This is a genomic window from Candidimonas humi (genome assembly GCF_019166065.1).
GTDB lineage: Bacteria > Pseudomonadota > Gammaproteobacteria > Burkholderiales > Burkholderiaceae_B > Candidimonas > Candidimonas humi.
The window spans coordinates 394,773-479,144 of sequence record NZ_JAHTBN010000004.1 but is presented as its reverse complement, the minus strand read 5'-3'; the positions used below and the strand labels follow the sequence as shown (position 1 = coordinate 479,144).

The following is an 84,372-nucleotide window of genomic DNA, read 5'->3' as shown; positions in this document are numbered from 1 at the left end:
GGCACCGGTGGCGCCGGCCGCCGCGGGCGCGGCCGCCCTGGGCACGGCCGTGCTGGCCGCCGGAGGCGTGACCGCCTGGCGTTTCTGGGTGATATTGGCCGATTGGCGGCCGAAGCTGCTGCCGCCGCCCATGCGGCGGGCCTGGGCGTCGAACGAGACGGTCAGCATGCCCACCGCCGATACGATCAGCATCGCGGTGGCAAACAGCCTGGAAATCCGGAGGGACATGGAAATGCTCCTGTGGCGCCGGGTTGGCCGGCGAGTTTTAATGCTAGCGGCAAAGCATAGCACAAAACTTACAGGAAACTGAACAAACCTTTCAGCCCAGGTTGACGCCTTCGTGCAACGCCACCAGTCCGGCGCAAAGATTGAAGTAGCGCACCTGCGACAGGCCGGCGGTCTCGAGCATGGCGGCCAGGGTGGCCTGGTCCGGATGCATGCGTATGGATTCGGCCAGGTAGCGGTAGCTGGCCTCGTCGCCGGCCACCTTCTGGCCCAGCCAGGGCAGGATATTGAAGGAATACCAGTCGTAGGCCGGCGCCAGGGGCTTGGCGATGCGCGAGAACTCCAGCACCAGCAGCTTGCCGCCGGGCTTGAGCACCCGGCGCATTTCGGCCAGGGCAACATCTTTATGCGTCATGTTGCGCAGGCCGAAGGCGACGCTGACGCGGTCGAAGTATCCGGTAGGAAACGGCAGCCGCTCGGCGTCGCAGACCGCCACGGGCACCAACAGCCCGCGGTCGATGAGGCGGTCGCGCCCCACCCGCAGCATGGAATCGTTGATGTCGGTCAGCCACACCTCGCCGCTCGGGCCTGCGCGCTTGGCGAAGGCCCGGGCGAGATCGCCCGTGCCGCCGGCGATGTCCAGCACTTTCATGCCCGGGCGCACATCGGCGCGGCCGATGGTGAAGGCCTTCCAGAGCCTGTGCATGCCGCCCGACATGAGGTCGTTCATGAGGTCGTAGCGGCTGGCCACGGAATGGAAGACCTGGGCGACCTTGGCCGCCTTATCGGCCTCTTTTACGGTTTCGTAGCCGAAATGCGTGGTCGCCCCGGGCGACGCTTGCGCCGGGTCCGGGCTGGTGTTCGGGGATGTGTTCGACATAGTGGTTATGGTAACCCATCCGCCCTGCGGCGACGTTCACAAACCTGCAACATTCGCGTCATATCATGGCATCCGCCACAACGAGGCAAGCGCCGCTTGCTATATCATTTCAGGTGCCATGAATTCCACGATACTTGTCGTAGAAGACGAACCCGCCATCCAGGAACTGATCTCCGTGAACCTGGGTTTCGCCGGCCACAAGGTGCTGCGCGCGCTCGATGCCGAACAGGCGCAGACACTGATCCAGGCCGAACTGCCCGACTTGATCCTGCTCGACTGGATGCTGCCGGGCGCCTCGGGCATCACCCTGGCCCGCAAGCTGCGCGCCGACGAGCGCACCCGCGCAGTGCCCATCATCATGCTGACCGCCAAGGGCGCCGAACAGGACAAGCTCGAAGGCCTGGAATCCGGCGCCGACGACTACATCACCAAGCCCTTCTCGCCCAAGGAACTGCTGGCGCGCATCAAGGCGGTGCTGCGGCGGCGCGCCCCGCAACTGACCGACGACGTGGTGCGCATCGGCACGCTGTCGCTGGACCCCGCCACGCATCGCGTGATGGGCGACGACCGCGTGCTGGCTGTCGGCCCCACCGAATTCCGCCTGCTGCATTTCTTCATGACCCACACCGAGCGCGTGTTCTCGCGCGGCCAGTTGCTGGACCAGGTCTGGGGCGACCATGTCTTCGTCGAGGAACGCACGGTCGACGTGCACATCCGGCGCCTGCGCAAGGCCCTGGAACCCAGCGGCCACGACCGCTATATCGAGACCGTGCGCGGCACGGGCTATCGCTGCACGGTATATGGCGCCAGTTCCGAATAAACCCGGTCCCGCGCGCCCGCGCCTGACGCCCGCCGACCTGGCCAGGCGCTGGGGGCCCGTGGCCGTGTGGGCGGCGCTCTGCTTCGCCCTGGGAACCTGGACCCGGCCGCTGCTGAGCTGGCAGGTATTCGCCTGCGGCCTCCTGCTGGCGGTGCTGGCCGGCGGCCTGCGCCTGGCCCGGGTGGCGCGCTGGGCGCAGGACACCGAAACGCCACTGCCCTTGTCCATCGGACCCTGGGACGACGCGCTCGCCCCGGTTTATCGCAAGCTGCGCAAGAACGCGATCGAGATGAACCACATGCAGCAGCAGATCGACCAGATCATGCTGGCCGCCCAGGCCCTGCCCGACGGCGCGATCGCGCTCAACGAAACCATGCAGCTCATCTGGAGCAACCGCACCGCTTGCGAGCACCTGGGCCTGGACCCGGAGCGGGACAAGAACTCCAGCATCTTCCACATACTGCGCTCGCCCGAGTTCGCCAGCTACGCGCGCCAGGAAAGCTGGCCCGCATCCCTGCTGCTGCATCACCAGAGCGGCGGACACGACAAGGCGCTGCAGGTGCAGATGGCTCCCTACGGGGTGGGGCAATTCCTGGTCGTCACCCGCGACGTGACCCAGGTCGAAAAACTGGAGACCACGCGCAAGGACTTCGTGGCCAACGTATCGCACGAATTGCGTACGCCGCTGACCGTGCTGTCCGGATTCCTGGAAACCATGCGCGAGATGCCCGAGGGCGCGCTGAGCGCCGAACAGAAGGCCCATTACCTGAAGCTCATGTACGAGCAGGCGCGGCGCATGGAAGCCATCGTCAACGACCTGCTGACGCTTTCTACGCTTGAATCCTCGCCGGCCGCGGAAGGCACGCCGGTGCGGGTGGCGCTGCTGGTGCACAACGCCATGCAGCAAGCCAGGGCGCTGTCCAACGGGGACCATATCTTCGTCGAGAACGTCGACGACAAGCTGGGATTGCGCGGCACCGAAACCGAGCTTGCCTCGGCCATCTCCAACCTGCTGACCAACGCCGTGCGCTACACGCCCAAGGGCGGCACCATCACCGCCAGTTGGCACACGACCGACGACGGGCGCGCCTGCTACAGCGTACAGGACACTGGCATAGGCATCGCCCAGGAAGACATACCCCGGCTGACGGAACGCTTCTATCGCGTGGACCGGGGCCGCTCGCGCGGCACGGGCGGCACCGGCCTCGGACTGGCGATCACCAAGCACATCGCCATGCGCCACCAGGCTGAGTTCTCGATCCGCAGCCGCCACGGCGAGGGCAGCGTGTTCTCGCTGCACTTCCCCGCCACGCGTGTGCTGCGTCACCTGCCCGTATCGGCCGCGTAAGCCTGCGCAAACATGCTAAAACTGCGGTAAGCGCCCAGTGACCGGCGCGGCGCGCCCTACCGGCCCGAGCCGCGGGCGCCCAGACTCGTGACTATTCCACACTGCGCCACGCCGCGCCGGGAGCGAATCGAAATGGCCACGGCCAGACTATCCGACCAGCCGCAACAAGACTGGAAGATCGTTCCGCAGGGAGACCGCTGCCTGATACTGGTGTTCGGCTCGGGCATCGACCCGGCCACCAGCCGGCGCTGCATCGCCGCCGCCGCGGCGCTGCGCGAGGCCGGCCTGGACGAAATACGCGACATCGTGCCTACCTACAATAGCGTAGCGGTGCACCACCATCCTTGCGCCGACACACGGCATAGCCCGGCCCTGGCGCAGAAAATCGACGAGCGGCTGCGGCAAGCCTTTACCGGCGGGCTCGAGCCGGGCGCGGCCAGGCAAGTGGACATCGAAGTCTGCTACGGCGGCGAATACGGTCCCGACCTGCCGCAAGTGGCCGAACACTGCGGCCTGAGCGAAGCCGATGTCGTGCGCCTGCACAGCGCCACCCTGGTGCAGGTGCTGATGCTGGGCTTCGCCGCCGGCGCCCCTTATCTCGGCCTGATAGACCAGCGCCTGGACATCCCGCGGCGCAGTTCTCCCCGCGTCTCGCTGCCTGCGGGCTCGGTGGCCATCGCCAACCGGCAGACCATGATCTACCCCGAATCCTCGCCGGGGGGCTGGCACATCATAGGCGCGACCAAGGCCACACTATTCGATCCGTCCGCCGAGCCGCCCACGCTGCTCGCCCCCGGAGACAGCGTGCGCTTCGTGCCGGTGTCGCAAGAGGAATTCCGCGCGGCCCGGGGGCTGCGGCCATGAACGCATCCGCCCATGCCCAGCCTTTCTTCCAGGGCCGATCGTTTTTCCACTCGAGGCCATTTTCCGACGAGCTATCGGTTTCCCTCTTGCGGCCACTCCTGCGCTGCCTATCGTTTTCCAACATGCGGCCATTCCTCCACTACCTGTCGGTTTCCCGCATGCGCTCACTGTTCCGCAACCGGCCACTGTCCCACGGACTATCGTTCTTGCACGGTGGTCCCGGAAATACATGTCGCCGCCACCGGAGGGCTATTTCATGTCCCTGACCGTACTCGCCCCCGGACTGCTCTCCAGCTTCCAGGACCTGGGCCGGCACGGGCTGCAGCACCTGGGCGTGCCGGTCGGCGGCGCCATGGACGAACGCGCCCACAGGCTCGCCAATCTGCTGGCCGGCAATGCCGAAAGCGATGCCACGCTTGAAATCACCCTGCTCGGCCCGCGGCTGCGCGTCGATGCGCCCTGCTGCCTGGCGGTATGCGGCGCGAATCTGCAAGCCACCCTGGATGGACGGCCGGTACCCAATAACCGCCCCATCATCGCGCGCGCGGGCGAAACATTGAAATTCGGCGCCCGCCAGCAAGGGGCGCGCGCCTACCTGGCGGTACATGGCGGCTTCGCGCTGGCACCTGTGCTGGGCAGCCGCAGCACCAACCTGCGCGGACACTATGGCGGCTACCAGGGCCGGGCCTTGGCGGCGGGCGATGTCGTCCCCTTGTGCCGCGAACTGCCGGACACGGGGCTGGAAGAGCTGGCCAGGGAACTCTGGAACCTGCGCATCTACTTGCCATCGAACCTGGGCATGCCCGCGCGGCCCCGGCTGCGTGCGCTGCGCGGCGGACATGCCGCGCTGTTCAAGGCCGAAACCCTGCGCGATTTCTATTCGGCGCCCTTCCGCATCAGCCCCCAGTCCGAACGCATGGGCTACCGCCTGCAGGGCCCAAGGCTCGAACTGCAGCGGCCGCAGCAACTGCTCTCCGAAGCCACCTGCTTCGGCACCGTGCAGGTGCCCGCCGATGGGCAGCCCATCGTGCTCATGGCCGACCGGCAGACCACCGGCGGCTACCCCAAGATCGCCCAAGTGGCCACCGTGGACCTGCCGCTGCTCGCCCAGAGCCTGCCGGGCGACAGCGTAGGTTTCGAAGAAATCGATATCGACGCCGCACAGCGCCTCGATGCCCAGCGCGAGACGGCCTTCGCACGCCTGAGCCAGGCGCTGGCGCCGCTGCGCGAATTGCTGGGCGCCCATGCCGGCGCCGATACAAGCGCGGATGCCGATATCAATGCCCCTGCGAAGGCCGTTACAGGCTCCGCTACCCGGGCCGGCGATAATGGCACTGGCACTGGCACTGGCACTGGCACTGGCACTGGCAATGGCACTGGCAATGGCACTGGCAATGGCAATGGCAATGGCAATGGCAATGGCAATGGCAATGGCAATGGCAATGGCAGCGAGCCTGCCAGGCTGGACCCCGATCGTATATAGCTAGCGAAAGCGAGACCCTCTCATGAACAAACTCGACTTGAATTGCGACATGGGCGAGAGCTACGGCGCCTGGAAAATGGGCGACGATCTCGCCGTGCTGCCCTACGTCAGCTCGGCCAACATCGCCTGTGGTTTCCACGGCGGCGACCCCGGCACCATGCGCAAGACCGTGGCCGCCGCGCTCGAGCATGGCGTGGCCGTGGGCGCCCATCCCAGCCTGCCCGACCTGCTGGGCTTCGGGCGCCGCGAAATCCGCCTGAGTCCGCAAGAAGCCTACGATTGCGTAGTGGTTCAGATCGGCGCGCTCGCGGCGGTGGCGGCCAGCCAGGGCGGCAAGCTGCATCACGTCAAGGCGCACGGCGCGCTATACAACATGGCGGCGCGCGACACCGCGCTGGCCGATGCCATATGCCGCGCGATGCGCGATGTGGATCCCGGCTTGATCGTCTACGGCCTGGCCGGCAGCGAGCTGGTCCGCGCCGGCCAGGCCCTGGGCCTGCGCGTCGCGCAGGAAGTGTTCGGCGACCGCAGCTATGAAGCCGACGGCAGCCTCACCCCGCGCTCGCTGCCCGGCGCCATGATAGAGGACGCCGACGCGTCGCTGCGCCAAGTGCTGTCCATGGTGCAGCGCGGGCGCGTGACCACGCGCCAGGGCACCGAGGCCGAGGTACAGGCCGACACGCTATGCCTGCACGGCGACCAGCCCGGCGCCGCACAGTTCGCAAAGAAAATCAGGGCAGACCTGGAAGCCAAGGGCGTGACTATCGCCACGGTGTGACCGACGCGGCCGCACATCGCGCTTGCGCGCCGGCCACATAGCGATCGATGGGCGGCAGGCCCAAGCCTGCCGCCTTTACCAGCCCTACACCAACACCCGCTCTATGCCTCCGGCGTTGGCATCGCGCACATAGGATTCCATCCAGGTCTCGCCCAGGATGTGGCGCGCCATCTCGATCACGATGTAGTCCGCGTCCATGCCGGTGTCGCCCTGGTAGCGGATCAGCCCCTGCAGGCAGGACGGGCAGGAGGTGAGGATCTTGACCTCGCCTTCGAAGCCGTCGGCGCGCACCGCCGCCTGGTTCTTGGCCAGCTCTTCCTGCTTGCGGAAGCGCACCTGGGTGGAAATGTCGGGGCGGCTGACGGCCAGCGTGCCGGATTCGCCGCAGCAGCGGTCGGCCTTGATGGTCGTGTCGCCCACCAGCGACTTGACGGTCTTCATCGGGTCCTGCAGCTTCATGGGCGTATGGCAGGGGTCGTGGTACATGTAGCGCACGCCCTGTATACCCTCGAGCCGCTGGTCTTTTTCGAGCAGGTATTCGTGGATGTCGATCAGGCGGCAGCCCGGGAAGATCTTGTCGAACTCGTAGCTGGACAACTGGTCGTAGCAAGTGCCGCAACTGACTACCACCGTCTTGATGTCGAGGTAGTTCAGCGTGTTCGCCATGCGGTGGAACAGCACGCGGTTGTCGGTGATGATCTTCTCGGCCTTGTCGTACATGCCGTTGCCGCGCTGCGGGTAACCGCAGCACAGGTAGCCCGGCGGCAGCACGGTCTGCACGCCCACGTGCCAGAGCATGGCCTGGGTGGCCAGGCCCACCTGCGAGAACAGGCGCTCGGAGCCGCAGCCCGGAAAATAGAACACGGCCTCGGATTCCGGCGTGGTGGAGGCCGGATTGCGGATGATGGGCACGTAGTCGGGATCTTCGATGTCCAGCAGCTTGCGCACCGTCTGCTTGGGCAGGCCGCCCGGCATCTTCTTGTTGACGAAGTGGATCACCTGCTCGCGTATCGGCGCCTTGCCCACCGTGGCCGGGGGATGCTGCGTCTGCTTGCGCGAGGCCGCCGACAGGAAGTCGTGGGCGATGCGCTGCGCCTTGTAGCCCACGTCTATCATGGCCTTGCGCGTGGCCTTGATGACACGCGGATCCTTGGCATTGAGGAAGAACATCGAGGCCGCGGTGCCAGGGTTGAACGACTTCTTGCCCATGCGGCGCAGCAGCGCGCGCATGTCCATGGACACGTCGCCGAAATCAATGTCGACCGGACAGGGGTTGTAGCACTTGTGGCAGACCGTGCAATGGTCGGCGACGTCTTCGAATTCTTCCCAGTGCTTGAGGCTGACGCCGCGGCGCGTCTGTTCTTCGTACAGGAAGGCCTCGATCAGCAGCGAGGTGGCCAGGATCTTGTTGCGCGGCGAGTACAGCAGATTGGCGCGCGGCACGTGGGTAGCGCAGACCGGCTTGCACTTGCCGCAGCGCAGGCAATCCTTGATGGCATGGGAAATCGCGCCGATCTCGCTTTGCTGCATGATCAGCGATTCGTAGCCCATCAGGTTGAAGCTGGGCGTCCAGGCGCGGCTCAGGTCGGCGCCGGGCATGAGCTTGCCGCCGTTGAAGCGGCCGGCTGGATCGATGCGCCGCTTGTAGTCCTGGAAGGGCTGCAGCTCGGCCTGCGTAAGAAATTCGTACTTGGTCAGGCCGATGCCGTGCTCGCCGGAAATGACGCCGTCCAGGTCGCGGGCGATCTGCATGATGTGCGCCACCGCCTCGTTGGCCTCGCGCAGCATCTCGTAGTTGTCGGAATTCACCGGGATGTTGGTGTGCACATTGCCGTCGCCGGCGTGCATGTGCAGCGCCACGAACACGCGCCCCTTGAGCACGCGGTCGTGGATGGCCTGGATTTCGGCCAGCACCGCGGCACAATCGGCGCCCGAAAAGAAGTTCTCCATCGGCGACCGGACTTCGGTCTTCCAGGACACGCGTATCGTGCGGTCCTGCAGCACGTCGAATACCCGCGCCTGCGGCTGCCGGGCCACGCGCTCGCGCAAAGTTTCTTCCAGCGCTTCCAGCCCCAGGTCGCGCAGCGTGGGCAGCGCCTGCGCCAGCGGCATGTCGAGATTGTCCAGCAGCCAGTTCCAGCGCACGCGGGCGGCGCGCAGCGTGGCCACGGCCTCGCGGGTGCGCTCGGCCAGCACTTCAGCGCGCGTGTGCTCGGCGTCTTCGATGTCTTCGGCCTTGCCCACGGGCAGCTCGCCGCCCAGGAATTCCTCGAGCTGGTCGAGCAGGCGCAGCTTGTTGTGCGTGGACAGTTCGATATTGATGCGTTCGATCGCGTCCGTGTATTCGCCCATGCGGTCGAGCGGGATCACCACGTCTTCATTGATCTTGAAGGCATTGGTGTGGCGCGCGATGGCGGCGGTGCGGGACCGGTCGAGCCAGAATTTCTTGCGCGCCTCGGCGCTGACGGCCACGAAACCCTCGCCGTGGCGGGTATTGGCCAGGCGCACCACTTCGCTGGCGGCCACGGCCACGGCATCGGGGTCATCGCCCACGATGTCGCCGAACAGCACCATCTTGGGAAAGCCGCCGCGCTTGCTCTTGGTGGCGTAGCCGACCGCGCGCAGGTAGCGCTCGTCCAGGTGCTCGAGGCCGGCCAGGATGGCACCGCGCGCCCGGCCCGGGCCGTCCAGGTAGTTCTTGATCTCGACGATCGAGGGAATGGCGTCGCGCGCCTGGCCGAAGAATTCCAGGCATACCGTGCGCGTGTGCGCCGGCATGCGGTGCAGCACCCAGCGCGCGGACGTGATCAGGCCGTCGCAGCCTTCTTTCTGCACGCCCGGCAGGCCGGCCAGGAACTTGTCGGTCACGTCCTTGCCCAGGCCCGCCTTGCGGAAACGCGCGCCGTCGATGACCAACATCTCGCTGCGCAACGGCCGCTCGCCGGGCGCATGGTTGCCGTCGAACCACTTGAGTTCGAAGCGCGCCTGCGCCACGTCGTGGATCTTGCCCATATTGTGCTCGAGCCGCGTGACCTCCAGCCAGTTGCCTTCCGGGTCGACCATGCGCCACCAGGCCAGGTTGTCCAGCGCCGTACCCCACAGCACCGCCTTCTTGCCGCCGGCATTCATGGCGACATTGCCGCCCACACAGGACGCATCGGCCGAGGTCGGATCGACCGCGAACACGAAGCCCGCGGCTTCCGCCGCTTCGGCCACGCGTTTCGTGACCACGCCGGCGCCGGTGAGCACCGTGGCCACGGGCTCGTCCACGCCCGGCAGGCTGCCGGTCTCGACCGCCCCGAGCGCATCGAGCTTTTCGGTGTTGATGACCACCGAGCGCCAGGACAGCGGAATGGCGCCGCCCGTGTAGCCGGTGCCGCCGCCGCGCGGGATGATGGTCATGTCCAGTTCGATACAGGCGCGCACCAGCGGCGCCATTTCGGCCTCGGAATCGGGCGTCAGCACCACGAAGGGGTATTCGACGCGCCAATCGGTGGCGTCGGTGACGTGCGAGACGCGCGACAGCGCGTCGAACTTGATGTTGTCGCGCGCGGTAGCGCGGCCCAGCCGGCGCAAGACCCGCTTGCGCAACTCGCGCGTCTGCTCGAATTCGCCGGCGAAGGCGCCTACCGCGCCGCGCGCAGCCTGCAGCAGATGCGCCACCTTGTCGTCGCGCCCGGGCTCGGACAGGTCGCGGCGCCGGTCGATCTCGGACAGGCGATGGTTCATGGCATCGACCAGCAAATGCAGGCGCTTGGGGTTGTCCAGCAGGTCGTCCTGCAAGTACGGATTGCGGCGCACCACCCAGATGTCGCCCAGCACCTCGAACAGCATGCGGGCCGAGCGGCCGGTGCGGCGCTCGCCGCGCAACTCGGAAAGCCACTGCCAGGATTCCTCGCCCAGCAGCCGCGAGACGATTTCGCGGTCGGAGAAAGAGGTGTAGTTGTAGGGGATTTCACGCAATCGCGTGGCGGCGGCAGGGGCCTGGACGGCAAGCAGTTGACTGGCTATGGGCGCATTCATGGCGTGGCGAAAAAGGGTAAAGCCATTAAAGAAACAGTGTAATACGAGTTTGCAATCGAGGCGGCGAGCGCCGGCCGCAACCCTTGTTCAGTTCAGGCCGGAGGGAAAAACCACAGCAGCCCGGCGGTCACCAGCGCATAGCGCAGGAATTTGCCCACCGCCATGTACAACACGCAGGGCCAGAACGACAGGCGCAGCCAGCCGGCGACCGCGCACAGCGGGTCTCCCACGGCCGGCAGCCAGGAAAACAACAGGATGGACGGACCCAGGCGGTGCGACCAGCGGCTGATCTGCGCGTGCCAGCGCCCGCCCGCCAGCGTGGCCGATTCGGAGACGTGCCCCGGCTCGTGGCCGTGCTTCTGGCGCCAGTGCTCGTAGGCCCGTTCCGCCCCCTCGCCCATGAAGTAGGTAATCACGCCGCCCAGGGTGTTGCCGAGCGTGGCCACGCCTATGGCGAGCCAATACATGTCCGGCGCCAGCTTCACGTAGCCGAACACCGCCGGCTCGGACCCCAGCGGCAGCAATGTCGCCGATATCAGGCTGACGACGAAAATCGCCGTCAGCCCCACCTTGGGCAGGGCCAACATGGCCAGCAGCCACTGTATGGGGGAATCGAGCAAATATTCCATGCGGCCTTAGTGTAGCCGCAAGGAACTCGTCCCAGCGCCGGCCGACGGCGCCGCAGCTACGGCGGGCCCCCAATGCCCGCGCACATCGCTGTGGTAATCTGTTTGACCGGCTCTGGGGACCGAACCCGGCTGCCGGCAACGCCGGCTGTATTGCCGCCGGCCGCCCTGCCCTCGGGCCTTTTCATCACTCGCTACCGACTCGCACCGTTCTTTCCGCCCCGCATCATGCCCACCGACTACCTCAAGCGCATCCTCACATCCAAAGTCTACGACGTCGCCATCGAATCCCCGCTGGAACTCGCCCCTCAGCTTTCGGCACGAATCGGCAACAAGGTATACCTGAAGCGTGAAGATACCCAGGCGGTCTTCAGCTTCAAGCTGCGCGGCGCCTACAACAAGATGGCGCAATTGAGCCCGGCCGAACTCAAGCGCGGCGTCATTGCCGCCTCGGCCGGCAACCACGCCCAGGGGGTTGCCCTGTCGGCGCGGCGCCTGGGCTGCCGTGCGGTCATCGTCATGCCCACCACCACCCCGCAGGTCAAGATCGACGCCGTGCGCGGCTTCGGCGGCGAGGTAGTGCTGGCCGGCGACAGCTTTTCCGACGCCTATCTGCACGCCAAGAAACTGGAACAGAAGGAAAAGCTCACCTTCGTGCATCCCTTCGACGACCCTGACGTGATCGCCGGCCAGGGTACGGTGGGCATGGAAATCCTGCGCCAGCACTCCGGCCCGATCGACGCCATTTTCGTGGCCATCGGCGGCGGCGGCCTGATCTCGGGCGTGGCCGCCTACGTGAAGCAGCTACGCCCCGAGATCAAGATCATCGGCGTGCAGACTACCGATTCCGACGCCATGATGCGCAGCGTCAAGGCCGGACGCCGCGTGGAACTGTCCGACGTGGGCCTGTTCTCGGACGGCACCGCCGTCAAGCTGGTCGGGGCCGAGACGTTCCGCCTGACCCGCAAGTACGTGGACGACTTCATAGCGGTGGATACCGACGCCATCTGCGCCGGCATCAAGGACGTGTTCCAGGACACCCGCAGCGTGCTGGAACCGGCCGGCGCGCTGGCCCTGGCCGGCGCCAAGCGCTACGCCGCCCAGAACAAGTGGAAGAACAAGACCCTGGTGGCCATTACCTGCGGCGCCAACATGAATTTCGACCGGCTGCGCTTCGTGGCCGAACGCGCCGAAGTGGGCGAGGCGCGCGAAGCCATCTTTGCCGTCACCTTGCCCGAGAAGCGCGGCAGTTTCCGCGACCTTTGCGAAGCGGTGGGCGAGCGGCGCAGCGTCACCGAATTCAACTACCGCATTTCCGATTCCGAGCGGGCCCACGTCTTCGTCGGCCTGCAGATCTCGTCGCTGCAGGAAGCCGACAAGATCGCGGCGGGCTTTCGCCGCAAGGGCTTTCCCACGCTGGACCTGACCCACGACGAAATGGCCAAGGCGCACCTGCGCTACATGGTGGGCGGCCGTTCGGCGCTGGCCGGCAACGAAGTGCTGTACCGCTTCGAGTTTCCCGAACGCCCGGGCGCATTGATGCGCTTCCTGAACGCCATGAACCCGGACTGGAACATCAGCCTGTTCCACTACCGCAACCAGGGCGACGACTACGGCCGCATCCTGGTCGGCATCCAGGTGCCTCCGGCCGACAAGGCGCACTTCAAGGATTTCCTGGAAACCGTGGGCTACCCGTACTGGAACGAAACCGACAACCCGGCCTACCGGCTGTTCCTGTAGGCCCGTCGGGAAGGCCTGCCGCGGACGCGACGCGCAGGCGCCGGCACGGGCCGGCAATCGAAGAAAAAAACAGTGCGGCTGCGATCCCGAAGCAGCCGCCGTTCGGGCTGCACGCCGGCCTGAAGCCTCAGGCCAGCGGAGGTTCCGGCACGCGCTGCCCCGCGGGCGCAGCCTCGCTGAAGCTGCACACCGTATACAGCGGCAGGCCGGTGGCCTTGACGGCCTGCGAACCGCCCAGTTCGGGCAGTTCGATGATGGCTGCGGCCTCGACCACATTGGCGCCGAGCCGCTGCAGCAGCTTGGCGGCGGCCAGCATGGTGCCGCCGGTGGCGATCAGGTCGTCGATCAGCAGCACGCGCTGGCCGGGCCGCACCGCGTCGGTGTGCATCTCGACCGCCGCATTGCCGTATTCCAGCGTATATTCCTCGGCCACAGTGCGAAACGGCAGCTTGCCCTTCTTGCGCACCGGCACGAAACCCAGGTTCAGTTCATAGGCCAGCACCGAGCCCAGGATGAAGCCGCGCGCATCGACGCCGGCCACCAGGTCCAGCCGATGGCCAATATAGCGATAGACGAACAGGTCTATCAGCACGCGGAAGGAACGGGGATTCTGCAATACGGGGGTAATGTCGCGGAACGTGACGCCCGGCTTGGGCCAGTCCGGCACGCTGCGGATCGCTTCGCAAATGTAACTGGCGGGATCGGTGTTCATGGCTAGTGTCGGAAAGCTGAGAAGTGCCGCGGCGCGCGCGGGCTGGCGGAAGAACTGCAACCCCGACTATAACCTCCGCGGCGTGCCTATGGCGAATCCGCATGCAGCCGCCCGCCTTCGAGACGCAGGATCCGGTCGACCGCGCCGGCGGGCAGGCGCGCGTGCGTGGCCAGCACCACCGTCCTGCCGGCGGCCGCCCGTCCCAGGTCGGAGAAGAAAGCCTGCTGGGTGGGCTCGTCCAGGCCTGCGGTAGGTTCGTCCAGCAGCCATACCACAGCCGGCGCAAGTATGGCGCGCGCCAGGCAAAGGCGCCGCGCCTGGCCCACGGACAGCAGCCGGCCCGCCTCGCCGACCCAGGTATCCAGGCCCTGTTCCAGCGTGCGCACGAAATCCGCGAGCCGGGCCTGCTCCAGGGCCTGCCAGAGCTTCGCGTCATCGGCCGCGGGATCGCCCAGCAACAGATTGCTGCGCACAGTGCCCAGGAACACCGGGCTGTGCTGCGACAACAGCGTACAGCGGGCATGCAGCTCGCTTTGCGCCGCCAGGCGGATGGGCACGCCGCCGTATGTGATTTCACCTTCGGACGGGTCGTGGATGCGCATGAGCAGTGCCAGCAGCGTGGATTTGCCGCAGCCGCTCGCGCCTACGATGCCGATGAGCTCGCTCGCCTCGACCCGCAAGTCCAAGCCGGCCAGCACCGGGTGCGCCGCGCCGGGATAGGCATATCCCAAGCCTTCGGCCCGCAAGGCGCCGCGCGGCGGCAGCGCACGGACATCGGGCACGTCCCGCAGCGCGGGCGGCTCGCGCAACAAGGCACGCACCCGCGCGCCCGCGGCGGCTGCCGTTCCCAGCCGCGCGGCGCCGCGCATCAGCGGCCCCAGCACCTCGAACAAGGCCAGCAGCCCCAATACCAGCCCGGCCCATACCGCGCCGTCCAGCTCGTGCGAGCGGAACGCGCCCAGGCCCAGCCACAGCAGGCCGACCAGGCACAGGCCCATGATCAGTTGCTGCACGAACTGGCCCGCCGACCCTGCCGCGGCCACGGCGTCGCGCGTGCCGGCCAGGCTGCGCACTGCATCCCCGAAGCGTGCTTGCGCCCGCGGCTCGGCGGCGAAGGCCGCCAGGTCCGCATGCCCTTCCACGGCTTCGTGCACAAAGGCGCGCGCGGCGGATGCGGCTTCCTGGGCGTGTCGGCCCGATGTGCCGGCGGCGCGCGCCAGGCAATATGGAACAATGCACGCCGCCACCAGCATGGCCGCCAGGATCAGCCAGCCCGCGGGTGGCAGCCAGGCCCCGGCGATCAGGCTGTACGCCGCCCCCAGGGCCAATGCCGTCAAGGCCGGTACGATCACCAGCAGAAACAAGGTATCCAGCGCGTCGATGTCGCCGGCCAGGCGGGCCACGAGGTCGCCGTCCCGGTAGCCGGCAAGCTGGGCCGGACTGAGCCGCATGATGGCGCCGAACACCGCGGTGCGCATGTCGGCCAGCAGGTCGAGCGTGGCGCCGTGTCCCGTGACGCGCTCGGCATAGCGCAGCGCGATGCGCGCGAGCGCCAGGCCGCGCACCAGCGCCGAGGGCGCGAACAAATCGAAGGCCAGCTTGGCGCCGGCGAGAAACGCGGCCGTGAGGAACCAGCCGGCCACCGACAGCAGGCCCACGCCCGCGGCCACCGTGCAGCAGGCCAGCAGCAAGGCGGCCAGCAGGCTGCGGCGGCGCCGCACGAGCCATGGCAGCATCAAGGCCAACAAACCCGGAAAGCCTCCGGCAAGCCGCTCCGGCGGCTGCAGCCCGCCCGGCACATCGGACCCGGGCCCTTGGTCGGGCAATCTCCCGGTCATGGCCGGCCCCCGCCTTGCGGCAAATGCAGGCTGCGCTCCAGCCGGACCGCGACCTCCGTGTCGTGGGTGGCGACCACCAAGGTGCGCCCGGCGGCGAAGCGCAGTACCGCGTCCATGACCCGATCGCGGCTACCGGGATCGAGGCTGGCGGTGGGCTCGTCCAGCAAGACCAGCCCGGGCCGCGTCAGGAATAAACGCGCCAGCGAGAGCCGCTGCAATTGCCCGCCCGACAAGCCGTACCCCCGCGCGCCCAATTGCGTGTCCAGGCCTTGCGGCAGCGCCCGCACGAACTCGCCGGCGCAGGCCTCGTCCAGGGCCCGCAGCAAGTCTTCAGCCGAGGCTTCGGGGTCGGCGATGCGCAGATTCTCGGCCACGCTGCCAGGCAGCAGGAAAGGCCGCTGGCCGATCAGCGTGACCGCGCGGCGCAGTTCGGCAGTCGGCCAAGCGCCCGGCCCGCGGCCATCCAGAAGTATCTCGCCCGCGTCCAGCCCGCGCAGGCCCGCCAGGGCTTCCAGCAACGTGGTCTTGCCCGCGCCGCTGCGGCCCATCAGCGCCAGGCTGGCCCCGGGCGCCAGGGACCAGGACAGGTCTTGCAGCACAGGTTGCGCGCGGCCCGGCACCGTCAGGCACGCGCCGCGCACCTCCACCGAGAGCGGCCGCGGCGGGCCTCGCATCGCCCCGTCCTGCGGACTCGGCATCGTCCCGTGGCCGGCTTCTTCCCGCCGCGCGGAGGCTCGCCAAGCCTCGGGGGGCGCCGTCGTCCCATGGGCAGTCCGCGCAAGATCCGGCTGCGCCTCGCTCGCACGGGAACCTGGTCCGGACGCGCGCGCTTGCCTTGGATCCGGCAGCGTGCCGAACACGGCGGCCAGGCAGTCCACGGCGGCCCGCGCCGCGGCGCGGTCGTGGTAATTGGCCGCGAACTGGCGCAAGGGGTTGTAGATCTCGGGCGCCATCAACAGGCAGAACAGTCCCAGCGGCAGGCCCAGCGCCTCACCGCGCAAGTGCAAGTAGCCGAGATAGCTCAGGCCGATGTACAGCGCGACCCCGGCCACGCCCAGCGCGGCGAAGAACTCCAGCACGGCGGAAGACAGGAAGGCGATGCGCAGCACCGCCATGGTCTTGCGGCTGAGATCGGCGCTGGCCGCGCCCACCGCGGCGGTCTCGGATTCGGCGCGGCCCAGCAGCTTGAGGGTCTGGGCGCCGCGCACGCGATCGGCGAAGAAGCCCGACAGCCGCGCCATGGCGACCTGGTGGCGGCGGCTGGCGGCCTCGGCGCCCCAGCCCACCAGCGCCATGAACACGGGGATCAGCGGCGCGCTCAGCAGCACGATGAGCGCCACGATCCAGTCCACGGGCAGCAGCACCAGGCCGAAGGCCAGGGGCAGGAAGACGGCGGCGATCGCTCCGGGCAGATAGCGCGAGAAATAGCCGTCGAGCGCCTCGACCTGCTCGACCACCAGGCTGGACAGCTCGCCCGAGACCCTGTGCCGCGTCCATTGCGGACCGCGCTCCAGCATCCCGGTAAAAAGCTCCTGGCGCAGCCAGGACTTGATGGCCTCGGCGGCGCGGCTGGCGGCGCGTTCGCCCGACCAGGCAATGGCCGCGCGCAGCGCGACCAGGCCGCCTATGGCCGCGATCCAGGGACCGGCGGCGATCGGACCCGAGCCGGCCACGGCGCCGCCCAGCACCCGCGCCAACCACCAGGCTTGCGGCAGCAGCAACAAGCCCGCAAGCAAAGGCGCGGCCAGGGCCCAGGCCATGGCCAGGCGCGGCAGGCGAGCCAGAGCGGCCAGCCAGCGCGCCGCGAGGCGCGCCCCGGCCGCGGCTTCGGCGCCGTCCGGTTCTACCGCCAAGGCCGGCCTCCAGTCAGCCGGCGTTATCGGTGTATGCGCTGGGATTGCGCGGGTTATGGGATTCGCCCTCGCGCAACTCGAACCACATTGCGTTCAGGATGGAAAAAAAGCAGGCCAGCCCGAGGCCGAGTATCCATGAGAAATACCACATGGCTATGTCCTTTCGTTTTCCTGTAGAGGTTCGGGTTCATGCGCCGGCCGATCCGGTTCCAGCCCGGCCGGCGTCGTTCGTTCCATTCGTTCCATTCGTTCAATAGGCATGCGGCGAATCGCCCAGCGCAGCCTGCGTCACCTTGCCGCGCATCACCCGGTAGACCCAGGCGGTGTAGATCGACACGATGGGCAGCAACACCGCCGTCACCAGCAGCATGATCCACAACGTCATGCGGCTGGACGAGGCGTCCCAGACGGTCAGGCTGGCGTTGGGCGTCAGCAGCGAGGGCATCAGGAACGGGAACATCGAAAAGCCGAAGGTCAGGACGATGCCGGCCACGCTCAGCACCGAGGCAATGAAGGCCAGCGCGGCGCGGCGCAAGGCCAGCAGCGCCGCGGCCAGCAGCGCGCCGCCCAGGCCCAGCGCCGGCGCGATCCACATCGCCGGCCAGCGCGCGTAGTTGTGCATCCAGGCCCCGGCGCTGACGGCCACGGTCTTGGCCAGCGGGTTCGACAATTGGTCCGGGTCGATCGCGCTGGTGACGACATAGCCCGGCAAGCCGTGCGCCACCCACCAGCCGCCCAGCGCGAACAGGACCAGGCAGGCCAGGGCGAAGCAAATGCCCACTGTGCGGGCGCGGGCCGCCACGGCGGCGTCCGTCTTCCACATCAGCAGCGTGCAGCCGTGCATGGCAAGCATGCATACGCTCAATAACCCGCTAAGCAGGGGGAAAGGCGTGAACAGGCCGAAGAAATTGCCCTCGTACAGCGGGCGCATGGTCTGCGAGTCGAAGCCGAAAGGCACGCCGACGACCAGATTGCCCACCGCCACGCCGAACACCAGCGCGGCCACCAGGCCCGAGCCGCACAACACCGCATCCCAGGCCGAGCGCCAGCGCGGCGCCTCGAGCTTGCTGCGGTACTTGAAGCCTACCGGCCGCAGGATCAGGGCGATCAGCAACAGCATCATGGCCAGGTAGAACCCGGAAAAGGCCGAGGCGTAGACCAGCGGCCAGGCGGCGAAGGCCGCGCCGCCGCCGGTGATCAGCCACACCTGGTTGCCTTCCCAGACCGGCCCCACGACATTGATGACCACGCGGCGTTCGATGTCGCTGCGCGCCACCAGCGGCAGCACCGTGGCCACGCCCAGGTCGAAGCCGTCCATGACGGCGAACCCCACCAGCAGCGCGCCCAGCAGCGCCCACCAGACGACACGCAGGGTGGAATAATCGAGCGGAATGAGTTGTTCCATGATGGTTCTCCTTTCCCTGTGATGGCGCTATTCGGCGGCCTGGGTGCCGTGCACCCCGAAAGAGGCGCCGATCAAGGGCGGCTCGGGGCGCCGGCCGTGCGCCTCGTCTTCGGGGCCGCCGCGGATGGCATGCAGCATCACCTTGGCCCCCACCACCGCCAGTATCGTGTAGAGCACCAGGAATATGCTCAGGCTGGTGGCCAGGTCGGCCACGGACAGGCCCGAGGCCGCATAGTAAGTAGGCAGCACTCCCTCTATCACCCAGGGCTGGCGCCCGAACTCGGCCACGAACCAGCCGCACTCGATCGCGATCCAGGGCAGCGGCAGGCTCCATAGCGCGATCTTCAGGAAGCGCGGGTATTTCCGCAGGCGCCCGGTGGAAGCCAGCAGGAACGCCACGGCAAAGAACAATATGAAATAAAAGCCCAGGCCCACCATGATGCGGAAGGTCCAGAACATCGGCGCCACCTGCGGCACCGTGTCGGCTGCCGCGCGCGCGATCTGCTGGTCGGTGGCCTTGGTGATGTCGGGCGCATAGCGCTTGAGCAGCAGCGCATAGCCCAGGTCGTGCCAATTGGCGTCGAACACCTTGCGCGCCGCCTGGTCGGAGGGATGCGCGCGCACTTTCTGCAGCGCCTCGTAGGCGACGATGCCGTTGCGGATGCGGGCGTCCGCACGCTTGACCAGTTCGTCTATGCCCAGCAGCGGCGTGGTCAGCGAGCGCGTGCCTATGATGCCCATGACATAGGGGATACGGACTTCGAAGTGATTGCGCTGCCTGGCCTGGTCGGGAATGGCAAACAGATTGAAGCTGGCGGGCGCCGGCTCGGTGTGCCACATGGCCTCCATGGCCGCGATCTTCATCTTCTGGTGTTCGGTGGTGAGATAGCCGCTCTCGTCACCCAGCACCACCACCGACAGCGCGGAAGCCAGGCCGAAGCTGGCCGCCACCACCATCGAGCGCTTGGCCAGGTCCACGTGCCGGCCGCGCAATATGTACCAGGCGCTGACCCCCATGACGAAGATCGCCCCCATGACATAGCCGGCGCTGACGGTGTGCACGAACTTGGCCTGCGCCACCGGATTGAAGATGACCGCGCCGAAGTCGGTCATTTCCATGCGCATGGTAAGCGGATTGAATATCGCGCCCACCGGGTTCTGCATCCAGCCGTTGGCGATCAGGATCCACAGCGCCGACAGATTGGTTCCCAGGGCCACCAGCCAGGTCACCGCCAGGTGGCTGACCTTGGACAGGCGGTCCCAGCCGAAGAAGAACAAGCCTACGAAGGTGGCCTCGAGGAAGAAGGCCATCAGGCCCTCGATGGCCAGCGGCGCGCCGAAGATGTCGCCGACGTAGTGGCTGTAGTAGGCCCAGTTCATGCCGAACTGGAACTCCATCACCACGCCGGTGGCCACCCCCAGGGCGAAGTTGATGCCGAACAGCGTGCCCCAGAACTGGGTCATGCGGCGCCATATGTCGCGCCCGCTCATGACGTAGACGCTTTCCATGATGGCCAGCAGGAACGACAGCCCCAGGGTCAGCGGCACGAACAGGAAGTGATACATGACCGTGGCCGCGAACTGGAAGCGCGACAAGTCGACGACGTCTAGATTTGGCATGGTTATGCTCCGGCGCAGTTCATTTGCGCAATTTCCCGGCGAATCCCAGGACCTTCTGGACTTTGCTGCCCAGGCGCATCAGGCTTTCGAGCGTCTCGGGCGGCAGGCGCTGCACCTCGTCGAACCAGGCCGTGCTCAGTTCGATGAGTTCCAGCATTTCAGTAATGCGCTGCTGGGCATAGGTCTCGTCGGCATTGGATGGTGTTTCCAGCAGCAGGCCGCGCAGCAGCGACAGGGTGGGGTCGATTTCGCGCTTGCGCTTTTCCTCGACCAGCACGCGGAAGATTTCCCAGACATCTTTGAGGGATTCGAAGTAATCGCGCCGGTCGCCGATCTGGTGCACCATGCGCACCAGGCGCCAGGACTGCAGTTCGTGGATGCTCACGCTGACGTTGGAACGCGAGAAGCCCAATGTCTCGGCGATTTCGTCGGCATTGAGCGGGCGTGGCGAGAGAAACACCAGCGCATAGATCTGGCCGACCGTGCGGTTCACGCCCCAGCGGCTGCCCATTTCCCCGAAATGCAGCACGAAGCGTTCGGCTTGAGGCCCGAGTGTCATTTTTCTATTTTCGGTAATTTCTGAAATCACAATAAATCCAGAATATACTCCCGGAAATCCGCGACGGCAACATGCCCGGACCGGGCGCCGCCGGTGCAAGGGCCGGTGCAAGGGCCGGTGCAAGGGCCGGTGCAAGGGCCGGTGCAAGGGCCGGTGCAAGGGCCGGTGCGAAGGGCCGGTGCGAAGGGCCGGTGCGAAGGGCCGGTGCGAAGGGTGACGCAAGAAGCGGTGCAAAAAGCGGCACAAACGGCAGACGCTGCACGCTCGCGGCCCCGGCCGCCAAGGGCGGGCATGCTGTCGTGCCGTCGGCCCCGGCCTGGCCGACGAACGGCCTGGATCCGGCCCGGCATCTTTTTCCCGGATCACAGGCCCCAGACCTGCCGCTGCGTTTAAAATCCCTCTATGAACGATATGCAGGCTCCGGCCGACATCCTCGCCTCGGCGCACCGTACGCTGGGCATCGAAATCGCAGCGCTGCAGGCGCTGGACCAACGCCTGGACGGCGACTTCGGCCGCGCCGTGGCGATGATCATGGCATGCGCCGGCCGTGTGGTGGTCACGGGCCTGGGCAAATCGGGCCATATCGCCCGCAAGATCGCCGCCACGCTCGCGTCCACCGGCACTCCCGCGCTGTTCATGCACGGGGCGGAAGCCGTGCACGGCGACCTGGGCATGCTCACCGCCCAGGACCTGGTGCTGGCGCTGTCGCACTCGGGCTCGGGCCAGGAACTGCTGACCATCGTGTCGGTGGCCAAGCGCATGGGCGTGCCCATCATCGCCATGACCGGCAATCCGCAATCGGAACTGGCTCGCGCCGCCGACCTGCACCTGAACACCTATGTCACGCAGGAAGCCTGCCCGCTGAACCTGGCGCCCACGGCCAGCACCACGGCCATGCTGGCCCTGGGCGACGCCATCGCGGTAGCCTGCCTGGAGGCGCGCGGCTTCAGCGCCGAAGACTTTGCGCTTTCGCACCCCGGTGGTACTCTGGGCAGGCGCCTGCTCACCCGGGTGCGCGACATCATGCGCCAGGGCGCGGCGCTGCCGGTCGTGCCGGTCGGTACATCGGTCACCGACGCCCTCACGGAAATGTCGGCCAAAGGCATGGGCATGACCATAATCGTCGACGCCCAGCGCCGCCCGGTGGGCATATTCACCGACGGCGACCTGCGCCGCCTGATAGAGCGCCACGGCGACATCCGGCCCCTGACGGTGGCCGACGGCATGAGCACGCACCCGCGCAGCGTCGAGCCGTCCACCCTGGCCATCGAGGCGGCCACGCTGATGGACGCGGGGCGCCTGAACCAGATGCTCGTGATCGACCGCGACGGGCTATTATTGGGTGCCCTGCACATGCACGACCTGCTCGCGGCCAAGGTTATTTAGGCCCGGATCTTCCCGTAATGAACATGCCCAACGTCCCCCATCCCGCCGAAGCCCTGGTGCTGGCCAAGGTCGCGCCGGCCGTAATCGAGCGCGCGCGCCGCATCCGCCTGATGGCTTTCGATGTCGATGGCGTGCTGACCGACGGCCGCCTCTGGTACGGCGAACAGGGCGAGGCCCTCAAGTGCTTCCACGTGCTCGACGGCCACGGCCTGTCGCTGCTGCGCGAAAGCGGCGTGTTCATCGCCTTCATCACCGGCCGCCGGGGCTCCATCCTGCCGCGCCGCGCGGCCGAACTGGGCATCGCCACCGTGCTGCAGGGCGAACGCGACAAGGCCTCGGCGCTGGCGCGCCTGGCCCAGGAACAGGGCTGCCCCATGGAACAAGTGGGTTTCATGGGCGACGACATCATCGACCTTGCCGCCATGCAGCGCGCCGGCCTGGCCGTCAGCGTCCCGCAGGCCCCCAGCTACGTGGCCCAGGCCGCGCACTGGGTGACCACCCGCGACGCCGGGGCCGGGGCGGTGCGCGAGTGCTGCGACCTGATCCTGGCCGCGCAGGGCCGCCTGCGGGCATTTCTCGGCGCGCGGCCGGCCATGGCCGGCGCCGCGGTGCAGTAAGCCCCCATGAAAGACCGCATTCCCGCCGTCATCGCCGTGGCCCTGCTGGTGGCCCTCGTGCTGGGCACCTGGTGGGCGGCCGACTACGCGCAGCGTTCCATCCCCATAGATCCGCCGCGGCGCATCAGCCATGACCCGGATTCCTGGGCCGAGCATTTCATCATGGTGCGCACCGACGAATCCGGCATCGCCATCAACCGGCTCGAAGGCGTGCACATGAACCACTACCCGGACGACGATTCCTACCTGGTGACCACCGCGAAGGCGATCGGCCAGCAGCCCGGGTCGCCCATCACCATAGGCACGTCCAAGATCGCCATCATGGACAAGAACGGTTCGCGCATCGTCATGAAGGGCGACGCCCACCTGCACCGGCTGCCCGACAAGGACCACGCGCCGCTGGACGTGACCAGCCAGGAACTCACCCTGCTGCCCGACGACAATGTGGCCTTTACCGACCTGCCCGCGCTGGTGGTCAACGGCAATTCCACCATGAACGGCAAGGGCATGCGTTACGATAACAAGACCCGTGTCCTGCAAGTGTTTTCGTCCAGCGACGTCAAGATCTCGGCTCAAGACGTGCAGAACCAACAAAACGCCAACGCCAAAAAGAAAAAACCATGACCCTCGACTCCCGCACCACGCTCGCCCTGCGTACGGCGTCCGCGATGCTGCTGGCCACGGCCCTGGCCTGCGCCCCGGCGCTGGCCGCGTCCGCCGCCGGGACGCCGCCGTCCTCCGCCAGCGCCGGCAGCAAGAATGCAGCGGCGCAACCCGCCGCCGATCACTCGAAATCCGGTTCTCAAGCCGGCAAGAAGCCGGCCGAACAGCCCGACACCGTGGTGCTGTCCGACACGCTGAACTACAACGACGTCAAGAAAGAAAGCATATTCACGGGCAATGTCGTGATGACGCGCGGCCTCATGACGCTGCGCGCCGACAAGCTCGTCGCGCACCAGGACGCCGAAGGGTTCCAGTACGGCACCGCCACCGTCGCCCCCGGCAAGCTGGTTTTCGTGCGCCAGGAAAACCCCGAGAAATTCGAAGTCATAGAGGCCCGCGGCCTGCGCGCCGAATATAACGGCAAGACCGAAGAATTCGAGATGATAGGCAAGGCCGTGGTCACGCGCTTCGTCTGCGGCAAGCCCTTCGACTCGATCAGCGGCGAAAGGGTCAAGTACAACCAGAAGACCGACATCTACCAGGCCTACGGCGGCCCGAATTCCGCCGCCGCCGGCGGCCGGGTGCGCTCGGTCGCGCAGCCGGGCGCCAAGATCGACGCCGCCGTGGCGGAGTGCAGCAAGAAGTCCGCGCCGGCCGCGGGCAAGCCTACCGGGAATCGATAAGCTTCATGTCATCCACTCCCAACGCCGCATCCCCTCCCAACGCGCCGCCCCTGCGCAGCCTGCGCGCCACCGGCTTGCGCAAGACCTACGGCAAGCGCACCGTGGTGCACGACGTCTCGCTGTCGGTCGACAGCGGCGAAGTCGTCGGCCTGCTCGGCCCCAACGGCGCCGGCAAGACCACCAGCTTCTACATGATCGTCGGCATCATCCCCGCCGACGCCGGACGCATCGAGATCGACGGCACGCCGATCACCGGCCTGCCCATGCACCGGCGCGCCCGCATGGGGCTGTCGTACCTGCCGCAGGACGCCTCGGTATTCCGGCGCCTGACCGTCGAGGAAAACATCCGCGCCGTGCTCGAGCTGCAGCTCGACGATGACGGGCGGCCCATCTCCTCGGCGCGCATCGGCGAGAACCTCGAGTCGCTCATAGACGAACTGCAGATCTCGCACATCCGCCGCAACACGGCGATCTCGCTGTCGGGCGGGGAAAGGCGCCGCGTGGAAATCGCGCGGGCGCTGGCCACGCACCCGCGCTTCATCCTGCTGGACGAACCCTTCGCGGGCGTCGACCCCATCGCCGTCATCGAGATCCAGCGCATCGTGCACTTCCTGAAAAGCCGCAATATCGGCGTGCTGATCACCGACCACAACGTGCGCGAAACCCTGGGCATCTGCGACCGCGCCTACATCATCAGCGAAGGCAAGGTCCTCACCAAGGGCCACCCCAGCGAGATCATCGACAACGAAGCCGTGCGCAAGGTTTACCTCGGCAAAAACTTCAGGATGTAACGCCGCGGCGCCCGCCGGGCGGCAACACACCGGGGGCGTCCGGCGGACGCTCCCCGAGCCCCTCATCGTTTACCCCAAGCCTCACTGGAAGTGCCGCGCTGCGCCCGGCGCCGGGGGCTTGATTTAGTTTGCACAAGCTATACACTGGACTCGTCAAGACTACCGGCAAGGAGGCCGCCTACCCGATACATCCGCGCCATGGGCGCACCTGTGTGATTTTTTCTAGGAGAGCACAATATGAACCTGAGCATCAGCGGTCGTCATCTCGAAGTCACTCCCGCCATACGCGAGTACGTCTTGAACAAGATGGCGAGGGTTTCACGACACTTTGATCATGTCATCGACACCCAGGTCATGCTCTCGGTAGAGCGCTTGAAGCATACCGCCGAAGTTACAATGCGGCTGCGCGGCAAGGACATCCATTGCGCGGCCGACGACGACAATCTCTATGCCGCTATCGATCTCCTGGCCGACAAGATCGACCGCCAGGTCATCAAGTACAAGGACAAGGTCCAGGACCACGCCCACGACCCTGCCAAGCGGCTGGAAGCTTCCGCCGGCTAAGTTTCCACAACGAGCGCCAAACTCCGTGATTGCGGGCTTTCCAGCCCGCAAAGCCCACGTTCCATACCCCAGACGGAAACCCTAGGCAGAAGCCCATATAATGGGCCATATGAACCTATTGTCCCGCATCCTGCCACCGCAAAACGTGGTGCTCGACCTGCCCGCCACCAGCAAGAAAAGGGCTTTCGAGCAGGCCGGCCTGCTCTTCGAGAACAACCAGGGCATTGCCCGCACCTCGGTATTCCACAGCCTGATCGCCCGCGAAAGACTGGGCTCGACCGCGCTGGGCCACCATATTGCAGTGCCACATGGCCGTATCAAGGGCCTGAAAGAACCTTGCGCCGCCTTCATCAGGCTGGCCGACCCGGTGCGTTTCGACGCCAGCGACGGGCGCATGGCGAGCCTGCTGTTTTTCGTGCTGGTGCCCGAAACCGCCACGCAGTTGCACCTGGACCTGCTGGCCGAAATCGCCCGGCTCGTGTCCAATCCGGCGCTGCGCCAGACGCTGGCCACCGAGACCGACGTTGCAGCCATCCACGCCCTGCTTTCCGCCGACCCGCCCGCCCAGGGCGGGGCGACGGCCTAAAGCCCGAACAGGCCCCAGCCCCCAAATGCTCACCATCCAAGAACTCGTCAGCGACAACGCCGACAAAATCCCCTTCCACTGGATAGCCGGGCTGGGCGCGGCGCACCGCCTGATTCCCGACGTCGGCATGTCGGGCGCCGACCTGGTGGGCCACCTGAACCTGATACACCCCTCGCGCATACAGGTGTTCGGCCGCGAAGAGCTTTCCTACTACACGCGCTTCGAGCCCAAGCGGCGCGTGCATCACCTGGAAGACCTGGTGGCCGGGGGCGTGCCCGCCATGCTCATAGCCGGCGACCAGCCGGTGCCGGACGACCTGCGCGAATTCTGCAACCTGCAGCAGATCCCGCTGCTGGGCACGCCCATAGAGGCGGCGCAGCTCATAGACCTGCTGCGCATCTACCTGGGCAAGCGGCTCGCCCCCAAGACCACGGTGCACGGCGTATTCATGGACGTGCTGGGCCTGGGGGTGCTGATCACCGGCGAATCCGGGCTGGGCAAGAGCGAACTGGCGCTAGAACTGATCTCGCGCGGCCACGGCCTGGTGGCCGACGACGCGGTGGAACTGTCCCGCACCGCGCCCAACATGATCGAAGGCACTTGCCCGTCGCTGCTGCAAAACCTGCTCGAAGTGCGCGGCCTGGGCCTGCTGGACATACGCACCATATTCGGCGAAACCTCGGTGCGGCGCAAAATGAAGCTCAAGCTGGTGGTGCAACTGGTGCGCTCCAGCGCCGACGCCTTCGAGCGCCTGCCCGTGCAGGACCAGACCCAGGACATCCTGGGCCTGCCCATACGCCGCGTGATGCTGCAAGTGGCTGCCGGCCGCAACCTGGCCGTGCTGGTCGAGGCCGCGGTGCGCAATACCATCCTGACGCTGCGCGGCATCGACACCATGGGCGAATTCATCGAGCGCCAGGCCTTGGCGATCATGGAGAGCAGCAACAAGGAATGAAGCCGCGGCGGGCGGCCCGGCAGCAAGCTTACGAATGGCCGCGCGGCACGCCGCGCGCGCCCAAATCTGGACCTTATCTGACATGTTTCGCGTTGTTCTCATCACAGGTATTTCGGGCTCGGGCAAATCGGTAGCCCTGCGGCTGCTCGAAGATGCCGGCTATACCTGCGTCGATAACCTGCCGGTGCGCTTCCTGCACGAATTCATCGCCAGCACGCGCGAAGACGATCTCGAACGCGTGGCGGTGGCCATAGACGTGCGCTCGCCGGGCGAGCTGGCCGAGCTGCCGGGCGTCATCAACGACTTGCGCGCCGGCGGCACGGCCTTCCGCGTGATCTTCCTGGATGCCAGCGACCACACCCTGCAGCAGCGCTATTCCGAATCGCGGCGCCGCCATCCTCTCACCGACAAGCTGCAGCGCGGCGGCAAGACACCTTCGCTGCAGGAATGCATAGACACCGAACGCGAACTGCTGGCGCCGCTGCGCGAGCAGGAACACGTCATCGACACCTCCGACCTGACGCCGGGGCAGCTACGCGCCTGGGTGCGCGACCTAGTGCAGGCCGATCGCGCGCCGGTGGTGCTGACATTCGAGTCTTTCGCCTACAAGCGAGGGGTGCCGGGCGACGCCGATTTGGTGTTCGACGTGCGCTGCCTGCCCAACCCCCATTACGACCGCGCCCTGCGCCCCCTTACCGGACGCGACGAAGCTGTGGCAAAATGGCTAGGCCAGTTCGGCAGCGTCGAGACCATGATCGAGGACATCGCCGGCTTCATACGGCGCTGGCTGCCTTTGTACATGCAGGATACCCGCAACTACCTGACGGTAGCCATAGGGTGCACGGGCGGGCAGCATCGGTCTGTCTATGTGGTAGAACAACTCGCGAGGCGGTTCGCCGACCACTCGCCGCTGCTGGTCCGGCATCGCAACCAGCCGCCCACTTAGAGCTTAAAGTCCGTTCACATTGAAGAGGTGTCGCACCGGGGTGCCATGACCGCATTACGTTCGCTTGCCGCCATCCTGACACTGACATGCCTGGCCGTCCTGGCAGGCTGCTCCACCACGCACACGCGCGGCGGCGGCTACTACAAGAACGACGGCCCCGGCGCGAACGCCCCCGACCTCAGCTCCGTTCCCGACGCCGTGCCGCGCGTCGAAACCCCGTCCCGGGCGGCCAGCAAGCCGTATTCGGTGTTCGGCAAGCACTACTACCCCATGAGCTCGGACCGGCCGTTCCGGCAGGTCGGCATCGCCTCCTGGTACGGCAAGATGTTCCACGGCGCCAAGACCTCCACCGGCGAAACCTACAATATGTACGCCATGACGGCGGCGCACCCGACCCTGCCCATCCCCAGCTATGCCCGCGTCACCCGCGTCGGCACCGGCAAGTCGGTCATCGTGCGCATCAACGACCGCGGCCCCTTCCACACCGGCCGCATCATGGATCTGTCCTACGTGGCGGCGGCCAAGCTGGGCATCGTCGGGCCGGGCAGCGGCGAGGTCATCGTCGATGCCATTACCAATACCGACATTGCACGCGGCGAGACCCACATTTCGGATATCGCCGCGGCAACCGGCGGCAGGGTGCAGCCAGCGCCGCCCGCGGTCGAGGTGGCCACGACCAGCGCCGTGGCGGAACCCACGCCCAACGCCATGCTGGCGCTGGACCAGCCGTCTTCGAACCAGGGCAGCCCGGCTCCCGCGCCTTCGGCTACGGTCGCGTACGACGCTCAGCCGCAGCCTGCCGTCGCCAGGGCCTCCTACCAGGAGCCGGCCGCCTCGGCGCCCGCTAGCGCAAGCGCTGGCGCCGGCACGGACCGCATCTATCTGCAGTTCGGGGCCTTCAGCGGCCAGGAAAACGCCGACCGCCTGGCGCAAAAGATCAACACCCAGCTTGCCGGCGCCGAAGGCCGCGATGTCCGCATCCAGCCGGACGGCAATCTGTACAGGGTCCGGCTCGGGCCCTATCCGGACCGCACGGCGGCGGTCAATGCTGCGGTGCGCATCCAGCAGCGCACCGGCGTGGCCTCGACCGTGGTCGCTCCCGACGTCGCGCTGCGCTGAAGCGCCGGCCTGCTGCGGCAAGGTGCTCCGCACAGCCTTGCCTCGGGCCCATCCTGCTTCGCCCCGTCCCGTCCCGTCTCGGCCCTGTCCTGCCTCGCCCTGCCCCGGCCCATCCTGCCTCGGCCCCGCCGCGCGGCGCATGCGTAAGCATGCCTCTTGCTGCGTCCGCGCCGGCTATGTCTTTCCCGGCCGTCGCGCCAGCGCCATCGTATATAGCTCATCGCGCGGCAGGCCGGTCAATTTCGCCGCGACCCGGGCCGCATCGCGCACGCTCAGCGTTTCCAGCAAGGCGTCGAGCACCTCGGCCGCACGAGGATCGCTGGCCCCGGCTTGGGCCGGATCTTCTTCACCCTGGTGCACGATCAGCACGAACTCCCCCTGGCTGCGATGCGCATCGGCAGCCAGCCAGGCCTCCATCTCCGCCAGCGGCAGCGTGACGATCTCCTCGAAGCGCTTGGTGAGTTCGCGCGCCAGCGTCAGCCGCCGCCCCGTGCCGCACACCTCCGCCAGGTCGGCCACGGCCTGCGCCAGGCGATGGGGCGACTCGAACATCACGACCGGCGCGGGCACAGCGCACCATTGCGCCAGCCACTTGCGGCGCGCCGCCTGCCGCGCAGGCATGAAGCCGGCGAACGCAAAGGCCGGGTTTTCGTCCGAGGTGGCGCCGCTCGCCATCAAGGCAGTGATCACCGCGCTGGCCCCGGGCAGCGCCGTGACACGGTAACCGGCCTCGCGCACCGTGCGCACGATGCGCGCACCGGGATCGCTGACCCCCGGCGCGCCCGCGTCCGACACCAGCGCGACGCGCTGGCCTTGGGCCAGCCGCTGCACGATAGCCTGCGCGGCTTCAGCTTCGTTGTGGCGATGCGCCGCCATCAGCGGGGTATCGACCCCCCAGGCCTGCAGCAGCGTGCGGCTGGCGCGCGTGTCTTCGGCGGCGATCACGTCGCAGCGCCGCAGCGCCTGCCAGGCGCGCAGGCTCAGGTCGCCGAGATTGCCTATGGGCGTGGCCACGACATACAGCGTGGCCTGCGGCCAGGTCTGCGCCCCCACGCGCTCGATGAGATCATTCCATGTCGATGGGGAGTCTGCAAAACGGGACGGATCGTTCATACTGGAACCTGGATTCTGTTGCTCGTTGTTCGCGACGCGCCGGGCCCGGCGTCGAACCCGCCGGGATGCCCGGCATTGCGCAGCCGCTTTCCGCGCCCGCCGGCCGGCGCCGCGACGGCCGTCGCACGGCCTGCCGGACACCCGAGGAGCCGCCGCATGCAGGGCGATGACCTTGCCATCCTACTCGAACTGGCGCGCAGCGCCCAACGCGACGCGATACGCCGCCGCAAGCGCAGGCAGGCCGCAGCCGCGCGTCCACGCAAACCGGCGGCCGCGGCGCCGTCGCGCCCGCCCACGCCAGCCCAGCGGGACGGGCTGCGGGCCGAGACGCAGGCGCGGCGCTGGCTGGAACAATCTGGCCTGCGCATCGTGGCTAGGAACCTGCGCTGCACCGTCGGCGAAATCGATCTCGTCGGTCTGGACGGCACTGTGCTGGTGTTCATCGAAGTCCGGCACAGAAGCTCCGCGGACTATGGCGGCGCGGCCGCCAGTGTAAACCGCCAGAAACAGCAGCGCCTGATCCGCGCCGCGCAATACTTCCTGCCCGAACTGAGCCGCGGACATTGCGGCTGCAATGCCGCGGCTTGCCGCTTCGACGTCGTGACCGTAGAGCCCGCCGGCCTGCGCTGGCACAAGCACGCCTTCAGCGCGGACTGAAGCGCCCGGCCGTATGCCCTGGGGCCGCGTTTCGTAGATCACCGGATTTTAATCACGATTGTTATTATCGATATAACCAACGTGGTTGAATAACATTATTCAATCACGATTGTGAATACTTTTGCCGAGCGCATGCGCCACGCCCGCACCCTGCGCCACCTCACCCAAGCCGAGGTGGCGGCTGCTTGCGGCCTGTCTCAAGGGGCGATCGCCAATTACGAGAGCGGCAGCCGCGCCGCGCCCAAGGACATATTGGGCCTGGCCGACGCCTTGCGGGTCAGCGCGCTCTGGCTGCTGCATGGCAAGGGCGACATGGAGCCCGTCTCCATCAGCCCGGGCCGCCTGGACGAGCCAGGCCCCAAGAGAGGCGGCCGCACATGGCCCTTCGAGCGCATCGCGCCGCAAGCCTATTGGGCCTTGTCGGCACAAGACCGCCAACTGGTCGAAAACACCGTCCTGTCGCTGATCGACTCGCTATCCGACGGGAAGTGAAGGCCCAGCGCGCACGAGCCCGGCTCAGGGCCGCACGATCCTGCTGCTTTCCCGGACCAGCAATTCGCACGGCACCAACGTCCGGCTGGCGCTAGGCTCAGTTGCCGGATCCGCGGCCAGCAATTGCAGCACGGTGCGCGCCGCCTGCTGGCCGATCTGATAGCGGCCCGGTCGCAGCGTGGTCAAGGCGGGCTTGAGCCGGGCGGAAACCCCGGCCCCGCCAAAGCCCGCGATCGCACAGTCGGCCGGCAGGTCCATCCCGCAATCGGAGGCATGCAGTATGGCCCCGGCAGCCATGTAGTCATTGGTAAAGACAATGGCCTGGGGACGTGTATCACGGGGTGCTGCGCGCACGGCGTCGATCTCGCGGGCGCCGACCTCGTAGTCGTCGCTCACGTCGGCCCTGCGCACATCGGAAACGAGGCCGGCCGCGGCCATGGCCCGCGCGTATCCCTGGGCTCGCTGCGTAGCGCGGAAATCCTCTTCGGCATAAGGCAGCACGAAGCGCACCCGCCTGGCGCCCTGATCGAGGAAGTGCCTAGTCAGTTCGGTGCCCGCTTCGGCGTGGGGAAAGCCGACCTGGTGGTAGGGCCGGTCCTCCACGTAGCCCCACGCCTCCACCACGGGAATGTTCAACGCGGCCAGCATCGCTTCCGCAGCGGGAGTGTGGTCGTCGCGCGTCAGTATCAGGGCGCTGGGATGCCAGCCCAGGAACGCCCGGATCGCATCCTCTTCCAGGGATTGGGAATAGCAGGCATTGGCCAGCAGCAATTGCAGGCCGGATGCCTGCAACTCATCGGTCATGCCTTTGACCAGATCGGCGAAGGTCGCACTGGCGATGTTCTGCATGATCGCGCACACAACCCGGCCGCGCCCCGAGGCCAGGCCGCCCGCCACCTGGCTCGGCACGTAGCCGATGCGATCGATGATCTCGCGCAGCCGCTCGCGCACGGCCTCGGACACCTTCTCGGGAGTATTGAAGTAACGTGACACCGTGATGGACGACACCCCCGCAAGCGCGGCCACGTCGCGGATAGTGCGCGTGCCGGCCTTGCGGCGCGAGGCCCGCGGACTGCTGGGTCGATTCATGGTTTTCACCTATGGTTCCGTCACGGATAGGAACTTTACACTCCTTCCTATGTTACCGGTAACATATATCACATAAAACACTAGAGGCAAACAGGAAAACCCGAGGGACATCGCCGCCTGCCTGTCGAGCGGCATGGATTTACCGCGTAGACAGGCCCAATCCCGAAACAAGGAGACAAGACCAGTGAACCGCCGCCTATCCCTATATCGTTGCCTCGCCGGCCTCGCGGCCTGCGCCATGCTGGAAGTGCCCCAGATCGCCTGGGCGCAATCATCCGGCGCTTACCCCACGCGCCCTATCACCCTGGTCGTGCCATATCCTCCGGGCGGCGCGGCCGACCAATTCGCCCGCACACTGGGGCATGCATTGGGCGAACGCCTGGGCCAGACGGTAATCGTCGAGAATCGCCCCGGGGCCAACGGAAATATCGGTTCCGCTTTCGTGGCGCGGCGCCAGGCGGCCGACGGCTACACGCTGCTGCTGGGGTCGACCAGCACGCTTACGATCAATCCCAACCTGTATGCGGACACAGGCTACGACCCGGCCAAGGACTTGCAGCCCATCACTCTCACCCACCAGATGGCCAACGTGCTCGTGGTCAGCACCAAGACGCCGTACAAGCGGGTAGCCGACGTGATACGTGCGGCCAAGGCAAATCCGGGCCATATCGATTTCGGGTCCGCCGGCTATGGCAACACCATGCACTTGGCGGGCGTCCTTTTCCAGAAGCAAGCCGGCATCAAGCTGGTGCATGTCCCGTACAAGGGTGGCGCGCCGGCGCTGATGGACGTGCTGGCCGGCAATATCCCCATGATGTTCAACAACCTGCCCGCGCTGGTGCCCTTGAAAAACAGCGACAAGGTGCGCCTGCTGGCGGTGGCCGACACCAAGCGTTCGCCTGCGTTGCCCAATGTTCCGACCTTCGCCGAAGCCGGCGTGCCGGGCGTGATATCCGTGGTGTGGAACGGCATTCTGGTGCGGCGCGGCACGCCGCACGCCATCGTCGATCGGCTCAACCGGGAAATGGGCGCCATCCTCAAATCTCCTTCCTTCCGTCAGCCGCTGGAAAAGCAAGGATACGAAGTCCTGTCGTCCACACCGGCCCAGTTCGAGGCCCTGATAAAGAAAGACCTGGCGGGCATGCACAAACTTACCAAGGAAGCGGGGATGAAGATGAATTGAACACGGCGAACACGAAGCGCGCACCGGCCGGGCCGCGGCGATGCAATGTTCCGCGCAGCGCATAGCGGCGCGCCACATCTTGCGGCGAGCCGTGAAACGAACCGCGGATCCGGCGCGCGCACGCCCATACGCCACTTGCCGCCCCCGCGTCTTCCGTGCCGTCAGACCGGCGGCACGATTTTCCTGATCGACAATCCAGCACATATCAGCAAGCACCAATATATGCCCTCGCCTACCGACATACTTGAAAACCCCTTCCGCCGCCTGCTTTCAGGGGCGCGTATTCCCCTGGGCACCTGGCTCATGTCGGGCTCGCCCGCCATCGCGGAGGCCATGGGGCGCGCCGCGTTCGACTGGCTGCTCATCGACCTGGAGCACGTGCCGCTGGACGACCGCGATGTGCTGGGCATGTTGCAGGCCATCGCCGGCACCGACGCATGCCCTATCGCGCGCCTGGCCGCCAACGAGCCCGTATTGTTCAAGCGCGCGCTCGACATGGGCGCCCAGACCGTCATGGTGCCCTTCGTCAACGACGCACAAGCCGCGCGCCGGGCCGTGTCGTATGCCAAGTACCCACCCGAGGGCATACGCGGCTACGCCGCCATGCACCGGGCAAGCGGCTACGGCAGCGCCCGCGATTACGCCAGGCGCGCCAACGGCTCGACTTGCGTGATCATCCAGCTGGAAACCCCGCAGGCCGTCGCCGCCCTCGAAGAAATTGCGGCCGTGCCCGGAGTCGACGCACTGTTTCTCGGCCCGGGCGATTTGTCGGCCAGCATGGGGCATATCGGAAATATCGCCCATCCGGAAGTCCAGGCAGTGATCCAGGACGTCGCCCGGCGCTGCCGGGCCGCCGGCATACCTTGCGGCATCGTCGGGCCAAACCCGGAAATGGTCTCACAATTCATGGCCCAGGGATACAGCTTCGTGGCGATCGCCTCGGACCTGGCAATGATGATACGCCAGGCCGGCGCATTGATTCAGGCGGTACGTGGCCCCGACGCCTGAGGCGACAAGCACGGCGCCGGCCCGCTGGAGATGGCTGGTGGCCACGGGACGGGAGCCCGAGCGGCCCCGGAGCGGGGCAAAGCGGGCCCACGCCCGCAGCAAAGACTGAAAGGCCTGCGTGAACTGCGACCCAAGAAGCCGGACACCGAGCCAGGCTTCGCGGGGCAAGTCACGCAGGCCCGCACATCAATTTACCGACAAGAACCTGCTTATTGCTTCACGGCATACAGATACAGCTCGACGCGGCGGTTCAAGGCGCGGCCCGCGGCAGTGTTGTTGTCGCCGATCGGGTTGGCCGAGGCGCGGCCTTCCAGAGACAGCCTGCTGGGCGCCACGCCGCGCTGGCCCAGGTAGTCGGTTACAGCGCGCGCGCGATTGACCGACAGCGTCTGGTTGAGCGATGCCGAGCCGGTGCTGTCGGTATAGCCGATGGCCTTGGCCCGCAGTTCGGGATGCTCGGTGAGGGCGTGCGCCACGCTGTCCAGCACAGGCAACAGGGCTGGCTTGAGCACATACTTGCCGGTATCGAACGAGACATTGCTGGGGATGTTGACCTTGAGCGTGCCGTCCGGCATTTCGGTCACGTCTATGCCCAACTTCTGCGCGCCGGACTGCTGCACTTCTTTCTTGACGCCGGCCCAGTTGTAGCCGACGATGCCGCCGGCCACCGCGCCCACGCCCGCGCCTATCAGCGCCGCACCACTGCTATTGCCTATCAGCGCCCCCAATCCGGCGCCCAAGGCCGCGCCGGCGCCGGCGCCCACGGCGGTTTTCTGGCCCTGGCTCATGTTGTTCATATTGGCGCAACCCGCCATCAAGGCCACGACCCCGATACATGCCGCCACTCGGCTGACGCGGTTGACACGCACTGATAGTTCCATGTTCTTCTCCTTGTAATCGCCGCCGTCGGCGGCACCGTCGCCATGCTTCGGGCGGCGCCTCTGGCCCCGCGCCGGACTCTACCCGGCCCCGTAAGGAGCCTGCCTCGGGGCGCATGGCCCGCCCGGGGACAAACAAGGGCATCCGGTCCTGCAATATGCTATCAGAGCCCTCTCCGGGCAGAGTGTTATTTTTTGTTGAGGCCGGCGGCCGCGGCGCCCGGCAAGGCCGGGAAGCGCGGCCGGCAGCGGCCACGGGCATCAGAAGATCTTGGCGCCCGATACCTTGACGATTTCCTTGTATTTCGCCAGGTCATGCTTGACCAGTTCGGCAAAGGCTTCCGGAGTATCCGGCTTGGTGTCCGAGCCCATGGTCAGCAGCATCTTGCGCACGGCGGGGTCTTCCAGCGCCTTGCTGTATGCCTTGTTCAGGCGATCGATGACGGGCTTGGGCGTGCCGCCGGTGGCGAATACGCCGAACCAGGTGCCCAGGTCGAAGTCCTTGACGCCCTCTTCTTCCATGGTGGGCAGCTTGGGATAGATGGACGAGCGCTGCGCGGTGGTTACCGCCAGAGCGACCACTTTGCCCTCTTTGATCAGGCCGGCGGCCGAGGCCAGGTTGTCGAACATGAAATTGGCCTGGTTCGCGAGCAGGGCCAGCTTGGCGGGCGACGCCCCCTGGTAGGGCACGTGGACCGTGTCGATGCCTGCGCGCTTGTTCAGCAGGGCTCCGGCCAGGTGGCCGGCGCTGCCGTTGCCGCCGGACGCGAAATTCAGCTGGCCCGGGTGCGCCTTGGCGTAGGCGATCAGGTCATGCACCGACTTGATGTGGTTGGTCGAGGCGAATTCCTTGTTGAGGATCAATACATTGGGCACCGACGCGACAATGGTGACCGGGGCGAAGCTCTTGACCGGATCGAAGGGCAGCTTGGAATAGAGCCAGGGATTGATGGCGTTGATCGCCACCGCGCCCATGACCAGCGTATAGCCGTCGGGCTTGGCCTTGGCCGCCACGCTGGCGCCGATATTGCCGCCGGCGCCCGGCTTGTTTTCCACAATGACCGTCTGCCCGAGTTCGGGCTCGACCTTCTGGGCCAGCAGGCGCGCGACCGTGTCCAGCGGGCCGCCCGGCGCATAAGGAACGATGAATTGCAGGGCATGGGCGGGGAAGTCGGCGGCCTGCGCAGCGGGCGCGGCCAGGGTCAGCGCGGCGCAAGCCAGCGCGCCGCCGGCAGCGACCGACATGGACCAGGATTTTATTCTCGACAACATTGGTTTTTTCCTCATTGAAAACAACTTCCAGAACAAGACTAGGGCGAAATCCCAGGGGCGGAATCGCAGAAGGCCAATACTAATCCCTCTTTACGCCAGTTTCCTACCTTTTTTTACATTTTCGGCCATGGCTGCGCGAGGCCCGGGCGGCCCCGTGCGCAGCGGCCCCACGCCCCAGCACCAGCATCCAGGCCCTGCCTCGTGTCCCGGCCTTCCGTCCCACGCATCAGCCTCATGCACCACAGTCCCATCCCCCCGCACCGGGGAGCCGGGAATGGCAGGTGGGGGAACCCAGCTTCGGAGGCGGCCGGGCCTCTATGCGGGATCCGGCTCGGTTTCAATGCAAAACCCGGCTCAATGCAGGATCTGGCTCAGGAACAGGCGCGTACGCTCGTGCTGCGGGTGGTCGAAAAACGCGTCGGGGGTGTTCTGTTCGACGATTTCGCCCTGGTCCATGAAGATCACCCGGTCGGCCACCTTGCGCGCAAAGCCCATTTCGTGCGTCACGCACAGCATGGTCATGCCGGATTCCTCGGCCAGGCCCACCATGACGTCCAGCACTTCCTTGACCATTTCCGGGTCCAGGGCCGAAGTCGGTTCGTCGAACAACATGATCTTGGGCTGCATGCACAGCGAACGCGCGATCGCCACGCGCTGCTGCTGGCCGCCGGACAACTGGCCCGGGTACTTGGATGCCTGGTCGGGTATGCGCACGCGCGCCAGGTATTCCATGGCGGTGGCTTCCGCCTGCGCCCTGGCCTGTTTCAATACCCACATGGGGCCCAGCGTCAGGTTCTCGAGCACCGTGAGATGCGGGAACAGATTGAAATGCTGGAACACCATGCCTACATCACGGCGTATGCGCTCGATCTGCCTGAGGTCGTTGGTAAGCTCTACGCCTTCGACCACGATACGGCCCTGCTGGTGCTCTTCGAGCCGGTTGATGCAGCGGATCAGCGTCGACTTGCCGGAACCCGAAGGGCCGCAGATCACGATGCGCTCGCCGCGCGCCACCTCCAGGTCGATGCCGCGCAGCACCTGGAACTGGCCGTACCACTTGCCGACCTGCTGCATGCTGATGATGGAATCGGTGCCGGGCATTGTGACTGTCTCCGTTGATGCCATGCGTTCAGCGCCGCTGCGCGCCGCCCAGGCTGGCCTCGATCGAGCGGCTGTAGCGCGAAATCGAAAAGCAGAAGATGAAATAGATGGCGGCGATGAACAGGTAGGCTTCGATGCTGAAGCCGCGCCACTGCGGGTCGGCCAGCGCCGCCTTGGCCGACTGGGTCAGGTCGAAGATGCCGATCACCACGACCAGGGATGTGTCCTTGAAGAGCGAGATGAAAATGCTCACCAGCGGCGGGATGACGATGCGCAAGGCCTGCGGCAGGATGATCTTGCGCATCGTCTGCCAGTAATTCAGGCCGATGGACGCGGCGCCTTCGTACTGGCCGCGGGGCACGGCCTGCAGGCCGCCGCGCACGGTCTCGGCGATGTAGGCGGCGGCGAACATGATGATGGCGATCTGCGCCCGCAACAGCTTGTCGATGTCCACGCCTTCGGGCAGGAACAGCGGCAGCATCACCGAGGACATGAACAGCAGGCTGATCAGCGGCACGCCGCGGATCAGCTCTATGTACACCACGCACAGCGCCTTGACCGCGGGCATGCGCGAACGCCTGCCCAGCGCCAGCAGCAGCCCCAGCGGAAACGCGAAGGCGATGCCGAAGGTCGACAGGATCAGGGTCAACGGCAGGCCGCCCCAGCGGCTGTCCTCGACCGGCGTCAGGCCCAGCACCCCGCCCCACATCAGTATCGCCACCGCCACCAGCGCGACGACCCAGGCCAGGGCCAGCGCCGGCCGCCAGAAGCGCCGCACGGCGCTGCAGACGATCACCACCAGCAGCACGATGGCGGCCACCAGCGGCCGCCACTGCTCGTCGTAGGGATAGACGCCGAACAGGATGAGCCGGTATTCGTGGGCGATGAAGGCCCAGCAGGCCCCGCCCGCGGCGCGGCACTGCTGCGGACTGGACGCGGTGAAATCGGCGCGGATCCAGGCCCATTCCACGAGCGGCGGCACCAGCATCAGCAGCAGCCAGGCCAGCAGTACCGTCAGCAGCACGTTCAGCGGCGTGGCGAACAGCCTGGCGCGGCACCAGCCCAGGACGCCCGATTGCGGCCGCGGCGGTGGCGCGCTTGCAAGCTGCTTGGCGGCGCCCGGCACGTCAGCGCTCCACCAGCGCGATGCGCCGGTTGTACCAGTTCATGAACAGCGCTATCGAGAGGCTGACCGTGAGATACGCGGCCATGATGATCAATATGCCCTCGATGGCCTGGCCGGTCTGGTTCAGCGTGGTGTTGACCACCGAGACCAGGTCGGGATAGCCGATGGCCACGGCCAGCGAGCTGTTCTTGGTCAGGTTCAGGTACTGGCTGGTCATGGGCGGCACGATGACGCGCAGGGCCTGCGGCAGCACCACCAGGCGCAAGATGCGCCGCCGCGGCAGCCCCAGCGCCTGTGCGGCTTCCCATTGGCCGCGGTCCACGGCCTGTATGCCCGAACGCACCACTTCGGCAGTGAAGGCCGAGGTATAGATGACCAGGCCAGCCAGCAGCGCCGCGAACTCGGGCGTCAGGGTCAGGCCGCCGGTGAAATTGAAACCCCTGAGGTAAGGCATGTCCAGCGCCAGGGGCGCGCCGCCCGCCCACCAGCCCAGCACGGGCAGCAGTACCACCAGCGCCAGCGCGCTGCGCCCGAAGGGGAAGATGCGGCCTGTGGATTCGTGGCGCCGCCGCACCCAATGGCCGAGCAGGACTATGCCGACGATGGCCAGCGCCAGGCCCGCGGCCATCCAGTCCAGCGCGTCGCCGCGCAGCGAGGGCAGCTTCAGCCCGCGATTGGACAGGAACACGCCGGGCAGCGGATGCAAGGCCTGGCGCGGCCCGGGCAGGCTCTGGGTGATCAGCGCATACCAGAAGAACAACTGCAGCAGCAGCGGTATATTGCGCACGACTTCCACATACCCGCCCGCCAGGCGCGACACCAGCCAGTTGCCCGACAGGCGCGCCACGCCCAGCACCGTGCCCAGCAGCGTCGTCGCGACGATGCCCACGGCGGATACGCGCAAAGTGTTCAGCAGCCCCACACAGATCGCGCGGCCGTATGTGTCGGTGGGGGTATAAGGGATGACGCTTTCGCCGATGGCGAAGCCCGCCTCGCGATGCAGGAAATCGAAACCCGTGGTGATGTTGCGCGCCGCCAGATTGTGCAGAGTGTTGGATACCAGGTACCATGCAGCAGCGCCGACCGCGGCCAGGATCAACAACTGGTAGACCAGCGCGCGCAGGGCCGGATCGCCCCAGGACAGGCGCAGGCGGGCAGTAGATGTTTGCGGCGGTTTTTTTATATTCATGGGCCAGGGCCCGGGCTTCCTGTGGCGAACACTGCGGATTTGCGATCGAGGCGGCCTCGGGCGCAAGCCGGTACGAAGGCGGATAACGCCCCCGCCGATGCTCGCGCACGACGGGCGGCGCGGCGCTTTGCATATTCTAAGGGCTAATGGTTAATATTAGGATGCCCAACCCGCAGGGCCTGTTCAACCTAAATCCATGATCGAATTTCAACACGTATTCAAGTCATATGGCCGCGGCAGGAATATTCTTGCGGACATCAACTTCCGCATAGAACCCGGAGAATTCGTGTTCGTATCGGGCCCTTCGGGCGCCGGCAAGTCCACCCTGCTCAAGCTGATCGGCGGCCTCGAGCCTTCCAGCCGCGGCGCCGTGCACGTCAACGGCCATCGCCTGGACAAGATGACGGCGCGGGCCCGCCCCTATCTGCGGCGCGCCGTCGGCATCATCCTGCAGGACACCCACTTGCTCTATGACCGCAGCGCCATGAACAATGTGCTGCTGCCCCTGACCGTGGCCGGGCTGGAAAGCCGCCAGGCGCAGACCCGCGCCCGGGCAGCCATGGAAAAGGTCGGCCTGTCGGGCAAGGAAGGCCTCAACCCCATAGAAATGTCGGGCGGCGAACAGCAGCGGCTGGCCATAGCCCGGGCCATCGTCAACCGCCCCGCCATTCTCGTCGTCGACGAGCCCACTGCCAACCTCGACCAGGACAGCGCGCGCCGCATCATGGAAGTGTTCCGCGATTTCAACCGCGTAGGCGTCACCACGCTGATCGCCTCGCACGACCGGGCCCTGATGGCCTCCTATGCGACGCGCACCCTGCGCATCGACCACCAGGGCCGGTTCTTCGACACCCCCGGAGTCCAGTTGTGAACCGCTGGGTCCGGCACCACCGCTACGCGCTGCTCGTCGCCCTGCGCCGCCTGTCGGCGCAGCCCTTCTCGTCTGTGGCCAATATATTGGTCATTGCGCTGACACTGGCGCTGCCCATTCTTGGCGGCTCGATACTGATATCGGCGCAGCCGGTCGCCCGGCAGGTATCGGTCACGCCCGAAGTCACGGTATATCTCAAGCCGGACGCGCCGGCCGGGGCCGGCAAGCAGGTGCTGGCCCGCATACAAGACCAATTCCGCGACCACATACATTCGGCGCGGCTGGTGCCGCGCGACCAGGCGCTGCGCGCGCTCAAGGCCAACCCCACCTGGGCCGACGCGCTCGCGGCGCTGCCCGGCAACCCCCTGCCCGACGCCGTCGTGGTCACGCTGGACAATGGGCCCGACATGGCGCAGCGGGCGGACGAACTCGCGCAGCAATGGCGCGGCTGGCCGCAGGTGGATGCGGTGCATCTCGACAGCGACTGGGTGCAGAGGCTCGAGGCCTTGCTGCGCTTCGGCCACATCGGCCTGGGCCTGCTGGCCATAGGCGTGGCGCTGGTCGTGCTGGCCACGGTATTCAATACGGTGCGCATGCAGGCCCTGACCCAGCGCGAGGAAATCGGCGTGGCCCGCCTGGTGGGCGCGACCGAATCCTTCGTGCGCCGCCCCTTCCTGTACCTGGGGGCCCTCACCGGCATCGTGGCCAGCCTGCTTTCGGTGCTGCTCTCGGCGCTCGCGCTCATTCCCCTGAACAGCGCCCTGGCCCACCTGGCCCGCAGCTACGGCGCCAGCTTCACGCTGCGCCTGCCCGACGCGCTCAGCCTGTGCCTGGCCATCATCGTCGTAGCCATACTGGGCGCCCTCTCGGCGCGCTGGTCGGTCACACGCAGCACGCGCTTCTGATGCCGGCTACAGACGCGGCGCCTATCGCCGGCTTTGCCGAAACCGTCGTGCGCTGGCAGCGGACCAGCGGCCGCCACGGCCTGCCCTGGCAGGGCACGTGCGACCCGTACCGCATCTGGCTGTCGGAAATCATGCTGCAGCAGACCCAGGTCGCCACCGTGGTGGATTACTACCAGCGATTTCTCGCCCGCTTTCCCGATCTGCGAGCGCTGGCGCAGGCCTCGCAGGACGAGGTCATGCCCTATTGGGCCGGACTGGGATATTACGCGCGGGCACGCAACCTGCACCGCTGCGCACGCGAGATCTGCGAACGCCTGGACGGCGAATTCCCGCGCCGCGCCGAAGATATCGCGCAACTGCCCGGCATAGGCCGGTCCACCGCCGCCGCCATCGCCGCCTTCGCATACGGCGAGCGCGCGCCCATCATGGACGGCAACGTCAAGCGCGTGTTCACGCGCTACTTTGGAATCTACGGCAATCCGGCCGCGCGCGCCGTAGAGCAGCAACTGTGGCATACCGCCCAGGCCGCGATCGATGCGGCCGACGCCGGCCTGGACATGGGCGCCTACACCCAGGGGCTGATGGACCTGGGCGCCGGCTGCTGCACGCGCGGCGTGCCGGCCTGTGCGCAATGCCCGCTGGCCGCGGGCTGCTACGCGCGCCTGAATTCCAGGCAGCACGAACTGCCCGCGCCCAAGCCGCGCAAGCAGGCCGGCGAAAGGCAGTGCGCAATGCTGGTGCTGGAACAGGATGGCCGCGTGCTGCTCGAACAGCGGCCTTCCCGGGGCATCTGGGGCGGCCTCTGGTGCCTGCCGCAATACGAGGACGCGCAGGCCATGCGCGCCGCTTGCGGCAGCCGTGGCATAGACTGCGGCCCGGCACAGCGCATGGTGCCCTTCTCGCACACGTTCACGCATTTCAAACTGCATATCGAACCGTGGCTGCTGCGCGGCACGGCGCCGGGCCTGCAGGAGCCCGCGCCGGGACAGGCCTGGGTGCCGGTGGGCGAGCTGGCCGGCGCGGCGCTGCCGGCCCCGGTCAAGAAGCTGCTGGGCGGGCTGTACCCGGCCGACAGCCTGATTTAGGACCTGTCTACGCCCAAAGAGGTGTCGCACCGGCGGACGGTGCATGCAGGCGCCGGACCGGGATCAGTCCGACTCGGGCCGATAGCGGCTGATGCTCATCAAAATGCCGCAGGCTATGCCCAGCGTCGTGAGCGCCGTGCCGCCATAGCTCATGAACGGCAACGGCACCCCCACCACGGGCAGGATGCCCGTCACCATGCCGATGTTCACGAACACATAGACGAAGAACATCATGGCCATGGACCCGGCCATCAGCCGCCCGAACTGGGTGCGGGCCTTGAGCGCGATCGACAGGCCGCGCGCGATCAGCAGCGTGTACAAGGCCAGCAGCATGATGCCGCCGTACAGGCCGAATTCCTCGGCATACACGGCAAAGATGAAATCGGTGGTGCGCTCGGGGATGAAATCCAGGTGCGACTGCGTGCCCTGCATATAGCCCTTGCCGTACACACCGCCCGAGCCGACGGCGATCATGGACTGTATGGTGTGGAAACCCTTGCCCAGCGGGTCGGAACTGGGGTCGAGCAAGGTGCATACCCGATGCTTCTGGTATTCGTGCAGCACCACCCAGTCGACACCCGGCTGGCAGATGCGCGACTCGTAGTACACCAGCGACCCCAGGGCCACCGCGGTGATCAGCACCAGGGGAATCAGCAGCTTGAAGGACAGGCCGCCGAAGTAGATGACGCAAAAGCCCGCGGTAAACACCAGCAGCGCGGTACCCAGGTCGGGCTGCTTGGCGATCAGGCCGAAAGGAATCGCCAGCAGCACCCCGGCGACGATGAAATCCAGTATCCGCAGCTTGCCCTGGTGCTCATGGAAATACCAGGCCAGCATCAGCGGCACGGCGATCTTCATCATCTCGGAGGGCTGGATCCGGCCGAACCCCAGGTTCAGCCAGCGTGTCGCGCCCTTGCTGGTCTCGCCGGCAAATTCCACGCCCAGCAACAATGCCACGCCCAGTATGTAGAACGGCACGGCCAGTTTCATCAGCTTGGGCGGAGACAGCAGGGCCGCCACCCACATCGCGAAGAACGCGATCATGAAATTGCGCATCTGGTCGGAGAAGCGCAGATCGGTCCCGCCCACGGCCGAATGCATGATCGTCATGCCCAGCAGCATCATCAATACCAGGATGGCCAGCAAGGGCCAGTCGAATGCGGTCAATGCCTTGACGATTGCGTCGACGATGCGTTTCATTGGCGCTCCGGTTCGCGATGTTCGCCCAGGGTAATGGCTTGCGGGGCCGCACCGTGCGGCCGCATCGGCGCCAGCGGGTCCTTGCCGTCCTGCTCGTTGTCGGGCTGGTCCTCTGGAGGCACGACGGCATCGGGCGACTCCTCGGATGTGTGCTCGGCGGACTGGGGCTCGGGCACGGCCTGGGTCTCGGTCACCGCCTCGCGCGCCTTGGGAGGCAGGCCGTCGACCAGTTCCGCAGGCATGAGCACCTGGTTCTCGTTTTCGGTGCGATCGGGCGACAGCCAATAGTCGAACACCTTGCGCGCGATCGGCGCGGCCACGGTGGCCCCCCAGCCGCCATTCTCGACGATCAGCGCCACCGCGATGCGCGGGTCTTCGGCCGGGGCATACGCCATGAACAGCGCGTGGTCGCGCAGCCGTTCCGGCACATTGGTATTGTGATAGCGGCCGCGCAGGCTGTAGACCTGGGCGGTGCCGGTCTTGCCCGCCGCCTGGTAGGGGGCGCCGACAAAGGCCTGCCGCGCGGTGCCGTGGCGCACCACGTCCACCAGCGCATCCTTGACCACCTTGAGATTCTCGGGCTTGAGCGGAATGGTATAGGACGGCTTGGTGACCGTGCGCTTGATCTTGCCCGTCATGGAATTCTCGACCAAGCTGACCAGGTGCGGCTTCATGTAGACGCCATTATTGGCCAGCACGGCGGTGGCCTGCGCCAGTTGCAGCAAGGTGAACGAGTTGTAGCCCTGGCCCACCGCCACCGAGATGCTTTCCCCTGTATACCAGTGCTGCTGCGAGGGCTTCTTGTAGGCGTGGCGCTTCCAGGCGGTGGAAGGCAGCACGCCGCGCCGCTCGCCGTCCAGGTCGATGCCGGTGAGCTGGCCGAAGCCGAACTGCTTGGTGAAGTCGTGCAGCGCGTCCACGCCGATCTCGGGCCCGAGCGAAAAGAAATACGTGTCGGACGACACTACCAGGGCATGATGCATGTCGGTGGGGCCATACGCCGCGCCGCCCGCATTGCGGTATTTCTGCCCGGCGAACTCGAAATAGCCGGGGTCGGGAATGCGCTCGGTGGCGCTGCGCTTGTGCAATTGCAGCGCGGCCAGCGCCACGAAGGGCTTGTAGGTCGAGCCGATCGGATAGGTACCGTACAAGGGCCGATTGATCAGGGGATGGTCGGGCGAATCGTTGAGCTTGCGCCAGTTCTCGACGTCGATGCCGTCGACGAACAGATTGGGATCGAACGAAGGCGAAGAAACAAAAGCCAGTACATCGCCCGTCTTGGGATCGATGGCCACCAGCGCGCCGCGCTTGCCCTCGAACAGTTTCTCGGCCACCTTCTGCAAGCCTATGTCCAGCGACAGCACCAGGTTGGAGCCGGGCACGGGATCGACCCGGCGCAGCACCCGCACCGGACGCCCCGAGGCCGTGACTTCGACCTCTTCGAGGCCGGTATGCCCGTGCAGCGCGTCTTCCCAGGTTTTTTCTATGCCTTTCTTGCCGATCACGTTGGTACCGCGGTAGTTGCCGGCGCGGCCGTCCTCTTCCAGTTGAGCCTCGTCGGTCTCGGATATGCGGCCGACGAAACCGAGCACGTGGGCGGCGGTCTCGTGCTGCGGATATTCCCGCACCCAGCGGGCGCGCAGTTCCACCCCGGGGAATTCATAGGCGTGGGCGGCGAACCAGGCGGCCTCGGTGTCGTTCAAGTTGTTGCGCAGCAGTACGTGGGCATAGCGGCCATTCTGCGACAGCCGCAGCCGGAAGCGCTTGAGATCCAGCGGCGTCAGCGTGACCAGCCGCGACAGGGCGTCGAGCATCTGCGTCATGTGCTCGACCCGGGCGGGAACGACCTCGAGCGTGTAGTCGCGATAGTTGCGCGCCAGCACCACACCGTTGCGGTCGACGATCTCGCCGCGCCGCGGCGGGATGGGCACCACGGCGATGCGGTTCTGGTCGGCGCGCTCGGCCAGGCCTTCGTAGCGGTCGACCTGCAGGTACCAGAGGCGCGCCAGCAAACCGCCGAAGCACAGCAGCGCGAAGACCCCGGCGACCCAGATGCGCAGCACGATCCGCCGTTTCTGGCGGTGCGATGTTTTCTTGAATTCGAACATAAAAAAATCCGGGCCGGGACCTGCAGGCCCTAGACCGAGCCGGGATCGGTTTCGTCCAGGCGACGCTGCGGCATATGCAGCAAGGTGTCGGCCACCGGCCACAAGGCGGCCGTGAACAACGCCGACCAGAGCCACTGCCAGCCGCCCCATTCGCCCGCCAGCCAGGCATGGATCAGGTGCGTGGCCATCGCCGAAAACACGAAGACCGGCAACAAGTGGATGGCCTGTATCACCGAACCGAAGCGATGCAGCCGGCGCGACAAGGCAACGGCGCCGTAGGCCACCAGTGTATATGCCAGCGCCTTTTCGCCCAGCAGCCCGGCGTCCTGCACATCCATGGACAGGCCGAATATGAAAGCGGTGAACATCGACACCCGCTGCGGTTCGTTCAGGCACCAGAAGGCAATGACCAGCAGCAGGATGTCCGGCGCCGCCAGCCAGTCGCGCCAGGGCAGGAACGAAACCAGCCACACCACCAGCACCGTGCCCCACACGAACACGGGATGCGCAGGCTGTTTGAACGGCGAACTGTCTATGGGCTGCAGCGCCCTCAGGGACGAGACGCCGCTCGCCCGGTGCGTGGCTTCACTGCCCGGCCTGCGAACCATGGTCTTGGGTCTCCGTATCGGATGAGGGCGGCAGGCGCGAAACGTCCACGCGCAGCACCAGGAAATGCCGGTAGCGTTCCGGATGCGACAAAGGCGTGGCCAGGGCGCGGGCAAAGCCCGTGGCCGAGTCGCGCTCGACTTTTTCTATCTTGGCCACCGACAGCCCGGCAGGGAACAAGCCGCCGATGCCGCTGGTAATGAGTGTATCGCCGGCGCGGATGTCGGCGTTGGCCGTCAGGTAGCGCACCTCGACCTGGCCGCTGACATTGCCGCCGAAGGAGATCAGCCGCAGGCCGTTGCGCAGCACCTGCACGGGGATCGACACATTGTCGTCGGTCAGCAGCGCGGCCTCGGAGGTAAAGGGCGTGACCCGGACTATCTGGCCGACCACGCCGCCCTCGTCGATGACCGGCATGCCGGCGCGAATGCCGTCGGACGTGCCCTTGTTGAAGATCAGATGGTGCACGAACGCATTGGGAGGCTCGTACATGACCTCGACCGCCACCGAGGGCTGCGACACCGTGTCGGCCACTTTGAGCAGGCGGCGCAGTTGTTCGTTCTCGGCCGACAACTGGGCGGCATGCGTGGCGATCTGCGCGAGTTCTATGCGCTGCTTCTGCAGCGCCTCTTTCTCGGTGCGCGCGACCGTGGCGGCGTCCATCCAGTTATTGAAGTTCTCGACCAGGTCGCGCGGTGCCAGCACCAGGCGCTGGAACGGATACAAGACCACGGAGATCGCCTGCCGGGCGGGATCCAGCACGCGCCAGCGCGCATCGACCACCAGCAGGGACAAGGACAGGACGACCAGAACGACCAGCCGGAATTCGGCGGTCGGTCCATGCCTGAACAGCCTGATCGTCCGATTTTCTTGCATGACAGTACAGTACTCGCGCGTAAACCTGCTCAGTGTCCCGCTGGATCAGCCAAACAGGACACGCGCGCACGCTTTGGCATTCGACCCGGGAACGGTCAGTCGTAGATGAACACCGTACCCAGGCGCTCGAGATGTTCGAGCGCCTCGCCGCAGCCCCGCACCACGCAGGTGAGGGGGTCTTCGGCCACCACCACCGGCAAGCCGGTTTCTTCCTGCAGCAGGCGGTCGAGGTCGCGCAGCAGGGCGCCGCCGCCGGTCAGTGAAATACCTTTGTCGGTAATATCGGCGCCGAGTTCCGGCGGCGTCTGTTCGAGAGCCGTCTTGACCGCCGACACGATCTGGTTGAGCGGGTCGGTGAGCGATTCGAGGATCTCGTTGGACGACACCGTGAAGCCGCGCGGCACGCCTTCGGACAGATTGCGGCCCTTGACCTCGATCTCGCGGATCTCGGAACCCGGGAAGGCCGAACCCACTTCTTTCTTGATCATTTCGGCCGTGGGCTCGCCGATCAGCATGCCGTAGTTGCGGCGTATGTAGTTGATGATGGCTTCGTCGAACTTGTCGCCGCCCACGCGCACCGAGCCCTTGTAGACCATGCCGCCCAGCGAGATGATGGCCACCTCGGTGGTGCCGCCGCCGATGTCGACCACCATGGAGCCGCTCGCGTCGGACACCGCCAGTCCTGCGCCTATGGCCGCCGCCATGGGTTCTTCGATGAGGAAGACCTGGCTGGCGCCGGCGCCCAGCGCCGATTCGCGGATGGCGCGGCGTTCGACCTGGGTCGAGCCGCAAGGCACGCAGACGATGATGCGCGGGCTGGGCGCAAACATGCTGCGCGGGTGCACCATGCGTATGAACTGCTTGAGCATCTGCTCGGTGACGGTGAAGTCGGCGATCACGCCGTCTTTCATGGGGCGAATGGCTTCGATGTTGCCGGGCACGCGGCCCAGCATCTGCTTGGCTTCCTGGCCTACCGCCTGGATGATTTTCTTGCCGTTGGGGCTGCCGTCGTGACGTATGGCCACTACGGACGGCTCGTCCAGCACGATCCCCTTGCCCCGGACATAGATGAGCGTGTTGGCGGTACCGAGGTCGATCGCCATATCGCTGGAGAAATAACTACGTAGAAATCCGAACATGGACGCTCAGCCAAGTCTAAATTTTGAATATAAGCCCCGCTGCGGGCGCCGGGATCGACGGCACACAGGGATAGCCCAGGAAACGAGGCGGCACGAGTCCTCTTGGCGGCGGGCGCCCGGCGCAAACGATTTTCCATCGGATTCGCGCCCCCAGGGCCGCAGGCCCGGAAAGGCAAAAAAAACGGTGAAAACGAACCGCCGCAGCACATCCGCAGCCAGGTAAACCTTTGCCGCAAAAACCACTGGGGATTAAACCGACAATGATAACTTATAATTTGCCTTTGTTAAGCTCGCAGAGGGTCTGTTAAACCTTTGTAACAGGCTCCCGCAGGCCGGGCTATGCAAGTCCGCCGGCCGCCTCTGGCCGGTTCGGCCGCTAGCCCCGATACCGGAATCCCCCATGGCCATCGACCACAAAGACGTTGCGCGCATCGCACAGCTGGCGCGCCTTGAACTCACGCCCGAAGCGGCGCAGCGCGCGCTGTCCGAACTGAACGGCATCTTCGACCTGATCCAGCAGTTGCAGGCCGTCGACACGCAAGGCATCGAGCCCATGGCGCATCCGCTCTCGGCGCACCAGGAAATCACGCTGCGCCTGCGCCCGGACGCCGCCGCCCCCACGCACACCCTGGAGCAGCGCCAGGAACTCATGTCCAACGCCCCCGCCGCGTCCGAAGGCCTGTTCCTGGTACCGACCGTCCTCGAGTAACTCATGTCCGACACTTCCGCCCTGCATACCCGCTACGACAGCATCGAAGCCCTGCGCGCGGCCCTGCGCGCCAAGGAAGTCAGCGCCCTGGAGCTCGCCGACAGCGCCCTGGCGGCCGCCCAGGCCAGCCCGCTGAATGCCTTCCTGCACATCGACCCCGAACTGACCCGCGCCCAGGCCCGCGAAGCCGATGCCGCGCTGGCCGCCGGCCGCGCCGGGCCGCTGGCAGGCATACCCATCGCGCACAAAGACGTCTTCGTCACCCGCGGCTGGCGCACTACCGCGGCCAGCCGCATGCTCGAGCACTACACCAGCCCCTTCGACGCCACCGTGGTGCAGCGCCTGGCGCAGGCCGGCGCCGTGTCCCTGGGCAAGCTGAACTGCGACGAATTCGCCATGGGCTCGGGCAACGAGAACTCGGCCTACGGGGCGGTCAAGAACCCCTGGGATCCCGCCTGCGTGCCCGGCGGCTCATCGGGCGGCTCGGCCGCTGCCGTGGCCGCGGGCCTGGCAGCCGCCGCCACCGGCACCGACACGGGCGGCTCGGTGCGCCAGCCCGCCGCGCTATGCGGCGTCAGCGGCATCAAGCCCACCTACGGCACCGTATCGCGCTTCGGCATGGTGGCCTTCGGCTCCAGCCTCGACCAGGCCGGCCCCTTCGCCCGCAACGCACGCGACCTGCTGGAACTGCTCGACGTCATGAGCGGCTTCGATCCGCGCGACTCCACCAGCCTCGAACACTGCGACGGCGCCCCCAACCAGCCAGGGCGCGTACGCGCCGCCTTCGAGGCAGAATCCGCCGCCTTTGCCGCGGCCGGCGCCAAGCCGCTGCAGGGGCTGCGCATAGGGGTGCCGGCCGAATTCTTCGACGCCGGCCTGGCCGACGACGTGGCCCGCGCGGTCGAGGCGGCGCTGCAGCACTTCGAATCCCTGGGCGCGCAGCGCGTGGCCATATCGCTGCCGCGCACCAGCCTGTCGATTCCCGCCTACTACGTCATCGCCCCGGCCGAGGCCTCCAGCAACCTGTCGCGCTACGACGGGGTGCGCTACGGCCACCGCGCCGAGCAATACCGCGACCTGGCCGAAATGGTCAGCCGTTCGCGCAGCGAGGGCTTCGGCCCCGAGGTCCGGCGCCGCATCATGGTCGGCACCTACGTGCTGTCGCATGGCTACTACGACGCCTACTACCTGCAGGCGCAGAAAGTGCGGCGCATGATCGTCGACGACTTCCAGCAAGCCTACGCGCAGCATTGCGACGTGATCATGGGGCCGGTCACGCCTTCCGTGGCCAAGCCCCTGGGCGTCAACCGCGACGACCCCACGGCCGATTGGCTGGCCGACGTCTATACGCTGGGCGTCAGCCTGGCCGGGCTGCCCGCGATATCCGTGCCCTGCGGCTTCGGCGGCGCGCAAGGCCGGCTGCCGGTGGGGCTGCAGATCATAGGCGACTACTTCAGCGAAGGCCGCTTGCTGGCAATCGCCGACCGCTACCAGCAGACCACCGACTGGCATCAACGCAAACCGGAAGCGCAATGATGGAATGGGAAATCGTCATCGGGCTGGAAACGCATACCCAGCTTTCCACCGAATCGAAAATATTTTCGGGCAGCAGCACGCGTTTCGGCGCCCCGCCCAACACGCAGGCCAATGAGATCGACATGGCGCTGCCCGGCAGCCTGCCGGTCATGAACCACGACGCGGTGGATCGCGCGATCCGCCTCGGCCTGGCGATAGGCGCGAAGATCGCGCCGCGCTCGATCTTCGCCCGCAAGAACTACTTCTACCCCGACCTGCCCAAGAACTACCAGATCAGCCAGTACGAGATCCCGGTGGTGCAGGGCGGCACGCTGAGCTTCTTCGTCGGCGACCAGGAAAAAACCATCAACATCACCCGCGCCCACCTCGAAGAGGACGCCGGCAAGCTGCTGCACCAGGGCTATACCGGCCCGCACGGCGAGTCGTCCAGCGGCGTGGACCTGAACCGCGCCGGCACGCCGCTGCTCGAGATCGTCTCCGAGCCGGAAATCCGTTCGGCCGCCGAGGCCGTGGCCTATGTCCGCGCGCTGCACGGCCTGGTGGTGTGGCTGGGCATCTGCGACGGCAATATGCAGGAAGGCTCGTTCCGGGTCGACGCCAATGTCTCGGTGCGCCCCAAGGGGCAGGCCGAATTCGGCACGCGCAGCGAAATCAAGAACCTGAATTCCTTCCGCTTTCTCGAACGCGCCATCCAGTACGAGGTGCGGCGCCAGATCGAACTCATCGAAGACGGCGGCACCGTGCGCCAGGAAACGCGCCTGTACGATTCCGAACGCGACGAAACGCGCAGCATGCGCAGCAAGGAAGACGCGCACGATTACCGCTATTTCCCCGATCCCGACCTGCCGCCGCTGGTCATAGGCGCCGACTGGATCGAACGGGTGCGCGAGTCCATGCCGGAACTGCCGTCGCACATGCGAGCGCGCTTCGAAAAGGACTTCGGCCTGAGCGGCTACGACGCGGCCCAGTTGACCATGGACCGCACTACCGCCGCCTATTTCGAACAGGCCGCCGCCGGCCTGCCCGCGGGCCAGGCCAAGCTGGCCGCCAACTGGATCATGGGCGAGGTAGCCGCGGCGCTGCACCGCGACGAAATCGAGCTGGCCGCCTGCCCGGTCGCGCCCACGCGGCTTGCCGCGCTGATCGGCCGCATCATCGACGGCACGATCTCGAACAAGATCGCCCGCGAGGTGTTCGCCGCCATGTGGGCCGGCGAACAACAAGGCGATCCGGATGCCATCATCGAGGCCCGGGGCCTGCGCCAGATCAGCGACAGCGGCGCGATCGCCGCGATGATAGACGAGGTGCTGGCGGCCCATCCCGCGGTGGTCGAGGAATACCGCGCCGGCAAGCAGAAGGCCTTCAATTCCCTGGTCGGCCAGATCATGAAGGCGGCCAAGGGCAAGGCCAATCCCCAGCAGGTCAACGAACTGCTGAAACAGAAACTGGGCTGAAGTTTCCGCGGGCCGCCGCGCCCGTCCTTAGCCGCCGAAACGGAAGCTCGACGCCGTAATCGCACCGAAGGCAGTGTCTTCGTGATAGACACAGGTGGCGGCCTCTTCACCGGCTGCGCCGGCAGCGACCATCAAGGGTATCAAGTGGTCTTCGCGCGGATGCGCCAAGCGCGCCGCGGGCGCCTGCGCCCAGTCCAGCAGGCGCTCGGCACGCTGTGCCGGCGGGCCGTTCACCACGACATCCTGCAGCCAGGCGTCGAAACGCGCCGAAGGAACCCGGCCCGGCTCGCCCAGGCCGCGCAGGTTGTGATAGCTCAAGCCGCTGCCCAGGATCAGCACGCCCTCGTCGCGCAGCGGCGCCAGGGCGCGGCCCAGCGCGATGTGCCGCGCCGGGTCGTAGCCGGCGTCGATGGACAACTGCACCATGGGCACATTGGCCTTGGGATACATCACGAACATGGGCACGAAGGCCCCATGGTCGAAGCCGCGCGCGGCATCCAGCCCGGCCGCCAGCCCCGCCTGGCCCAGCAACTGCTGGACGCGCGCAGCCAGGGCCGGCGAGCCCGGCGCCGGATACTGGATCTGGTAGGTATGCGCCGGGAAGCCGTAATAGTCATAAAGCATCGGCGGCCGCGGGTTGGACTGGATGCCGAATCCGCCGCGGGTTTCCCAATGCGCCGAGACCATCAGCACCGCACTCGGGACGGCCGGCAACTGGGCCGGCAGCTCGCGCAGCGACGCCGCCAGCCGCGCGTAGCCCTGGCGCGCCTCGGGCATATAGGGCCAGGGGCCGCCGCCATGCGAAATGAAATAGACCGGCATATTCATTTGAATGCTCCGCCTGCCGCTCAGGCCTTCCTGCGCGCGGCATCCAGGCTGCACGCACCGCCGCCGGCGGCCGCCAGGAACAGGAATATGAAGCAGTACAGCACCGCCGCTTCGCCGCCATTGAGTATCGGCAGCAATGCATGGCCGCCCGTGCCTACATGCCCCATGAAATAGGCGAAAGCCATTTCGCCGGAGGCGATGAAGGCCGCGATGCGCGTGAACAGCCCCAGGATCAGCAATATGCCCGCCACCACCTCGATGACTCCGGCCAGGCCCATCAGGGAAAACAGTTGCAAATTATCGAAGTACGCCACATGCGGCACATGGAACAGCTTCGAGCAGCCGTGCAGCAGGAATATATAACCGGCGACGATACGCAACAGCGCCTGTGCGCGCGCGGCCCATACTTGGCAATTAGCGTCGGATGTCATGTAGGTGTCCTCCTGGAGGGAAGCAAGATGCCGGCGGGCACCATGCCCGTCTCGCATCGGCGCCGGCTTCCGGCCGATTCCGGGGCCCTGCGCAAATCAGGAAGCTCCGGACACGCAGGCCGACTGCTGCATCCCGGTAAAGAACGCAGCGTAGCCGGCAACTTATTCGGCACTTCCAATAAGGGTAAAGTTTATTAAAATCCTATCAAGAAATATATACAACTATTATTATGAATTCATTTCCTTACAGGAAATGATAAAGCACTATGGATACCCTGCTCAGCCTCAAGGTCTTCTGCGAAATCGCCGCCGGCGGCAGCTTCGTGTCGGCCGCGCGGCGCCTGGCGCTGTCGGCGCCCATGGCCAGCAAGCATGTGGCGCACCTGGAACGGCACTTGGGCGTGCGCCTGCTGAACCGCAGCAGCCGGCGCGTCAGCCTGACCGAGGCCGGCTCGCTGTACTACGAGCAATGCAAGGCCGCGCTGGAAACGCTGTCCCTGGCCGAGGTCGCCATAGGCCGCAGCGTCGAAGCCCCCCAGGGGGTCCTGCGAATCACCGCGCCGGTGTGGTTCGCCAACCCGCGCGTGGTCCGGATCATCGCCGCCTATAAACAGCGCTATCCGGGGGTCGTGCCCGATCTGCACTTCTTCAATCGCAAAGCCGACCTGGCCGCCGAAGGCTACGACCTGGCCCTGCGCGTCACGCGCGACCCTTCCGCGCACCTGATCGTGCGGCGCATCTGCCGGCTGTCCTTCTACCTGGTCGCCGCCCCCGCCTACCTGGGTTCCCATGGCGTTCCGGCCACGCCGGCCGAACTGGCCCATTACGGCGGCATCCTGCCCAATTACCTGCCCGCCGAAGGTTTCGAATTCGACGGCCCCAAGGGCAAGACCCTGATCCGCCTGGCGCCGCTGATCCGCTCGGACGACACCACCTTTTCGTATCACGCGGTGCGCTCGGGCGCGGGCATAGGGTTCCTGCCCTCGTGGCTGGTGGACGAAGACCTGCGCCGCGGCACACTGCTGCGCGTGCTGCCCCAATACACGCAGGCGCCGCAGGAACTGTACGCCACCTACATCAGCCGCCAGTACCTGACGCCCAAGGTGCGCAGCTTCATCGATTTCCTGGCCGAACCCGAATGCCGCGCCATGCTCGAGGACGGCCCGCCTGTCGAGAGCGCGCGGAATCCTCCATAATTACGCTTTTCTCCATCGACGCATGCCTTACCCGACCACGCCATGACAGACCCCACCCAGAACCGCAATGATTTCGTCCGCTATTCCCTGCAGCAGGGGGTCCTGCGCTTCGGGGAATTCAAGGTAAAGTCGGGGCGCCTGAGCCCGTATTTCTTCAACGCCGGCCTGTTCAATACCGGCCTGTCGATGGGGCGGCTGGCCGCCTTCTATGCCCAGGCGCTGGTCGAGTCGGGCCTGGAATTCGACATGCTGTTCGGGCCGGCCTACAAGGGCATACCGCTGGCCGCCGCAACCGCGATCGCGCTGGCCAACCACCCCGCCCGCGCCGGCCGAGACGTGCCCTATGCCTACAATCGCAAAGAAGCCAAGGACCACGGCGAAGGCGGCAGCCTGGTGGGCGCGCCGCTGGCCGGCCGCGTGGTCATCATCGACGACGTCATCACCGCCGGCACTTCGGTGCGCGAATCGGTCGAGATCATCCGCAACGCCGGGGCCAAGCCGGCCGCGGTGCTGATCGCCCTGGACCGCATGGAACGCGCCGGCGCCGACGGCGCCCTGTCGGCCCATTCGGCCGTGCAGGACGTGAGTGCATCCTACGGCATGCCGGTCGTCAGTATCGCCTCGCTTGCCGACATCATGGCCGTGCTGGAAGGCGACCCGCAACTGGCGCAACACCGCGGCGCAGTCGCCGCCTACCGCGACAGGTACGGCGTATAAGCATCCCTGTCCGGCCCACAACCCAAGGAACCCATCCCATGCGCATCGTTTCGCTCAATGTCAACGGCATCCGGTCGGCCTTCCGCAAGGGCCTACCCGCCTGGCTCGCCGCCCAGGGCGCGGATGTAGTGTGCCTGCAAGAAATCAAGATCCACGCCGACGACCTCAGCGACGAGCTGCTGCACCCCGCGGGCTACACCGGCCACTTCAACCATGCGCAGAAAAAGGGCTATAGCGGTGTCGGCCTGTACATGGCCCGGCCGGCCGAAACCCTGGTCGACGGCATGCAGAACGAGGAATTCGATGGCGAAGGCCGCATCATCCGCGCCGACTGGAAGGACCTGAGCGTAATCAGCGCCTACCTGCCTTCGGGATCCAGCGGCGACGAACGCCAGCAGGCCAAATACCGCTTCCTGGACCACTTCGCCCCCTGGCTCGACGCCCTGATGCGGGAAAACCGCAAGACTGGCCGCGAATTCATCGTCTGCGGCGACTGGAACATCGCCCACCAGGAAATCGACCTGAAGAACTGGAAGGGCAATATGAAGAACAGCGGCTTCCTGCCCGAGGAACGCGCCTGGCTCGGCAAGGTGCTGGGCGACATGGGCTGGGTCGACGTCTACCGCAAGCTGCATCCGGACACCACCGGCGAGGCCTACACCTGGTGGAGCAATCGCGGCCAGGCCTGGGCCAAGAACGTCGGGTGGCGCATCGACTATCACGTCGCCACGCCCGGTATCGCCGCCCGCGCCAGCGCCGCATCGATCTACAAGGACGAGCGCTTCAGCGACCACGCGCCGCTGACCATCGACTACGAGGCGGTGCTGTAGCGGATGTGGAGAACGTGGATTACCACAGACAAGGAGCCTGTCATGCAAGACTTGCCACTTATCCATCCAGGGGAAATCCTGCTGGAAGAATTCCTGAAGCCGCTGGCCATCAGCCAATACGCGCTGGCCAAGGCCATTGAAGTACCCCCGCGCCGGATCAATGAAATCGTCCACGGGAAGCGCGCAGTGACTGCCGACACCGACTTGCGCCTGTGCCGTTATTTCGGCTTGTCGGACGGCTACTGGCTGCGCGGGCAGGCCCGCTACGATACGGAACGAGCCAAGTCGGCCATGGCCGATGTGCTCGCGCGCATTCATCGGTATGATGAAATACCGGCCTGATGCCGTGAGCCGGAAATCGATCGAATGACGCCGATCGCGTACTAATCGTTACGCGTCTCCCATTGCCGCCGGGCTGCCGGCTTCCCGAGTCTTGCCATGCAGAATCCCTCTCTCGCCCCCACCGCCCTGATCGACAGCGACCACCCGGACGTGCAGGCCTTTGCGCGCCGCCACCTGCGTGATAACGACAAACAGACCGCCGTGGCGTTGTACTACGCGGTGCGCGACGGCTTCCGCTACGATCCTTATCGCATCGATCTGTCCCCTGCCGGCATGCGCGCCAGCTCGGTGCTGGCGCAGGGCTACGGCTGGTGCGTGCCCAAGGCCGCGCTGCTGGCCGCGGCGTGCCGGGCCGCCGGCATACCCGCCCGGGTCGGCTATGCCGACGTGCGCAACCACATGAGCACCGAACGCATGCGCCAGACCATGGACGGCGATGTCTTCATCTGGCATGGCTATACCGACATCCTGCTCGACGGCGCCTGGCGCAAGGCCACGCCGGCCTTCAATATCGAGCTGTGCGATCGCTTCGGCCTGCTACCCCTGGAATTCGACGGCACGCAAGATTCCATCTACCACCCCTATGACCGGGCCGGCAACCGCCACATGGAATACATCCGGCAACGCGGCGCCTTCGACGACATGCCCCTGGAACAAATTGCCGCCGACTTCCGCCTCACCTATCCCAGATGGCTGGAACAGGCGTCTCCTCTGCGCGGCGCAGACTTCATGAGCGACGTGGCGCGGGAAAGCCCGACGGCCTGATTGCCTGATTGCCTGATTGCCGATTGCCGATTGCCTGATTGCCGATTGCCGATTGCCGATTGCCGATTGCCGATTGCCGATTGCCGATTGCCTGCACTCAGTCTTAGGCATTGCTGCCTGGGTTGCTGCGCCGCCATGCGGGCATGGGCACGCCCGGACTTGCACGCGGTCATCGAAACCCGGCCTCTAGATCCCCTTCTCCACCATGTCCAGCAGGCGCTCGGCAATGGCGTTTCTTTGCGTGGCCGAAGCATTGCGCAAGGGGCCGTCGGCCACCAGCAGCGCCAGCCCATGGACTGCGGACCAGGCCAGGTATTCGGCCCCCTGCCGCCGCTCGGCGGGCAGTGCCCCGCAGTTCGACAGCTCGTCCAGCGCCGCACCCAGCAGTTGAAACGGATTCATGCCGCTGCGGCCGGCCTTGGCCGTATCGGTGTCGCCCTCCACTTCTTCGGGGCCGGAAAATGCCGTATGGAACAGGCCCGGCTCGGAACGCGCGAATTTCAGATAGCCCCGCCCGACCGCGCGCAGGCGCGCACGCGCCGCCTCGACCGGCGGCAGGCTGGCCGGAATCCTGGCGATCTCGCGCTCCATGACGATGGCCAGCTCGGACAAGGCGGCCGCCCGCACAGCCTGGAACAAGTCTTCGCGGCTGGCGAAATGCCGATAGGCCGCATTGGGCACCACACCGGCCCTGCGCGTCGCCTCGCGCAGCACCACGGCATCGGGCCCCGCAGCGCGCGCCAGCGCAATGCCCGCTTCCAGCAAGGCCCGCCGCAAGTCGCCGTGGCGATAGGTATCGCGCGGCGGCGGCTCTTCTGTCTTTTTCTTGCTTTGCATCCTGGCTCCGGCTCGCTTTCCAGGCCCGGCTCCGACCTCGGCTCCAGGCATATGTGTACGCTGTCCATTATATGTGCTACATTTCTTTCCAGTTTAGTGGACAGCGTACACATTATGCCGCATGAATTTCATGTACCCCATTTGTGCGCATAACGCCGCCACACATGCCTACACCACGGAAAGAGGATCGATCCCCCATGAGCTCTTTGTTCGCGTTCCTGCATTTCATCGCCGCATTTGCCCTGGTAGGCGCATTGTCGGCGCAACTGGCGCTGCTCGGCCAGGAGATTTCCGCCGGCGTGATACGCCGGCTGCGGGTCGCCGACGCGGTCTATGGCGTTTCTGCAACCCTGGTCGCGGCCGCCGGCCTGCTGCGCGTCTTCTATTTCGAAAAAGGCGCCGCCTATTATTTTTTCAACGCAGCATTCCTGGCCAAGCTGGCGCTGTTCGTGCTGGTCGGCGTCCTGTCCATCTATCCCACCCTGAAGTTCTCGTCCTGGCATCGCGCCGTCAAGGCCGGCGCCGCGCCGCGGATCGAGGCGCAGACACTGGGGTCGCTGCGCACCACACTGCGGCTGGAGCTCGCAGGGGTAGCGCTGCTGGTGCTGTGCGCCTCGCTCATGGCGCACGGCGTCGGCAGCCTGCATTGAGGCGCGTGCGCATGCTTCGGTCTCGAAGAAGCGCGCGCCTCAGTTGGCCACCGGACACTATCCGGCATGGGGCACTGCCGGGCAGGCGGATTCGGATAAAGGCTGAAAGGCTTCCGCACCCGGTATCGTGGCCAGTATCTTGTAGTAGTCCCAAGGATAGCGGGACTGCGCGGGGGTCTTGACCTGCGCCAGGTACATGTCATGCACCATGCGGCCGTCGGCCCGTATCACGCCGCCATGAGCAAAGAAATCATCCACTTTGCTTGCCTTCATTTGCTTCATGACCGCCCCGGCTTCGTCGGTGCCGGCGGCCTGCACCGCCTTCAGATAATGCATGGTCGAGGAATAGTTGGCCGCCTGGATGGCGGTGGGCATCTTCTTCATGCGCTCGTAATAGCGGCGCGACCATATACGTGTCTCTTCGTTGCGGTCCCAATAAAAGGCGGTCGTCAGCATCAGGCCCTGCGCCTGTTCCAGGCCCAGTCCGTGCACATCGGGCCCTTGTGCCGCGGGGTTCTAGATCGGGCTGCGGGCCAGGCCGCCGTCCACGCAGATATTCTGGCCCGTGACGTAGGACGCGAGCGGCGAGGACAGGAAAGCGCACAAGGCGCCGAAGTCCTTGCCCGTGCCCAGGCGTCCGACGGGAATACTGCGAGCCATTTCGGCACGCACTTCGTCCTCGCTCGCGTGATAGCGCGCCGCCCGGTCGCTGATGACCCGTTGCAGCGCGCCCGTATCCATCAGCCCCGGCAGCAATCCATTCACGGTAATGCCCGCGGCCGCCACCTCGCGCGCCAGCGACCCCATGGCGCCGGTCAAGCCTATGCGCAGGCTGTTGGAGAGCGCCATGTTCGGATACAGTTCTTTGACCACGAACGAAGTGATATTGATGATGCGGCCGAACCCGCGCTCGCGCATCGCAGGCAGCAGGGCCCGCACGACTTCCATGGGCCCCAGCACATTGGTTTCGTAGCTGCGGCGCCATGCCGCGACGTCGGTCTCTTCGAACGGCGCGGCCGCCGGTCCGCCGGCGTTGGTGACGACGATGTCGGGCGAGGCAATCGACTGGACTGCTGCTATCAGGGCATTGCGTTGCGCTTCGTCGCCGATGTCGCCGGCCACATAGCGGCCGCCGGGCAACTGCCGGGCCGCCTGTTCGCCGTGTGCGGCATCGCGCCCGTTGACGACGACCCGCACGCCGGCCTGCGCAAGCGCCTGCGCGCACGCCCAACCCAGGCCCCGCGTGCCTCCCAGCACCAGCGCATTGCGGCCGTCCAGACCGAGATCCATATCGTTCTCCTTCAGCCCCTGCGCGGGCGCGGCCCCGAGGCCCGCCGGCAAGCGCAAAAAACTAAAAAGGCGATCGCGGGTCGAAGCCCGGAGCACGCCGCTGGCGCAGCGAATCGATGCCTTCCCGCACGTCGGGCCCGGCGAATCCCATGAATTCCAGCGCCAGCGAGGTGTCGAAATTGGGTCCGGCCATGCGCAGCCAGTTGTTCAGCGCGTACTTGGTCCAGCGTATGGCGCTCTGCGAGCCCTGAGCCAGGCGCCCTGCCACTTCGAAGGCCTTGGGCAGCAAGTCCGCTTCGTCCACCGTCAGCGATACCAGGCCGATACGTTCCGCCTCTTCGCCCGAGACCGCCTCGCACAGCAGCAGGTAATACTTGGCCTTGGCCATGCCGCACAGCAGGGGCCAGACGATCGCGGCATGATCGCCCGCGGCCACCCCGAGCCGGGTGTGGCCGTCGATGATGCGCGCATTGCGGGCGGCGATCGACACGTCGGCCAGCAGGCCGGCCACCAGCCCGGCGCCCACCGCCGGCCCATGCATGGCCGACACCACCGGCTTGGAGCAATTGATTACGCCATACACCAGGTCGCGCGCCTCGCGCCACACACGGGTGCGCACATTGAAGTCGTCGGCCATGTCCTGCACCAGGCCGAGATCGCCGCCGGCGGAAAACCCCTTGCCTTCGCCGTGGATGATGGCCACCCGGGTTTCGGGGTCGCGGTCGATATCGGTCCAGATGGTCGACAGTTCGCGATGCATATTGTGATCGGCGGTCGAGAGCTTCTTGTTGGCGCTTTGGGAAGCGCCCATGATGATCTCGAGCACGCCGTGTTCGTGGCGCGCGAGCGCCAGCGACGTGTAGTGCTGGTAAGGTGCGGGATTGGCCATATGCATTCCTGGATTCAGATTTTCTTGCGGTCTTGCCAGTAGGGTTCTTTCAAGAGGTTTTTCTGGATCTTGCCTATTGGCGTCTTGGGGAAGGAAGAAACAAAGCGTACGAGGCGCGGGCGCTTCAGCCTGGCCAGGCATGCTTCGCACTGGGCCAGCACCGCGGCCTCGTCGAGGCTGCGGCCGGGCTTGAGCAAAATATACGCCGCCGGCACTTCGCCCCACTTCTCGTGGGGAATGCCGAACACCGCACACTCGGCCACCTCGGGCAACTGGTAGATGGCGTCTTCGATTTCTTTGGGGTAGACATTTTCCCCGCCCGAAATAAGCATGTCCTTGGCGCGGTCCACCAACGTGATGAAACCATCGGCATCGGACACGCCTATATCGCCCGTCAGCCCCCAGCCCTTGCCCAGCCTGAAGAACGCCTCGGTCTGTTCCGGTTCGTTGTAATAGCCCAGCATGAGGTTTTCGCCGCGCGAGGCCACTTCTCCTAATTCCCCGGGTGCGGCGGGGCTGCCGTCGGGCCGCAGCACCGCCACGTCGACGTTGTAGGGCTGGCGGCCCACGGCCCCGAGTTTGTCCGGTAGGCAGTACCAGGGCAGCGCGGCGATGACGCCCACTTCGGACTGGCCGTAGATCTGCGTCAGGCGCAGGCCTGGCAGGCGCCGTGTCAGTTCGGCCTGCACCCAGTCGGGCATGGGCGCGCCGGCAAACGACAGCTTGGTCCAGCTATGCAGCCTGGCGGTATCCAGGTCGGGATGGGTGGCCAGCGTATTGGCCTGGGTAGGCACCATAAACGTGGCGGTAATGCCTTCCTGCTCGACGGCCTGCATGAATGCTTCGGGCGACCACGGGGTGACGAAGACGCAGCTTGCCCCGGCCAGCACGGCGGGCTGGAACATGATGTTCAAGGCCGCCACATGGAACATGGGCGTGACGATGGCGACGATATCGCGCGGGCCGATGTCTTCTTCCACCATGACCGTGTGCGCCGTGACGGCCCGGGCCCGATGGCTGGCCAGCACCCCTTTCGGGCGCCCGGTCGTGCCGCCGGTGTAAGTCATACAGAAAGGGGCGTCCTCGTCCAGGACGATGTCGGGAAGCGTATCCGGCCGGCCCGCGAGGAAATCGCCCCAGGCCAGCGTGGCGGCAGAACCAGGCGAGGCGAGATCGGTCGGGCCGCGCTCGGTAGGGCCGCGCTCGGTCGGACTGCCGCTGGACGGGCCGCGGCCGGCAGGACCGGGCGCAGCCGAGGCCCCGGCTGCGCCCGCCGCGGCGCCCCCGCCTATCTCGACATAAAGACGTATGCGCGGGCAGGACGCGCGCACGGCGTGCACTTTCTCGGCCAGGGCCGCGTCGAAGATCAGCACCTCGGTGTCGGATTTGTTCAGCGTCCAGGCAAGCTCGTCCGGAGCATACAGGACAGAGGCATTGTTCAGCACGCAGCCGCTGCGCGCGGCGCCGAAGAACACCGCCCCGTATTCGGGCAAGTTGCGCGCCAGCATGGACACCTTGGCTTGCGCAGGCAGGCCCAGCGCGATCAGCGCATGCGCCACGCGATTGGATTGCGCGTCGAGTTCAGCATAGTCGACGACGCGCCGCCCGCCCGGGCCGCGAAAAATGATGGCCGGCTTTTTCGGAAAGCGTTGCGCCGAACGCCGCAGCATGTCTCCTGTCAGCATGTCCCCGCCTTTTTTTGAATAATAGAAATTATTTTCACTAATCATAAACTTCGTGGCGAAGCAGTGTCAATTTCTTTGCCTGCCCCGGCCGGCCGGGGTACAGTCTGGTTTTTATTCGCAACATCATTCACCTCGCACTACGGCAAGGGCACGGGAAACCGCAAAATGGGCAAACACGCGCAAGCGGGCGTACAGTCCGTCGAAAACGGCCTGGATTTAATGCTGCTGGTGGCGCACAACCGGCGCCCCATGAAGCTGACCGACCTGGCGGACAAGGCGGGAATCGCCCCGAGCAAGGCGCACCGCTATCTCGTGAGCTTCATGCGCAGGGGCTTCATCGCACAAGATCCCGAAACCGGCTTGTATGGGCTGGGATCCGTGGCGCTGGAGTTCAGCCTTTCCTGCCTGGCGACCATCGAGCCCATCTCGCTGGCCACGCAAGAGGCCACGCGGCTATGTGCCGCGATAGGCCATACGGTGGCCATTTCGGTCTGGGGCACCTTCGGCCCCACGGTAGTGCGCTGGGAACAGCCGAACCGGCCGGTGATGGTCAATGTCGGCCTGGGCTCCGTTTTTCCCCTGTATCGTTCGGCGACCGGACGCGTGTTCGCCGCCTTCATGGACCAGGCGGCCCTCGACGTCTACCAGGAATCGGCGGCAAGCCTGGACCGCAGGGAAAGCAATCGGGAAACCGTCGACCAGGTGCGCAAGCGCGGCCTGGCCCGGGCCGAAGGGGATTTCATGGACGGCATGAGCGCATTCGCCGCGCCGGTGTTCGACGATCGCGGCCGGCTGGCGCTGGCCATGACGGCGCTGGACTATAAGACCAACTTCGACCACCGCTGGAACGGCACGGTCGCCAAGGCCTTGCGGGAGTCGGCCACCGCCGTGTCGGCTGCGCTGGGCTACCGGGATCAGGGCTGAAACCCGTGCCGCCGGTCCTGGGCGGGAGCGTCGCCAAGAAGGCGAAGCAAGGGATTTCCGACGCGGGGCGCCGGCTCAGCCCGGCCCTTCCAGCGCATGGATCTCCGACCGGCGCCACCATAGCAGGACCAGGCCGGGCAAAGCGATCAACACTGTCGCCATGAAAAATGTAGGCCAGCCCAGGTGCTCGACCAGCGGCGGCGTAAGCGGCCCCGCCAGGTAGGTGCGGCCGACCGCCGACAGGGCCGACAGCAGCGCGAACTGGGTGGCGGAAAATTCATGCTTGCACAGCGCCATCAGCAGCGCTACGAAGGCCGCCGTGCCAAGACCGCCACACAAATTTTCCACGGCAACCACCACCGCCATCGAATACAGATGCGGCGGCGTCACCGCCAGCACCCAGTAGCCGAAATTCGACACCGCCTGCAGGATGCCGAACAGCATCAACGACCGGTACAAGCCCATGCGCGCCATGATCGAGCCGCCCAGCAAGGCGCCGACGATGGTCGCCGCCAGCCCGAACACTTTGTTGACCGTGCCTACGGCTGCCACGCTGAAACCGGCCCCGCGCAGCAGGAAGGTGGTGGACAGCGCCCCTGCGAAGGCGTCGCCCAGCTTGTAGAGCACGATCAGCAGCAGCACGGTGATGGCGCCGCGGCGCGAAAAAAACTCCGCCAGCGGCTCGACGACCGCCAGGCCCAGGTTGCGCGGGGCCTGGCCCGGCGACTCGGGTTCGGGGGCGATCAGCGTGATGAGCGCGCACAGCGCCATCAGCAGCCCCATCAGGAAATAAGTATGCCCCCAGCCCAGCCATTTGTCGGCCAGGATCAGCGCCAGGCCGCCCGAGACGATCATGGCGAGCCGATAGCCCAGCACCTTGATGGCCGCGCCGGCAGCCAGTTCGGGCTTGCGCAGCACATCGGTGCTGTAGGCGTCGAATGCGATGTCCTGGGTGGCGGACAGGAACGCCACCCCTACCGCCAGCGCCGCCAGCGCGCCCAGGTGGCCCGCCGGCGAAAACAGGCCCATGCCGGCAATGGCCAGCGCCAGCAGGATCTGCATCAGGAAAATCCAGCCGCGGCGGCGCCCCAGCAAAGGCGGGACGTAACGATCGACGAAAGGCGCCCACAAGAACTTGAGCGTATAGGCCGAGCCGATGAGCGTCAGGAAGCCGATGTCCTGCAAAGACACATTCGACACCGTCGCCCAGGCTTGCAGCGTGCCGCTGGTCAGCGCCAGGGGCAGCCCGCTCGAAAACCCCAGCACCAGCAGCGGCATGACACGGGGGCTGGTATAGACATTGGACGCGCTGACGATGCTCTCCCGGAAGAATTCAGGTTCAGTGTGGGCCGCGCGGCGACTCGAAGCGGTACACCGCCAGCGTGCTGCGCCATCCCGGCAGGAACTTCACCTCGCGGTCGACATTGAAGGTGGCCAGGTCGGTGATGTGCAGGTCCAGCGAGCGCGCCAGGTTTTCGAAATCCCGCAGCGTGCACAAATGGATATTCGGCGTGTCGTACCACTGGTAGGGCATTTCCCCCGTGACCGGCATGCGGCCGAACAATATCGACCAGCCGTGCGGCCAATAGCCGAAATTGGGAAACGACACCACGCCCGAACGCGCCACGCGCGCCATTTCACGCAATATATGTTCGGTGTGGTGCATGGATTGCAGCGTCTGGGACAGCACCACCGTATCGAACTGCTGGTCGCCGAACAGCGCCAGCCCGTTCTCGAGGTTCTGCTGTATGACCGGCACGCCGCGGCGCACCGAGGCGATGACGTGCTCGTCGTCGAGTTCGACGCCCGCCCCCACCACCGACTTGTGATCGCGCAGGTAGGCCAGCAGCGCGCCGTCCCCGCAGCCCAGGTCCAGCACCCGGCTTTGCGGCTGTATCCAGCTCGCGATGCGCGCCAGGTCTGGGCGCAATGCATCCGTGCCATCCGGCTTTTGCTCGCTGCCGGGCCGCACCGGGCCCCTGGACGGCCCGGGCCTGGAGACGGTTCCGGCGCGGGGCGCGGCCGGCTTCTTGTCGTGCGACATCGTCATGCCAGCACCCCGTGCGTGCGGCGGCGCTCGGGCAGGCCGAGCTTGTACGCAATACGGTCGTAATAGCCTTGCACCACCGCGTGATAGCGCGGGTCTTCCAGCAGGAAGGCGTCATGGCCGTGCGGCGCGTCGATTTCGGCGTAGGTGACCGGCCGGTTGTTCTTGAGCAGCGCCTGCACGATCTCGCGCGACCGCTCGGGCGGGAAGCGCCAGTCGGTGCTGAAGGAAACCAGCAGGAAATCGGCCTGCACTTGCGCCAGCGCGCGGGCCAGGTCGCCGCCCGTCTGGCGCGCCGGGTCGAAATAATCCAGCGCGCGCGTGATCAGCAAATAAGTATTGGCGTCGAAGTAGCCCGAGAACTTCTCGCCCTGGTAGCGCAGGTAGGATTCGACCTCGAATTCCACGTCGTAGCCGTAATGGAAGTCGCCGTCCTCGGCCGGCGCGCGCTGCGTGCGGCCGAACTTCGCCGCCATGTCGTCGTCGGACAAATAGGTGATGTGGCCCAGCATGCGCGCCACCGCCAGCCCGCGCCGCGGCACGGTATTGTGGGCCAGGTAGTCGCCGCCGTGGAAATCGGGGTCGGAAATAATCGAGCGGCGCGCCACTTCGTTGAAGCCGATGTTCTGCGCCGACAGGCGCGCCGTGCTGGCGATCACGATGCAATGCCCGACGCGGTCGGGATAGGTGACGGCCCAGCTCAGTGCCTGCATGCCGCCCAGCGACCCGCCCATCACCGCGGCGAACCGCTCGATGCCGAAATGGTCGGCCAGGCGCACCTGGGCATGCACCCAGTCTTCGACGGTAAGCATCGGAAAGGCCGAGCCCCAGGGCTTGCCCGTGTCCGGGCGGATGCTGGCGGGCCCGGTGGAGCCGAAACAGGAGCCGATATTGTTTACGCCGATCACGAAGAACCTGTCGGTGTCCAGCGCCTTGCCGGGCCCGACCATGTTGTCCCACCAGCCGACGTCTTTGGGGTCTTCACGGGACATGCCGGCCACGTGGTGCGAGGCATTGAGCGCATGGCACACGAGCACCGCATTGTTGCGCGCGGCGTTCAATTCGCCGTAGGTTTCCACCGCCAGCTCGTACGAAGGCAGCACCTGCCCGCTGGCGAGCGTCAGGGGCTCGTCGAAGGCGATGAAAGTGGGGGAAACGAAACCGACGGAGCCGGGAGGGACGCCGCCCTGCGAGGCGGCTACGGGAACTGGTGCGACGGCGGTCGCGGCTGCAGCGGTAATGACGGCCATAGGGACCTCTTTAGCTGGATTTATGAGGCGCCCGCAAGCGGATCAGGCAAATCGGCGCCGAATCGACGAGCCATTTTATCACTATCCCCCAGAGGCCCGCACACGCTTTTGTCCTACGCAGTTTTACCCCAGCGAAGAAACTTGATACATTAATTTAAAAATCGTAGTGATTACAACAGCTTAATCATAACAATAGTGATAACAGTGATAACAAGAATTTATGCACATGCATAGGGGTAGGCTCGCATGAATCCTCTGACCGACCGGGAGCTCGACTGCCTGCGCTGGGCCGCAATCGGCAAGACCAGCTGGGAAATAGGCGCTATTCTGGGAATTGCCGAACGCACGGCCAATTTCCACATCCACAACGCCTGCCGCAAGCTGCAAGTCCACGGGCGCCAGGCAGCCATCACTGCCGCCATCCAGGCCGGCTGGCTCAATGTTCTTGCTTCGGAACCAGGGTCCGGAAAAACTCATCCGCCTCGTGCCGCGGATACGAATGCGCAGAGGCGGTTACAAGGCCTTCTACCAAGCCATCAGGGAACAGCCAAAGCCTAGCCTCCATGCGGGCCGGCCCCTTGGGCGAACGGCCGTCGATGGCAAAGCGCTGGCCGAAGCCGGGCAACTGCGCGGGGGGCGCGGTGTCCAGGTTGCGATACAGGGAAGACAGCACGGCGCGGCCGAAGGCGGCTTGCTTGGCGGCATCGCCGCGCATGGCGGCAGGCCAGGGCGCATATCCCACCGCGAACAACGTGTCGCCCACCTGCGCAGCGGTCAGGTAGAACTCGACACTGCCGCCGTCATAAGGCAATGTGCGCCGATGGGTCTCGGGCTTGTCGGGAAACGCCGCCGACACCGCGCCGGCGGCAACGGGAACTTCGCGCCAGTTATAGCGCGGCGAACAGGCCGCCAGCGCGACCAGCATTGCGGCAAGCACCGCCAAGCGCCTCAACACGGATCCCTCCCGGGGGTGATATTTGTTCCAGGCGCCAGTGTACCGCCCCGATGCGGGTATGCCGGGACGGGCCTTGGGGCGGCCCCGAGGACAAGAACATAGCCCCGCGCTGCGCCCGGCGGCAAAAAACCCCAAACGCCCGTAAAATCGCAGGCTGGCCTCAATGAGACTTATGAGATGATTTCTCCTTCCACTCGCGTCGCTGCGCTGCATGACAACCCCCAATTGCTCAAGGGCATGCTGCGCGGCATAGAAAAAGAAGGCCTGCGCGTCGATGGCGAAGGAAACCTGGCCCTGAGCGCGCACCCGGCGGTGCTGGGCTCGGCGCTGACCAACTCGCGCATCACCACCGATTATTCCGAATCGCTGCTGGAACTGATCACCACCACGCACGATACGGTCGAGGGCCTGCTGGGCGAACTGCTCGACACGCATCGCTATGTGGCCCGCAATCTGGGCACGGAGCTGATCTGGAACCAGTCCATGCCTGCGCATCTGCCCGACGAGGCGGACATCCCCATTGCCTGGTATGGCACCTCGAACACCGGCATGCTCAAGCATGTCTATCGGCGCGGCCTGGCCGAACGCTACGGCAAGTCCATGCAATGCATAGCCGGCGTGCACTACAACTTCTCGCTGCCCGACCAGGCCTGGGACTTGCTGGAAGCAGGCGGGGACCCGGCCGGGGATGCTTCGATCGAACAAAAGCGCTCGCGCGGATACATGGCGGCGATACGCAATTTCACGCGCTATTCGTGGCTGCTGATGTACTTGTTCGGCGCATCGCCGGCAGTGTCGCGCCGCTTCCTGCAGGGTTCCAGCCACCCCCTGGCACAACTGGATCCTGATACTTTGTATCTGCCTCATGCCACCAGCCTGCGCATGAGCGACCTGGGCTACCAGAACAAGGCCCAGTCGGAACTGCAGTTGTGCTACAACGACATCGACACTTTCGTGACTCGCATGTACAAGGCCGTCACCCTGCCCTGGCCGGCCTACCAGGCCATCGGTACCCACCGCGACGGCCAATGGATCCAGCTCAACACCAACGTGCTGCAGATCGAGAACGAATACTATTCCAGCATTCGCCCCAAGCGCACCACGGGACGCTGCGAGCGCCCCGTCACCGCCCTGGCGGCACGCGGCGTGCAATATATAGAGGTGCGCTGCATGGACATAGATCCCTACAGCCCCATCGGCATCTCCGAGACGGCCAGCCGCTTCCTGGACGCCTTCCTGCTGTTCTGCGCTTTCGAGCCCAGCCCCTACTTCGCCGGGACAGGCACTTGCGGCAATAGCCGCGAAAACTTCTCGCGGGTGGTCAAGGAAGGCCGCAAGCCCGGCCTGCAACTCGCGCGCCCCGACGGCCACCCGGACTCTGGCCGGCCGGTGGCCCTGCAGGGCTGGGGCGCCGAACTGCTGGAACGCATCGAACCCTATGCCGAGGCGCTGGACGCCGCGCACGGCGGCGAGCAATACCGCCAGGCCGTGCGGGCACAGCGTCTCAAGCTCGAAGACAGCGAGCAGACTCCGTCGGCGCGCCTGCTGCGCGAACTGCGCGAAAGCCGCGCCACGCTGCACGAATACACGCTGCGGCAAAGCCGCCAGCATTGCGAGGCCCTGCGCAGCGGCGAACTGGACGCGGCCGCCGCGCGCACCCTGGCCGAACTGGCCGCGAGCTCGCTGCAAGAGCAGGCCGCCATCGAAGGCAGCGACCGCGAGAGCTTCGACGATTACGTGGCGCGCTACCAGGCCGCGCTCAAGCCGCCACGGCAAGCCTGACGGACGGAGCAAGCCTGCGCCGCACGGCCGATGGCGTCCGGTTCGATTTCCGCATCGACCGCCAACGCGCAAGCAAAGCGCAATTGCAACTCGAAGGAGAGAAAGACTTGCCCTTGCTCCTAGCCATTCCTATCGTCATCGCATTGATCATCTTCGGCGCCATCCGGCTCTACGCAGTGACCGCGGCACGCTTCGGCGGCATTGCGGGCGTCGCCGCCAATGTCGCGGTCGTCCTGGCGGCGGCTGCAATCGTCGCCTGGCTGGTCCAGCGCCACCGGCGCATCCACGGCGTGCGCAGCGGCGGCCACAGGATGCTGTCCCTTGCGGCCGGCGATACGCTGGTGGAAGTCGACGCCGACCACCAGCGCGGCAGGCTGCGGCTGGCCGGCCGCGAAACACAATTCATCTTCGCCGACATAGCCTCGGCGCAGGCGGCCCCCGCCCAAGACGCCTGGTCGCTGCGGCTGAGCCTGCGCCACAGCGCACCGCCCGACTGGGAAATCCCGATGCCCGGCCGCAAGGAAGCGCAGCGCTGGGAACGCATATTTTCGCTGGCCGCGGCGCAGCGCCTTTGAGATCCCGGCCCTCCGCGCCTCAGGCCGGCCGCTCCCTCTGAACAGCGTGGCGGGCCTGGGCCTGCCGCCATAGCGCCGGCTCATATATCTCATATATCTATATCCACATCCGCATGCCCGCCCGCGGGCGCAAGCCTCGGGCGCGTATGTATCGGCACGTGTCTGCGCATTGACCCGGCGGACACGGCAGGAGTACATTTTTTTTCGAGACACAGCGAGCCGGCGGCGGGCGTCTTGCCCACGAGGCTCGGGCACGAAAAGGAACCCTCATGTCCAAGACCATCACGCTGGAGGTCAACGGCGCCAGCCACAGCATCGACGCCGACCCCGACGGCATGCTGCTTTACGCCCTGCGCAACGACCTGAAACTGCACGGGCCCAAGTTCGGCTGCGGCCTGGCGCAATGCGGCGCCTGTACCGTCATCATGGACGGCACCGCCATACGCTCGTGCGTCACCCCGCTGTCAGCCGCCCAGGGCCACAAGATCACCACCCTGGAAGGGCTGGGCAGCATCGAGCACCCGCATCCGCTGCAGCAGGCCTTCATCGACGAGCAGGCGGTGCAATGCGGCTATTGCATCAATGGCATGATCATGACGGCCAAGGCGCTGCTCGACCGCAACCCCCATGCGGGACGCGACGACATCAAGCAGGCCCTGAACGGCAACCTGTGCCGCTGCGGCACGCACATGCGCATCATGCGCGCCATCGAGCGCGTGGCGCAACCGGGGGCCGGCAAATGACTACCCAGACCACCACTACGCGCGGCAATGTCCCTGGAAGCGCCGCAGGCACCGGCGCCGCCCTGTATGCCCGAACGGCTGATGCCCTCGACACCGCGCCGGCCTCGGCCGGGCGCCGCGGCTTCATGAAGGCCGCCGGCGGCCTGTTCATCGCCTTCAGCCTGCCCTCCATGACCGCGTTCGCGGCCACGGAGCCCGCCGCACAAGGCATCGAACCCGTGGCGCCTCCCGACGCCGGCAGGCTCTATGCCTGGCTGGCCGTGCACCCCGACAATACCGCCACCCTGTACACCGGCAAGGTGGACGTGGGCACCGGCATCGAAATCGCGCTGGCTCAGATCGCGGCCGAGGAACTCGACTTTCCGCTGGACCGCCTGCACGTGGTCATGGGCACTACTTCGCACACCGTCGACCAGGGCCCGTCCTACGGCAGCCGCACCGTGCGCTATGCCGGCCCGCAAATCCGCCACGCCGCGGCGGCCGGGCGCCAGGCCCTGCTCGAACTTGCCGCGGCCCACTTCGGCACGCAAGCCGGCAAGCTGGCCGTGCGCGACGGCATCGTCTCGGTGAAAGGCCAGTCCGGCAAATCCATCAGCTACGGCGCGCTGGTGGCCGGCAAGCGGCTGGACATGGAAATAGGCGCCAGCGGCAAGGCCTTCGACATGAAGGTGGCGCCGGACGCAATCCTCAAAGATCCGTCCACCTATACCGTGGTCGGGCGCCCCGCGGCGCGCAAGGACATCCCGGCCAAGGTGACGGGGGCATTCACCTACATCCAGGACGTCCGGGTCGAAGGCATGCTGCACGGCCGGGTCGTGCGCCCCTATGGCGTAGGCGCGAAACTGCTCGATGTGGACGAAAGCGGCCTGAAGGACATCCCGGGCTTCGTGCAAGTCGTGCGCCGCGACAACTTTCTGGGCGTAGTCGCGGAAACCGAAGAAGCCGCGATCCATGCCGCCGACAAGCTGGGCTCCCGCCTGCACGCCGCGGGCCCTGCCGCCGGGCAGGCCAAATGGTCCGACTGGCACGACCTGCCGCAGCAGGCGCACATCTGGGACACGCTGCGCCAGACACAGGGCGGCGACATCCAGGTGGCCACCCAGGGCTCGGTCGACGCCGCGCTGGGGTCGGCGGCCAAGAAACTCAAGGCCACCTACGAGACCCCATTCCAGATGCACGGCTCCATCGGGCCGTCCTGTGCGATCGCCGACGTCGGCAAGGACCGCGCCATACTCTGGGCCGGCACGCAAATGCCGCACCAGGCGCGGCGCGACATGGCGCGGCTGCTCGGCATGCCGCTGGAACACATCGAACTGCGCTGGCGCGAAGCCTCGGGCTCTTACGGCCGCAACGGCCTTGAACACGTCATTGCCGATGCTGCGCTGATGTCCCAGGCCGTCGGGCGCCCGGTGCGCGTGCAATGGATGCGCTGGGACGAACACGGCTGGGAACCCAAGGGCCCTCCCATCGTGCAAGACCTCGAAGGCGCGGTAGACGACAAAGGCAATGTGGTGGCCTGGCGCCACCGCATGTGGATACCCACCACCGGGGACACTCACCTAATCGCCGCGGAACTGGCCAAGACCGCGGAAATCGGCGCCACCGGCCGCGGTCGCCCGGCAATCCGCTATTCATATACCTTCGGCAACGCCGACGTCTCCTGTCACGGCGAAGGCAAGGTCGCGCTGCTGACCGCGTGGCTGCGCTCGCCCGCGCAATTCGAGACCACCTACGCCATGGAGGCCTTCATCGATGAACTGGCCGCCGCGGCCGGCCGCGATCCGCTGGAGCTGCGCCTGGCCTACCTGAAAGACCCGCGCGCCCTAGGCGTGCTGCGGGCCGCCGCGCATGCTTATGGCTGGCGCAGCCGCCCATCGCCGGCCAAAGGGCAGGACCAGGGCGGCACGGCCCGGGGCCGCGGCATCGCCTGGGTCAACCGCGACGATTCCTACGTGGCCACCATTGCCGACGTGGCCGTCGACCGGGCCAGCGGCCGCATCCGCGTAGAGCGCGTGGTCGTCGCGCACGACTGCGGGCTGGTGGTCAATCCCGACGGGCTGAAGAACCAGATCGAAGGCAACATCATCCAGTCCATCAGCCGCACGCTGCATGAAGAAGTCACCTTCGATCGCGCACGGGTCACCAGCCTGGACTGGCAAGGCTATCCCATCCTGCGCTTCGAAGAGATTCCCGACCGCATCGAAATCGTGCTGGTGAACAACCAGCCCGATTACCCGTCGCATGGCGGGGGTGAACCGTCCACCTGCCCCACCGCGGCCGTGATCAGCAATGCCGTGTTCGACGCTACCGGCGTGCGCCTGCGGCGCACGCCCTTCCGGCCTGAACGCGTCAAGGCCGCCATGGCATAGGCGCCAACCGGGCACGGGGTGGTTTCCGCCACCCCGCCGCCCGTGGCGCCTCGCATGGAATCGGGCCGCGAACGGCCCGGCAACGGCTTGCGACGACGAGGCCCCGCCCGCAACGCGGACGGGCAGAAGAACGGCCTCAGGCCACCGGCATCGCGCCGAACTTGCCGCTGTTGAAATCGGCAACCGCCTGCGCGATTTCCTGCCGGCTGTTCATGACGAACGGGCCATAGCCGACTATCGGCTCATCGATGGGCTCGCCGCTCAGCAGCAGGACCACCGCGTCGTTATTGGCCTCGATCGACACCTCGGTGCCGGCGCGATCCAGCACCACCAGTTGCGACTCGCGGGCGATGGCCTCGCCATTGACCTGCACCGTGCCATGCAGCACGACCAGGGCCGTGGTCCAGCCTTCCGGCAGGTTCAGCACGCCATGTCCGCCCGCGGCCAGCCGCAAGTCCCACACATGCATGGGCGTATGCGTGCGCGCCGGCCCGGCCACGCCGCCGAATTCGCCCGCAATGACGCGCACCGAGCCTGCACCGCCGGGCAGCGCCGCCACGGGGATATCCCCGTCCACGATAGCCTGGTAGCCGGGCGTCGCCATCTTGTCCCGCGTGGGCAGATTCACCCATAGCTGCACCATCTCCAGCGCCCCGCCGCTGCGGGCGAATGCCGGCGAATGGAATTCTTCGTGCAGGATGCCCGCCGCAGCCGTCATCCACTGCACATCGCCCGGACCGATCACGCCGCCCTGCCCCGTGGAATCGCGATGCGCCACCTCGCCCTTGTAGACGATGGTCACGGTCTCGAAGCCGCGATGCGGGTGCTCGCCCACCCCGCGGGGACGCCCGGACGGCTCGAACTCGGCCGGGCCGGCATAGTCCAGCAGCAAGAACGGGCTGAGCTGCTTGCCCAGGCCGTCGTATGAAAACAGCGAACGCACCGGAAAACCGTCGCCCACCCAATGGGGGCGCGGCGCGTCGTGGACTCCAAGAACCTTCTTCATGCATTTCTCCCGCCTGGCGGGCCCAAGGCCCGCATGGATCATGCAATCAATATAGAGGCAAGAACAAGATTCTTGTAGTCCGTGAAATCCGATTTCAGCGTTCTATTATTGGAATAATCGAGGCCACGAAACCTCCTTGACCGCTGGAGTCGGTGAAGTTTCGGCCATATTTTTCCTGACACGCGAAATCGATGAAATCCAGCTATGCAAACCTAACTTCTGTTCATCAGTCGAGCATGTGGCTCGGACTGCGCATAGCATCCGGCAAAGAATGTCTTAACTGTCGCGTACCCACGCACGAGGAGCCCCCATGTCCAGCCGTCCAACCGTCATTTTCCGCAAGATGATTTCCGAGCCCGGCTGCATCATTCAGCCATCGATCTTCAGCCCGCTGTGCGCGCGGATAGCCGAATCTGCTGGACTCACGGCGCTGGGCCTCGGCGGCTATGCCATGGGGGCACATACCGCGATTTCCGAACCCCTGATGTCGCTGGAAGAAATTGCGCAAATCGTGCGCGGCGTACGCCAGGTATCGCCGCTGCCCATCATGGTGGACGGCGGAGCTGGATTCGGCGACCCGATGCACGTCATGCGCACCGTACGCGTGCTCGAGCAAGCCGGCGCCTCTTCAATCCATTTAGAAGACCAGTTCTTTCCCAAGCGGGCGCGCTACCACATGGGCGTCGAAGAAGTTGTGCCCATGGAAGAGATGGTGCAGAAAATCCACGCAGCCCTCGAAGCGCGGCAGGATGACGACTTTGTCATCGTGGCGCGCACCGATGCCATGCGCACGCACGGCTACGCGGAAGGAGTAAAGCGCTGTAATGCCTACGTCGAAGCGGGCGCCGACATGATCATGATTTTCCCGGACAGCGACGAAGAAACCCGCAGCGCGCCACGCGACATTCCAGGCGTGCCGCTCATCTATGTGAACAGCACCGGCAACAAATTCAACCGCGGCGTATACAGCCGCACACAGTTGGACGACTGGGGCTACAAGATTCTGTATGACGCGATCAGTTCGGTCAATGTGACGGCCCGGGCGCTGTTCGCGTACTACGATCATTTGAACCGAACGGGAGAACATGGCTTGGACAATGCCGAGATGGTCAAAGTCCGCGCCGACGTAGAACGCGCCATCGGCCTGGAGACGCTCTACAAGCTCGAACAAGCTACGCTGGGCGACATCAAGATGTTCAAATAGGCGTAGATGTTCGGGCAGGCGACACTCATAACCCCCGGAAAATCGCATCCGCCTCGTCCTGGATGATGGCGGCCATCCGGCGCTTGATGGGGTCGTCCGAGATGTTCTTTTGGGCGATCAGCGCAATGCGCCTTGCGGCACGGACAGGCGCGTGCGGCACCTCCTGCAACTGGCCCGCGAAGCGGCTGTCCTGCAGGCTGAGCCTAGAGGTGAACGCAAGCAGTTGCGACGTCCCGATCAAGCCGGGTGCGGCAAGCACCGAATTCACTTCGATGCGGCAACGAGGCGGCGGCAACCCCCGGGCCAGGAAAATCTCGTTCAGGTATCGGCGCACCGGGGACTGCTCGTTCGGCAGGACCCAATCATAGACGCACAGGTCGGCATGGCCCAACTTCGTGGCGGACAACACGGGATGGTCGGATGCACATGCCACAACGAGCCAATCATCGAGCAGATGCGTGACGGCCACATCACCGATGGGAGTGTCGGGTGCAGGCACTACGGCCATGTCGATCTCGCCCATGGCGACGTCGGCGCAAAGCCGACGGCTGTCTTGTATGTGCAGATCCAGCAGCAAGCCGGGGGCATGGCGTCGGACCGCGGCCGCAATGCGGGGGAACAGCGATTCCGCCACTAGCGGCGAGGCAGCGAGGCGCACCCGGGCCTCCTCGCCCTGAGCTTCGCGCCGTACATCCCGGATGGTTTGCTGCAGGCTGGAGTCGACGATGCGCGCCCGGACGAGCAACAACTTTCCCGCTGCCGTAAGCCTGAGGCGGCGCCCATTCTGAGAAAAAAGTTTGCCGTCAATTTCGCTCTCGAGACGCCGGATGCTCTTCGTAATCGCCGGCTGCGTCAGGTGCAGGCTTTCGGCCGCCAATCCGAGATGGCCATACTCGGCAGCGGCACGAAAGTAGCGCAGATCACGAATGTCCATCGCAATGCGATTCAATCCACCATGCGCGTAGTGACGTTTTCCTTCAGGCGCTCGTCATGGACCGAGGGCATTTCAGTGAAAGGCTTGCGGTGCTGCGACCACAGGCGCATGTCTTCGTCGGAATGGAATATTTGCCGCGTTGGCATGGGATCCCATTCCTTGGCACGGATCCAGATGCGCAACAAGTGGCGGCGCCGCTCGAGCTCGGGATAGTCTTCGTAGTCGGTCCGGCCGTGGACCATGCTGCGATTGTTCAGGAACTGGATATCTCCATCCTTGAAGCCCATGTCCAGGAAATGTTCCGGCATGGCGGCGACCTTGCGCACGCGGTACAAAGCGTCGGATTCCTCTTGCGTGTAAGGACGCTGACCGCTCTTTTCGCACAGGCGCGCATACCCCGTGGGCAGATAGCATACGACCCGGCCGTTCTGTTCGCTGAAAAACGGTACCTTGTTTTCGCTATAAGTACGGGTCGCATGCCGCCCGTCCTCGTCGGCACGCTTGAGCCACAGGCCGTCGCACAGGATGCGGAAATCTTCGGGGTGATGCTCGGCCATGTAATTGTGCACCGCCAGCGCGCTGGAGATACGGCTGGCGCCACCGGCCTTGGCGGTACGCAAGCACATCAGGCCGATGATGTCGCAGGAATCCGTATGCATCAGCTGGCCGCCGCCTTTGCGGTACCCCCGAGATTTGGGCTCGAGGTCGCTGACATCCATCACATGGCCCATGAGATCGCCCAGATAAGACTGGGTCATGGGGCGCCCCATGTACGAAGACAGGCCGAAATAGACCAGAGCCATGTCGTCGTCGCTATAGCGCGCGCGCGGCAGTCCGCGCAGCATCAGGAAACCTGCGCCGTCTTGCAGACGGCGCGGCAGCCCGCGCATCAGCGCGCCGACTTTGTCCAGAGGAAAATTATTCGGCGTGATATCCGGGAAGTCGACCTTGCCCAGCGATTTCAGGTGTTTCAACGCCGCATCGATTTCCTCGACCTCTGCAGGCGACAGCACGTGCAGGCCATGCTCCTGCCAATCAATATCCGGCCCCTTCCATACCGCCGGCCCTTGCAACTGAGTTCCAAGCAACGCCATTTATCTCTCCTTGTTTGTGCAGACCACGTTTCGGGCCTGCAAAGCCTTGAACGCGTCCCGGCCGACGATGGGCGCCAGGATTTCCTCGTTGTGCTCCCCGATATGCGGGGCCCGGTAGCGGAACCCCCCTGGATCGCGGGCGAAACGCGGCGTGATGTTGTGCACGAGCTGGCTGTTCTGGTCTTCCGGCAGACGCACAAAGACTTCGCGCTCGCGGACGTAATCGTCTTCGACCAGATCGCTGGCGTCATAGACGGGCCCGGCCGTCACGCCTTCACGGTCGAACAATGCTAGAGCTTCGGAAAAATTCTGCTTGGCGAACCACTGCGCCACCAACCCATCTATATATTCCACATGCCGAAGCCGGCCGCGTGCAGTGCTGTATTCGGGATTCTCGGGAATGTCGCTGCGGCCGATCAGGTTGAAGAAGCGCTTGGCCATCGTCTCGGTCGAGGTGGAAATGCATATCCACTTGCCGTCGGCCGTCTTGTATACGTTGCGCGGCGCCGTCGTATTCGAGCGACTGCCGGTTCGGGCCTTCAGCTTGCCGGTCAGCTCGAAGGCAGCGGCCTGCGGCCCGAGCACCGACACCGTGGGCTCGAACAGCGACAGGTCGATGATTTCCCCGCCCTTGCCATTCACCCGCATATTCCATAAAGCGGTCATCGTTGCGCCAAAGCCGTACAGGCCGCTTACCATGTCGCCCAGGAAAATGGGGGGCAACACCGGCTCGCGGTCATCGAAACCGTTGATGGCGGCAAAGCCGGTGTAGCCCTCCACCAGTGTGCCGAAGCCCGGTTTGGTCCGATAGGGGCCAGTCTGGCCCCAGCCCGTGATGCGCGTGATGACAATATTGGGGTTGATGGCGTGAATGACTTCCGGCGCCAGGCCCATGTTTTCGAGTGTGCCTGAACGGAACGACTCCACGAAGACGTCGACCGTCGGCAGCATTTTCTTCAGTAGCGGAATAGCTTCGGGATGCCGGAAATCCAGCCCCACGCTACGTTTATTGCGGCAGTATGTGTTCCACCACGTGTCGTACCCGTCGCTGCGAAAATTGCGCAGCGTGTCGCCGCCGGGCGGCTCTACCTTGATGACGTCGGCACCGAAGTCGGCCAGTTGCAGCGTCATCACATTGCCCGCCACCAGGCGGGAAAGGTCCAGCACCCGCACACCGGCAAGCGGGCCCTTGGCGCTTTCATCGAACGCGACAGGAGGAAAGTCTTTCATTCTATTGAGCATGGCTTAATTAGATATAATGATATCATAATCATAAAAATATGAAAGCCAGGAGAAACCAGCTATACGCCGATATTGGTTAACATTCTTGCAACCGACCAACAAAAAGCCCCTGGAGATCGCGGAAAGCCCATGAGGACCAATGCTCCGAAATATGTACATGTCGCCGATCTGCTGGCCAAGGAGATCTCGAGCGGATACCCGGAAGTAGGCGCGCTGCTGCCCAAGGAAAGCGACTTGATCGCCCGCTTCAACGTGAGCCGCACGACTATTCGCGAAGCCCTCAAGCGGCTGAGCGCCTTGGGACTGATAGAAACCATTCACGGCGTGGGCACGCGGGTCATTGCCCGCCAGCAGAGCCAAAGCTTCATGCTGACATCCCGCTCGGTGTCCGAGCTAGTCTCCTACGGCACCGGCGCGACCCGCTTCCGGGTGCTGCGCCGCGAATCGTTGACGCTGCGTCCCGAAGACGCGCCGATATTCAAGATGCCGGCGGGCAGCGCCACGTTGCGGCTGATGGGACAACGGGTCAACAAGGCCGACCTGGACCAGGTGATTTCCATCTGCCGCATTTATGTGCGCAAACCCTACCTGGCGGCAGTGGCCCAGGACCGAGAAATGGACGAAGCCGTCTATACACAGATCTGCCGGGCGTTCGACATGGAGATCCAGAAAATCGAGCAGGAGATCCAGGCCGTGTTCGTATCCCCCGATGAGGCCGAACTCCTGCGCGCCACGCCGTACAGCCCGGCCCTACAGGTGGTGCGCCGTTACTTCTTCGAGGACGAAGAACCATTCGAAGTCACGGTGAACACCTACCCCGGACACAACTTCACCTACAAATTGACGCTGAACCGCACCAGCAATATGACGGACGCATAGGCCCGCGGCCGTTCGAGGCGAGTTATACGCATCTCTTCTTGAAATAGTGATATCACGATGATACGATCCCGGAAGTGGCTAAGGAAGGTATTTCCTGGCCATCACCAGAGTGAGATCAGGAGAAGAGATGAAATCCTATTGGAGACTAGCCGCAACCGCGGTGTGCAGCCTCGGCCTGGCCGGCATCGCGCAGGCCAAAGTCGATATTCCCAACGTAGTGCGAATCATCGTGCCGTTTTCCCCGGGCGCAAGCAACGACACCTTCGGCCGCGCCATCGCCAAGAAATTGACTGAAGCAACCGGCAAGAGCTTCATCGTCGAAAACAAGCCGGGCGCAGGCGGCACCATCGGCACGAACGAAGTAGCCAAGAGCAAGGGCGATGGAGCAACGTTGCTTTTCAGCTCGTCCTCGGTGGTCACCAATACGGTAGGACGCAAGCTCAGCTACAACCTGCTGAAGGATCTTGCACCGATTTCCGTCGTATCCACCGGGCCGATGGTGCTGGTCGCCTCCAAGGCTTCAGGGCTGAAAACCCTCGACGACTTGAAGCAGGCTTTGCACTCGGGCAAGCACATGACCTACGGCACCCCCGGGTTGGGGTCGATTGCCCATTTAGCCTCGGAATTGCTGATGGCCCGTTCGGGCGGCAAGTTCCAGAACGTGCCATACAAAGGCGTTTCCAACGCTGTCGTCGACATGGTCGGCGGCCGTGTGGACTTCATGATTTCCACCCCTGCCTCGATCCTGGGCCAGATGAAGTCGGGTGACCTTGTTACCCTTGGCGTGACCAGCGCCCAGCCGTCTCCATTCCTACCGAACGTGAAGCCGGTCGCCGATATATATCCCCGCTACACGGTGGACGTCTGGTGGGCGTTCTTCGCTCCGTCCGGCACTCCGAAGGAATTACTCGATTTCTATAACAAGTGCATCAACCAAGCCATATCGAGCAAAGACATGGCCGATATGTTCGCCCGCGAATCCACCCAGGCGATGCACATGTCGACAGCGGAGTCGCGGAAATTCATCGATGCCGACTATAAGAAGTGGCACGATCTGGCCAAAGCGCGGCACATCAAGCTCGACTGATATCGCGCCACGGGAAGAAGGGGGCTCTTATCGCCCCTCAAGCCCGATACCCGAGACGCTGCGAAAGCGTCGCGGCGGCCTCCTGCAGAGTGCGGGGCACGTCGCCGTCCCAGTCGGGCTCGAGGCGCTCGGCGGGACAGGTGGTGGACAAGGCCAGCACCATTTCGCCATTCGCGCCGAATACCGGCGCGCTGAAGGCGTTGACCGTGACCTTATGGCGCGGCGAGGGCGCGCAGCCCACCGCGCGCGCCATCAATCGGGTGCGGGCCTCGGTAAGGCGCAGCGTAAACTGGCCGTCGTCGGGATAGCCTTCCGCATTGCGTGCGTCCAGTTCACGCTGTACTGCCGCCTGGACTGCGTCCGAACGCATGAACGCCGCGAAAGCCAAGCCCGTTGCCGACTGGGTCAGGCTGACGACCACCCCCGTCTGCAAGAAGGGGCTGACCGGCTCGGACGAGGCCTCCCAGCGCACGATGGTCGCGCCCTGGTTGCCCCATACCGCCAACCCCAGCGTACGTTGGCCGATACGCTCGCATATTTCCGGCAAGGCGGCGCTGGCCAGCCGCACGGCTTCCAGCCCGGCAAGCCCGGTACTGCCGCGCCCGCCCCCCATCGCCTCGCCCAGGTCGTGCGCGAAAGTCACCATATAGCGGCCGTCGCCGAACGCCAGCGGCCTGTGCGAACTGCGGTGAATGCTCTCGACCCGGCCGATATAGACGACGTGGTCGCCTCCGGGATGCGCGGCGACCTTGGTGCACTCCAGGTAAGCGGCGCAGTCGTCGATGACCGGCAGGCCGCCCAGGCCGCCGTGTACGGCGATGTCGCGGAACTTGTCCTCGCCTGATTTGGCGAACTGATTGGACACCCTGACTTGGTGATCGGCCAGGATATTCACCACGAAGCGCTCGCTGTCGCGGAAAGTCGGGTAGCTGCTCGAAGTCAGGGACTGGCTCCACAAGATGAGCGGCGGATCCAGCGACACCGAGCTGAAGGAATTGGCGGTCACGCCATAAGGCCTGCCTTGCGCATCCAGGGTAGTCACCACGGTCACGCCGGTGGTGAAGGCGCCAAGAGTGCGGCGCAGTTCTCGGCTATCGAAGGCATTCATGTTTAGGCTCCACGCTTCAAGCGTATTCAGCGCACCGATCAGGACGGCCGCCGGACAAGGTGGAGATAGTCTAGGGGAGGAGTACGCGCCAGGACAATTTGCGGAGGTGAATGCATATATAGCGGGCGGGAATAAAACGCCTCCCGCCACGGCCGCGCCATCGGGCGGCCAACGCCTTGCGGATTCAGGTGAGATCTTCCAGGCGGGTCTTGAAGTGCTTGCGCAGGAAGGACTGGAAATTCAGGGCCGCGGCGCCCAGTTCGGCCTTGCGCGCCACGATGCTGCCGTAGCGGCGTGACACATCGAGATCTTGTACCACCACCGTGGTGCGCGTATGCCTGCTATTGCTTTGCGCCATGGAACGCGGCACGAAGGTCACGCAGTTGCCCGCATCGATCATCCCGAGCAGCGTAGGCAGGGTGGCGGAGATCTGGGGGTTGAACACAGCCCCGCGGCGCTCGTATTCTTCTTTCAGGTATTTGCGCAGCCCCTTGTAGCGATCCAGCAGCATCAATGGGTAGGGCAGGATCATGTCCATGGTGACGGCATCCACATCCGCCAGGGGATGGCGCGCCGGCACCACCAGCAGCATTTTTTCCTCGGCCAACGACTGGAACCTCAGGCCGCGCGGCGCGCCTTCCAGCGCCGCAACGCCCATGTCGGCGCGGCCTTCGGCCACCTCGCGCACCACCTGCTCGTACAGCAAGTCGCGCAGCACGATCCGCACATCCGGATAGCGTTCGGTATAGGCATGGATCAACATGGGCATGACCGTCGCGGCCAGCATGGGCGTGGCGGTAACCGTGATCTGGTTGCGCTCACTGTCGGATGTCTGCTGGAAGCGCCGCAGCGCCTCGCGCAAGCCGGCCACGGCCTGCTCGGCGGCATTGCTCAGGAACACGCCGTCTTCCGTCGCTTCGACCCTTCTGGTGGTGCGCACCAGAAGCTTGACGCGCAGCTTGTCCTCGAGCCGCTTGACGCGATTCGTCACCGCGGGCTGGGACAGATGCAGCTTGTGCGCGGCGGCGCTGAAGCTGCCCTCGCGCACTACCCAGAGAAAAGTTTCGAGTTCGGCGAGCTCCAGGCGCGTCAGCGATGGCGGCTCGGGCGACTTATTCATGATCATTATGAATGTATCACAAGGTGGAAATTGTGCAGAGGGCTGTGCGGGCCAATACTTCGAAGCAACTTCCGAGCAACTTTCATCCCTGCACCCGATCGAGACCATACATGAGCAAGCCGACGCGCCAAATGACCCTGGTCGCCTTCCTTCAAGCCCAGAACTGCACGAACTATGCGGGCTCCTGGCGACATCCGTCAAGCATGACAGACTATCTGTCGCCCGAATACTACCAACGCATTGCCCGAACGCTGGAAGAGGGCAAATTCGACATGGCGTTCTTCGACGACCGCCTGGCGATGCCCGACATATACGGCGCGGGCCACCAAGAGACCGTCGCGCATGGTGTGCGCGCCATAAAGCTCGAGCCCACTTCGGTGCTCATGGCCATGGCCATGGTGACCTCCAGGCTGGGCCTGGGCGCCACGTACTCCACGACCTATTACGAGCCGTTCCACGTGGCGCGCCTGTTCGCTACGCTGGACTTGATGAGCAAGGGCCGTGTCGCCTGGAATGTCGTGACATCCATGAACGACTCCGAGGCGGCCAACTTCGGCGCCGCCGAACACCTGGAGCACGACCTGCGATACGACCGCGCCGACGAGTTCATGGAAGTCGTCATGGGCCATTGGGACACCTGGAAAGAAGGCGCGATCGTGGCCGACAAGGCCGCCGACTATTTCGCCGACCCATCCAAGGTGACTCGCCTGGACCATCAGGGGCGCTTCTTCAATTCGCGCGGCCCGCTGACCGTGCCGCGCTCGCCGCAAGGCCATCCGGTGATCCTGCAGGCCGGCCAGAGCGGCCGCGGCCTGGCGTTCGCCGCAAGATGGGCCGAAGTGGTATTTGCCAAGTACCCCACCCTGGAAAACGGCAAGAAGCAATACAAGGCGCTCAAGGACGGCGTGGCCA

Annotated in this window: 78 protein-coding genes, 4 pseudogenes and 1 riboswitch (1 of these 83 cut by a window edge); of the genes and pseudogenes, 42 read left to right on the top strand and 40 right to left on the bottom strand. The window is 65.8% G+C overall.

The window, feature by feature from the left end:
* Positions 1-228 (bottom strand): annotated as a pseudogene (locus tag KVP10_RS12835) (Tim44 domain-containing protein); the annotation flags it as partial.
* A 91-nt stretch (positions 229-319) separates the two neighbouring features.
* On the bottom strand, positions 320-1,105 hold the full coding sequence (gene ubiE / locus KVP10_RS12830) for a bifunctional demethylmenaquinone methyltransferase/2-methoxy-6-polyprenyl-1,4-benzoquinol methylase UbiE (protein WP_217964971.1): 786 nt from the start codon (positions 1,103-1,105) through the stop codon (positions 320-322).
* A gap of 118 nt (positions 1,106-1,223) precedes the next feature.
* Here ubiE and phoB point away from each other — a divergent pair, with 118 nt between their 5' ends.
* From phoB to KVP10_RS12805, 5 genes and pseudogenes are all read left to right on the top strand, one after another.
* Positions 1,224-1,925: a phosphate regulon transcriptional regulator PhoB gene (phoB, locus tag KVP10_RS12825; protein WP_217964970.1), complete on the top strand. Its 702-nt coding sequence runs from the start codon at positions 1,224-1,226 to the stop codon at positions 1,923-1,925.
* Entirely contained in the window at positions 1,906-3,273 is a 1,368-nt protein-coding gene (phoR, locus tag KVP10_RS12820; protein ID WP_217964969.1) for a phosphate regulon sensor histidine kinase PhoR, read from the top strand. The genes phoB and phoR overlap by 20 nt, the downstream gene beginning before the upstream one ends.
* Before the next feature lie 132 nt (positions 3,274-3,405).
* Positions 3,406-4,137, top strand: coding sequence for a 5-oxoprolinase subunit PxpB (gene pxpB / locus KVP10_RS12815; RefSeq protein WP_217964968.1), 732 nt, complete (start codon positions 3,406-3,408; stop codon positions 4,135-4,137).
* A gap of 256 nt (positions 4,138-4,393) precedes the next feature.
* A pseudogene (locus KVP10_RS12810) lies at positions 4,394-5,374 on the top strand (5-oxoprolinase subunit C family protein); the annotation flags it as partial.
* Positions 5,375-5,642: 268 nt separating this feature from the next.
* Entirely contained in the window at positions 5,643-6,398 is a 756-nt protein-coding gene (locus tag KVP10_RS12805; RefSeq protein ID WP_217964966.1) for a LamB/YcsF family protein, read from the top strand.
* An 84-nt stretch (positions 6,399-6,482) separates the two neighbouring features.
* Here KVP10_RS12805 and KVP10_RS12800 read toward each other — a convergent pair whose 3' ends face one another.
* Both KVP10_RS12800 and KVP10_RS12795 read right to left on the bottom strand, forming a co-directional pair.
* Entirely contained in the window at positions 6,483-10,421 is a 3,939-nt protein-coding gene (locus KVP10_RS12800; RefSeq protein WP_217964965.1) for a DUF3683 domain-containing protein, read from the bottom strand.
* 92 nt (positions 10,422-10,513) lie between these two features.
* Positions 10,514-11,050: a YqaA family protein gene (locus tag KVP10_RS12795; RefSeq protein WP_217964964.1), complete on the bottom strand. Its 537-nt coding sequence runs from the start codon at positions 11,048-11,050 to the stop codon at positions 10,514-10,516.
* 225 nt (positions 11,051-11,275) lie between these two features.
* On the opposite strand from KVP10_RS12795, the gene ilvA reads away from it, so the two are divergent.
* Positions 11,276-12,787: a threonine ammonia-lyase, biosynthetic gene (gene ilvA / locus KVP10_RS12790; protein WP_217964963.1), complete on the top strand. Its 1,512-nt coding sequence runs from the start codon at positions 11,276-11,278 to the stop codon at positions 12,785-12,787.
* A 127-nt stretch (positions 12,788-12,914) separates the two neighbouring features.
* Here ilvA and KVP10_RS12785 read toward each other — a convergent pair whose 3' ends face one another.
* From KVP10_RS12785 to KVP10_RS12755, 7 genes are all read right to left on the bottom strand, one after another.
* A complete protein-coding gene (locus KVP10_RS12785) occupies positions 12,915-13,499 on the bottom strand; it encodes an adenine phosphoribosyltransferase (protein ID WP_217964962.1) in 585 nt (194 codons plus the stop codon).
* 86 nt (positions 13,500-13,585) lie between these two features.
* Positions 13,586-15,235: a thiol reductant ABC exporter subunit CydC gene (gene cydC / locus KVP10_RS12780; protein WP_217965010.1), complete on the bottom strand. Its 1,650-nt coding sequence runs from the start codon at positions 15,233-15,235 to the stop codon at positions 13,586-13,588.
* A 98-nt stretch (positions 15,236-15,333) separates the two neighbouring features.
* Positions 15,334-17,097, bottom strand: a complete 1,764-nt coding sequence (gene cydD / locus KVP10_RS12775; RefSeq protein ID WP_217965009.1) for a thiol reductant ABC exporter subunit CydD — start codon at positions 17,095-17,097, stop codon at positions 15,334-15,336.
* 106 nt (positions 17,098-17,203) lie between these two features.
* Positions 17,204-17,341 (bottom strand): cytochrome bd-I oxidase subunit CydX, encoded by a 138-nt coding sequence (gene cydX / locus KVP10_RS12770; RefSeq protein WP_217964961.1) that lies wholly within the window; start codon positions 17,339-17,341, stop codon positions 17,204-17,206.
* A gap of 99 nt (positions 17,342-17,440) precedes the next feature.
* A complete protein-coding gene (gene cydB, locus KVP10_RS12765) occupies positions 17,441-18,595 on the bottom strand; it encodes a cytochrome d ubiquinol oxidase subunit II (RefSeq protein ID WP_217964960.1) in 1,155 nt (384 codons plus the stop codon).
* A gap of 27 nt (positions 18,596-18,622) precedes the next feature.
* Positions 18,623-20,215, bottom strand: coding sequence for a cytochrome ubiquinol oxidase subunit I (locus tag KVP10_RS12760; protein WP_217964959.1), 1,593 nt, complete (start codon positions 20,213-20,215; stop codon positions 18,623-18,625).
* A gap of 19 nt (positions 20,216-20,234) precedes the next feature.
* Positions 20,235-20,774, bottom strand: coding sequence for a GbsR/MarR family transcriptional regulator (locus tag KVP10_RS12755; RefSeq protein WP_217964958.1), 540 nt, complete (start codon positions 20,772-20,774; stop codon positions 20,235-20,237).
* A 402-nt stretch (positions 20,775-21,176) separates the two neighbouring features.
* Here KVP10_RS12755 and KVP10_RS12750 point away from each other — a divergent pair, with 402 nt between their 5' ends.
* The 10 genes from KVP10_RS12750 (at position 21,177) to KVP10_RS12705 (ending at position 29,084) form a co-directional block, all read left to right on the top strand.
* Entirely contained in the window at positions 21,177-22,160 is a 984-nt protein-coding gene (locus tag KVP10_RS12750; protein WP_217964957.1) for a KpsF/GutQ family sugar-phosphate isomerase, read from the top strand.
* A 17-nt stretch (positions 22,161-22,177) separates the two neighbouring features.
* Positions 22,178-22,777 (top strand): KdsC family phosphatase, encoded by a 600-nt coding sequence (locus KVP10_RS12745; RefSeq protein ID WP_217964956.1) that lies wholly within the window; start codon positions 22,178-22,180, stop codon positions 22,775-22,777.
* Positions 22,778-22,783: 6 nt separating this feature from the next.
* The gene (gene lptC, locus KVP10_RS12740) at positions 22,784-23,401 is read left to right on the top strand and encodes an LPS export ABC transporter periplasmic protein LptC (protein WP_217964955.1); all 618 of its coding nucleotides are present in this window, start codon (positions 22,784-22,786) and stop codon (positions 23,399-23,401) included.
* Entirely contained in the window at positions 23,398-24,123 is a 726-nt protein-coding gene (gene lptA / locus KVP10_RS12735) for a lipopolysaccharide transport periplasmic protein LptA (RefSeq protein ID WP_217964954.1), read from the top strand. The genes lptC and lptA overlap by 4 nt, the downstream gene beginning before the upstream one ends.
* Before the next feature lie 5 nt (positions 24,124-24,128).
* Entirely contained in the window at positions 24,129-24,914 is a 786-nt protein-coding gene (gene lptB, locus KVP10_RS12730; protein WP_217964953.1) for an LPS export ABC transporter ATP-binding protein, read from the top strand.
* Positions 24,915-25,151: 237 nt separating this feature from the next.
* Positions 25,152-25,478, top strand: coding sequence for a ribosome hibernation-promoting factor, HPF/YfiA family (gene hpf, locus KVP10_RS12725; RefSeq protein WP_217964952.1), 327 nt, complete (start codon positions 25,152-25,154; stop codon positions 25,476-25,478).
* Positions 25,479-25,587: 109 nt separating this feature from the next.
* A complete protein-coding gene (locus tag KVP10_RS12720; protein ID WP_217964951.1) occupies positions 25,588-26,064 on the top strand; it encodes a PTS sugar transporter subunit IIA in 477 nt (158 codons plus the stop codon).
* 25 nt (positions 26,065-26,089) lie between these two features.
* Positions 26,090-27,019: an HPr(Ser) kinase/phosphatase gene (gene hprK / locus KVP10_RS12715; RefSeq protein WP_217964950.1), complete on the top strand. Its 930-nt coding sequence runs from the start codon at positions 26,090-26,092 to the stop codon at positions 27,017-27,019.
* 82 nt (positions 27,020-27,101) lie between these two features.
* Positions 27,102-27,965: an RNase adapter RapZ gene (gene rapZ / locus KVP10_RS12710; RefSeq protein WP_217964949.1), complete on the top strand. Its 864-nt coding sequence runs from the start codon at positions 27,102-27,104 to the stop codon at positions 27,963-27,965.
* Positions 27,966-28,010: 45 nt separating this feature from the next.
* Positions 28,011-29,084 carry a septal ring lytic transglycosylase RlpA family protein gene (locus KVP10_RS12705; protein ID WP_217964948.1) on the top strand — a complete coding sequence of 358 codons (1,074 nt, stop codon included), beginning with the start codon at positions 28,011-28,013 and terminating at the stop codon, positions 29,082-29,084.
* Positions 29,085-29,258: 174 nt separating this feature from the next.
* Here KVP10_RS12705 and rsmI read toward each other — a convergent pair whose 3' ends face one another.
* Complete coding sequence (gene rsmI, locus KVP10_RS12700; protein ID WP_217964947.1) at positions 29,259-30,197, bottom strand: 16S rRNA (cytidine(1402)-2'-O)-methyltransferase; 939 nt, start codon at positions 30,195-30,197, stop codon at positions 29,259-29,261.
* A gap of 156 nt (positions 30,198-30,353) precedes the next feature.
* Here rsmI and KVP10_RS12695 point away from each other — a divergent pair, with 156 nt between their 5' ends.
* Positions 30,354-30,854, top strand: a complete 501-nt coding sequence (locus KVP10_RS12695; RefSeq protein ID WP_217964946.1) for a YraN family protein — start codon at positions 30,354-30,356, stop codon at positions 30,852-30,854.
* A gap of 111 nt (positions 30,855-30,965) precedes the next feature.
* Entirely contained in the window at positions 30,966-31,346 is a 381-nt protein-coding gene (locus KVP10_RS12690) for a helix-turn-helix domain-containing protein (RefSeq protein WP_217964945.1), read from the top strand.
* A gap of 24 nt (positions 31,347-31,370) precedes the next feature.
* Here the strand turns inward: KVP10_RS12690 and KVP10_RS12685 are convergent, their stop codons facing one another.
* On the bottom strand, positions 31,371-32,435 hold the full coding sequence (locus KVP10_RS12685) for a LacI family DNA-binding transcriptional regulator (RefSeq protein ID WP_217964944.1): 1,065 nt from the start codon (positions 32,433-32,435) through the stop codon (positions 31,371-31,373).
* A gap of 184 nt (positions 32,436-32,619) precedes the next feature.
* On the opposite strand from KVP10_RS12685, the gene KVP10_RS12680 reads away from it, so the two are divergent.
* Positions 32,620-33,618, top strand: coding sequence for a Bug family tripartite tricarboxylate transporter substrate binding protein (locus KVP10_RS12680; protein ID WP_343218728.1), 999 nt, complete (start codon positions 32,620-32,622; stop codon positions 33,616-33,618).
* 222 nt (positions 33,619-33,840) lie between these two features.
* Positions 33,841-34,626, top strand: coding sequence for an HpcH/HpaI aldolase family protein (locus KVP10_RS12675; protein WP_217964943.1), 786 nt, complete (start codon positions 33,841-33,843; stop codon positions 34,624-34,626).
* A gap of 209 nt (positions 34,627-34,835) precedes the next feature.
* Here KVP10_RS12675 and KVP10_RS12670 read toward each other — a convergent pair whose 3' ends face one another.
* From KVP10_RS12670 to KVP10_RS12650, 5 genes are all read right to left on the bottom strand, one after another.
* Positions 34,836-35,507, bottom strand: coding sequence for a YiaD family glycine zipper/OmpA-like lipoprotein (locus KVP10_RS12670; protein WP_217964942.1), 672 nt, complete (start codon positions 35,505-35,507; stop codon positions 34,836-34,838).
* A gap of 258 nt (positions 35,508-35,765) precedes the next feature.
* Positions 35,766-36,776: a Bug family tripartite tricarboxylate transporter substrate binding protein gene (locus KVP10_RS12665; protein ID WP_217964941.1), complete on the bottom strand. Its 1,011-nt coding sequence runs from the start codon at positions 36,774-36,776 to the stop codon at positions 35,766-35,768.
* A 354-nt stretch (positions 36,777-37,130) separates the two neighbouring features.
* Positions 37,131-37,877, bottom strand: a complete 747-nt coding sequence (locus KVP10_RS12660; RefSeq protein ID WP_246600603.1) for an amino acid ABC transporter ATP-binding protein — start codon at positions 37,875-37,877, stop codon at positions 37,131-37,133.
* Positions 37,878-37,905: 28 nt separating this feature from the next.
* Positions 37,906-38,943, bottom strand: coding sequence for an amino acid ABC transporter permease (locus tag KVP10_RS12655; protein WP_246600642.1), 1,038 nt, complete (start codon positions 38,941-38,943; stop codon positions 37,906-37,908).
* A gap of 61 nt (positions 38,944-39,004) precedes the next feature.
* Positions 39,005-40,192 (bottom strand): amino acid ABC transporter permease, encoded by a 1,188-nt coding sequence (locus KVP10_RS12650; RefSeq protein WP_217964940.1) that lies wholly within the window; start codon positions 40,190-40,192, stop codon positions 39,005-39,007.
* A gap of 196 nt (positions 40,193-40,388) precedes the next feature.
* On the opposite strand from KVP10_RS12650, the gene KVP10_RS12645 reads away from it, so the two are divergent.
* Genes KVP10_RS12645 through mutY form a run of 3 tightly spaced genes read left to right on the top strand, consistent with a single transcriptional unit; the run spans position 40,389 to position 43,053 of the window.
* Positions 40,389-41,063, top strand: a complete 675-nt coding sequence (locus tag KVP10_RS12645; RefSeq protein WP_217964939.1) for a cell division ATP-binding protein FtsE — start codon at positions 40,389-40,391, stop codon at positions 41,061-41,063.
* The gene (locus KVP10_RS12640) at positions 41,060-41,968 is read left to right on the top strand and encodes a cell division protein FtsX (protein WP_217964938.1); all 909 of its coding nucleotides are present in this window, start codon (positions 41,060-41,062) and stop codon (positions 41,966-41,968) included. The genes KVP10_RS12645 and KVP10_RS12640 overlap by 4 nt, the downstream gene beginning before the upstream one ends.
* Entirely contained in the window at positions 41,968-43,053 is a 1,086-nt protein-coding gene (gene mutY, locus KVP10_RS12635) for an A/G-specific adenine glycosylase (RefSeq protein WP_217964937.1), read from the top strand. The genes KVP10_RS12640 and mutY overlap by 1 nt, the downstream gene beginning before the upstream one ends.
* Before the next feature lie 63 nt (positions 43,054-43,116).
* Here mutY and rodA read toward each other — a convergent pair whose 3' ends face one another.
* The 5 genes from rodA to KVP10_RS12610 form a co-directional block, all read right to left on the bottom strand.
* Entirely contained in the window at positions 43,117-44,253 is a 1,137-nt protein-coding gene (rodA, locus tag KVP10_RS12630) for a rod shape-determining protein RodA (protein WP_217964936.1), read from the bottom strand.
* Entirely contained in the window at positions 44,250-46,361 is a 2,112-nt protein-coding gene (gene mrdA, locus KVP10_RS12625; protein WP_217964935.1) for a penicillin-binding protein 2, read from the bottom strand. The genes rodA and mrdA overlap by 4 nt, the downstream gene beginning before the upstream one ends.
* 29 nt (positions 46,362-46,390) lie before the next feature.
* Positions 46,391-46,969 (bottom strand): rod shape-determining protein MreD, encoded by a 579-nt coding sequence (gene mreD / locus KVP10_RS12620; RefSeq protein WP_217964934.1) that lies wholly within the window; start codon positions 46,967-46,969, stop codon positions 46,391-46,393.
* Positions 46,947-47,843, bottom strand: coding sequence for a rod shape-determining protein MreC (gene mreC / locus KVP10_RS12615; protein ID WP_217964933.1), 897 nt, complete (start codon positions 47,841-47,843; stop codon positions 46,947-46,949). The genes mreD and mreC overlap by 23 nt, the downstream gene beginning before the upstream one ends.
* Positions 47,844-47,938: 95 nt before the next feature.
* The gene (locus KVP10_RS12610) at positions 47,939-48,982 is read right to left on the bottom strand and encodes a rod shape-determining protein (RefSeq protein WP_217964932.1); all 1,044 of its coding nucleotides are present in this window, start codon (positions 48,980-48,982) and stop codon (positions 47,939-47,941) included.
* Positions 48,983-49,382: 400 nt separating this feature from the next.
* Between KVP10_RS12610 and gatC the strand changes: the two genes are divergently transcribed.
* The 3 genes from gatC to gatB are packed head-to-tail and all read left to right on the top strand — an operon-like array spanning position 49,383 to position 52,681.
* The gene (gene gatC / locus KVP10_RS12605; RefSeq protein ID WP_217964931.1) at positions 49,383-49,691 is read left to right on the top strand and encodes an Asp-tRNA(Asn)/Glu-tRNA(Gln) amidotransferase subunit GatC; all 309 of its coding nucleotides are present in this window, start codon (positions 49,383-49,385) and stop codon (positions 49,689-49,691) included.
* 3 nt (positions 49,692-49,694) lie between these two features.
* On the top strand, positions 49,695-51,227 hold the full coding sequence (gatA, locus tag KVP10_RS12600) for an Asp-tRNA(Asn)/Glu-tRNA(Gln) amidotransferase subunit GatA (RefSeq protein WP_217964930.1): 1,533 nt from the start codon (positions 49,695-49,697) through the stop codon (positions 51,225-51,227).
* A complete protein-coding gene (gene gatB / locus KVP10_RS12595) occupies positions 51,227-52,681 on the top strand; it encodes an Asp-tRNA(Asn)/Glu-tRNA(Gln) amidotransferase subunit GatB (protein WP_217965005.1) in 1,455 nt (484 codons plus the stop codon). Before gatA ends, gatB begins: the two co-directional genes overlap by 1 nt.
* Positions 52,682-52,708: 27 nt before the next feature.
* Here the strand turns inward: gatB and KVP10_RS12590 are convergent, their stop codons facing one another.
* Positions 52,709-53,509: a DODA-type extradiol aromatic ring-opening family dioxygenase gene (locus tag KVP10_RS12590; RefSeq protein WP_217964929.1), complete on the bottom strand. Its 801-nt coding sequence runs from the start codon at positions 53,507-53,509 to the stop codon at positions 52,709-52,711.
* Between the two features lie 20 nt (positions 53,510-53,529).
* Complete coding sequence (locus tag KVP10_RS12585) at positions 53,530-53,940, bottom strand: DoxX family protein (RefSeq protein WP_217964928.1); 411 nt, start codon at positions 53,938-53,940, stop codon at positions 53,530-53,532.
* 266 nt (positions 53,941-54,206) lie between these two features.
* Between KVP10_RS12585 and KVP10_RS12580 the strand changes: the two genes are divergently transcribed.
* The 5 genes from KVP10_RS12580 to KVP10_RS12560 all read left to right on the top strand — a co-directional run bounded on the left by KVP10_RS12580 (position 54,207) and on the right by KVP10_RS12560 (position 57,790).
* Entirely contained in the window at positions 54,207-55,136 is a 930-nt protein-coding gene (locus KVP10_RS12580) for a LysR family transcriptional regulator (RefSeq protein WP_217964927.1), read from the top strand.
* A 42-nt stretch (positions 55,137-55,178) separates the two neighbouring features.
* Positions 55,179-55,853, top strand: a complete 675-nt coding sequence (gene pyrE / locus KVP10_RS12575) for an orotate phosphoribosyltransferase (RefSeq protein WP_217964926.1) — start codon at positions 55,179-55,181, stop codon at positions 55,851-55,853.
* 38 nt (positions 55,854-55,891) lie between these two features.
* Complete coding sequence (locus KVP10_RS12570; RefSeq protein WP_217964925.1) at positions 55,892-56,683, top strand: exodeoxyribonuclease III; 792 nt, start codon at positions 55,892-55,894, stop codon at positions 56,681-56,683.
* A 42-nt stretch (positions 56,684-56,725) separates the two neighbouring features.
* Positions 56,726-57,025: a HigA family addiction module antitoxin gene (locus KVP10_RS12565; RefSeq protein WP_217964924.1), complete on the top strand. Its 300-nt coding sequence runs from the start codon at positions 56,726-56,728 to the stop codon at positions 57,023-57,025.
* A 96-nt stretch (positions 57,026-57,121) separates the two neighbouring features.
* A complete protein-coding gene (locus KVP10_RS12560; RefSeq protein ID WP_217964923.1) occupies positions 57,122-57,790 on the top strand; it encodes a transglutaminase domain-containing protein in 669 nt (222 codons plus the stop codon).
* A gap of 186 nt (positions 57,791-57,976) precedes the next feature.
* Here KVP10_RS12560 and KVP10_RS12555 read toward each other — a convergent pair whose 3' ends face one another.
* Complete coding sequence (locus KVP10_RS12555) at positions 57,977-58,627, bottom strand: TetR/AcrR family transcriptional regulator (RefSeq protein WP_217964922.1); 651 nt, start codon at positions 58,625-58,627, stop codon at positions 57,977-57,979.
* 197 nt (positions 58,628-58,824) lie between these two features.
* On the opposite strand from KVP10_RS12555, the gene KVP10_RS12550 reads away from it, so the two are divergent.
* On the top strand, positions 58,825-59,277 hold the full coding sequence (locus KVP10_RS12550) for a DUF2214 family protein (RefSeq protein WP_217964921.1): 453 nt from the start codon (positions 58,825-58,827) through the stop codon (positions 59,275-59,277).
* 57 nt (positions 59,278-59,334) lie between these two features.
* Here the strand turns inward: KVP10_RS12550 and KVP10_RS12545 are convergent.
* The 4 genes and pseudogenes from KVP10_RS12545 to KVP10_RS12530 all read right to left on the bottom strand — a co-directional run.
* Positions 59,335-59,775, bottom strand: a pseudogene (locus KVP10_RS12545) (ABC transporter substrate-binding protein); the annotation flags it as partial.
* A gap of 18 nt (positions 59,776-59,793) precedes the next feature.
* Positions 59,794-60,567, bottom strand: a complete 774-nt coding sequence (locus KVP10_RS12540) for an SDR family oxidoreductase (protein ID WP_217964919.1) — start codon at positions 60,565-60,567, stop codon at positions 59,794-59,796.
* Between the two features lie 61 nt (positions 60,568-60,628).
* On the bottom strand, positions 60,629-61,456 hold the full coding sequence (locus KVP10_RS12535) for an enoyl-CoA hydratase/isomerase family protein (protein WP_217964918.1): 828 nt from the start codon (positions 61,454-61,456) through the stop codon (positions 60,629-60,631).
* Between the two features lie 14 nt (positions 61,457-61,470).
* On the bottom strand, positions 61,471-63,141 hold the full coding sequence (locus tag KVP10_RS12530) for a class I adenylate-forming enzyme family protein (RefSeq protein WP_246600602.1): 1,671 nt from the start codon (positions 63,139-63,141) through the stop codon (positions 61,471-61,473).
* A gap of 165 nt (positions 63,142-63,306) precedes the next feature.
* Between KVP10_RS12530 and KVP10_RS12525 the strand changes: the two genes are divergently transcribed.
* Complete coding sequence (locus KVP10_RS12525; protein ID WP_217964917.1) at positions 63,307-64,065, top strand: IclR family transcriptional regulator; 759 nt, start codon at positions 63,307-63,309, stop codon at positions 64,063-64,065.
* A 75-nt stretch (positions 64,066-64,140) separates the two neighbouring features.
* Here KVP10_RS12525 and KVP10_RS12520 read toward each other — a convergent pair whose 3' ends face one another.
* The 3 genes from KVP10_RS12520 to metX all read right to left on the bottom strand — a co-directional run bounded on the left by KVP10_RS12520 (position 64,141) and on the right by metX (position 67,362).
* Positions 64,141-65,382: a muropeptide transporter gene (locus KVP10_RS12520; protein WP_343218733.1), complete on the bottom strand. Its 1,242-nt coding sequence runs from the start codon at positions 65,380-65,382 to the stop codon at positions 64,141-64,143.
* A 22-nt stretch (positions 65,383-65,404) separates the two neighbouring features.
* Positions 65,405-66,115: a methionine biosynthesis protein MetW gene (metW, locus tag KVP10_RS12515; RefSeq protein WP_246600601.1), complete on the bottom strand. Its 711-nt coding sequence runs from the start codon at positions 66,113-66,115 to the stop codon at positions 65,405-65,407.
* Entirely contained in the window at positions 66,112-67,362 is a 1,251-nt protein-coding gene (metX, locus tag KVP10_RS12510) for a homoserine O-succinyltransferase MetX (protein WP_217964915.1), read from the bottom strand. The genes metW and metX overlap by 4 nt, the downstream gene beginning before the upstream one ends.
* Positions 67,352-67,430: riboswitch (SAM riboswitch) on the bottom strand. It overlaps the preceding gene by 11 nt.
* A 178-nt stretch (positions 67,431-67,608) precedes the next feature.
* On the opposite strand from metX, the pseudogene KVP10_RS21330 reads away from it, so the two are divergent.
* Positions 67,609-67,767 (top strand): annotated as a pseudogene (locus KVP10_RS21330) (helix-turn-helix domain-containing protein); the annotation flags it as partial.
* Positions 67,768-67,798: 31 nt separating this feature from the next.
* Here KVP10_RS21330 and KVP10_RS21325 read toward each other — a convergent pair.
* Entirely contained in the window at positions 67,799-68,317 is a 519-nt protein-coding gene (locus tag KVP10_RS21325; RefSeq protein ID WP_246600645.1) for a hypothetical protein, read from the bottom strand.
* A 177-nt stretch (positions 68,318-68,494) separates the two neighbouring features.
* Between KVP10_RS21325 and gshA the strand changes: the two genes are divergently transcribed.
* From gshA to KVP10_RS12485, 4 genes are all read left to right on the top strand, one after another.
* Complete coding sequence (gshA, locus tag KVP10_RS12500; RefSeq protein ID WP_217964913.1) at positions 68,495-70,099, top strand: glutamate--cysteine ligase; 1,605 nt, start codon at positions 68,495-68,497, stop codon at positions 70,097-70,099.
* Positions 70,100-70,182: 83 nt separating this feature from the next.
* Complete coding sequence (locus KVP10_RS12495) at positions 70,183-70,674, top strand: hypothetical protein (protein WP_217964912.1); 492 nt, start codon at positions 70,183-70,185, stop codon at positions 70,672-70,674.
* Between the two features lie 269 nt (positions 70,675-70,943).
* On the top strand, positions 70,944-71,417 hold the full coding sequence (locus KVP10_RS12490) for a (2Fe-2S)-binding protein (RefSeq protein ID WP_217964911.1): 474 nt from the start codon (positions 70,944-70,946) through the stop codon (positions 71,415-71,417).
* On the top strand, positions 71,414-73,786 hold the full coding sequence (locus tag KVP10_RS12485) for a xanthine dehydrogenase family protein molybdopterin-binding subunit (RefSeq protein WP_217964910.1): 2,373 nt from the start codon (positions 71,414-71,416) through the stop codon (positions 73,784-73,786). The genes KVP10_RS12490 and KVP10_RS12485 overlap by 4 nt, the downstream gene beginning before the upstream one ends.
* A 136-nt stretch (positions 73,787-73,922) precedes the next feature.
* Here the strand turns inward: KVP10_RS12485 and KVP10_RS12480 are convergent, their stop codons facing one another.
* Positions 73,923-74,792 (bottom strand): pirin family protein, encoded by an 870-nt coding sequence (locus KVP10_RS12480; RefSeq protein WP_217964909.1) that lies wholly within the window; start codon positions 74,790-74,792, stop codon positions 73,923-73,925.
* 310 nt (positions 74,793-75,102) lie between these two features.
* Between KVP10_RS12480 and KVP10_RS12475 the strand changes: the two genes are divergently transcribed.
* Positions 75,103-75,996 carry an isocitrate lyase/PEP mutase family protein gene (locus tag KVP10_RS12475; protein WP_217964908.1) on the top strand — a complete coding sequence of 298 codons (894 nt, stop codon included), beginning with the start codon at positions 75,103-75,105 and terminating at the stop codon, positions 75,994-75,996.
* A gap of 25 nt (positions 75,997-76,021) precedes the next feature.
* On the opposite strand, the gene KVP10_RS12470 is transcribed toward KVP10_RS12475, so the two are convergent.
* The 3 genes from KVP10_RS12470 to KVP10_RS12460 are packed head-to-tail and all read right to left on the bottom strand — an operon-like array spanning position 76,022 to position 79,254.
* The gene (locus KVP10_RS12470; RefSeq protein ID WP_217964907.1) at positions 76,022-76,945 is read right to left on the bottom strand and encodes a LysR family transcriptional regulator; all 924 of its coding nucleotides are present in this window, start codon (positions 76,943-76,945) and stop codon (positions 76,022-76,024) included.
* Complete coding sequence (locus KVP10_RS12465; RefSeq protein ID WP_217964906.1) at positions 76,942-78,024, bottom strand: TauD/TfdA family dioxygenase; 1,083 nt, start codon at positions 78,022-78,024, stop codon at positions 76,942-76,944. The genes KVP10_RS12470 and KVP10_RS12465 overlap by 4 nt, the downstream gene beginning before the upstream one ends.
* Positions 78,025-79,254: a CaiB/BaiF CoA transferase family protein gene (locus tag KVP10_RS12460; protein WP_217964905.1), complete on the bottom strand. Its 1,230-nt coding sequence runs from the start codon at positions 79,252-79,254 to the stop codon at positions 78,025-78,027.
* A 141-nt stretch (positions 79,255-79,395) separates the two neighbouring features.
* Here KVP10_RS12460 and KVP10_RS12455 point away from each other — a divergent pair, with 141 nt between their 5' ends.
* Positions 79,396-80,145 carry a GntR family transcriptional regulator gene (locus KVP10_RS12455; protein ID WP_217964904.1) on the top strand — a complete coding sequence of 250 codons (750 nt, stop codon included), beginning with the start codon at positions 79,396-79,398 and terminating at the stop codon, positions 80,143-80,145.
* Between the two features lie 127 nt (positions 80,146-80,272).
* Positions 80,273-81,232: a Bug family tripartite tricarboxylate transporter substrate binding protein gene (locus tag KVP10_RS12450; RefSeq protein WP_217964903.1), complete on the top strand. Its 960-nt coding sequence runs from the start codon at positions 80,273-80,275 to the stop codon at positions 81,230-81,232.
* A 37-nt stretch (positions 81,233-81,269) separates the two neighbouring features.
* Here the strand turns inward: KVP10_RS12450 and KVP10_RS12445 are convergent, their stop codons facing one another.
* Complete coding sequence (locus tag KVP10_RS12445; RefSeq protein ID WP_217964902.1) at positions 81,270-82,340, bottom strand: flavin reductase; 1,071 nt, start codon at positions 82,338-82,340, stop codon at positions 81,270-81,272.
* Positions 82,341-82,524: 184 nt separating this feature from the next.
* Complete coding sequence (locus tag KVP10_RS12440) at positions 82,525-83,460, bottom strand: LysR family transcriptional regulator (RefSeq protein ID WP_217964901.1); 936 nt, start codon at positions 83,458-83,460, stop codon at positions 82,525-82,527.
* A gap of 110 nt (positions 83,461-83,570) precedes the next feature.
* On the opposite strand from KVP10_RS12440, the gene KVP10_RS12435 reads away from it, so the two are divergent.
* Positions 83,571-84,372, top strand: the 5' portion of a protein-coding gene (locus KVP10_RS12435) for an LLM class flavin-dependent oxidoreductase (protein WP_217964900.1). 560 nt of this gene lie beyond the right edge of the window; only the first 802 of its 1,362 coding nucleotides appear in the window; it begins with the start codon at positions 83,571-83,573; the stop codon falls past the right edge of the window.

Coding starts and splice junctions, on each gene's coding strand:
- KVP10_RS12745 (WP_217964956.1), top strand. CDS start 22,178: ATGAACATGCCCAACGTCCCCCATCCCGCCGAAGCCCTGGTGCTGGCC.
- pyrE (WP_217964926.1), top strand. CDS start 55,179: ATGACAGACCCCACCCAGAACCGCAATGATTTCGTCCGCTATTCCCTG.
- KVP10_RS12720 (WP_217964951.1), top strand. CDS start 25,588: ATGAACCTATTGTCCCGCATCCTGCCACCGCAAAACGTGGTGCTCGAC.
- KVP10_RS12490 (WP_217964911.1), top strand. CDS start 70,944: ATGTCCAAGACCATCACGCTGGAGGTCAACGGCGCCAGCCACAGCATC.
- hpf (WP_217964952.1), top strand. CDS start 25,152: ATGAACCTGAGCATCAGCGGTCGTCATCTCGAAGTCACTCCCGCCATA.
- KVP10_RS12550 (WP_217964921.1), top strand. CDS start 58,825: ATGAGCTCTTTGTTCGCGTTCCTGCATTTCATCGCCGCATTTGCCCTG.
- KVP10_RS12585 (WP_217964928.1), bottom strand. CDS start 53,940: ATGACATCCGACGCTAATTGCCAAGTATGGGCCGCGCGCGCACAGGCG.
- KVP10_RS12460 (WP_217964905.1), bottom strand. CDS start 79,254: ATGAAAGACTTTCCTCCTGTCGCGTTCGATGAAAGCGCCAAGGGCCCG.
- KVP10_RS12785 (WP_217964962.1), bottom strand. CDS start 13,499: ATGAACACCGATCCCGCCAGTTACATTTGCGAAGCGATCCGCAGCGTG.
- KVP10_RS12650 (WP_217964940.1), bottom strand. CDS start 40,192: ATGAATATAAAAAAACCGCCGCAAACATCTACTGCCCGCCTGCGCCTG.
- KVP10_RS12675 (WP_217964943.1), top strand. CDS start 33,841: ATGCCCTCGCCTACCGACATACTTGAAAACCCCTTCCGCCGCCTGCTT.
- gatC (WP_217964931.1), top strand. CDS start 49,383: ATGGCCATCGACCACAAAGACGTTGCGCGCATCGCACAGCTGGCGCGC.
- lptA (WP_217964954.1), top strand. CDS start 23,398: ATGACCCTCGACTCCCGCACCACGCTCGCCCTGCGTACGGCGTCCGCG.
- KVP10_RS12480 (WP_217964909.1), bottom strand. CDS start 74,792: ATGAAGAAGGTTCTTGGAGTCCACGACGCGCCGCGCCCCCATTGGGTG.
- KVP10_RS12670 (WP_217964942.1), bottom strand. CDS start 35,507: ATGGAACTATCAGTGCGTGTCAACCGCGTCAGCCGAGTGGCGGCATGT.
- KVP10_RS12530 (WP_246600602.1), bottom strand. CDS start 63,141: ATGCTGACAGGAGACATGCTGCGGCGTTCGGCGCAACGCTTTCCGAAA.
- cydC (WP_217965010.1), bottom strand. CDS start 15,235: ATGCTGCCATGGCTCGTGCGGCGCCGCCGCAGCCTGCTGGCCGCCTTG.
- KVP10_RS12695 (WP_217964946.1), top strand. CDS start 30,354: ATGCAGGGCGATGACCTTGCCATCCTACTCGAACTGGCGCGCAGCGCC.
- KVP10_RS12475 (WP_217964908.1), top strand. CDS start 75,103: ATGTCCAGCCGTCCAACCGTCATTTTCCGCAAGATGATTTCCGAGCCC.
- KVP10_RS12610 (WP_217964932.1), bottom strand. CDS start 48,982: ATGTTCGGATTTCTACGTAGTTATTTCTCCAGCGATATGGCGATCGAC.
- KVP10_RS12800 (WP_217964965.1), bottom strand. CDS start 10,421: ATGAATGCGCCCATAGCCAGTCAACTGCTTGCCGTCCAGGCCCCTGCC.
- KVP10_RS12580 (WP_217964927.1), top strand. CDS start 54,207: ATGGATACCCTGCTCAGCCTCAAGGTCTTCTGCGAAATCGCCGCCGGC.
- KVP10_RS12570 (WP_217964925.1), top strand. CDS start 55,892: ATGCGCATCGTTTCGCTCAATGTCAACGGCATCCGGTCGGCCTTCCGC.
- mreD (WP_217964934.1), bottom strand. CDS start 46,969: ATGGTTCGCAGGCCGGGCAGTGAAGCCACGCACCGGGCGAGCGGCGTC.
- KVP10_RS12805 (WP_217964966.1), top strand. CDS start 5,643: ATGAACAAACTCGACTTGAATTGCGACATGGGCGAGAGCTACGGCGCC.
- metW (WP_246600601.1), bottom strand. CDS start 66,115: ATGACGATGTCGCACGACAAGAAGCCGGCCGCGCCCCGCGCCGGAACC.
- KVP10_RS12560 (WP_217964923.1), top strand. CDS start 57,122: ATGCAGAATCCCTCTCTCGCCCCCACCGCCCTGATCGACAGCGACCAC.
- KVP10_RS12540 (WP_217964919.1), bottom strand. CDS start 60,567: ATGGATCTCGGTCTGGACGGCCGCAATGCGCTGGTGCTGGGAGGCACG.
- cydB (WP_217964960.1), bottom strand. CDS start 18,595: ATGGAACAACTCATTCCGCTCGATTATTCCACCCTGCGTGTCGTCTGG.
- lptC (WP_217964955.1), top strand. CDS start 22,784: ATGAAAGACCGCATTCCCGCCGTCATCGCCGTGGCCCTGCTGGTGGCC.
- KVP10_RS12555 (WP_217964922.1), bottom strand. CDS start 58,627: ATGCAAAGCAAGAAAAAGACAGAAGAGCCGCCGCCGCGCGATACCTAT.
- gatA (WP_217964930.1), top strand. CDS start 49,695: ATGTCCGACACTTCCGCCCTGCATACCCGCTACGACAGCATCGAAGCC.
- metX (WP_217964915.1), bottom strand. CDS start 67,362: ATGGCCGTCATTACCGCTGCAGCCGCGACCGCCGTCGCACCAGTTCCC.
- phoB (WP_217964970.1), top strand. CDS start 1,224: ATGAATTCCACGATACTTGTCGTAGAAGACGAACCCGCCATCCAGGAA.
- KVP10_RS12705 (WP_217964948.1), top strand. CDS start 28,011: ATGACCGCATTACGTTCGCTTGCCGCCATCCTGACACTGACATGCCTG.
- KVP10_RS12760 (WP_217964959.1), bottom strand. CDS start 20,215: ATGCCAAATCTAGACGTCGTCGACTTGTCGCGCTTCCAGTTCGCGGCC.
- KVP10_RS12535 (WP_217964918.1), bottom strand. CDS start 61,456: ATGGCCAATCCCGCACCTTACCAGCACTACACGTCGCTGGCGCTCGCG.
- KVP10_RS12455 (WP_217964904.1), top strand. CDS start 79,396: ATGAGGACCAATGCTCCGAAATATGTACATGTCGCCGATCTGCTGGCC.
- lptB (WP_217964953.1), top strand. CDS start 24,129: ATGTCATCCACTCCCAACGCCGCATCCCCTCCCAACGCGCCGCCCCTG.
- gshA (WP_217964913.1), top strand. CDS start 68,495: ATGATTTCTCCTTCCACTCGCGTCGCTGCGCTGCATGACAACCCCCAA.
- KVP10_RS12590 (WP_217964929.1), bottom strand. CDS start 53,509: ATGAATATGCCGGTCTATTTCATTTCGCATGGCGGCGGCCCCTGGCCC.
- KVP10_RS12525 (WP_217964917.1), top strand. CDS start 63,307: ATGGGCAAACACGCGCAAGCGGGCGTACAGTCCGTCGAAAACGGCCTG.
- rsmI (WP_217964947.1), bottom strand. CDS start 30,197: ATGAACGATCCGTCCCGTTTTGCAGACTCCCCATCGACATGGAATGAT.
- rapZ (WP_217964949.1), top strand. CDS start 27,102: ATGTTTCGCGTTGTTCTCATCACAGGTATTTCGGGCTCGGGCAAATCG.
- KVP10_RS12795 (WP_217964964.1), bottom strand. CDS start 11,050: ATGGAATATTTGCTCGATTCCCCCATACAGTGGCTGCTGGCCATGTTG.
- mutY (WP_217964937.1), top strand. CDS start 41,968: ATGCCGGCTACAGACGCGGCGCCTATCGCCGGCTTTGCCGAAACCGTC.
- KVP10_RS12665 (WP_217964941.1), bottom strand. CDS start 36,776: ATGTTGTCGAGAATAAAATCCTGGTCCATGTCGGTCGCTGCCGGCGGC.
- phoR (WP_217964969.1), top strand. CDS start 1,906: ATGGCGCCAGTTCCGAATAAACCCGGTCCCGCGCGCCCGCGCCTGACG.
- mreC (WP_217964933.1), bottom strand. CDS start 47,843: ATGCAAGAAAATCGGACGATCAGGCTGTTCAGGCATGGACCGACCGCC.
- KVP10_RS12755 (WP_217964958.1), bottom strand. CDS start 20,774: ATGACACTCGGGCCTCAAGCCGAACGCTTCGTGCTGCATTTCGGGGAA.
- KVP10_RS12440 (WP_217964901.1), bottom strand. CDS start 83,460: ATGAATAAGTCGCCCGAGCCGCCATCGCTGACGCGCCTGGAGCTCGCC.
- KVP10_RS12645 (WP_217964939.1), top strand. CDS start 40,389: ATGATCGAATTTCAACACGTATTCAAGTCATATGGCCGCGGCAGGAAT.
- KVP10_RS12660 (WP_246600603.1), bottom strand. CDS start 37,877: ATGCCCGGCACCGATTCCATCATCAGCATGCAGCAGGTCGGCAAGTGG.
- KVP10_RS12450 (WP_217964903.1), top strand. CDS start 80,273: ATGAAATCCTATTGGAGACTAGCCGCAACCGCGGTGTGCAGCCTCGGC.
- cydD (WP_217965009.1), bottom strand. CDS start 17,097: ATGGCCTGGGCCCTGGCCGCGCCTTTGCTTGCGGGCTTGTTGCTGCTG.
- ubiE (WP_217964971.1), bottom strand. CDS start 1,105: ATGTCGAACACATCCCCGAACACCAGCCCGGACCCGGCGCAAGCGTCG.
- mrdA (WP_217964935.1), bottom strand. CDS start 46,361: ATGTTCGAATTCAAGAAAACATCGCACCGCCAGAAACGGCGGATCGTG.
- KVP10_RS12445 (WP_217964902.1), bottom strand. CDS start 82,340: ATGAATGCCTTCGATAGCCGAGAACTGCGCCGCACTCTTGGCGCCTTC.
- ilvA (WP_217964963.1), top strand. CDS start 11,276: ATGCCCACCGACTACCTCAAGCGCATCCTCACATCCAAAGTCTACGAC.
- KVP10_RS12465 (WP_217964906.1), bottom strand. CDS start 78,024: ATGGCGTTGCTTGGAACTCAGTTGCAAGGGCCGGCGGTATGGAAGGGG.
- KVP10_RS12565 (WP_217964924.1), top strand. CDS start 56,726: ATGCAAGACTTGCCACTTATCCATCCAGGGGAAATCCTGCTGGAAGAA.
- gatB (WP_217965005.1), top strand. CDS start 51,227: ATGGAATGGGAAATCGTCATCGGGCTGGAAACGCATACCCAGCTTTCC.
- hprK (WP_217964950.1), top strand. CDS start 26,090: ATGCTCACCATCCAAGAACTCGTCAGCGACAACGCCGACAAAATCCCC.
- KVP10_RS12750 (WP_217964957.1), top strand. CDS start 21,177: ATGAACGATATGCAGGCTCCGGCCGACATCCTCGCCTCGGCGCACCGT.
- pxpB (WP_217964968.1), top strand. CDS start 3,406: ATGGCCACGGCCAGACTATCCGACCAGCCGCAACAAGACTGGAAGATC.
- cydX (WP_217964961.1), bottom strand. CDS start 17,341: ATGTGGTATTTCTCATGGATACTCGGCCTCGGGCTGGCCTGCTTTTTT.
- rodA (WP_217964936.1), bottom strand. CDS start 44,253: ATGAAACGCATCGTCGACGCAATCGTCAAGGCATTGACCGCATTCGAC.
- KVP10_RS12485 (WP_217964910.1), top strand. CDS start 71,414: ATGACTACCCAGACCACCACTACGCGCGGCAATGTCCCTGGAAGCGCC.
- KVP10_RS12685 (WP_217964944.1), bottom strand. CDS start 32,435: ATGAATCGACCCAGCAGTCCGCGGGCCTCGCGCCGCAAGGCCGGCACG.